The 114057-nt window shown below is 69.0% G+C and carries 104 protein-coding genes, 1 tRNA gene and 7 pseudogenes (2 of these 112 running past the window's edge); 66 read left to right on the forward strand and 46 right to left on the reverse strand.

Translation table 11 applies throughout. From position 1 onward, the window contains the following. The 8 genes and pseudogenes from OG943_RS44600 to OG943_RS44635 form a co-directional block, all read left to right on the forward strand. Positions 1-1345 carry the 3' end of a ThuA domain-containing protein gene (locus OG943_RS44600; protein WP_328612338.1) on the forward strand. Its footprint begins 1751 nt before the window's first position, so 1345 of the gene's 3096 nt are visible here — the last part of the coding sequence; the start codon falls outside the window, past its left edge; its stop codon occupies positions 1343-1345. Beyond that, positions 1342-2346, forward strand: a complete 1005-nt coding sequence (locus OG943_RS44605) for a sugar phosphate isomerase/epimerase family protein (RefSeq protein ID WP_328606899.1) — start codon at positions 1342-1344, stop codon at positions 2344-2346. Before OG943_RS44600 ends, OG943_RS44605 begins: the two co-directional genes overlap by 4 nt. 11 nt (positions 2347-2357) lie before the next feature. Further along, positions 2358-3251: a sugar phosphate isomerase/epimerase family protein gene (locus OG943_RS44610; RefSeq protein ID WP_328606900.1), complete on the forward strand. Its 894-nt coding sequence runs from the start codon at positions 2358-2360 to the stop codon at positions 3249-3251. 14 nt (positions 3252-3265) lie between these two features. Then, positions 3266-4399, forward strand: a complete 1134-nt coding sequence (locus tag OG943_RS44615) for a multicopper oxidase domain-containing protein (protein ID WP_328606901.1) — start codon at positions 3266-3268, stop codon at positions 4397-4399. Between the two features lie 31 nt (positions 4400-4430). Next, on the forward strand, positions 4431-8372 hold the full coding sequence (locus OG943_RS44620) for a ThuA domain-containing protein (RefSeq protein ID WP_328606902.1): 3942 nt from the start codon (positions 4431-4433) through the stop codon (positions 8370-8372). Between the two features lie 91 nt (positions 8373-8463). Next, positions 8464-10368, forward strand: coding sequence for an OmpL47-type beta-barrel domain-containing protein (locus OG943_RS44625; RefSeq protein WP_328606903.1), 1905 nt, complete (start codon positions 8464-8466; stop codon positions 10366-10368). 459 nt (positions 10369-10827) lie between these two features. Beyond that, a pseudogene (locus OG943_RS48575) lies at positions 10828-10917 on the forward strand (hypothetical protein); the annotation flags it as partial. Between the two features lie 79 nt (positions 10918-10996). Then, a complete protein-coding gene (locus tag OG943_RS44635) occupies positions 10997-11263 on the forward strand; it encodes a hypothetical protein (RefSeq protein ID WP_328606905.1) in 267 nt (88 codons plus the stop codon). Here the strand turns inward: OG943_RS44635 and OG943_RS44640 are convergent. The 3 genes from OG943_RS44640 to OG943_RS44650 all read right to left on the reverse strand — a co-directional run bounded on the left by OG943_RS44640 (position 11260) and on the right by OG943_RS44650 (position 15327). Then, positions 11260-12516, reverse strand: coding sequence for an aminotransferase class V-fold PLP-dependent enzyme (locus OG943_RS44640; protein WP_328606906.1), 1257 nt, complete (start codon positions 12514-12516; stop codon positions 11260-11262). The two genes, OG943_RS44635 and OG943_RS44640, sit on opposite strands and share 4 nt — an antisense overlap. Before the next feature lie 206 nt (positions 12517-12722). After that, positions 12723-13442, reverse strand: coding sequence for a GNAT family N-acetyltransferase (locus OG943_RS44645; RefSeq protein ID WP_328606907.1), 720 nt, complete (start codon positions 13440-13442; stop codon positions 12723-12725). A gap of 133 nt (positions 13443-13575) precedes the next feature. Continuing rightward, positions 13576-15327, reverse strand: a complete 1752-nt coding sequence (locus tag OG943_RS44650; RefSeq protein WP_328606908.1) for a glycosyl hydrolase family 18 protein — start codon at positions 15325-15327, stop codon at positions 13576-13578. Positions 15328-15598: 271 nt separating this feature from the next. Between OG943_RS44650 and OG943_RS44655 the strand changes: the two genes are divergently transcribed. Then, a complete protein-coding gene (locus tag OG943_RS44655; protein WP_328606909.1) occupies positions 15599-15784 on the forward strand; it encodes a hypothetical protein in 186 nt (61 codons plus the stop codon). A 507-nt stretch (positions 15785-16291) separates the two neighbouring features. Here the strand turns inward: OG943_RS44655 and OG943_RS44660 are convergent. Together OG943_RS44660 and OG943_RS44665 are read right to left on the reverse strand one after the other, a co-directional pair. After that, a complete protein-coding gene (locus OG943_RS44660) occupies positions 16292-17416 on the reverse strand; it encodes an HNH endonuclease signature motif containing protein (RefSeq protein ID WP_328606910.1) in 1125 nt (374 codons plus the stop codon). A 147-nt stretch (positions 17417-17563) separates the two neighbouring features. After that, a complete protein-coding gene (locus OG943_RS44665; protein WP_328606911.1) occupies positions 17564-18142 on the reverse strand; it encodes a TetR/AcrR family transcriptional regulator in 579 nt (192 codons plus the stop codon). An 89-nt stretch (positions 18143-18231) separates the two neighbouring features. Between OG943_RS44665 and OG943_RS44670 the strand changes: the two genes are divergently transcribed. The 11 genes from OG943_RS44670 (at position 18232) to OG943_RS44720 (ending at position 29578) form a co-directional block, all read left to right on the forward strand. Beyond that, positions 18232-19113: an SDR family oxidoreductase gene (locus OG943_RS44670; RefSeq protein WP_328606912.1), complete on the forward strand. Its 882-nt coding sequence runs from the start codon at positions 18232-18234 to the stop codon at positions 19111-19113. Positions 19114-19210: 97 nt separating this feature from the next. Then, positions 19211-20059: an SDR family oxidoreductase gene (locus tag OG943_RS44675; RefSeq protein ID WP_328606913.1), complete on the forward strand. Its 849-nt coding sequence runs from the start codon at positions 19211-19213 to the stop codon at positions 20057-20059. Positions 20060-20284: 225 nt separating this feature from the next. Continuing rightward, positions 20285-21088 carry an endo alpha-1,4 polygalactosaminidase gene (locus tag OG943_RS44680; RefSeq protein ID WP_328606914.1) on the forward strand — a complete coding sequence of 268 codons (804 nt, stop codon included), beginning with the start codon at positions 20285-20287 and terminating at the stop codon, positions 21086-21088. 45 nt (positions 21089-21133) lie between these two features. Beyond that, the gene (locus OG943_RS44685) at positions 21134-22435 is read left to right on the forward strand and encodes an ABC transporter substrate-binding protein (protein ID WP_328606915.1); all 1302 of its coding nucleotides are present in this window, start codon (positions 21134-21136) and stop codon (positions 22433-22435) included. Between the two features lie 176 nt (positions 22436-22611). After that, complete coding sequence (locus OG943_RS44690) at positions 22612-23424, forward strand: carbohydrate ABC transporter permease (protein WP_328606916.1); 813 nt, start codon at positions 22612-22614, stop codon at positions 23422-23424. Continuing rightward, positions 23421-24299 (forward strand): carbohydrate ABC transporter permease, encoded by an 879-nt coding sequence (locus tag OG943_RS44695; protein ID WP_328606917.1) that lies wholly within the window; start codon positions 23421-23423, stop codon positions 24297-24299. Before OG943_RS44690 ends, OG943_RS44695 begins: the two co-directional genes overlap by 4 nt. 25 nt (positions 24300-24324) lie before the next feature. After that, a complete protein-coding gene (locus OG943_RS44700; protein ID WP_328606918.1) occupies positions 24325-25290 on the forward strand; it encodes a carbohydrate kinase family protein in 966 nt (321 codons plus the stop codon). Further along, positions 25287-26594: an alpha-glucosidase/alpha-galactosidase gene (locus OG943_RS44705; protein ID WP_328606919.1), complete on the forward strand. Its 1308-nt coding sequence runs from the start codon at positions 25287-25289 to the stop codon at positions 26592-26594. Before OG943_RS44700 ends, OG943_RS44705 begins: the two co-directional genes overlap by 4 nt. Before the next feature lie 27 nt (positions 26595-26621). Further along, positions 26622-27506: an SIS domain-containing protein gene (locus tag OG943_RS44710; protein ID WP_328606920.1), complete on the forward strand. Its 885-nt coding sequence runs from the start codon at positions 26622-26624 to the stop codon at positions 27504-27506. A gap of 4 nt (positions 27507-27510) precedes the next feature. Continuing rightward, positions 27511-28701: a Gfo/Idh/MocA family protein gene (locus OG943_RS44715; protein WP_328606921.1), complete on the forward strand. Its 1191-nt coding sequence runs from the start codon at positions 27511-27513 to the stop codon at positions 28699-28701. 106 nt (positions 28702-28807) lie between these two features. Then, the gene (locus OG943_RS44720; protein ID WP_328606922.1) at positions 28808-29578 is read left to right on the forward strand and encodes an SDR family NAD(P)-dependent oxidoreductase; all 771 of its coding nucleotides are present in this window, start codon (positions 28808-28810) and stop codon (positions 29576-29578) included. A 747-nt stretch (positions 29579-30325) separates the two neighbouring features. Here OG943_RS44720 and OG943_RS44725 read toward each other — a convergent pair. Then, complete coding sequence (locus OG943_RS44725) at positions 30326-31132, reverse strand: NYN domain-containing protein (protein WP_328606923.1); 807 nt, start codon at positions 31130-31132, stop codon at positions 30326-30328. Positions 31133-31268: 136 nt separating this feature from the next. Here OG943_RS44725 and OG943_RS44730 point away from each other — a divergent pair, with 136 nt between their 5' ends. Further along, positions 31269-32276: a S66 peptidase family protein gene (locus OG943_RS44730; protein WP_328606924.1), complete on the forward strand. Its 1008-nt coding sequence runs from the start codon at positions 31269-31271 to the stop codon at positions 32274-32276. On the opposite strand, the gene OG943_RS44735 is transcribed toward OG943_RS44730, so the two are convergent. Continuing rightward, a complete protein-coding gene (locus tag OG943_RS44735) occupies positions 32270-33262 on the reverse strand; it encodes a helix-turn-helix transcriptional regulator (RefSeq protein ID WP_328606925.1) in 993 nt (330 codons plus the stop codon). The two genes, OG943_RS44730 and OG943_RS44735, sit on opposite strands and share 7 nt — an antisense overlap. A gap of 62 nt (positions 33263-33324) precedes the next feature. Here OG943_RS44735 and OG943_RS44740 point away from each other — a divergent pair, with 62 nt between their 5' ends. Continuing rightward, entirely contained in the window at positions 33325-34125 is an 801-nt protein-coding gene (locus OG943_RS44740; protein ID WP_328606926.1) for a nuclear transport factor 2 family protein, read from the forward strand. Positions 34126-34604: 479 nt separating this feature from the next. Here OG943_RS44740 and OG943_RS44745 read toward each other — a convergent pair whose 3' ends face one another. Beyond that, the gene (locus OG943_RS44745; RefSeq protein WP_328606927.1) at positions 34605-34808 is read right to left on the reverse strand and encodes a hypothetical protein; all 204 of its coding nucleotides are present in this window, start codon (positions 34806-34808) and stop codon (positions 34605-34607) included. Positions 34809-34976: 168 nt separating this feature from the next. On the opposite strand from OG943_RS44745, the gene OG943_RS44750 reads away from it, so the two are divergent. The 4 genes from OG943_RS44750 (at position 34977) to OG943_RS44765 (ending at position 40229) form a co-directional block, all read left to right on the forward strand. After that, entirely contained in the window at positions 34977-35735 is a 759-nt protein-coding gene (locus OG943_RS44750; RefSeq protein WP_328606928.1) for an amidase, read from the forward strand. A gap of 113 nt (positions 35736-35848) precedes the next feature. Then, positions 35849-36631 carry an alpha/beta hydrolase gene (locus OG943_RS44755; RefSeq protein ID WP_328606929.1) on the forward strand — a complete coding sequence of 261 codons (783 nt, stop codon included), beginning with the start codon at positions 35849-35851 and terminating at the stop codon, positions 36629-36631. A 46-nt stretch (positions 36632-36677) separates the two neighbouring features. Next, positions 36678-37463: a maleylpyruvate isomerase family mycothiol-dependent enzyme gene (locus tag OG943_RS44760; protein WP_328606930.1), complete on the forward strand. Its 786-nt coding sequence runs from the start codon at positions 36678-36680 to the stop codon at positions 37461-37463. Between the two features lie 69 nt (positions 37464-37532). Then, positions 37533-40229, forward strand: a complete 2697-nt coding sequence (locus OG943_RS44765) for an AAA family ATPase (protein WP_328606931.1) — start codon at positions 37533-37535, stop codon at positions 40227-40229. 15 nt (positions 40230-40244) lie between these two features. On the opposite strand, the gene OG943_RS44770 is transcribed toward OG943_RS44765, so the two are convergent. Further along, the gene (locus OG943_RS44770; RefSeq protein ID WP_328606932.1) at positions 40245-42230 is read right to left on the reverse strand and encodes an ATP-binding protein; all 1986 of its coding nucleotides are present in this window, start codon (positions 42228-42230) and stop codon (positions 40245-40247) included. 148 nt (positions 42231-42378) lie between these two features. Between OG943_RS44770 and OG943_RS44775 the strand changes: the two genes are divergently transcribed. Next, positions 42379-42732, forward strand: a complete 354-nt coding sequence (locus OG943_RS44775; protein ID WP_328606933.1) for an AraC family transcriptional regulator — start codon at positions 42379-42381, stop codon at positions 42730-42732. 152 nt (positions 42733-42884) lie between these two features. Beyond that, on the forward strand, positions 42885-44015 hold the full coding sequence (locus OG943_RS44780) for an HNH endonuclease signature motif containing protein (protein ID WP_328606934.1): 1131 nt from the start codon (positions 42885-42887) through the stop codon (positions 44013-44015). A 454-nt stretch (positions 44016-44469) separates the two neighbouring features. Here the strand turns inward: OG943_RS44780 and OG943_RS44785 are convergent, their stop codons facing one another. Further along, complete coding sequence (locus OG943_RS44785; protein ID WP_328606935.1) at positions 44470-45630, reverse strand: epoxide hydrolase family protein; 1161 nt, start codon at positions 45628-45630, stop codon at positions 44470-44472. A 142-nt stretch (positions 45631-45772) separates the two neighbouring features. On the opposite strand from OG943_RS44785, the gene OG943_RS44790 reads away from it, so the two are divergent. Beyond that, on the forward strand, positions 45773-45994 hold the full coding sequence (locus OG943_RS44790) for a Dabb family protein (protein WP_328606936.1): 222 nt from the start codon (positions 45773-45775) through the stop codon (positions 45992-45994). A gap of 158 nt (positions 45995-46152) precedes the next feature. Here OG943_RS44790 and OG943_RS44795 read toward each other — a convergent pair whose 3' ends face one another. Further along, positions 46153-47436: an IS4 family transposase gene (locus tag OG943_RS44795; RefSeq protein ID WP_442874781.1), complete on the reverse strand. Its 1284-nt coding sequence runs from the start codon at positions 47434-47436 to the stop codon at positions 46153-46155. A 145-nt stretch (positions 47437-47581) separates the two neighbouring features. On the opposite strand from OG943_RS44795, the gene OG943_RS44800 reads away from it, so the two are divergent. Continuing rightward, positions 47582-47737: a hypothetical protein gene (locus OG943_RS44800; RefSeq protein ID WP_328606938.1), complete on the forward strand. Its 156-nt coding sequence runs from the start codon at positions 47582-47584 to the stop codon at positions 47735-47737. A 6-nt stretch (positions 47738-47743) separates the two neighbouring features. Here OG943_RS44800 and OG943_RS44805 read toward each other — a convergent pair whose 3' ends face one another. After that, positions 47744-49075, reverse strand: a complete 1332-nt coding sequence (locus tag OG943_RS44805) for an aminotransferase class I/II-fold pyridoxal phosphate-dependent enzyme (protein ID WP_328606939.1) — start codon at positions 49073-49075, stop codon at positions 47744-47746. A gap of 88 nt (positions 49076-49163) precedes the next feature. Between OG943_RS44805 and OG943_RS44810 the strand changes: the two genes are divergently transcribed. The 5 genes from OG943_RS44810 to OG943_RS44830 are packed head-to-tail and all read left to right on the forward strand — an operon-like array spanning position 49164 to position 53077. After that, the gene (locus OG943_RS44810) at positions 49164-49805 is read left to right on the forward strand and encodes an FMN-binding negative transcriptional regulator (protein WP_328606940.1); all 642 of its coding nucleotides are present in this window, start codon (positions 49164-49166) and stop codon (positions 49803-49805) included. Further along, positions 49802-50728 carry a dihydrodipicolinate synthase family protein gene (locus OG943_RS44815; RefSeq protein ID WP_328606941.1) on the forward strand — a complete coding sequence of 309 codons (927 nt, stop codon included), beginning with the start codon at positions 49802-49804 and terminating at the stop codon, positions 50726-50728. The genes OG943_RS44810 and OG943_RS44815 overlap by 4 nt, the downstream gene beginning before the upstream one ends. 53 nt (positions 50729-50781) lie before the next feature. Then, the gene (locus tag OG943_RS44820) at positions 50782-51639 is read left to right on the forward strand and encodes an oxidoreductase (protein WP_328606942.1); all 858 of its coding nucleotides are present in this window, start codon (positions 50782-50784) and stop codon (positions 51637-51639) included. Between the two features lie 2 nt (positions 51640-51641). After that, positions 51642-52418 carry an N-acyl homoserine lactonase family protein gene (locus tag OG943_RS44825; RefSeq protein ID WP_328606943.1) on the forward strand — a complete coding sequence of 259 codons (777 nt, stop codon included), beginning with the start codon at positions 51642-51644 and terminating at the stop codon, positions 52416-52418. A 38-nt stretch (positions 52419-52456) separates the two neighbouring features. Next, the gene (locus tag OG943_RS44830; RefSeq protein WP_328606944.1) at positions 52457-53077 is read left to right on the forward strand and encodes a TetR/AcrR family transcriptional regulator; all 621 of its coding nucleotides are present in this window, start codon (positions 52457-52459) and stop codon (positions 53075-53077) included. Positions 53078-53161: 84 nt separating this feature from the next. Here OG943_RS44830 and OG943_RS44835 read toward each other — a convergent pair whose 3' ends face one another. Further along, complete coding sequence (locus OG943_RS44835) at positions 53162-53752, reverse strand: TetR/AcrR family transcriptional regulator (protein ID WP_328606945.1); 591 nt, start codon at positions 53750-53752, stop codon at positions 53162-53164. A gap of 110 nt (positions 53753-53862) precedes the next feature. Here OG943_RS44835 and OG943_RS44840 point away from each other — a divergent pair, with 110 nt between their 5' ends. The 3 genes from OG943_RS44840 to OG943_RS44850 all read left to right on the forward strand — a co-directional run bounded on the left by OG943_RS44840 (position 53863) and on the right by OG943_RS44850 (position 56790). After that, positions 53863-54849, forward strand: coding sequence for a hypothetical protein (locus OG943_RS44840; protein ID WP_328606946.1), 987 nt, complete (start codon positions 53863-53865; stop codon positions 54847-54849). 99 nt (positions 54850-54948) lie between these two features. Further along, a complete protein-coding gene (locus OG943_RS44845; protein WP_328606947.1) occupies positions 54949-55620 on the forward strand; it encodes an HAD family hydrolase in 672 nt (223 codons plus the stop codon). Positions 55621-55755: 135 nt separating this feature from the next. Continuing rightward, a complete protein-coding gene (locus tag OG943_RS44850) occupies positions 55756-56790 on the forward strand; it encodes a hypothetical protein (protein ID WP_328606948.1) in 1035 nt (344 codons plus the stop codon). 170 nt (positions 56791-56960) lie between these two features. Here the strand turns inward: OG943_RS44850 and OG943_RS44855 are convergent, their stop codons facing one another. After that, positions 56961-58061: a hypothetical protein gene (locus OG943_RS44855; protein ID WP_328606949.1), complete on the reverse strand. Its 1101-nt coding sequence runs from the start codon at positions 58059-58061 to the stop codon at positions 56961-56963. A 275-nt stretch (positions 58062-58336) separates the two neighbouring features. Here OG943_RS44855 and OG943_RS44860 point away from each other — a divergent pair, with 275 nt between their 5' ends. Then, entirely contained in the window at positions 58337-59236 is a 900-nt protein-coding gene (locus OG943_RS44860; RefSeq protein WP_328606950.1) for a hypothetical protein, read from the forward strand. A gap of 24 nt (positions 59237-59260) precedes the next feature. On the opposite strand, the gene OG943_RS44865 is transcribed toward OG943_RS44860, so the two are convergent. Both OG943_RS44865 and OG943_RS44870 read right to left on the reverse strand, forming a co-directional pair. Further along, positions 59261-60109 carry an alpha/beta fold hydrolase gene (locus tag OG943_RS44865; RefSeq protein WP_328606951.1) on the reverse strand — a complete coding sequence of 283 codons (849 nt, stop codon included), beginning with the start codon at positions 60107-60109 and terminating at the stop codon, positions 59261-59263. 30 nt (positions 60110-60139) lie between these two features. Further along, a complete protein-coding gene (locus OG943_RS44870; RefSeq protein WP_328606952.1) occupies positions 60140-60874 on the reverse strand; it encodes an SDR family NAD(P)-dependent oxidoreductase in 735 nt (244 codons plus the stop codon). Between the two features lie 138 nt (positions 60875-61012). On the opposite strand from OG943_RS44870, the gene OG943_RS44875 reads away from it, so the two are divergent. From OG943_RS44875 to OG943_RS44885, 3 genes are all read left to right on the forward strand, one after another. After that, positions 61013-63805, forward strand: coding sequence for an ATP-binding protein (locus OG943_RS44875; RefSeq protein ID WP_328606953.1), 2793 nt, complete (start codon positions 61013-61015; stop codon positions 63803-63805). A gap of 94 nt (positions 63806-63899) precedes the next feature. Continuing rightward, complete coding sequence (locus OG943_RS44880; protein WP_328606954.1) at positions 63900-64649, forward strand: SDR family NAD(P)-dependent oxidoreductase; 750 nt, start codon at positions 63900-63902, stop codon at positions 64647-64649. A gap of 29 nt (positions 64650-64678) precedes the next feature. Beyond that, positions 64679-65032, forward strand: a complete 354-nt coding sequence (locus OG943_RS44885) for a VOC family protein (RefSeq protein ID WP_328606955.1) — start codon at positions 64679-64681, stop codon at positions 65030-65032. Between the two features lie 114 nt (positions 65033-65146). Here OG943_RS44885 and OG943_RS44890 read toward each other — a convergent pair whose 3' ends face one another. Together OG943_RS44890 and OG943_RS44895 are read right to left on the reverse strand one after the other, a co-directional pair. Further along, positions 65147-66211 carry a hypothetical protein gene (locus tag OG943_RS44890; protein ID WP_328606956.1) on the reverse strand — a complete coding sequence of 355 codons (1065 nt, stop codon included), beginning with the start codon at positions 66209-66211 and terminating at the stop codon, positions 65147-65149. A gap of 179 nt (positions 66212-66390) precedes the next feature. After that, positions 66391-67413 carry an NAD(P)/FAD-dependent oxidoreductase gene (locus tag OG943_RS44895; protein WP_328606957.1) on the reverse strand — a complete coding sequence of 341 codons (1023 nt, stop codon included), beginning with the start codon at positions 67411-67413 and terminating at the stop codon, positions 66391-66393. A 250-nt stretch (positions 67414-67663) separates the two neighbouring features. On the opposite strand from OG943_RS44895, the pseudogene OG943_RS44900 reads away from it, so the two are divergent. After that, positions 67664-67792 (forward strand): annotated as a pseudogene (locus tag OG943_RS44900) (FAD-dependent monooxygenase); the annotation flags it as partial. Positions 67793-67891: 99 nt separating this feature from the next. Here the strand turns inward: OG943_RS44900 and OG943_RS44905 are convergent. Together OG943_RS44905 and OG943_RS44910 are read right to left on the reverse strand one after the other, a co-directional pair. Further along, the gene (locus OG943_RS44905; RefSeq protein ID WP_328606958.1) at positions 67892-68713 is read right to left on the reverse strand and encodes an alpha/beta fold hydrolase; all 822 of its coding nucleotides are present in this window, start codon (positions 68711-68713) and stop codon (positions 67892-67894) included. Between the two features lie 68 nt (positions 68714-68781). Then, positions 68782-69345: a CGNR zinc finger domain-containing protein gene (locus tag OG943_RS44910; RefSeq protein WP_328606959.1), complete on the reverse strand. Its 564-nt coding sequence runs from the start codon at positions 69343-69345 to the stop codon at positions 68782-68784. Positions 69346-69517: 172 nt separating this feature from the next. Between OG943_RS44910 and OG943_RS44915 the strand changes: the two genes are divergently transcribed. From OG943_RS44915 to OG943_RS44930, 4 genes are read left to right on the forward strand one after another with little or no spacing between them, the layout of a single operon-like run. Beyond that, positions 69518-70483 carry a zinc-dependent alcohol dehydrogenase family protein gene (locus tag OG943_RS44915; RefSeq protein ID WP_328606960.1) on the forward strand — a complete coding sequence of 322 codons (966 nt, stop codon included), beginning with the start codon at positions 69518-69520 and terminating at the stop codon, positions 70481-70483. Positions 70484-70513: 30 nt separating this feature from the next. Beyond that, positions 70514-71365 (forward strand): MBL fold metallo-hydrolase, encoded by an 852-nt coding sequence (locus OG943_RS44920; protein ID WP_328606961.1) that lies wholly within the window; start codon positions 70514-70516, stop codon positions 71363-71365. A 56-nt stretch (positions 71366-71421) separates the two neighbouring features. Further along, positions 71422-72363: a D-2-hydroxyacid dehydrogenase family protein gene (locus OG943_RS44925; protein ID WP_328606962.1), complete on the forward strand. Its 942-nt coding sequence runs from the start codon at positions 71422-71424 to the stop codon at positions 72361-72363. Between the two features lie 43 nt (positions 72364-72406). Beyond that, positions 72407-73276: an alpha/beta fold hydrolase gene (locus OG943_RS44930; RefSeq protein ID WP_328606963.1), complete on the forward strand. Its 870-nt coding sequence runs from the start codon at positions 72407-72409 to the stop codon at positions 73274-73276. 15 nt (positions 73277-73291) lie between these two features. On the opposite strand, the gene OG943_RS44935 is transcribed toward OG943_RS44930, so the two are convergent. From OG943_RS44935 to OG943_RS48580, 4 genes and pseudogenes are all read right to left on the reverse strand, one after another. Next, positions 73292-73912: a dihydrofolate reductase family protein gene (locus tag OG943_RS44935; RefSeq protein ID WP_328606964.1), complete on the reverse strand. Its 621-nt coding sequence runs from the start codon at positions 73910-73912 to the stop codon at positions 73292-73294. After that, positions 73912-74418, reverse strand: coding sequence for an SRPBCC family protein (locus OG943_RS44940; RefSeq protein WP_328606965.1), 507 nt, complete (start codon positions 74416-74418; stop codon positions 73912-73914). The genes OG943_RS44935 and OG943_RS44940 overlap by 1 nt, the downstream gene beginning before the upstream one ends. Before the next feature lie 3 nt (positions 74419-74421). Continuing rightward, positions 74422-74763, reverse strand: a complete 342-nt coding sequence (locus OG943_RS44945; protein WP_328606966.1) for an ArsR/SmtB family transcription factor — start codon at positions 74761-74763, stop codon at positions 74422-74424. 7 nt (positions 74764-74770) lie between these two features. Further along, a pseudogene (locus tag OG943_RS48580) lies at positions 74771-75942 on the reverse strand (MFS transporter). A 166-nt stretch (positions 75943-76108) separates the two neighbouring features. Here OG943_RS48580 and OG943_RS44960 point away from each other — a divergent pair. Continuing rightward, entirely contained in the window at positions 76109-77032 is a 924-nt protein-coding gene (locus OG943_RS44960; RefSeq protein WP_328606968.1) for a LysR family transcriptional regulator, read from the forward strand. Positions 77033-77064: 32 nt separating this feature from the next. Here the strand turns inward: OG943_RS44960 and OG943_RS44965 are convergent, their stop codons facing one another. From OG943_RS44965 to OG943_RS44975, 3 genes are all read right to left on the reverse strand, one after another. Beyond that, complete coding sequence (locus tag OG943_RS44965) at positions 77065-78450, reverse strand: sensor histidine kinase (protein WP_328606969.1); 1386 nt, start codon at positions 78448-78450, stop codon at positions 77065-77067. After that, positions 78443-79120, reverse strand: a complete 678-nt coding sequence (locus tag OG943_RS44970) for a response regulator transcription factor (RefSeq protein WP_328606970.1) — start codon at positions 79118-79120, stop codon at positions 78443-78445. Before OG943_RS44970 ends, OG943_RS44965 begins: the two co-directional genes overlap by 8 nt. Before the next feature lie 192 nt (positions 79121-79312). After that, the gene (locus OG943_RS44975; RefSeq protein ID WP_328606971.1) at positions 79313-80218 is read right to left on the reverse strand and encodes an alpha/beta hydrolase; all 906 of its coding nucleotides are present in this window, start codon (positions 80216-80218) and stop codon (positions 79313-79315) included. Between the two features lie 213 nt (positions 80219-80431). Between OG943_RS44975 and OG943_RS44980 the strand changes: the two genes are divergently transcribed. After that, positions 80432-81289: an NAD-dependent epimerase/dehydratase family protein gene (locus OG943_RS44980; protein ID WP_328606972.1), complete on the forward strand. Its 858-nt coding sequence runs from the start codon at positions 80432-80434 to the stop codon at positions 81287-81289. A 663-nt stretch (positions 81290-81952) separates the two neighbouring features. Here OG943_RS44980 and OG943_RS44985 read toward each other — a convergent pair. From OG943_RS44985 to OG943_RS45000, 5 genes and pseudogenes are all read right to left on the reverse strand, one after another. Continuing rightward, complete coding sequence (locus OG943_RS44985) at positions 81953-82843, reverse strand: helix-turn-helix transcriptional regulator (protein WP_328612340.1); 891 nt, start codon at positions 82841-82843, stop codon at positions 81953-81955. A gap of 156 nt (positions 82844-82999) precedes the next feature. After that, positions 83000-83146 (reverse strand): annotated as a pseudogene (locus OG943_RS48585) (3-oxoacyl-ACP reductase); the annotation flags it as partial. Positions 83147-83182: 36 nt separating this feature from the next. Then, positions 83183-83398, reverse strand: a pseudogene (locus tag OG943_RS48590) (IS701 family transposase); the annotation flags it as partial. Between the two features lie 11 nt (positions 83399-83409). Then, positions 83410-83592 (reverse strand): annotated as a pseudogene (locus OG943_RS48595) (IS701 family transposase); the annotation flags it as partial. Positions 83593-83610: 18 nt separating this feature from the next. Next, entirely contained in the window at positions 83611-84414 is an 804-nt protein-coding gene (locus tag OG943_RS45000) for an SDR family oxidoreductase (RefSeq protein ID WP_328606973.1), read from the reverse strand. A gap of 385 nt (positions 84415-84799) precedes the next feature. On the opposite strand from OG943_RS45000, the pseudogene OG943_RS45005 reads away from it, so the two are divergent. Then, positions 84800-85786: pseudogene (locus OG943_RS45005) on the forward strand (aldo/keto reductase). Positions 85787-85894: 108 nt separating this feature from the next. Continuing rightward, on the forward strand, positions 85895-86389 hold the full coding sequence (locus OG943_RS45010) for a DUF3558 family protein (protein ID WP_328606974.1): 495 nt from the start codon (positions 85895-85897) through the stop codon (positions 86387-86389). Here the strand turns inward: OG943_RS45010 and OG943_RS45015 are convergent, their stop codons facing one another. Continuing rightward, on the reverse strand, positions 86390-87388 hold the full coding sequence (locus tag OG943_RS45015; RefSeq protein ID WP_328606975.1) for a hypothetical protein: 999 nt from the start codon (positions 87386-87388) through the stop codon (positions 86390-86392). Positions 87389-87639: 251 nt separating this feature from the next. Here OG943_RS45015 and OG943_RS45020 point away from each other — a divergent pair, with 251 nt between their 5' ends. From OG943_RS45020 to OG943_RS45030, 3 genes are read left to right on the forward strand one after another with little or no spacing between them, the layout of a single operon-like run. Beyond that, positions 87640-87858: a hypothetical protein gene (locus OG943_RS45020; protein WP_328606976.1), complete on the forward strand. Its 219-nt coding sequence runs from the start codon at positions 87640-87642 to the stop codon at positions 87856-87858. 37 nt (positions 87859-87895) lie between these two features. After that, positions 87896-88288, forward strand: coding sequence for a hypothetical protein (locus tag OG943_RS45025; protein WP_328606977.1), 393 nt, complete (start codon positions 87896-87898; stop codon positions 88286-88288). A gap of 42 nt (positions 88289-88330) precedes the next feature. Beyond that, positions 88331-88552, forward strand: coding sequence for a hypothetical protein (locus OG943_RS45030; RefSeq protein ID WP_328606978.1), 222 nt, complete (start codon positions 88331-88333; stop codon positions 88550-88552). Between the two features lie 395 nt (positions 88553-88947). On the opposite strand, the gene OG943_RS45035 is transcribed toward OG943_RS45030, so the two are convergent. From OG943_RS45035 to OG943_RS45065, 7 genes are all read right to left on the reverse strand, one after another. After that, the gene (locus OG943_RS45035) at positions 88948-89565 is read right to left on the reverse strand and encodes a carboxymuconolactone decarboxylase family protein (RefSeq protein WP_328606979.1); all 618 of its coding nucleotides are present in this window, start codon (positions 89563-89565) and stop codon (positions 88948-88950) included. Positions 89566-89896: 331 nt separating this feature from the next. Continuing rightward, entirely contained in the window at positions 89897-90619 is a 723-nt protein-coding gene (locus OG943_RS45040) for an alpha/beta fold hydrolase (RefSeq protein WP_328606980.1), read from the reverse strand. 244 nt (positions 90620-90863) lie between these two features. Continuing rightward, complete coding sequence (locus OG943_RS45045) at positions 90864-91787, reverse strand: SDR family NAD(P)-dependent oxidoreductase (RefSeq protein WP_328606981.1); 924 nt, start codon at positions 91785-91787, stop codon at positions 90864-90866. A 399-nt stretch (positions 91788-92186) separates the two neighbouring features. Beyond that, positions 92187-92642, reverse strand: coding sequence for a nitroreductase/quinone reductase family protein (locus tag OG943_RS45050; RefSeq protein WP_328606982.1), 456 nt, complete (start codon positions 92640-92642; stop codon positions 92187-92189). 39 nt (positions 92643-92681) lie between these two features. Then, the gene (locus OG943_RS45055; protein ID WP_328606983.1) at positions 92682-93332 is read right to left on the reverse strand and encodes a hemerythrin domain-containing protein; all 651 of its coding nucleotides are present in this window, start codon (positions 93330-93332) and stop codon (positions 92682-92684) included. After that, positions 93329-94198, reverse strand: a complete 870-nt coding sequence (locus OG943_RS45060) for an NAD(P)H-binding protein (RefSeq protein WP_328606984.1) — start codon at positions 94196-94198, stop codon at positions 93329-93331. Before OG943_RS45060 ends, OG943_RS45055 begins: the two co-directional genes overlap by 4 nt. 269 nt (positions 94199-94467) lie before the next feature. Then, positions 94468-94926: a MarR family winged helix-turn-helix transcriptional regulator gene (locus tag OG943_RS45065; RefSeq protein ID WP_328606985.1), complete on the reverse strand. Its 459-nt coding sequence runs from the start codon at positions 94924-94926 to the stop codon at positions 94468-94470. A 312-nt stretch (positions 94927-95238) separates the two neighbouring features. On the opposite strand from OG943_RS45065, the gene OG943_RS45070 reads away from it, so the two are divergent. Together OG943_RS45070 and OG943_RS45075 are read left to right on the forward strand one after the other, a co-directional pair. Further along, entirely contained in the window at positions 95239-96012 is a 774-nt protein-coding gene (locus tag OG943_RS45070) for an SDR family NAD(P)-dependent oxidoreductase (protein WP_328606986.1), read from the forward strand. Positions 96013-96080: 68 nt separating this feature from the next. Next, positions 96081-96836 carry an SDR family NAD(P)-dependent oxidoreductase gene (locus tag OG943_RS45075; protein WP_328606987.1) on the forward strand — a complete coding sequence of 252 codons (756 nt, stop codon included), beginning with the start codon at positions 96081-96083 and terminating at the stop codon, positions 96834-96836. Positions 96837-97258: 422 nt separating this feature from the next. Here OG943_RS45075 and OG943_RS45080 read toward each other — a convergent pair. Beyond that, positions 97259-97331, reverse strand: a tRNA-Ala gene (locus OG943_RS45080). Positions 97332-97613: 282 nt separating this feature from the next. On the opposite strand from OG943_RS45080, the gene OG943_RS45085 reads away from it, so the two are divergent. From OG943_RS45085 to OG943_RS45115, 7 genes are all read left to right on the forward strand, one after another. Then, positions 97614-99821, forward strand: coding sequence for an RICIN domain-containing protein (locus tag OG943_RS45085; RefSeq protein ID WP_328606988.1), 2208 nt, complete (start codon positions 97614-97616; stop codon positions 99819-99821). Between the two features lie 147 nt (positions 99822-99968). Beyond that, a complete protein-coding gene (locus OG943_RS45090) occupies positions 99969-101621 on the forward strand; it encodes an FAD-dependent oxidoreductase (protein WP_328606989.1) in 1653 nt (550 codons plus the stop codon). Further along, complete coding sequence (locus tag OG943_RS45095) at positions 101618-103045, forward strand: ATP-binding protein (RefSeq protein ID WP_328606990.1); 1428 nt, start codon at positions 101618-101620, stop codon at positions 103043-103045. The genes OG943_RS45090 and OG943_RS45095 overlap by 4 nt, the downstream gene beginning before the upstream one ends. A gap of 123 nt (positions 103046-103168) precedes the next feature. Further along, the gene (locus OG943_RS45100) at positions 103169-104263 is read left to right on the forward strand and encodes a hypothetical protein (protein ID WP_328606991.1); all 1095 of its coding nucleotides are present in this window, start codon (positions 103169-103171) and stop codon (positions 104261-104263) included. Further along, positions 104263-105402, forward strand: a complete 1140-nt coding sequence (locus OG943_RS45105) for a toxic anion resistance protein (protein ID WP_328606992.1) — start codon at positions 104263-104265, stop codon at positions 105400-105402. Before OG943_RS45100 ends, OG943_RS45105 begins: the two co-directional genes overlap by 1 nt. Then, a complete protein-coding gene (locus tag OG943_RS45110; protein ID WP_328606993.1) occupies positions 105399-107018 on the forward strand; it encodes a substrate-binding domain-containing protein in 1620 nt (539 codons plus the stop codon). Before OG943_RS45105 ends, OG943_RS45110 begins: the two co-directional genes overlap by 4 nt. Before the next feature lie 125 nt (positions 107019-107143). Then, complete coding sequence (locus OG943_RS45115; protein ID WP_328606994.1) at positions 107144-107647, forward strand: hypothetical protein; 504 nt, start codon at positions 107144-107146, stop codon at positions 107645-107647. 166 nt (positions 107648-107813) lie between these two features. On the opposite strand, the gene OG943_RS45120 is transcribed toward OG943_RS45115, so the two are convergent. The 3 genes from OG943_RS45120 to OG943_RS45130 all read right to left on the reverse strand — a co-directional run bounded on the left by OG943_RS45120 (position 107814) and on the right by OG943_RS45130 (position 110521). Beyond that, complete coding sequence (locus OG943_RS45120; RefSeq protein ID WP_328606995.1) at positions 107814-109301, reverse strand: hypothetical protein; 1488 nt, start codon at positions 109299-109301, stop codon at positions 107814-107816. A 194-nt stretch (positions 109302-109495) separates the two neighbouring features. Next, positions 109496-109789 carry a hypothetical protein gene (locus OG943_RS45125; RefSeq protein ID WP_328606996.1) on the reverse strand — a complete coding sequence of 98 codons (294 nt, stop codon included), beginning with the start codon at positions 109787-109789 and terminating at the stop codon, positions 109496-109498. 405 nt (positions 109790-110194) lie between these two features. After that, positions 110195-110521, reverse strand: coding sequence for a peptidase inhibitor family I36 protein (locus OG943_RS45130; protein ID WP_328606997.1), 327 nt, complete (start codon positions 110519-110521; stop codon positions 110195-110197). Between the two features lie 519 nt (positions 110522-111040). Here OG943_RS45130 and OG943_RS45135 point away from each other — a divergent pair. The 3 genes from OG943_RS45135 to OG943_RS45145 are packed head-to-tail and all read left to right on the forward strand — an operon-like array spanning position 111041 to position 113047. Continuing rightward, complete coding sequence (locus OG943_RS45135) at positions 111041-111700, forward strand: pentapeptide repeat-containing protein (protein ID WP_328606998.1); 660 nt, start codon at positions 111041-111043, stop codon at positions 111698-111700. A gap of 34 nt (positions 111701-111734) precedes the next feature. Then, positions 111735-112334, forward strand: a complete 600-nt coding sequence (locus OG943_RS45140; RefSeq protein ID WP_328606999.1) for a sulfite oxidase-like oxidoreductase — start codon at positions 111735-111737, stop codon at positions 112332-112334. After that, the gene (locus OG943_RS45145; protein WP_328607000.1) at positions 112304-113047 is read left to right on the forward strand and encodes a ferredoxin reductase; all 744 of its coding nucleotides are present in this window, start codon (positions 112304-112306) and stop codon (positions 113045-113047) included. Before OG943_RS45140 ends, OG943_RS45145 begins: the two co-directional genes overlap by 31 nt. A 62-nt stretch (positions 113048-113109) precedes the next feature. Here the strand turns inward: OG943_RS45145 and OG943_RS45150 are convergent, their stop codons facing one another. Continuing rightward, positions 113110-113955 carry a GNAT family N-acetyltransferase gene (locus OG943_RS45150; protein ID WP_328607001.1) on the reverse strand — a complete coding sequence of 282 codons (846 nt, stop codon included), beginning with the start codon at positions 113953-113955 and terminating at the stop codon, positions 113110-113112. Positions 113956-113983: 28 nt separating this feature from the next. Next, positions 113984-114057, reverse strand: the end of a protein-coding gene (locus tag OG943_RS45155) for a helix-turn-helix transcriptional regulator (protein ID WP_328607002.1). Its footprint extends 2593 nt past the window's final position; the window shows 74 of its 2667 coding nt (coding positions 2594-2667); its start codon lies beyond the right edge, outside the window; the stop codon is at positions 113984-113986.

Genomic DNA, 114057 nt, shown 5'->3' on the forward strand with positions numbered 1-114057 from the left:
GGCCTGGATCCCCTACGACGGCGGCTCGGTACCGGAACTCGGCACCGGCGCCGAATCACCGATGGGCGGCCCGGTCTACCACTACGACGCGGCGAACGCGTCACAGACGAAGTTCCCGGAGTACTTCGACGCCAAGACCTTCGCCTATGAGTGGGAACGCGGCTGGATCAAGGAGATCACCGTTGGTGCTAACGGTGAACGCGGCGCCATCAAGCCGTTCTTCGACTCGATGACACTGACCCGCCCGATGAACATCGAGTTCGGCCCGGACGGCGCGCTTTACGTCCTCGACTACGGCACCGGCTACTTCGGCGGCTCGGCGGAATCCGCGGTCTACCGCATCGACTACACCAAGGGCCGGCGCACGCCGGAGGTCAAGGTGGCCGCGGACCGGACGTCCGGGCAGGGGCCGCTGACCGTGAAGTTCGACCCGGCCGGGACCCACGACCCCGACCAGGACGCCCTCACCTACGCCTGGGACTTCGACGGTGACGGCACGACCGACTCCACCGAGCAGACCCCGGTTTCCCACACCTACACCACAAACGGCCAGTACACGGCGAAGCTTTCGGTCACCGACGCCACCGGGCTGACCGGCGCGGCGAGCGTCGTGGTCACCGTCGGCAACACGGCCCCGGTGGTCACGCTGAAGACTCCGGTCAACGGCAGTGTGTTCAGCTTCGGCGACACGGTGCCGTTCAAGGTCGAGGTGGCCGACGCGGAGGACAACCCGATCGACTGCGCCAAAGTGACGGTCGAGTACATCCTCGGGCACGAGGGCCACGGCCATCCGCTGAGCCGGGCCACCGGCTGCGAGGGCACCATCGCCACCCCGGCCGACGAAGGCCACGGCCTCGACGCCGACGTGTTCGGCGTCATCAACGCGAGCTACACCGACGCGGGTGGCAACGGCGTCCCGGCGCTGTCCGGTGAGGCGGAATCCCTGCTGCAGCCCAAGCTGAAGCAGGCGGAGTTCTACAACGAGTCCAGCGGGATCGAGGTCGTCGGGCACGCGGAGGCCAGCGGTGGCAAGCGCGTCGGCCACATCGAGAACGGCGACTGGATCAAGTTCGACCCGGTGAACCTGGTCGGGGTCAGCGGCATCGGCTACCGGGTCTCCTCCGGCGGAACCGGCGGCACGATCGAGGTCCACTCGGGGGCGCTGGACGGCCCGCTGGTGCAGACCGTCACCGTCGGGAACACCGGCGGCTGGGACACCTACGCCGACCTCGCGCCGGCCGCGATCACCGACCCCGGTGGCACCGCCCCGCTGTTCCTCGTGTTCCGCGGCGGTTCCGGCGGACTGTACGACCTGGATGCGATCACTTTCGAGGAGACCTCATGAGCCGTCCGATCACCCTGTTCACCGGCCAGTGGGCGGACCTGCCGTTCACCGAGGTGTGCAAGCTTGCCGGCGAATGGGGCTACGACGGCCTCGAGATCGCCTGTTCCGGCGACCACTTCGAGGTCGACCGCGCACTGTCCGAAGAGGACTATGTGCCGGGGCGGCTGCGCCTGCTCGCCGAGCACGGCCTCAAGGTGCACGCCATCTCGAATCACCTTGTCGGACAAGCGATCTGCGACGATCCGATCGACGAACGCCACCAGGCCATCATCCCGTCGAGGGTGTGGGGTGACGGTGAGTCTGAGGGCGTTCGCCAGCGGGCGGCGAAGGAGATGGCCGACACCGCCCGCGCGGCGGCGAAGCTCGGCGTGGACACGGTGATCGGCTTCACCGGTTCGAAGACCTGGAAGTACGTCGCGATGTTCCCGCCGGTTTCGCAGGCCGTGATCGACGAGGGCTACCAGGACTTCGCAGACCGGTGGAACCCGATCCTCGACGTCTTCGACGAGGTCGGCGTCCGGTTCGCGCACGAGGTGCACCCGTCGGAGATCGCATACGACTACTGGACCACCAAAAGGGCGCTCGAAGCCGTCGGCAACCGTCCGGCGTTCGGGCTGAACTGGGATCCTTCGCACTTCATCTGGCAGGACCTCGACCCGGTCGGGTTCATCCTCGACTTCGCCGACCGGATCTACCACGTGGACTGCAAGGACACCAGGAAGCGGTTCGACGGCCGTAACGGAAGGCTCGGCTCGCACCTGCCGTGGGGCGATCCCCGCCGGGGCTGGGACTTCGTGTCGACCGGGCACGGCGACGTGCCGTGGGAGGACTGCTTCCGCGCGCTGAACTCCATCGGCTACACCGGCCCGATCTCGGTGGAGTGGGAAGACGCCGGCATGGACCGGCTGCGGGGCGCGGCGGAAGCCGTGACCTACCTGCGGAATCTCTTGTTCGACAAGCCGGCGGCGGCCTTCGACGCGGCTTTCAGCAACCAGAAGTGAGGTCGGTCCCCATGTGCGGTGAAGAAGCCGAAAAGTTCCATTCCCGGCGCTCGATGCTGCGTGGCGCGGCCACGGCGGCGGTCGCGGTCGGCGCCGCGGTCGCGCTGCCGGGTGTCGCGAGCGCCGTGATCGGCCAGAACGCCCCGGAAACCGAAAGCGCGGGCCACGGGCGCGGCCGGATCCCGGTGGACAAGATCAGCATCCAGCTCTACTCCCTGCGCACCGCGCTGGAGGCCGACCTCGGCGGCACGCTGTCCGCGCTGGCGGACATCGGCTACCGGAAGGTCGAGCTGGCCGGGACCTACGGCCGCACGGCCAAGGAGTTCCGCGGCCTGCTCGACAAGAACCACATCCGGGCGTCGTCCACCCACGTCGGCATCGACGGCGACCTCGACCAGACCATCGCGGACGCGAAGGTGCTCGGGAACACCCGGGCCAACGTGCCGTTCGCGGCGTTCGACACCATCGCCGGCTGGAAGGAGTTCGCCGGGCGGATGGACACGGCCGCGCGGGCGTTCCGCAAGGCCGGGATCCCGCTCGGCTACCACAACCACGCGCACGAATTCGCCCCGATCGACGGCGTGCTGCCCTACGACGTGCTGCGGGCGAACACCAGCAAGCGCCTGGTGCACCTCGAGATCGACCTGTTCTGGGCGGTGGACGGCGGGGTGGACCCGATCGACGTGTACCGCAAGAACTTCCCGAGGACCACGCAGTACCACGTGAAGGACCGGACCGCCGACGGCCAGATGGTCGACCCCGGTCAGGGCGTGATCGACTTCCCGCGCATCTTCCGGGCCACCACGCCGAACCTGGCCGAGTACATCGTCGAGCACGACAACCCGACCGATGCGCTGAGCACCGCTCAGAACGGCTTCAGCTATCTCCGTTACCTCCGTTTCTGACTGGGGAATCCACTATGGACAAGATGACCAGGGGCAGACTGTCCCGCAGAACGGTGCTGGCGGGTGCCGCGGCCGGCGTGGTGGCCCCGGTCGCCGTCGCCAGCGCCGCCGGCTCGTCACTGGCCGCCGCGGCCGGGCTGACCAGGCAGGTCACGCTCTACGCCGACTACCTGCCCGGCAGCACCCGCGTCGGGTACGGGCTCGAGCCGGGAAAGCCGACGATTCCCGGGCCGCTGCTGGAAATGTACGAGGGCGACACCTTCGAGATCGAGCTGGTCAACAACACCGACCAGCGGCTGTCCATTCACCCGCACGGCGTCCTCTACGACACCAAGTCGGACGGGTCGCCGTTCAACAACTCCTTCAACAACCCGGGGGAGACCAAGACCTACACCTGGAAGTCCCGCGCCGCGTACCAGGCGGCCAACGGGCTGTGGATGCCCGGCAGCGCGGGCTACTGGCACTACCACGACCACGCGTTCGGCGGCGACCACGGCACCGTCGGCCTGATGAAAGGGCTCTACGGCGGCCTGATCGTGCGCAAGCGCGGCGACCTGCTGCCCGCCAAGACGTTCACCGTGGTGTTCACCGAGATGTGGATCAACCACCAGACCGCCCCGAACACCCCGATCTTCGAGGCGAACCTGGGTCAGCGCGTCGAGTTCATCTGCATCGGGCACGGCAACCTGATGCACACCTTCCACCTGCACGCGCACCGCTGGGCGGACACCCGCACCGGCATGCTCACCAGCGCCACCGACAACGCGCCGGTGATCGACAACAAGACCCTGGACCCGGGTAACTCGTTCGGGTTCCAGGTGATCGCGGGCGACGTCGTCGGCCCGGGCGCGTGGATGTACCACTGCCACGTCCAGCAGCACTCGGACGACGGCATGTCCGGGGTGTTCCTGGTCCGCAACGCCGACGGGGGCATGCCCGCCGGTGCGCAGGACGCGCTCGACCGGTTCAAGGAGCACCACCACGGGACCGCGGCGGCCGAGCCGGCCACCCCCGCGCCGCCCACGGTGGCCACGGACGCGTCGGCCAAGTCCGCCAAGCCGACCATGCCGGGGATGGCCGATATGCCGGGCATGGACATGTCCGGAATGGACATGAGCGGAATGGACATGACCGGGCACCACCACTAGTTCCCCCGACCATCACGAAAGGAGCGAGAGAATGAGACGAAACGTCTCGCAACGCTGGTTCCGCAGACGGCCGTTGGCCGCCTTGGCGGTCGGGGCCGTCGTCGCGGCGGGGCTGCCGCTGACCATCACGCCCGTGGCCCAGGCCGCGACGAACGTCCCGATCGACGTCCTGGTCTTCCACGGCGCGGCCGCGGACCAGAAGGACCCGGTCCTGCGCGCCACCGACGCGATCACCAGCCTGGGGCAGGCGAACGGGATCACCGTCACCGCCTCCGCGGACCCGGCGGTGTTCAGCCCGGCGGGCCTGGCCAAGTACCGCGGGGTCGTTTTCCTGTCCGCCCAAGGGGTCACGCTCGACCGTGACCAGGAAACCGCGCTGCAGAACTATATGAAGGCCGGTGGCGGCTTCCTCGGCCTCTCCGACGCGGCCCGCGCGCAGGACGGTTCGCAGTGGTTCTCCGGGCTGATCGGCGCACGGCCGGTGGGCGCCCGTCCCACCCCGGTGGCGATCACCGCGAGCGCGGAGAACCCGCCGGGCGAGTCCAAGGAGAAGCTGGCCGACAACGACCCCGGCACCAAGTGGCTGGCGTTCGCGAAGACCGGCTGGGTCGCCTACAAACTGGCCGCCCCGACCGCGGTGGCCAGCTACGACCTGGTGTCGGGCAACGACTACGAGGGTCGCGACCCGAAGAACTGGACCCTGCAGGGCTCCACCGACGGGACCACCTGGAAGGACCTGGACACCCGGACGAACGAGACGTTCGCCGACCGGGGCCAGAGCCGCACGTTCACCTTCGCCAACACCACGGCGTACTCGAACTACCGGCTGAACATCACCGCCAACGGTGGTGAGCCGATCATCCAGCTGGCCGACTTCAAGCTGGCCACCGACCCGTCGGCGCCGCCGCCCCCGGAGTCCGCTCCGGCGAAGGCGACCGTCGACGTGCTCGACAAGCTGAACCCGGCGACCGCCGACCTGCCGCAGAAGTGGGAGCGCACCGACCGGTGGCCCAACTGGGAGGTCAACCCGGTGGGCACCGTGCACACGGTCGCGCAGGTCGAGGAGGCCGGCTACACCCCGGCGGCGGGCGCGAACGGCCCGTTCCACCCGATCTCCTGGTGCCGTGACTACGACGGCGGCCGCTCCTTCTACACCGGCATGGGCCGGACCGAGGCGAGTTACGGCGAGGCCGAGTTCCGCAGCCACCTGCTCGGCGCGCTGAAGTGGACCACCGGCATGGTCCGCGGCGACTGCAAGGCGGGCATCGCGGCGAACTACAAGGTCGAACGCCTGACCGCGAAGAACCAGCCCGGCCAGCTGGACCAGATCGGCGAGCCGCACGGGCTCACCATCGCGCCGGACGGCAAGGTCTTCTACATCGGCAAGGCGGCCTGCCCGACCGGTCCGGTGGTCAGCTGGGACGACCCGAACGTCGGCCTCGGCTGCGGCACGATCCACCAGTGGGACCCGGTCACCAAGAAGCCGAAGCTGCTCACCACGCTGGCGGTGATGGGCAACCGCGGCGCCGGTGACGAGCTGGTCAAGAACGAGGAAGGCCTGGTCGGCCTCACACTGGACCCGAAGTTCAGCGAGAACGGCTTCATGTACGCGTACTGGATGCCGCACGACTCGATCGACCGGGTCAAGCAGGTCGGCAAGCGCACGGTCTCCCGGTTCACCTACGACCTGAAGAACCAGACGCTGGACCAGTCCACCCGCAAGGACCTGCTGTCGTGGGAGGTCCAGATCCACAGCTGCTGCCACGCCGGTGGCGGCATGGACTTCGACAAGGACGGCAACCTCTACGTCGGCTCCGGTGACAACAACTCGTCGCAGGGCTCCAACGGCTACTCGGGCAACAACTGGACCGAGGAGTTCCAGGGCCTCTCGTTCCAGGACGCGCGCCGCACCGCGGGCAACACCAACAACCTGGGCGGGAAGATCCTGCGGATTCACCCGGAGGCCGACGGCACGTACACGATCCCGGCGGGCAACCTGTTCCCGGTGGGCCAGTACCCGGCGGACAAGACCCGCCCGGAGATCTACGTGATGGGCGTGCGCAACATCTCCCGGCTGCACATCGACAAGAAGACCAACCAGCTGTACGCGGCGTGGGTCGGGCCGGACGCGTCGTCACCGAGCCCGGAACTCGGCCCGGCCAAGTACGAGACCGCCACGATCATCACCGAGGCGGGCAACCAGGGCTGGCCGTACTGCATGGGCAACAAGCAGCCCTACCGCGACCGCAGCAGCACCAACGCCGCGGAGCTGACCGGCTGGTACGACTGTGACAACCCGGTCAACACCTCGCCGCGCAACACCGGGCTGGTGAACCTGCCGCCGGTGAAGAAGAACATGATCTGGTACTCGCCGGACGGCGGCGGGCCGGTGTTCCCCAACCGGCCGAACAGTGCCATCCCGACGTACAACGCGGCCGAGGCCACCTATACGCAGCCCTACCTCAAGGGCGGCGGCCAGGCGGTCATGGACGGGCCGACCTATCACCGCGACCTGGTCAACACCGCCAGCGGGTCGGCGTGGCCGGCGTACTGGAACGACAAGTGGTTCATCGGCGACGAGAGCAACGGGCAGAACCGGATCGCGGTCACCGTCGACCCGGCCGGGGTCCCGAAGCAGGAGCCGCCGCTGTTCGCCGAGACGCTGCGGCAGATCCTCCCCTCCGGTGGCGGGGACCAGAAGCTGCAGAGCTGGATGGACGCCAAGTTCGGGCCGGACGGCGCGCTGTACCTGCTCGACTACGGCAGCGGCTTCTTCACCCTGGACAGCAACCAGAAGCTGCTGAAGATCAGCTACATCGGCGGCGAGGCGACCCCCGCCGTGACGGCGTCGTCGACCATGGTGCAGAACAAGCCGCTCACGACCGCGTTCACCGGGTCGAAGTCCGGCGGCGTCTCGTACAAGTGGGAGTTCGGCGACGGCGCGGTGTCCACTCAGGCCAACCCGCGGCACACCTACCCGGCGACCGGCCTCTTCACCGCGAAGCTGACCACGACGTACGCGAACGGCGAAACGGCGACCACGAAGACGCCGGTGAACGTCGGGTGTTTCGTGGCCGATCCCAGTCCGACGGTGACCATCGGTGACACGGACACGGCGGTCCCCAACCGCAACGCGGGTGGCGGCTGCACGGCCGACGACCTGATCGACGACGAAAGCACGTGGACCAGCCACGCCGGTTTCGTCAACCACGTCCGGCAAGCCGTCGACGCACTGGCGGACCGGGGAGTGGTGAACGAGGCGGAGGCGGACAAGCTGAACGCCGCGGCCACCGCGTCGCCGATCGGCAACAAGGGCGTCACCGGTTACGACGCGATCTACGACGGGACGGCCGAATCGTTCCGCAACTGGTCGCAGGCGCCTTCGGGCGAGTTCACGATTCAGCCGGACGGGTCACTGAAGCCGTCCGGGGGACTGGGCATGCTGTGGTACTCGGCCCGGCAGTACGGGAACTTCTCGGTGAAACTGCAGTTCAAGGACGTCGCGCCGACCGGCAGCGCGAACAGCGGCGTCTTCGTCCGGTTCCCGGATCCGCGGACGCCACTGGAGCAGCGGCCGCCCGGCAGCTGCGGCACCGTCGGCTCCGCGAGGACCTCGCAGGCCTGGGTCGCGATCTACTGTGGACACGAGGTCCAGCTGTACGACGGGGTCACCGGCGAGCCGCAGAAGACCGGGTCGATCTACAACTTCGACCCGCAGACGATCGACCACGCCGGCGTGACCCCGAAGGGAACCTGGAGCGAGTACGAGGTCAAGGTCGTCGGGCAGCACTACACGATCATCCGCAACGGCGCGGTGATCAACGAGTTCGACAACACCCCCGGCCAGGTCTCGTCCCGGGCGGGTGACCCGTCGACCGATTTCCGGCAGTTCGTCAACGGGTTCATCGGCCTGCAGAACCACAGTGACAACGACCTGATGGAGTTCCGCAACATCCGGGTGCGGCAGCTGTAAACGCTCGTGAGTGTTGCGGACGGTTCTAACCGTCCGCAACACTCACGAGCTTTGACCTTCGCCAACAGGCGGTAAGGAAGGTTCTCCCGTGATGTCCCCAAGAAATCTCGTGGTGACCGTGCTGGTCGCGGCGCTCGCCCTGCTGGGGCTGGCGTGGCCAGGCTCCGCCACGCCCTCCGCGCCCGCCCCGCCCGCGCCGGCCGCCGCGCCGGTCCAGACCCTGACCTGGACGGCGGGCAACAGCACCGACCACTACCTCAGCGCGCCGGCCACCGCTGTGGCCGGGGAAACGCTGGTGCTGTTCAAGAACACCGAAGCGCTCGGCTCGACGATGACGCACACCCTGACGTTCGACACCACGACCCCGGGCTACAACCACGACGTCGACCTGAACATCACCGCCAACCCCTACGACGACCAGAACGGCGAGCACGAGGCGACCATCACGCTCACACCCGGCAAGTACCGGTTCCACTGCGTGGTGCAGGGCCACGAGAAGATGGTCGGCGAGCTGGTCGTCACCGGTGGGCCGCCGGTCGACACCACGCCGCCGACGGTGACCGCGAACGTCACCGGGAACAAGGACACGGCGGGCAACTACGTCGGGTCCGCGACGGTGAACCTGACCGCCACGGACACTCAGTCCGAAGTGGACAAGGTCGAGTACCAGCTCGACGGCGGCGCGTGGACCACGTACACCGCACCCGTGGTGGTCAGCACGGTGGGCTCGCACATGGTCCACTACAAAGCGACTGACAAGGCTGGGAACGTTTCGCCGGAAGCGATGGCGTCGTTCACCGTCGTCGAGCCAAAACCGGGTGACACCACGCCGCCGACGGTGACCGCCGAGGTGACCGGGAACAAGGACACGGCGGGCAACTACCTCGACACCGCCACGGTGAAGCTGACCGCGGCCGACAACGACGGTGGCTCCGGCATCGACAAGGTCGAGTACAAACTCGACGACGGTGCGTGGACCGCTTACGCGGCAACGGTTCCGGTGACGGCGCCGGGAATGCACATGTTCCACTACCGCGCCTCCGACAAGGCGGGCAACCAGTCGACGGAGGGCATGGCGCACTTCACGGTGGTCAGCAGCGACACCACCGCGCCGGCCGTGACCGCGTCCGTCGCGGGCACGAAGGACCCGGACGGTAACTACGTCGGCAAGGTGACCGTGACCCTCGCGGCTACCGACGCCGGCTCCGGCCTCGACAAGGTCGAGTACAAATTGGACGGTGGCGCTTGGCTGGTGTACACCGAACCGCTCGCGTTGACGGCGGCCGGTGCGCACACCGTGACCTACCGGGCGACCGACAAGGCGGGGAACGTCTCGCCTGAGGGCACGTCGGCGTTCACGATCGTCGCGGGCGGCGACACCGTCGCGCCCGCCGCTTCCATTGTGGTCAGCGGCAATCTTGATGCCGACTGGCGTTACATCGAGAACGCGACCGTCACCCTGACCGCGGAGGACAACGCCGGTGGGTCCGGAGTGGACAAGATCGAGTACAAACTCGACGGTGGCGCCTGGACGACCTATGCGGATCCGGTCAAGGTGACCGGAATCGGCGCGCATTCGGTGTGGTACCGGGCATCCGACAAAGCGGGCAACATCTCGGCCGAGAAGGGCGGGGCGTTCACCATCGCCGAGGCACCGCCGGGGCCGGACCTGTGCCCGGATTCGGACGTCCGGGACACCGTGGTGCTCGGGGTGGCCGACAGCCAGGTCGAGAACCGCGACCTCGGCAACGGGTGCACGATCAACGACACGATCGACGACGAGTCGGAGTACGCGTCGAACAGCCAGTTCGTCGCTTATGTCAGTGCGGTGACCCAGGAACTGGTCGACAACGGGGCGCTCTCGGCCCAGGAGCGGAACCAGATCATCACCGCCGCGTACGACTCCGGGATCGGCGGGGCCGCGGAGTTCGTCAAGCCGCAGCCGAAGAACCCCGGCCTGACGAAGCTGGTCAAGAACTCGGCCCGGTACCTCTGACCCGGTACCTCTGACCTGGTACCGCTGACCGGTTCACAGGGGCAAGGAACGGCGTTGTCACGCGCCGTTCCTTGCCTCGTTTTTCTGGCAGACTCGGGGATATGACGACGCCAGCCGTGACGCCGACGTCGTCGCGGCGCTGCGGGACCAGCGGCTCGTCTCCGGCAACCTGCGCAGGGCCTCACCAACGAAGCCGACCACGTCCGGTTCCAGCAGCTGCTGAAGCGGTACTTCACCCCGGCGATGGTGAACGGCCTGCGCCCGCGCGTCCGCGAGTTCACCAACGAGCTGCTCGACGCTGTGGCGGCCGCCGGGAAGATGGACGTGGTCGAAGACCTGGCCTACCCGTTGCCCGCCACCATCATCGCCGAGATGCTCGGCATGCCCATCGCCGACCGTGAGCGGCTGCGGGTGCTGGTGGCCGACCGGCGGCGCGAGCCCCGGGACGACCTGCTGACGATGTTCGTCGAGGCCGAGCGGGACGGCAAGGTCGACGAGGACGAGATCGTCGCGAACTGCCTGCTGCTGCTGTTCGCCGGGCACGAGACCACGGCGAACCTGATCGCCAACGGCCTGGTGCTGCTGTTCGAGAACCCGGATCAGCTGGCTGAAGTCCCGCCCCGAGCTGATGCCGTCGGCCGTCGAGGAGATGATGCGCTGCGACGGCCCGGCCGGCCTGATCTCCCGCGTCAGCGCGGAGCCGGTGGAGGTCGCCGGCCACACCTTCCCGGCCGGCGAGCGCTTCTACCTCGGGTTGAACGCGAGCAACCGCGACCCGTGCCTCCGCGTGGTGCTGGAGCGCTGCCCCGACCTCCGGCCCGGCTACGAGACCCCGGACTGGCGCCCGGTCATGCCGTTGGGCCACCACCTGGACAGCCTGTGGGTGAAGCTCTAAATGACGTTGTGCACCGCTTTGAGCGCGAGGTCGACTTCGTCGAGGGTGTTGTTGATCCCTGCGGCCAGACGCACGGTCTGGTGGTCGTAGGGCGAGGTCGCGGCGACGATGCCCTGAGCGGCAAGGTTGTCCACGACGTGTTTGGGCGTGTGCCGAAGGGGCCGGAAGCAGACGAAGCCGCTGGCCATGCTCTGCTCCCACGGGGTGAGCACCTGGGCGTTCGGGTTCTCGGCCAGCCCGTGCCTGAGCCGGGAGTTCAGCTCGTGGATGCGCGCCGTGATGACGCTTCGCCCCATGCGCTCGTGGAACCGGCAGGCCTCTTCCAGCGCGAAGATGTTGGCGTAGTCGGTAAAACCGCCAGGAGCGACGTAGGAGGCCCGGGTGGACGGCAGTTGCGTGCCTTGCAGCCAGCAGGCGTGCAGCGTCGCGTCGATCTCGAAGGAGGGGACGGTCGGGGCGAGGTGGGACCAGGCGTCGGGACGTCCGTGCAGCACGCCGGTGCCCGGTGGGCCGAGGAACCATTTGTGCGCCCCGGCGATGAAGAAGTCGGCTCCCAGCGTGGCGGCGTCAGTGTTTTCGACGCCGAAGCCGTGCACCCCGTCGACCACCAGGATGAGCCGGTCCCCGAGGTCGCGCGCGCGGTTGACGTCGTCGACGAGCTGAGCGATCTCGCGCACCGGGTATTTGACCCCGGTGCGTGAGCTGACCCAGGTCAGGCCGAGGCACCGGGTCCGCGGGCCGATCGCGTTCCGGACGCGGTGGACGATTTCGTCGGCGCTGGGTTGGACTCCGTCGTCACCCGGGGTGCTGACCCGCACGTTCGCGCCGGCCTTCTCGGCGGCCCGGCGGGCGGATTCGTGGTGGGCGTAGTGGGGATCGCCGACGAGCAGGATCTCCGACCCGGCCGGGAGCGTCAGCCCGTTGTAGACGAGGGCGAGGCCGGTGGTCGTGTTGGGCACGAGCGCGACCTCCTCGACGGGAGCGCCGAGGTAGCCGGCCATGGCCGTTTTGGCCTGCAGGTACGGGCTGTCGGCGGGAATGTCGGCGCCCAGGTCCTGCAGGGTTCCCAGCAGGTAGGACTCGACCAGGTGCGGGTCGCGGTACAACCGGTCGCGCCACAGCTGCGCCGCCGCCCGGACGCTGGCCGGCGGGGAGGCCAGGAAGAAGTTGGCCAGGTGGATCCGCGCCGGGTCGAGGCAGAACTCGCCGCGCACCTGGGACCAGAACAGTTCGGAGAGACGCCCGGCGGGCACGGGCTGTGGTCCCGTTCGCCGGGAACGCAGAGGGATGGGTGACAAGGAGGCCCTCCAGCATCGATCGACCTGACCGGAAGAAGCTGGGTCAGCGTAGATCGTTTTCGTCTGGGAGGGAGGGTCCGCGGAGTGAACCCGTAGTGGATCTTTCGAGATGTTTACCTGGATCCGTTTTCGCTTAACGTCACCACCTCCCGGCGCCGGGTTCAGCCCTCGATCCGGACGCTCAACTGAACACCGAGCCGCCGGAACCCGAGCGCCCACGCCACCCGCCGTGACGCTTCGTGCCCCGCCCGCCATTGCGGCAGCAGCCGGTTGGCCAACCCGTCCGCGGTCGCTGCGCCGGCGACAACGCGCGCCAGCCCGCGGCCCCGCTGGTCCGGCACGGTCAGCACGCACACGTGGGCCGCCTGCCCGGGCCAGTGCTGATAACCGGCCGCCGCCACAACGCGGGTCCCGTTGCGCACCACGAACGCGGGCGAGGTGATCTCGGCCAAGCCGCACTGCTCGGCGTCCCCCGCCGGGACCGACGCGAGGAGGGTGGCGAGATCGCGGTGACCGGGCGGGATCGTCTCGGTGGCGTTCGGCGTGGTGGGCTGGAAGGTTCGCTCATCGCAGTAGTCCAGGGTGCCCGGCCCCAGCACCTCGGCGACCGGCACGGCGCGGCGCAACCGGTCCGGGTCGGTCAGGGCCGCGGCTGGCAGCCCGGCACCGGCCTCGCGCATGACGTCGAGCAAGCCAGGCGCGGGAACGGTGACGATCGCGGCGTCACCCACCGAGACGATGCCGACCCAGCCCGGCGGGCACAGCAACGATCCGGCCGAGACGACCACATGCGCCCCGCCTTCGGCCGGGAAGGCCACCGGGGCGCCGGCCTGCTCAAGCCAGACGCGCCGAGCTCGGGTCAGTAACGGATCACCAGCCATCAACGCATCGTCACAGATGGTGATCCTTGGGGCCAGCGAGTTTGCGGGCGTTGGCGGTACCCCGCAACATGCACAGAACCCGGGCGGCCCACCGGACTTGGTGAGCCGCCCGGGTTCTCCGGATGACGTGCGCTCAGGAGATCGAGAAGTCGTCCGCGTAAACGGTTCCCTGCGCGTACCAGCCGTGCACCGACACGGTCACCGCGCCCGACGAGCCGGTCGTGAACGGCAGCGACTGTTGCGTCCATCCGCTCGACGAAGTCCACGTGGTCGCGCTCGCGCCGCCGCTGACGCCGATGTAGGCGAAGTTGCCCTGCACCCATCCCTTGAGGGTGTACGAGTGGTTCGGCAGAAGCGTCACGGTCTGCGACGCCTGGCCGGTCTGGGAGCTCGTCGCGTTCACCTTCAGTGCGTGCGAACCGCCGTGCGCCGGGCTCGACACCACCGCGTCACCGGAGTCGCCGGTCCACGGGGTGAGCGCGCCTGCCTCGAAGTCGCCGTTGGTGAGGCCCGTGGGCGGCGGCGTCGTGCCGTTGACGGTCACCGTGTACGTCGTGCTGTGGCTGCCCAACGGGCTGGTGCCGGTGACGGTCAGCGGGTAGCTGCCGGAGACCGCGGACGAGGCGGCCGACACGGTGAGCGTCGCGTTGCCGCCCGCAGTGACGGAGGTCGGGCTCACCGACGCGGTCACGCCGGCGGGCGCACCGGTGACAGACAGGCTCACGCTCTGCGCCGAACCGGACGTGACGGCCGTGTGCACGCTGGAAGTGACCGACGCGCCGGCGTTGACCGAGCCGGACGCCGGGCTCAGCGAGACCGAGAAGTCGTTGGCCGGCGGGGTGGTGGTGCCGCTGGTGAACGGCGCGAAGGTGTGGCTGAACTGCCAGGTGCTCTGCGCGATCCCCGAGCAGGTGTCGGACGCGGCGCTGCCGGGGCAGCTGCCGTTGTCGCGCTGCAGGGCCCAGAACGACAGCGTGTTGATGCCCTTCGACACCGCCCAGTTGTAGACGGTCGTGGCGTCCGCGGTGGTGAAGGTCTCCGCGGGGCCGTAGTCGTCGACGCCGACCATCTCGGTGATGCCGACCATCGCCCACAGCTGGGCGTTGGTCTTGCCCGGGTACAGCCCGGCCAGCTCGCTGATCAGGCCGTTCGCCGAGGACTCGGTGTCGTTGGCCATCTCGTGGTTCGCGCCGTCGTAGTAGTCGAAGGTCATCATGTTCACGACGTCGACCCTGGCGCCGTTGCTGACCGCGTTGTTCAGCACCGCCATGCCGTTGTCGGCGAGCCCGCTGGTCGTGGTCGGCAGGGTGTAGGCGAACTGGACGGTCCGGCCGTTCGCCGCGGCCCAGTCCTCGACCTGCTTCATGGCCTTGTTACGGCGGTCGATGCCGGCCGAGTTGGTGAGGGAGTTGTCCTCGATGTCGAAGTCGAGGCGGGTGACGTCGTAGGTGGTGATCACGTTTTCGTAGGCGGCCGCGATCTGGCTGACGTTCGTGCAGCTGTCGGCGATCTCGGTGCCCCCGTTGTCGGCGGCGTACCCGCCGAAGGACGGGATGACGTCGCCGCCGTTGGCCCGGATGGTCGCGAACGAGCTGCCGTAGGTGGACTGCGAGATCGGCGTGCTCGTGTCCCCGTCCCAGTAGACGGTGCACGAGCCCTTCGTGGCGGCCTGGACGAACGCCATGGTCAGGTACTTCGCGCCCGACTGCTGGGCGAGCGTGGCGGGGTCGTCGCCGTTGTAGGCCTCGAAGTACGGGGCGAAGACATGGCTCGGCAACGGCGTCGCCGCCTGAGCGGTGCCGGCGCCGACAACGGCCAGCCCAACGGCCGCGACGGCCGTCGCGGCGAGGGTGAGGGTGGTGACTGCGGGTCTGAGCAGACGCATGATCGCTCCAGCAGCAGTGGTGGGGATCGGTCAGATGCACTCACAATTGGACTAGACCATGGACTTGTCAAGGTGGTGAGCCCGGTTGGTCTAAACCACTAGGGGCATTCGCCGCCGCCCGGAGCGCCTCATTGAGGTTTTCTCAGTGGGGCTGGGTGGGGTGGGTGTTGTCGTGGGGTGAGGCGTGGGGTCGCTGGTAGGACTGGATTTGCGAAGGATCGAATCCTAGGGTCCGGGGCCCCATGTGATTTCCTATGGTGCCACGCTCGGCGTGACACGCGAGCTGGCCCTGTTCGTCGCCGATGTGCTGCGTGCCGAACGCCGCCGCCGGGGCACCCGGCGCGCGTTGACCCCGTTCCGGCAGGCAGTGCTGGTGCTGCGCTGGTTCCGCGACGCCACGCCCCGGACCTGCACCAGGTCCTGCAGCAACGCCGTGCCGCCGGCGACACCCACGTGATCCTCGACGGCACCCTCATCCCCGCTGCCCGGGTCGCGGCCACCACGATCAAAACCAAGGGCAAAACCGCGGCGCTACCGTGCACCTGTGGTACTCCGGCAAGCGCCGCAGCTTCGGCGGGAACATTCAATTCCTGGCCGGCGCCGACGGGTTCCCGCTCTGGGCTTCCCCGGTACTGCCCGTCGCCCGCGACGACCTCTCCGTCGCCCGCGACCTCGGCGTTATCAGCGCCTTGACCGCCGCCGCAACCCAGGGCCTGAAAACCCCTCGCCGACAAGGCCTACCACGCAACCGCCACTCGCGGTCGATCACCAGACGTGCAACCTGCTCCGCACCCCGATGTGTTTGGGGCAGAGGGTGATGCGGTGCAGGGCTTGCCAGCGGGCACCATCGTCCAAGCAGCACTCGTCCTCACCCACCACGAACACCACGGAGGCGGAGCAACCAGGTAAAAGGGCGGTATCACGCGACGCTGGCCCAGTCTGGGGGTGCTCGCTGTGTGCCGGGTCAGGCGGCTGCCTCGCGCCCGGCCCCGCCTGCGGCGTCTCTCGACCGGCTCTCGTGCAGTGGTGGCGGTGTTGTCGCATACACCTGCCCGGTCGGGGTGGTGATCGTGCCTTCACCGCCGGGCGCCGTGGTGCAGGTCCAGTCGGGTTCGTCTTTGAGGCGGTGGTGTCGTCGACAGCGCGGGCCCAGGTTGTCTTCGGCGGTGTGGCCGCCCTTTGCGAAGTCCCGCGTGTGGTCGATGTCGCTGTACTGCGACGGGCGATGACATCCCGGGTGCTGGCATACCCGGTCCCGCACCTGGACGAGGTCTGCGAGGGCGGCTGGTGGCCGGTAGCGGGTGCGGCCGACGCTGAGGACCTGTCCGGTGTCGGGTTCGGTGATGATCCGCCGCCACACTGAGTTCGGGTCTGTGGCGAGTGCCCGCGCCAGCCACGCCGGGACCGTGCCGCAGCCGGAGAGTTCGGCGGGATCCTCGTTCAATCCGGCCAGCGTCAAAAGGTCCACATAGACATAGACAACGGGCTTGATGCCGCTGTCGCCCGATGTCCGGTACAGCAGCCGATCAGCCAGGACATCCGCGCGCAACTGCTCCAACGTCCTGGCCTCGCCTCCGCGACGGAGCTTCCGTGCTTGGTGGTCGAGGGAGGTGTAGATCGCCGACGCTTGTTCCACGGGCAGATCACACAGCAAGGTGGACATCGTCTCGTCCTGGTGAATCAGGCAGACGTTGCGGTCGCGCCGTCGCGCGCGGGATCTTCGCTCATATCCTTCAGCATCCACCTTCTGCACTACCCGATTCACCGCCGCCCGCAACGACGACGGATTCTTCCCCGCCAACCGCGACGCCACAATCGCGTCAACCTGACCGGCCATCTCGTCAGAAAGAGCGATAGTCGGCTCGAAAACCATCCGCGCCTTAAATGCGTCGATCTCCCCACGCCGGAAAGCCGCGAACGTCGCCGGTAGCCGGGTTGTCAGTGCCTGCGCCAACGCGACATCAGCCCCAGCTCGCCGCTCTGTCACCGACAACTCCAACGCCAGCTCAGCCGCCACCGACCGGGCAGACCCACCCGTCGCCGCGAACAACGCGACATCAGCGGCCTGCTCGGCCTCCAGCTGCGCCACCCGGATGGCCCGTTCATGAATCCGAGACAAAACATCGGAAGCGTCATGTAAAGAAGAATCCCCATAACAACTCACCCTTTAATTTTACCGACGCCACCCACCAAAAACGTCACCAAATAGAGTGAACAAAAAACGTCTTCGTGCCGGTCAGCCCAACGACGCGCTCGCCGTCCGCAGCTCGTCCAGAGCGGGAAGGATGAACCCGGCAAGTTCGCCCTCGCCGTCACGGTCGCCCTCGGACCATTCGGCGTACCCACGCTTGAACGCAAGAACGCCCAGTGCGCTAGCGAGAGCCGCGGTCGGTTCGGGCACGCCGCGGGCGACCAGGGCGGTGGTCATGGCGGCGGCGAGGCTGACGTTCTTGAGGGCGTCACGCTCCTGAAGCTCAGTGCTGGCAGCGACAGCCGCCTTCAGGCGAGGGCCGAGTTCGCGGCTCGCGGGGCTCATTGCGGTCGATGCGCGTTCGAGGCCGGCCGCGACCGCCTCGAGTGGGCTGGCGGTGGCGGGTGCCTCGGCGATTCCCTCGGTCAGCAGCCGGCTCAGTGTCTCCTGCCCGGCCACCAGCAGCTCGCGCTTGTCGGGGAAGTGCCGGAAGAAGGTGCTTTTGGTGACGCCGGCGCGCTCGGCGATCTGCGCGACCGTCGTGGCGTCGTAGCCCTGCTCGGTGAACAGGTCGACGGCCGCCACGACGAGGCGTTCCCGCGCTCCTGGTTCCCACCGTCCCATGAATCAACCATACGTGATGAGACCATGGTCCCGTCACTCTGGTAGCGTGTGACGGGACAAGAGTCCCATCGCTTGCGGGGAGAGTTTCCATGCGCGTTTTCGTCACCGGTGGCACCGGTCTGATCGGGTCCACCGTCGTCGCCGAGCTGCTCGGCAACGGCCACACCGTCCTCGCCCTTGTCCGCTCCGACGCGTCGGCGCTGGCGGCCGAGGCGGCCGGCGCCGAGACCCTCCGGGGGACGCTCGCCGACTTGGACGTCCTTCGCGCCGGCGCCGCCCAGGCCGACGGGGTGATCCACCTGGCGTTCGGCAATGACTTCAGCAGCCCCGAGACCCTGGCGAAGGTGGTTGCCGAGGAAAGCGCCGCCATCGCGACCCTCGGTGAGGCACTCGTCGACAGCGGCCGCCCCCTCGTCACGGTCTCGGGCACGCCCCTCGTGCCGGGCCGCGTCTCCACCGAGGCCGACCCGACCTCGACGGACGGGCCGGTCGGCGGTCGTGGCCGCGCGGTCACGGCGGTACTGGGCTTGGCCTCGCGCGGGGTCCGGACCTCGGCCGTGCGCCTGCCGCGCACGGTTCACAACCAGGGCGCGGGCGGGTTCGCCGGTCTGCTGACCAACATCGCCCGCCAGAGCGGAGTTTCCGGCTACCCGGGCGACGGCACGCAGCGCTGGCCGGCCGTGCACGCGCTCGACGCGGCCGTCCTGTTCCGGCTCGCCCTGGAGCGGGCGGAAGCCGGCACCGTCTGGCACGCCGTGAACGACGAGGGCGACAAGGTGCATGACATCGCGACGGTCATCGGCCGGCGGCTGGGCCTGCCGGTCGAGCCCGTGCCGGCGGAGACCTACGCCACTCTCGGCCCGATCTTCTCGGCCGACCAGCCCTCGTCCAGCACTCAGACCCGGGAGGTGCTCGGCTGGGAGCCGAAGCACCCGCGGCTGCTGGACGACCTGGAGAACATCCAGCCCTGACCGAAGGGGCAGTCGCGCTGCCGACGTCCACGCCGGCAGCGCGCCCCGCTCTCGACCGACCGGCAATTCATGCTCACAACCAGCAGGAGATCCCGTCATGGTGGTAGTTGTCTTCGGCGCTCGCGGCAACGTCGGTCGTCATGTGGCCGATGGCCTGCTGGCCGCCGGTGAACAGGTCAGAGCAGTCAGCCGAACCCCGGCCGCGGGTTTGCCGCCCGGGCTGGAAGCCGTCGCCGCCGACCTGGACCGTCCCGAGACGCTGCCCGCGGCGTTCGACGGTGCCGACAAGATGTTCCTCTACGGAATGCTCGACCCCCGGAACCCTTACGACATCGGGAAAGTCGTTGCCGCGGCCGAGGCCGCGGGGATCCGGCAGGTGGCCCTGCTCTCGTCGGTGTCGGTCCTGCACCCCGGCGCCGACCACCTGGTCCCCCGCGTGAACCGCGCGATCGAGCAGGCCATCCAACAGTCCGGTGTGGACTGGACGTTCGTCCGGCCGGGCACGTTCGCCACCAACACCCGCACCTTCTGGGCCGAATCGATCCGCACGGACAACGTCGTCCGCCTGCCCTATCCGCTCGCGCAGTCGGCGCCGATGCACGAGAAGGACATCGCGGCGCTCGCGGTGACCGCCCTGACCGAACCGGGCCACTCGCACCAGGCCTACACCATCTACGGGGCCGAATCCCTGACGCTGCAACGCCAGGTCGAGCACATCGGCGAGGCCCTCGGCCGCCGCGTCCGGATCGAGCAGATCTCCGACGAGCAGGCTCGCGCGGAGGTCGGCAGGACCATGGCCCCGTTCGTGGCCGAGGCGATCGTCGGCCAATGGGCTGCCGCCGACGGCGTCCCGGTCCCGACCTCGGCCATCGTCGAAAAGATCACCGGCGCGCCGGCGCACACGTACGCCCAGTGGGCCGTCGACCACGCTGACGACTTCCGCTGAAGTCCGTCATGCTCGGTCATGCTCTAAATGGCCAGAAATCAAGCAGTATCGAGCACTTGACATGTCCGGATCGGCTGGCTTTACTGTGAGGCACGTCGCAACGAACGCCCGACGTCAGAGGTACGCCCAGCCGGTAAATGGCGGTCGCCATGAGCCCGGACTGAGTCGCCAGGATGCTGGTCATCCGAGGCGGGGTCGTGCCCGCCAGCATTCCGGAGTTCAACGATGCCCTTCACCCGCGTTCAGTTCCTGAGCTGTGCCGCACTGGTCTCGGTTGTCCTCGGTACCTCCCTTTCGTCCGCGGCCGGCGCTTCCGCCGCGCCGGCCGCCACCCCGCCGCCGGTCGGGGCCGGGTTCGATTACCAGATCGGCGGTGCTTACGAGCCCCCGGCCGGCGTCAAGATCGTGAGCCGCGACCACGAGGCCGCTCCCGCTCCCGGGCTCTACAACATCTGCTACGTCAACGCTTTCCAGGCACAGCCCAATGCCGAAGACAGCTGGGGCGACCTGCTGCTGCACGACGCGAACGGCGACGTGGTCTACGACAAGGACTGGGGCGAAGCCCTGCTGGACCTCCGCACCGACGACAAACGCGGACGGGCCGCCGCGAAGGTGAACGCCTGGGTCGACCAGTGCGCGGCCAAGGGATACCAGGCCGTGGAGCCGGACAACTACGACAGCTTCACGCGTTCGCAGGACCTGCTGACCGCGGACGACGCGCAGGCCTACATCCGGCTGCTCTCCTCGCACGCCCACGAAAAGGGCCTCGCGATCGCGCAGAAGAACACCTCGGAGCTTTCCGGCCAGCACGTGCAGAACGGCCTGGACTTCGCGGTCGCCGAAGAATGCGGCGAGCAGAAGAACTGCGGCGAGTTCACCTCGGCGTTCGGCGACCACGTGATCGTGATCGAGTACACCGACGGCGGCCTGGCCACCGCGTGCGACCGCTGGGGAAACCTGAGCATCGTCGAGCGTGACCAGGACGTTTCCCCGAAGGGCAGCGACGGGTACGTCCGCCGGACCTGCTGACCGGTCCGCGCGAATCCCGTCCCTGCCGCACTTTCGGAGGAAACGATGGACGTTCGGGTGCCGTTGTCGCGCCGTGGATTCCTGCGGGGGGCCGGTGCGCTGGCCCTCGGGACGACGATGGCCGGGTGCGCCTCGGCCGCGCGAGCCGGCTCCGGTGGGCCCGTCACGATCGAGCTGTGGCACGGCCAGTCCGACGTCGGCCGCAAGGTCATCGAAGAGCTGGTGGCCGACTTCGAGCGGACCCACCCCGGCATCCGGGTCAACCCGGGCGGCGGCGTGCTGGCCGACGCGATGCTCCAGAAAGTGATGGCGGCGCTGGCGTCCGGGTCCTATCCGGACATCGCGTACGTCTTCGGGGCGGACCTCGCCAGCGTCGCGCGCAGCCCGCAGGTGGTCGACCTGACCGACCTGGTCCATTCCGGACCGGCGCCGTGGGCGGACTACTGGACGCCGGGGCGGGACGCGGTCACGGTCAACGGCCGGGTCCGCGCCGCCCCGGCCATGCTGGACGTACTGGCCGTGGTGTGCAACAAGGCGCTGTTCGCGCAGAAGGGGATCCCGCTTCCGGCGGAGAACTGGACGTGGGCCGAATTCGTGGCCACCGCGCGGAAACTGACCGACGCGCCGTCCGGCACGTTCGGCACGAGCTGGCCGGGCGCGGGTGACGAGGACACCGTGTGGCGGCTGTGGCCGCTGGTGTGGGACCTCGGCGGAGAGGTGATCGGCCCGGACGGCCGCAGCATCGGATTCGCCGACTCCGGCGTGCGCGCACTCGAGGTGCTCCGGGACCTCGCCGCACAGAAGAGCGTTTACATCGACCCCAAGCCGGGCAGCGAGCAGATGTACCAGGCGTTCGCTTCGGGCCGGATCGCCATGGTGGCCACCGGTCCGTGGCAGCTCCAGGACATCACCGACGCGGGGATCGACTACCACGTGGTCCCGCTGCCGACGTTCAGCGGCAGGCCGGTCACCGTTTCCGGGCCGGACACGTGGACGCTGTTCGACAACGGCGAGGAACGCGTGCAGGCCGCGCGCACGTTCGTGAGCTGGCTGATCCAACCGGGCCAGGACGCGCGCTGGGACGTCGGCGCGGGGAGCCTGCCGCTGAGCCGGGGCGCCCAGGCGATGCCCGTGTGGCAGCGGAAAGCCGCGGAAACCGAGGGACTGCCGGTGTTCATCCACGCGCTGGAGAACGCGCGGGTGAAGCCGGTGCACCCCGCCTATCCCCAGGTGTCCCAGGCTGTCGCCACCGCCGTCGTCGCGGTGCTGCTCGGCAAGAGCACCCCGGCCGACGCCATGCGTGCCTGTGCCGACGAAGCCAACGCCGCCTTGATCATTCCGCGCTAGGGAGTTCGCAGATGCCCGGATTGCCGGCCCCGATCACCATATCCCGTCCTGCTGTGTCAACTGAGTCCGTACGGTCCACTGTGGATGCCAAGGGAAACCGCCGTCGGCGCCGACGCGAGGCCGCATCAGCGTGGGCGTACATCTCGCCTTCCGTGCTGATCATCCTCGGCCTCGGTGTGGTGCCGGTCGTCTGGTCGTTTCTGCTGTCCTTCCAGGCCGACGACCTGGTGACCCCGAGCCGGCTGGTGGGCCTGGACAACTACCACGCGCTCGCGCAGGACCCGCATTTCGCGCAGGCCGTCGAAAACACCCTGCTGTACACGGCTTTGTACGTTCCGCTCAGCATCGTGTTCGGACTGCTGCTGGCACTGGTGCTCAACCGGCGCATCAAGTTCGTGGGCCTGTACCGCACCCTGTTCTTCGTGCCGTTTGTCATCTCCGCCACGGCTCAAGGGGTGCTGTTCTCCTTCATCCTCGATCCGCAGTTCGGCGCCGCGAACTCGCTGCTGCACCATCTTGGCCTTTCACCCCAGGGGTTTCTCTCCGACCCGGGACAGGCGCTGATGGTCCTTATCGGCATCACCCTGTGGAGCGGCACGGGGTTCTGCGTCGTGGTGTACCTGGCCGCGCTGCAGGAAGTGCCGTCGTTTCTGGTGGAGGCCGCGAGGCTGGACGGCGCGGGACCCTGGCAGGTGCTGCGGCACGTGACGCTGCCGACCATCATGCCGATGACGGTTTTCCTGCTGATGTGGCAGGTCATCAATTCGCTGCAGGTGTTCGACCTGGTGTACGTGACGACCAAGGGCGGGCCGCTCGGCTCCACCACGGTGATCGTCTACTTCATCTGGCAGCAGGCGTTTCAGAACTTCACGGCCGGCTACGGCGCGGCCGCCGCGTACCTGCTGGCTCTGGTCCTGCTGGTGATCGCTGTGGCCGCGCGGCTGCTGCGAAGGCCGGGAAGCCGTGGCAGCACGGAGGTTCCGCGATGACCGTCAGGGCTCTCCTTCCCACTGTGGACACCTTCACGCCCGGACGTGCCCGGGCTCGCCTGCGGCTCCCGTTCAGCCCGTGGCATCTGCTGCTCGCGCCGTTGGCCCTGCTCTTCGCCGCGCCGCTGATCTGGCTGCTGCTCAGCTCGTTCATGAGCAACACGGAGATCAACCGCTTCCCGCAGGCGCTGTGGCCATCCACAATAGACTTCGGCGGCTACCGCTACGTCCTCGAGAACGCGCTCTTCCTGCGCTGGTTCACGAACTCGCTGATCGTGTCCGCGGTGGCCGTCGCGTCCAACCTGCTGTTCGGCTCACTGGGCGGCTACGCCTTCGCGCGGATGCGGTTCGCCGGGTCCCGGGTCATGCTGGTGCTGATGCTGGCCACGATGGCGGTCCCGTTCCAGCTGACCATGATCCCGACCTTCCTCGTGATGAAGAAGCTGGGGCTGATCGACACCCTCGGCGCGCTGATCGTGCCGTCACTGGTCACCCCGTTCGCGGTGTTCCTGCTGCGGCAGTTCTTCCTTTCCCTGCCGAGGGAACTGGAGGAGGCCGCGTGGATCGACGGCTGCTCGCGGCTGCGGGTGCTCTTCCGCATCGTGCTGCCGCTGTCCCGCCCCGCGCTGAGCACCGTCGCCGTGCTGACCTTCCTGAGCACGTGGAACGACCTCACCTGGCCGTTGATCGCGGTCAACCACGACACGCAGTACACGCTGCAGCTGGGGCTCAGCACGTTCCAGGGGCAGCATCACACCGAATGGGCCGCGGTCATGGCGGGCAACGTCATCACCGTCCTGCCGGTGCTGCTGGCCTTCCTCGCCGCGCAGAAGACGTTCATCCAGTCCATCACCTCCAGCGGGCTCAAAGGCTGACTCCGCCACACCACCGAGGAAGTCCGTGTCACACCACTTTGACCTGCTCGTGATCGGGGACGCCAACCCCGACGTCATTCTCGGTCCACTTCGGACTCCGATCGCCTTCGGCCAGCGGGAACAGCTCGTCGACTCGGGCACCCTGACCCTGGGCGGGTCGGCCGCCATCACCGCGGCGGGCGCTGCTCGCCTCGGGCTCAAGGTCGCCATAGCGGGCCGGGTCGGTGACGACGCCTCCGGGCGGTTCGTCCGCGAAGCACTTGACGAGCGCGGAGTCGACACGAGCGCGCTGGCCGTCGACCCGGACGCGCCGACCCCGCTGACCGTCGTGCTCACCAGGGATGGCGACCGCGCGATCCTCACCGCCGGTGGGGCGCTCGCCGCGACCACTGCCGCCGACGTGCCGGAGCGCCTGCTCGCCGCCAGCCGGCACGTGCACGTCTCGTCCTACTTCCTCCTGCCGAAGCTCGCCCCCGAGCTGCCGCGCCTGTTGCGCCTCGCCCGCTCGCACGGCGCGACGACGTCGGTCGACACCAACGACGACCCGTCCGGAGCCTGGGATCCGGGCGGCATCGCGGCCTTGCTGCCCGAGACCGATTACCTGCTGCCCAACGCCGAGGAGGTCCGGAACCTGGCCGCGACCCCGATGGCCGGTGCCAAGGAGGCGGCCGCGCTGCTGGCCGCGCGGGGACCGGCGGTGGTGGTCAAGGACGGCTCCCGGGGCGCGTTCGCCCGCGTCGACGGCGAAACCTACGTGACCACGGGCATCCCGGGGGACGCTGCGGACACTGTGGACACCGTCGGCGCCGGGGACAGCTTCAACGCGGGCTTCCTCGCCGCGCTGCTCGCGGGCATGTCACCAGGGGAGTCCCTCGAAGCCGGCGCCGTGTGCGGGGGGCTGTCCGTCCGCGCCGCCGGCGGCACCACCGGCCAGCCCACGTGGGACGACCTCCTCGTCCATCTCCTTCGCACCGAAACGGATCCAGCATGAGCACCAAGATCACCTTCGTCGGCGCCGGCAGCGTTGTGTTCACCCAGAGCCTGCTCGCCGACCTGTTCGCCTACCCCGACCTGGGGGAGACGGAGATCGCGCTGCACGACATCGATGCCGAACGGCTGGCGACCGCGCTGGGCGCGGCCCGGTACATCGCGACCGAACGCGGCGTGAAGCCCGCCATCACCGCGTACACGGACCGGCGTGAGGCGCTCGAGGGGGCCGACTTCGTCGTCAACATCGTGCAGATCGGGATGGGGGAGGCCACCCGCACCGACTTCGAGGTCCCGGCGCGCTACGGCCTGCGGCAGACCATCGGGGACACGATCGGGATCGGCGGGATCTTCCGGGCCCTGCGCACGTTCCCGTTCCTCAAGGCCCTCGGCGAGGACATCACCGAGGTCTGCCCGGACGCGTGGCTGCTCAACTACACCAACCCGATGGCGATGAACGTCCAGTACCTCACCGAAGCCACCGGCCTGACCCGCGTGGTCGGCCTGTGCCATTCGGTGTACTGGACGGTGCACGGGCTCGCGGAGCTGCTCGGCGTGCCGTTGTCCGAGGTCGTCTACCGCGCCGCGGGCGTCAACCACCAGGCGTGGCTGCTGCGGCTCGAACACGAGGGCGCCGACCTGTACCCGCGGCTGGCGGCACTGGCCGAAGAGGACGGTGAGCTGCGCCGCCGCGTCCGGTTCGACATGTTCCGGCGGCTGGGCTACTACCCGACGGAGACCAGCGAGCATTCCGCCGAGTACGTGCCCTGGTACCTCCACCACGACAGCGAGGTCGAACGGCTGCGCCTGCCCATCGGCGACTACCTCGGCATCGTCGAGGAGAACGTGGCGACCTACGAGCAGACCCGCCGCGCGCTCGCCGCCGACGCCCCGCTGACCGTCGAGGGCACGAACGAGTACGCGCCGCAGGTCATCCACAGCATCGTCACCGGAACCCCGCGCACGGTGTACGGGAACGTCCCGAACCACGGCCTGATCGACAACCTGCCGGCCCACGGCGTCGTCGAAGTTCCTTGCCTGGTGGACGCTTCCGGGGTGCAGCCGACCCGGATCGGCGCGCTGCCCCCGCAGCTGGCCGCGCTCAACCGCGCCTACCTCAGCATGAACGATCTCGTGGTGCGGGCCGCCGTGGACAACGAGCCGCGCCACATCCGGCACGCCGCGATGGCCGACCCGGCCACTGCGGCGACGCTGCCGGTCGAGCAGATCTGGCAGCTGTGCGACGACCTGGTCCGCGCGCACGCCGACCGGCTGCAACCCGCCCTGCGTGCCATCCTCGGCAGCTGAGCCGCCTCGATCCACCGGGAGAAACCCATGTCGTACACCACCGACGAGATCACCAGCCAGCCGGACTGCTGGGCACGCGTCCTCCGCGAGCTGCCCGAGCACGCCGCCGCCCTGCCGAAACCCGGTGAGCACGTCGCCGTGATCGGCTGCGGGACGTCGTGGTTCATGGCTCAGTCCTATGCGCGGCTGCGGGAAGACGCCGGGCACGGGCTCACCGACGTCTACCCGGCGTCGGAGGCGAGGTTGAACCGCCCGTACGACCGGGTCCTGGCCATGACCCGGTCCGGCACCACCACCGAGGTGCTCACCGCGATCGAGCAGGCCCGGCCGGGCACCCGCGTCACCGCGATCACGGCGGTCGGCGACTCACCGGTCGCGGACCTCGCCGACGACGTGGTCTGCTTGCCCTATGCCGACGAGCGATCCGTGGTGCAGACCCGGTTTCCCACCACCCAGCTGCTGCTCCTGCGAGCCCAGCTGGGGCAGGTCACCGACCGCGTGCTGGACGACGTCGTGACGGCGCTCGAAACCCCGATCGAGGACGAACTGCTTGAGGCCGAGCAGGTTTCGTTCCTCGGCGAGGGCTGGCACATCGGCATCGCCAACGAGGCCGCGCTGAAGGTCCGGGAGGCCGCGGCGTGGTGGACGGAGTCGTACTCCGCCATGGAGTACCGGCACGGCCCGATCGCGGTCGCCGGGCCGGGGCGCGCGGTGTGGAGCATGGCGGGCCTGGCCGAGCCGCTCGTCGAGCAGATCCGGGCCACCGGCGGGCACCTGCGCCAGGCGCGGCTCGACCCGTTGGCCGAACTCGTCGTCGTCCAGCGGCTGGCGGTCCGGCTCGCCGTCGCGGCCGGCCGGGATCCGGACCGGCCGGCGCACCTGACCCGCTCCGTCGTTCTCCAGGCGAGCTGATCCCGTGCCGGAACTGAGGATCGGCGTCGTCGGCGTCGGGCAACGCGCGGGCGTGGCCACTTTGGCGAACCGTCCGGGAACGGCCAGGGTGGTGTCGTGCGCGGACCCGGACCCGCGTGGCCGGGCCGACGCCAGGAACCGCTTCGGCGCCGACGTCGCGATTCACGAGCACTACGAGGCGATGCTCGAAGACTCGCTGGACGCGGTGTTCGTGCTGACTCCCGACCACGTGCACACCCAGCCCGTGCTGGCGTTCCTGGCCGCCGGAGTCGCCGTGTTCGTGGAGAAGCCGCTCGCGATCGAAATCGAGGACTGCGACGCGATACTGGCGGCCGCGGCGAAGACCGGGACGCGGCTGTTCGTCGGCCACAACCTGCGGCATCTGCCGGTGCTGCGCCGGATGCGCGCCCTGATCGAAGAGGGCGTGATCGGTGCGGTCAAGTCCGTGTGGTGCCGGCATTTCGTCGGGCACGGCGGGGACTACTACTTCAAGGACTGGCACGCGGAACGGGCCAGCACCACCGGCCTGCTGCTGCAGAAGGGCGCGCACGACCTCGACGTGATGCATTGGCTGGCCGGCGGTTTCTCCCGCCGCGTCACGGCGATGGGCGGGCTGACGGTGTACGGCTCGAACCCGCGTCGTCCGGTTGCGGGGGACGCTACGGCCGGGCAGCGGATGACGGACTGGTTCGACCCGGGTGTCTGGCCGCCGTCCGCGCTGGGTGGGCTGAATCCCGTGATCGACGTGGAAGACCTCAGCCTGATGCTGTCCGAAATGGACAACGGGGTGTTCGCCAGCTACCAGCAGTGCCACTACACGCCGGACTACTGGCGCAACTACACCGTGATCGGCGACGCGGGCCGGATGGAGAACTTCGGCGACGGAATCTCCGGCGACGACGCGGTGATCAAGGTGTGGAACAGCGGAAGGTCGGGCTACCGGGCTGAAGGCGACTTGACCATCCCGGTCCCGCCCGAGCCGGGCGGCCTCCACGGCGGCGCGGACGCGGCGTTGGTCACGGAGTTCCTGCGGTTCGTCGCCGAGGGCGGCTCGATCGAGACGTCGCCGGTCGCGGCCCGGGAGGCTGTCGCAGCCGGAGTCGCCGCCACGACGTCGCTGCGGTCGGGCGGCAGTGCGGTCGAGGTGCCGCCACCGGATCCGGCGATCGTCCGGTATTTCGGTGGCCACGGCTGATACGAGATCCGTATCCCTCCTTGCGAAACATTCATTGGACGTGAAGTGGTCCGCGGCCGGAAGGTGGAAAGCGCCTGACCCATTCCTGAAGAAAGCGGGGCCGTTGATGGCCGACAGTCCTTTCGCCGGCAAAGTAGTCGTCGTCACCGGCGCCGGGTCCGGTATCGGTGCCGCCACCGCGCACCGATTCGGGCGCGACGGCGCCACCGTGATCGCCGTCGGACGCAACGAAGACAAGCTGCGCAGGACGGTGGCCGAGGCACCCGCCGGTTCGGCGATCGTCGCGCGAGCGGCGGACGTCGCCGACGAGTCGTCGATCACCGCGCTGGTCGAGGAAGTGGCCAGGGAATACGGCCGCCTCGACGTCCTGGTCAACAACGCGGGCATCGCGACGCTCGGCACGGTCGAGAACACCGGCACGGCTGACTGGCGCCAGGTGATGGCCGTTGATGTCGACGGCGTCTTCTTCGCGTCGAAGGCCGCGCTGCCCCGGCTACGCGCCGTCGGCGGCTGCATCGTCAACGTCGGTTCGGTCTCGGGCCTCGGCGGGGACTGGGGTTTGGCCGCCTACAACACGGCCAAGGGAGCGCTGGCCAACCTGACCAATGCCATGGCGCTCGACCACGGCCGTGAGGGGGTGCGTGTCAACGCCGTCCACCCGTGCCTGACCGTGACCGACCTGACGGCGTCATTCCTGGCGGAGCCCGTCCTCGCCGCGTTCCGCGAGCGGAACCCCTTGGGGCGCCCGGCCGAACCCGCCGAGGTCGCCGACGTGATCGCTTTCCTCGCCGGCCACGACGCCCGTTTCGTCAACGGCGTGCACATCCCGGTCGACGGCGGCCTCTCCGCCTCCAACGGCAATCCGCGTTTGTTCTAGTGCCTCATCAAGGAACGTTGACGTTGTAACCGTGTCGCGTGGACATCGTGCCAGGACGTATTCTTTCGCGCAAATTTGGTGGCTGGACGACTGGACATGGTGGCCAAGGGGACTGAATCCACCTGTTTGCGGTATAGGCTCAGGCCTATCGGGCATTCCCCCTTGATCTTGAGGGCAGGCACCTGGCGGCAGGGCAGCCGATCTGGGCATCGTGGTGATGATGCCCAGATCGCCTGGGCAGAAGGATGCGGTGGGATCACCGCGGAAACATCAGGAGAGCCAAGACATGACTTTGATTCGTCGCACCGCCTCCGCGGGTGTGCTCGCCCTGGCGGTGACCAGCGCCGTGCTGTCACTGACCGGCATGGCCAGCGCGGAGACCGCTCGGCCCAACCACGACACAGCTGTGACGAGCAGCGATGGCGACGGCAACTGGGTACCGACCATTGGAAGCCCGGGGGCCCCAGCACCGCTCTGCTGCGCAGGTCTTCCTGGCCACGGTCTGACCTGACCCACCGTACGGACATTGTCTTGTGCTACATGAGGTTCGAACGCGATACGCAGCGCTTAAAGGCGTAGCTGTCTTTTGGTCCGGCGGAATTGCTTGGATCTGCTCACGGGCGGCCGGCCCGAACTGACGAGGCCGGCCGCCGCTCCATTGTGGGGACAACGCCGCAAACCCAGAGTCGTTGAACGATGAGGCTCTAGTTCATCAGCGGCCACAGTTCCCGGTTCCCCCGGAGGTGCTCAATCGCCGTGCGCCGGTTCCGGTGGGCCGGCCTTGGGTTTCTTCTCCGTGCGGTGCCTCTTGTCGAGTGCGTAGATGACGGTGGGTTTGCCGTCTCCGGGACTGCGGCGGTCGAGGTCGAACAGGGTGGTCGCGGTGATGAGGTCGCTGAGTTTGGCGTAGCCGTAGTTGCGGGCGTCGAAGTCGGGGCGTTGTTTGGTGATGATGTGCCCGATGGCGGCGAGGGTGGCCCAGCCGTCGTCGTCGGAGGCGGCTTCGATCGCGTTGCGCAGCTGGTTGATCAGGGCGGCGTCCTGCTTGAGCTGGGTGGCGGTGGCTCGTGGGGGTGGTGCGAGTGTGGTGTCGGCCGGGGCGGTGGGGCTGGTGGTGTAGGTGAGGTTTTCGGTGTAGATGAACTTGTCGCAGGCCACGACGAACGGTTTGGGCGTCTTGCGTTCGCCGAAGCCGTAGACGGTGACGCCGGATTCGCGTAGCCGGGTGGCGAGCCTGGTGAAGTCGCTGTCGCTGGAGACGATGCAGAAGCCGTCGAACCGTTCGGAGTAGAGCAGGTCCATGGCGTCGATGATCATCGCCGCGTCGGTGGCGTTTTTCCCGCTGGTGTAGGCGAACTGCTGGACGGGCTGGATCGACTGCGAGAGCAGCTGGTCCTTCCACCCTCGCAGGCTGGTGCCGGTCCAGTCGCCGTAGGCGCGTTTGACGTAGGCGGTGCCGTACTTGGCGACCTCGGCCAGTAGCCCGTCGGCGATGGCCGGCTGGGCGTTGTCCGCGTCGATCAGCACTGCCAGCTTCGCCAGGTTTTCGCTCATGAAGGTGCACGCTTTCTGGGACTTGTGGTCGAGGTGGCCCGAGCAGGAAGGTACGTCAGGTGGCCGATGCCGGCCAGTGCTCTCGCGGGCGCGCCGGGGTCGGTAAATGCGTTGCGGGCGTCGGGATACTGCGTCGGTGACCCGTGCTCCACTGCCTCAACTGCTCCGGCCTCGTGCTCTGGCACCCGGAGATCTCGTTGTCATCGCGTCGCTGTCCGGGCCGCTCCAACCGGTTTACGAGCCTGACCTGGAGCAGGCGGCAGTCGTGCTCGGGCGGATGGGATTCCGCGTGCGCCGGGCGCCGCTGCTGGAAGCCGGGCGGCACCATTGGTGGAGCGCGGCGCCGCCGGCGGAGATCGCCGAGGAGTTCAACGCGCTTCTGCGTGATCCTGAGGTACGCGCGATCATCGCGCATGACGGCGGCATGACGGTGCTCGGTTACCTCGGCCTGATCGACGTCGAGGCGATCACCGCCGACCCCAAGCCGATCCTCGGCTACAGCGACATCTCGTTGCTGCACCTGGTGCTCTACGCGCGCACGGGCCTGGTCGGGTTCCATGCCGACCTGGCCACGCCCGGGCTCGGCAAGGCGTGGCAGACCGTCACCGCGGCGCGCCGGGAGGAGCTTGAGCAGCTCTACTCGACGCTGCTGACCGGTGCGGAGCCGATCGGTGCGCTGCCGGCCGGCCCGTCGTGGGAGTGCTGGCGGGCCGGCCGGGCCGAAGGCCGGCTGATCGGCGGAGTGCTCAACCGCGTTGTGCTGGCGCAGGCGACGCGTTACGCGCTGCCGCTCGAATGGTTCAACGGCGCGGTGCTGTTCTGGGAGGAGATGGGCGGCCACGCCTCGCACGTGTGGAGCTATCTGCAGGTACTGCGGCACAGCGGCATTCTCGATCGGATCTCCGGCATGGTCGTGGGCGTTCCGCGCGAGATCGGCGGACTCGAAGGCCCCGGCGCGTCCCCGACGCTCCCCGAGCTGGTCCTCGACGTCCTCGGCGACCGTGACATCCCCGTCCTGGGCAACGTCGAGTTCGGGCACGCCGGCCCGAATCTGCCGATGCCGGTCGGCATCCGCGTCGGCCTGGATGCGCAGCAGCGGACGTTGTCGCTGCTCGAACCGGCGGTGAGCGACGCGGATCAGTGAGCGTCGTTCGTGCGTACGCCGTAGATGCCGTTCATCGCTCGCAGGGTCCGGACGATCTCCTCTCGGAGGTCTTCCGGCGCGATAACCTCGGCGTCGGCGCCGAGCTTGAGGAGTTCGGGAACGGCTGCTTCGGCTGACTCGATGGGGATCTCGACTTCGGTCCAGCCGGCCGCGTCCGGTCCGGTCGCCGTCTGCCGGGCCGCGCGGGCCGCGACCGGTTCCAGCAGGTCGGGGAGCCGGTCGAGGCCGTCACGGGAGAGCCGGAGGATCGCGGTGCCCCGGTGGCGGCGCTGGTCGAAGTGGTCGAGGTAGCTGCTCCAGTGACTGGCCAGGTCGAAGCCTTCGACGCGGTCGAACGGCTGGGGGAGAACGTCCGCGTCGCGGATGCGGGAGATCCGGTAGGTGCGGAACTGACCCTGGCCGTGAGCCACGAGGTACCAGTTACCGGCCTTGAGGACCAGGCCGTACGGCTGGACGGTCCGGGTGATCTCGTGGGGTTCCGTCCAGCGCAGGTAGCGGATCCGCACGGCGTGCTGGTTCCAGGTGGCGTCCGCGATCACGGCGAGATGGGGGGTCTGCTCGGCGTCGTGGTACCAGGACGGGGTGTCGAGGTGGAACCGGTCGGCGACGCGGCCGGCGCGGTCGCGAAGCTCGGCGGGCAGCGCGGCCTTGAGTTTGAGCTGTGCGGTGGTCACCGCCGCGGCCAGGCCCAGCTGGGCGGCGGCCGTGGGCAGCCCGGTCAGGAACAGCGACTCGGCTTCGGCCGCGGTGAGGCCGGTGAGCCGGGTCCGGTAGCCGTCGACCAGCCGGTACCCGCCATCGTGGCCGGGCTCTCCGTACACCGGCACGCCCGCGGCGTTGAGCGAGTCGACATCCCGGTAGATCGTCCGGACCGACACCTCCAGTGCCTCCGCCAGCTCCTGGGCGGTCATCCGGTTGCGGGACTGCAGCAGCAAGAGCAGGGACACCAGACGGGTCGCGCGCATGCCCGCAAGTATGCCGTATCCACTGCCAGAAGATGTCAGTGAACTGGCGTTAGCGTTCGGCCATGACCTTCACCGCCGATGTCGATACCTTGACCAGTCGCTACGCAGCAGTGTGGAACGAGCCGGACGATGCGCTGCGGCGCAAGGCAATCGAGGAACTGTGGGCCGAGGATGGCACGGAATTCACCGACACCGACGAGTACCAGGGGCACGACGCCATCCAGGCCCGGGTCACCGGCGCGTACGAGCAGTTCGTCGCAGCGGGCGGGTTCGTCTTCGTCCAGGCGGGGGACGCCGTCGCCCACCACAACGCGGTCACGTTCTCCACCCACATGGTTCCCGCGGCCGGCGGCGTCCCCGTGTGGAGCGGGGTCATGTTCCTCCTGCTCGATCCGGAGGGACGAATCCAGCGCGACTACCAGTTCACCGGGAAGGAAGCGGGCACCCGGGCCGCCGTGGCCGAGTTCCTCAGCCGCTTGGCCGAAAGCGATCCGGACCGGATCGCCGAACTGTTCGCGGACACCGTCGACTGGCAGCTCGACTGGCCCAGCGCGGGGCATCCGGCTGTGCCCTGGATCCGGGAGCGGTCGACTCGCGCCGACGTCGCCGACCACTTCCGTTTGCTGAATGCCTTCCACGTCAACGAGAAGCGGGGCGGGATGGCGCCACGGATCCTGGTCGACGGCCCGGACGCGGTGGTGCTCGGGGACATCCGCCAGACCGTGAAGGCCACTGGCCGGGCGTACAGCGCCCGTTGTGCACTGCACCTCACCGTCGAAGGCGGTGTCATCACCCGTTACCACGTCTACGAGGACAGCCTCACCGTCGCGCAAGCACTCAGCGGCGACGACGCCGCTCACTGAGTGCCGTGAGCTGGCGGCGGTCACGATCGCCTGCGTTCGTCGAGTCGTGCGGACCGCAACGCCGAACGCCTGACTTTTCCGTCATCGCCCCGGAGCGGTTGGGTGGCGCGTTCGAACGTCCGTGGCAGTTTGTCGGAGACCAGATGTTCGCGCAGGTGCGTGAGCAGATCCTCGTCGCGGACGGGGCCATCCAGCTGGACGATGGCGTGGAGCACGTGCCCGAGATCCCCCAGGGGATCCCAGCCCCCGTCTCCCCGGCCGGAAGCTCGGCGCCGCCGGGCCCCAGGATGTGGATCTCGCCCACCGCGATCCGGTCCCGGAGACCCTTGTGCTCCAGCCACTCCTCGCCGGTGATCACGGTGGCGGCTTGGCCTTCGGTGGCCGCATACAACTCCCACAAACCGGGTCATGAGCACTGCTGGTTTCCGGTGAAAAGCCCGAGGACGGCGGTCAGGAAAGGCGCATTGTGATACAGCGGCTCACCAGACAGGGTCGAATCGGACTGGAAGCCTGTCGGCACGGCCGCTCTCACCGGCCTCGAACCCGACCAGCAGGGCGGGATTCGGCAGCTCGATGATCGCGGCGCGTTCGGCCGCCGGAAGGCGCGACGAGATCGGCTGAGGCGTCGCGCCCAGTTTGCAGATTGCCAGTACGGCCTCGAAGAATTCGATGCTGTTCGGCAATCCGATCGTGGCCTCCTGAGACGGAGATGTAGCCGGCCACGCTGCCAGGACCCGGTGTATCCGTACTTCGTGTGGTGCGATGAACCGGAAGGCTCTCGTTCGTTCAACTGGACGAGGCGGCGCGCGTCACGCTGAGGTTGGATATCGGGCAACCAGACCGGAGAACCCATGAGCGTGCTCCACGATCTCAGCGCGACCGAACAAGCGGAGCTGATCAAGGCCAAGGAAATCAGCCCGCTCGAACTCATGCGGCACTACCTGGAGCGGATCGACCGGCACGATCGCCGGCTGGGGGCGTTCATCACGCTCACCCCCGAGGCGGCGCTGGAGGCGGCCGAGCGCGCGACCGCTCAGGTGCGGGAGGCGGCGGACCCCCGGGAACTCCCGCCCTTGTTCGGGGTTCCAACGGCCATCAAGGACCTCTATCCCACGGCGGGCGTCCGCACGACTCTGGGCTCGGCCGCGCTCGGCGACTACGTGCCGGAAGCCGACGGCCATGCGGTCGGGTTGCTCAAGGCCGCCGGGCTGATCTCGGTGGGCAAGACCAACGTGCCCGAGTTCGGCGTTGTCTGTTACACCGCCAACGATCTGGCGCCCGACGCGAGAACGCCGTGGGACGAGACTCGCTCGTCGTCGGGCTCGAGTGGTGGAGCCGCGGCGGCCGTCGCCGCCGGCCTGCTTCCCATCGCCTACGGCAGCGACGGCGCCGGGTCCATCCGGACACCCGCCGCCACGTGCGGTCTCATCGGGCTCAAGTCCAGCCGCGGAGCGGCTCCGCATTGCGAGAACCTCACGGCCAGGCGGCGGTCCCGTTTTCGACGTGATGATCGACAGCCTGTTCGCCCTGTTCGGCGCTTCGGTGAAGGTGAGTACCGAACAGACTACGTCCTGGAAGGACCGTCACCCGCGATCTGGACGGAAGCCTGAGCGGGCCCCGATCGTCTGCCCGAACCGATTCCCGGCATCAGCAGGAGGCAGTTGTGCACCAACCCCGGCACACGTATCAGGTACTGCCCGCCAGGCGGGTACAGGGGACCGACGTGCCCTGGCCGCACGACGTGCACATCGCGCTGCCCCCGTCCTACGGCCAGGGCGACCGCAGCTACCCCGTCCTCTGGGTGACGGACGCTTCCCTCGACTTCTCGCTTGTCGTCGGGCTGATGAACGTGCTCGGAATGGTGCAGGAGATCCCCGAGCTCATCCTGGTCGGAGTCGGCGCGCCCGACGACATCGACCTCGTCGAGTTCAACGAACGTCGAGCGCACGATTTCTACCCGCGGCCGAAATGGGTCAACGCGGGGCCGGGCGGCGCGCAGATGGCGGCCGTCCTGCCCGAGGAGATGGCGAAGGCCGGCGGTGGCGCCGCCGCTCTTCTTTCGTTCCTGGTCGAGGAGTTGCGCCCGCAGCTGGCGGCCGAGTTCCGGTTCGACGACGATCACGGCATCGCCGGATTCTCCGCCGGCGGTCACTTCGTCGGCTACGCCCTGCTCTCCCGCCCGGAGGCGTTCGGCCGTTATCTGGCCGGCAGCCCGGCCCTCAGCGGATGCGAGGACCTGCTGTTCACCCTGGAGGCCGACTACGCCGCGGCCCACGACGACCTGGCGGCAAGGGTGTTCTTCGGCGCGGGCGAGGCGGAGCTCGCCGATCCCTACGTGGCCGCCGCCGACGTCGTCGGGTCGATGACCCGCATGGCGCAGCTGCTGCGGCTGCGCGACTACCCCTCGCTGGAACTCACCACCCGCCTGTACCCGGGACAGACCCACGGGTCGGCGGCGTCGTACGCGTTGAGCGAAGGACTGCGCACGCTGTACCCCGTGAACTGACGAAAATCGCTGTCCGATCGCCGGAGCACAGTGCTAGACATCCGGAGTGGACGAAACTCTGGAGTTCCCCGATCTGCTGCGGCTGATCGACGAACGGTCGGCCGCCTTCCGGGCCGCCGTCGCCGCCGCACCCGACCTCGACCTCCAGGTGCCGACCTGCCCGGAGTGGACGCTGTTCGACCTGGCGCAGCACCTGAGCGACGGACGCCGCGCCTGGGCCGCCACCATCGCCGCCGGGCCCGCCGCCACGGCCAAGGCCGCACTGCAGAACGATCCGGTGCCTCGGGAGCGTGAGGCCCTGTCAGCCAACTTGGCCGCATCGACGCAGCAGCTGCTGGACGCACTGCGGGAAGCCGGCCCGGATCGCGGTTGCTGGACGTGGTGGGGAGCCTCGCAGTCGCCGCCCACCTGCGGGGCCGTCGCCCGGCACCAGCTCCAGCAGATCGCGGTGCACACCTACGACGCCCAGCTCACCGCGGGCGCCCCACGGCCGCTGCCGGACGAGGTGGCGCTCGACGGTCTCGAGGAGTTCCTGTTCACCTGCTGCGCGACGACGAGCGCCTGGCCGCACAAGCCCACCGCGTTCGACTTCCACACCACCGAGGGCCGCTCCTGGCGCTTCACCGTCGACGGCGACGGCGCCCGCTCCACCCGCCTCCCCACGCCCGCCATCGCTGCCGGTGAGGGCCCGGAACCGGCCGGCGTCTCCGTCCACGGCACGGCCAGTGAGCTGGTCCTCTTCATGTACGACCGGATCCCGGCGGACGCCGTGCGGATCGACGGCGACGCGGGCCTGTTCGACCTGCTCCGCGACTGGGAGCCCGAGGAGTAGCCACCCGGCGACCGAAGAACCCGTCACTATGCTGGTGCCCATGATCAGCGACAAAGCATGGTCACCTTGATGCCCGGAGCCGAGCTGCTGGTCGGCCGGCACGGCGAGAAGCGCCGTGTCGACGAGCTGATCGGCGCCGCGCGTGCGGGCCGGGGCGGGGCGCTGGTGCTCGGCGGCGAGGCCGGGATCGGCAAGAGCACGCTGCTGGAGCACGCGGAACAAGCGGCCTCCGGCTTCCGGGTGCTGCGGGCCTCCGGCGCCGAGTTCGAGCAGGAGCTGCCGTACTCCGCCCTGCACCAGCTGTGCGTGCCGGTCCTCGAACACCTCGCCGAGCTGCCGGACCGGCATCGCGACGCGTTGCGGATCGCGTTCGGCCTGGCCGACGGGACACCCCAGCCGTTTCAGGCCGGCCTGGCGATCCTGGAGCTGGTCACGGCGGTGAGCAGTGCCCAGCCGGTGTTGTGCGTGATCGATGACGCCCAGTGGCTGGACGCGGCGTCGTCACAGGCCATGGCCTTCCTCGCCCGCCGCGTCGGGGCGGACCCCGTCGCCATCGTGCTCGCGCTTCGCTCACCGTCCACCGGCACACCGTCCACAGTGGGCGAGCTGACCGCGCTGCCGTGGCTGGCCGTCGACCGGTTGAGCGACCAGGACGCCAAGACCCTCCTCACCGCACGGAACCCGTTCCCGCTCGACGACCGGGTCCGGGACCGGCTCATCGCCGAGGCGGACGGCAATCCGCTCGCCCTGCTCGAACTGCCCCGGGCCGGCGGCTTCATCCCGCCCGCGGCGTCGTCGGTGCCGTCGCGGATCGAGGACGGCTTCCGGGCGCGGCTGGCCGGTCTGAGCGCCGACGCGCGGCTGTTGCTGACCCTCGCCAGCGCGGATCCCACCGGCGATCCCGGTCTGCTGTGGCCGGCCGCCGGCGCCTTGGACATCGACGTGCCGGTCGCCGGCGCGGCCGCGGCCGCCACCGGGCTGGTCGAGTTCGCGGCGCGCATCCGGTTCTGTCATCCGCTGGCGCGCTCGGCGGTCTACCACGCCGCGGAGGACGGTCAGCTCCGTGCGGTTCACGGCGCGCTGGCCGAGGTGACCGACCCGCTCACGGCCCCGGACCGGCGGGCGTGGCACCGCGCGCAAGCGAGCGTCGGCCCGGACGAGGACGTGGCGGCCGACCTGGAGCGCTGTGCGTCGCGGGCTCGGTCGCGCGGGGGCGTCGCGGCGGCGGCCGAGTTCCTCGAACGCTCGGTCGCGCTGTCACTGGACCCTGAACGCCGTGTCGAACGGACGCTGACCGCGGTGCGGACCGGCATCGAGGCCGGCGCCATCGACCGGGCGGCCGGCCTCCTCACCACCATCGAGACCGCCTCGCTGGACGAGTTCCAACGGGCCCAGGTCGACCTGCTGGGAAGCCGGATCGCCTTCACCCGCCCCGGCGACAGCAGCGGCCCGTCGCTGACGGTGAGCGCGGCGCGACGACTGTCCGAACTGGACCCCGACCGAGCACGGGACTGCTTCCTGGACGCCCTCGAGACGAGTCTGGTCGTCGGTCGCGCCGGCGGGGTCGTCAACGAGGTCCTCACCGCGGCACGGGCCGTGGCGCCGGCGCCCAGCTCCCCGGATCTCCTCGAAGCGCTGATCGCCTTTGCCGAGCACGATTACCGCACGTCGATTCCGATTTTTCGCGATGCGCTGCACGCCGAAGGCGGCCACTTGTGGAGCCGACGCCCCGCGCTCGCCTCGATGATCGCCGCCGAGCTTTGGGATACCGACACCCCCACCGCCATCGCCGAATGGCTGGTGAAGCCCGGCCGGGAGTCGGGCTCGCCGTTGCTGCTGAGGCTCGCCTTCGCGCAAGAAGCCCTGCACGCCATCCTCGCCGGCAACCTCGGGCTGGCGCTCGCCGCGTCCGCCGAGGAGGAAGCGATCGCCGACGCGGCCGGCGAGCCCCCGCTGATGTACCACCGGCTGCAGCTGGCCGCCATGAGGGGCCGCCGTGAGGAAGCCATGGGCCTCCTCCGGACGGCCACCACGGCGAAGTCCTCCGGCGGAACGGGCCAGGTGACCAACCTGCACTGGGCCGCTGCCGTGCTGCACAACGGTTTGGCCGATTACCCCGCCGCACTGGCCGCGGCCCGTGAAGCGACGGAGCACGGCGACCTCTTCCTGATCGGAGTGGCCCTGCCCGAGCTCGTCGAAGCCGCCGTCAAATGCCGCGAGCCCGCGGTGGCCGCGCGAGCGCTGGAGTCGTTGACCGAACGCGCGCAAGCGGCGGGGACCACACTCGGCCGAGGAGTCACGGCGTACTCCCGAGGGCTCGTGACGGGAGTCGAGGACGACTACCGGGAAGCCGTCGAGTGTCTCGAGGTCAGTCCCCTCCTGCCCTACCTTGGCCGGGCGCACCTGCTGTACGGGGAGTGGTTGCGGCGCAAGGGCCGCCTGAAGGATTGCCTGCGAGAACTGCGAGCCGCCCACGAGTTGCTCTCGTCCGCCGGGGCCGACGGGTTCGCCCGGCGCGCCGCCGACGAGCTCCGTGCCGCCGGGCAGCGGGTCGAGGGCCGATCCGCGCAAGCCCACGAGAAGCTCACGATGCAGCAGCTGGCGGTCGCCCGGCTGGTGGCCTCGGGCGCCGCCTCGAACGAGGTCGCCACCACGCTGTTCATCAGCAAGCGCACGGTCGACGCGCACCTGCGCATGATCTTCCGCAAACTCGGGGTGACTTCACGAAGGCAGCTCAAGGACCACCCCGACCTGATGGGGCACTGACCTTGGCCGGCGGGGTCACGCGCTGTTCGGCTGCTGTCCGACCTCGCGGGCCCACAGCCACTCGGTGAGGTGGGCGACCGCCCGGTCCCGGTGCCGCCGATAGGTGTTGAAGGACAGGTGCAGCGTCTGGGCGACGCGTTCCTGGGTGGTGGCCGGGTGCAGGAAGGTGCGGTCCACCAGCTCGCTCAGATCGGGCCGCAGCATGCCCGCGCCCGTGGTCAGCAGGTCTTGGAGCGCGGACGGCCCGCCGCTTTGGTGCTGCCGCACCATTCGTGAGCGCAGCAAGGGGTTGTCCCGTAACCGTTCCGGCGTGTGCAGGTCACGCAGGGCATCCCGGACGGCGCTCGCGAACTCGGGCTCGGAGAGGATCGCGTTGCCGGGTTCGGCCGGGGGAGCCGACGCGCCGGCTTGGCGGGCATGGACGAAACGCAGCCACTCCGTGACGTCCGTGCGGCGCCAGTCGTGCGCGAAAACGGGGAACCGCCGGTCGCCGACCGCGTACTCGGCTTCCGGCGCCGGCTGGAAACCGAGGTTCGCCAGGGTGCGGTCCCACCGGGCCGCGTCGGCGTACGCGCCTACCAGCGTCCACGCCGAGTTGTCGCCGCGGATCAGGATGTCGAGGGTTTGGCAGGCCGCGAACAGGGTCACCGACGGCGAGGTGAACTGACCGTGGTCGCGGTCGAGGAAGAACCGCCAGGCCCGAACCCGCTCGCCGGGCCTGGGCGCGCCGTTCTCGTGCGCGTGCCGCCACATGGCGGCGGCCCCCGGGTCCACGTCGAGCTCGGCCTCGGCCTCGGTCAGCTCCAGGCACGCGGCATAGCCCCGAGGTTCGCCCGACAGGGAACGGAAAACCCAGAACGCCGCGGGCTGGCGCGCCAGCCAGTACGCGGCCAGCTCGGCCTGCTTTTCGCCCTGCCAGGCCGAAGTCATCGCGATGATCGGATCCCGGTCCCCGTCCCGCAGCCGGTCGGCGTACGCCTGCATCGTCGGCGGCGGGGTGGTGCACGTTTCGATCTTCGAGCGGGCACCGGACAGGACGATCGTGTCGACGAGCAGCTGGATCTGCTCACGCTCGTCCACCGACGCGCGGATCCGGGCCAGCATCGCGGCCGAGACCCTGGCCTTCAGCTCGGCGTACCGGCCGGGGGCGCGCCAGCGCAGGTCCGCGTCGAGGGCGTCGCGGGCGACGTCGTGCGGATACAACCCGCGCGGCCCCTCATCGACGAACGGCAGCGTGCGCAGCCAGGCGAACAGTTCACCGGCGTCCGCGCCGATCACCTCGTGCAGAAGTTCTTCGGTGGTCACGGCCGCGTGGGCGCAGATCTCCAGCACCGCCCGGTGGCGCGCGCTCGGCGCCGCGTCGATCGCCTGCATCAGCAGCCCGCTCACCACGTCGGGCAGATCGGCGAGCGTGCGCGGCTCCGCGCCCCGGCGTACCGCGTCGACCACCATCGACAGGGTGAGGGGATGGCCGTGGCTGATGGCCAGCAACCGGTCGTGCCACTCGGGTGGGACCTGCTGGGCCGCCAGGTACCGCCGCCCGTCGCCGGGCCGCAGGTTGTCCAGCGCGACCACCCGCATCAGGTCCCGCCAGGCCGGGTCCGCCCGCCACAACGGCCGGGGCGGCTGGCGCCCGGCGATCACCACGAGCACGTCGCCGGGCAGTGACGGCAGGTATTCCTCGCGGACCCAGTCGTCGCTGTCCGCGAGCAGTTCATAGGTGTCGATCAGCAGCACCGGCCGGTCACTGCCGGTCACCGTGGGCATCGTGTCCGGCGCGAGCCGCAGCTGCCGTGCGTCGACCCGGACCACGGAGCGTCCGGCGGTCGCCGCGACGTCCGCGAACACCTCGAGCAGCGCGCTCTTGCCGACACCGCCTGCTCCGTGCACGAAGATCAGGCCCGGTTCGGCCAGCGCGTCCCGGAACAGCGACACCTCACTGTCGCGGCCGACGAACGAACGTCTCCGCAGCTCTTGCAGCCGCTCACCCAGCACCGTCACAGATCAACGGTAACCGACCCGGCGCACTGGTGACCCACGGTAGTTGGGCACCGGATGGGCAGCGACTGGGCAGTGGCTGGGCTGGTGCGGGCCGACTGGCCGATTGATGATCACGACGTCACTGCACGTAACGACGAAGGACACGATCATGCCGCTCGCTGAGCCCGTCCCGCGCGAGGCCGTGCGCCAAGCGGTGGTGTTCATGCGGGACCAGCTGGAGCGGCCGGTGACCGTCGCGGAGCTGGCCGGCGTGGCGGGGTTCAGCCCGTACCACTTCCTGCGGGTGTTCAAGCGGGCCACCGGCCACACGCCGCACCGCTATCTGACCCTGTTGCGCGTCGCTGAGGTTAAACGGCTGCTGGAAGGTGGGGCCACGGTCACGCAAGCGGCGGAGCGGTGCGGGTTTTACAGCACGGCACACCTGTCCGCGGTTTTCCTCCGCGAGACCGGGGTACGGCCGTCACAGTGGTCGCCGCGGACAAGCGATCGCCGGTCGGCCTAGTGATCGCGGGCCTCGCGGGTTGATATGAAGATTTTTTGTTCACTCTATTTGGTGACGTTTTCGATGGGTGGCGTCGGTAAAATTAAAGGGTGAATTGTTCTAGAGATTCTGCCTCCGATGTTTTGTCTCGGATTCATGAACGGGCCATCCGGGTGGCGCAGTTGGAGGCTGAGCAGGCTGCTGATGTCGCGTTGTTCGCGGCGACGGGTGGGTCTGCCCGGTCGGTGGCGGCTGAGTTGGCGTTGGAGTTGTCGGTGACAGAGCGGCGTGCTGGGGCTGATGTCGCGTTGGCGCAGGCACTGACCACCCGGTTACCGGCAACGTTCGCGGCGTTTCGACGTGGGGAAATCGACGCTTTCAAGGCGCGGATGGTATTCGAGCCGACTATCGCTCTGTCTGATGAGATGGCTGGTCAGGTTGACGCGATTGTGGCGACGCGGTTGGTGGGGAAGAATCCGTCGTCGTTACGGGCTGCGGTGAATCGGGTGGTACAGAAGGTGGATGCCGAGGGATACGAGCGAAGATCCCGGGCGCGACGGCGCGACCGTAATGTGTGTTTGATTCATCAGGACGAGACCATGTCCACGTTGCTGTGTGATCTGCCCGTGGAACACGCCTCGGCGATCTACATCTCCCTCGATCAGGAGGCGCGGAGGCTGCGTCGCGGAGGCGAGTCCCGGACGTTGGAGCAGTTGCGTGCGGATGTCCTGGTTGATCGGCTGCTGAACCGGGCGCCGGGTGACAGCGGCGTGAAGCCTGTTGTCTATGTCTATGTGGACCTTTTGACGCTGGCCGGATTGAACGAGGACCCCGCCGAACTATCGGGCTGTGGCACGGTTCCGGCGTGGCTGGCGCGGGCGCTTGCGGCGGACTCGAACTCGGTGTGGCGGCGGATCATCACCGAACCCGACACCGGGCAGGTCCTCAGTGTCGGCCGCACCCGCTACCGACCACCAGCCGCCCTCGCCGACCTGGTGCAGGTACGGGACCGGGTGTGCCAACACCCGGGATGTCATCGCCCGTCACAGTACAGCGACATCGACCACACCCGCGACTTCGCGACAGGTGGCCACACCGCCGAAGACAACCTCGGCCCGCGCTGCCGGCGACACCACCGCCTCAAAGACGAACCAGGCTGGTCCTACACCACAGCGCCCGGCGGTGAAGGCACCATCACCACACCGACAGGGCGGGTATACGCGACAACACCACCACCACTGCACGAAAGCCGGGTCCGAGACGCCGCAGGCGACGCCGAGGCCGGGCGCGAGGAAGCCGCCTGACCCGGCACACAGTGAGGAACCTCCAAAGCTGGGCCAGCGTCGCGTGATTCCGCCCTTTCTACGACGAGGGCTGCTTGGTCGTCCCGGGGAGCCGGGCAGCACCGGGAAGGCCCAGCGCGGGAATCCGTCGGCGCTGGCCACGAACTGGATGTTGCCGCCGAAGGCGCGGTATTGCCCGAGTACCACAGTGCACCCGTGGCGCCCCGGTCGCGGCGAGTGCCCCGATGCCGGCGCTCGACATGGAGCGCACCGGCGACGAACAAGGCCAACTCGCGCACCACATCAAGCGTGACCCCATAGGAAATCACGTGGGGCCTCTGGACTCCAGGACTCGGTCTTCGCGAACTCAGTCCCACCAGCGGCCCACGCCACATCCCACGGCAGCACCCACCGCACCCAGCTCCACTGAGAAAACCTCAATGGAGCGCTTCGGACCAAGCCGGAGCACGCGACACTAGCGATCGCGGGCCTCGCGGAAGGCGTTCCGCAGCTCGCTGACCAACACGGCGGACTTCTCCCAACCCGGGTAGTGCCCGCCGTACTCCATCTCGTTCCAGCTGGTGATGTTGTGGTACCGGTGTTCCGCCCAGCGCCGGGCGACGGGGAACGGTTCGCCCGGGAACAACGTGCAGGCGGTGGGCACGGTGACCGCCCGGGCGTTCTGCGCCTCGGCGTCGCGCGGCGTCCACCGGACCGCCTCCCAGTACCAGCGGGCGGTGGAGGCGCCGGTGCCGGTGAACCAGTACAGGGCGATGTCGTCCACCTGTTGCGCCACGCTGACACCGCCACCGGCCTCGGGCCGCGTGTCCGAAAAGCCGACCAGCGCCTGGCTCAGCCACGCGGCGAGCCCGGCCGGAGAGTCGAGCAGGGAGTAGCCGAGCGTCTGCGGGAGCATGGCCTGGGCGATCACATGGGTGGGGCCGGTACTCATGAACCGGTCACGTTGGGCGATCATGGCCTTCTCGGCGTCGTCGGCCGTCGCCAAGTCCTCGGGCAGGGGCGACGCGACCGGCATGGTCAGATGCAGGGCCGCGACCCGCTCGGGCGCCAGGCAAGCCAGCTCGGTGCTGACGAACGCGCCCCAGTCGCCGCCGTGCGCCCCGAAGCGTTCGTAGCCGAGCCTGGTCATGAGCTCGGCCCAGGCCCGCGCGGTGCGGCCGGGGTTCCAGCCGGGTTCCCGGGGCCGCTCGCTGAACCCGTAACCGGGCAGGGCCGGCACGACCACGTCGAACGCGTCCTCGGCGGAACCGCCGTGCGCGACCGGGTCGGTCAGCGGGCCGATGACGCTCTCGAACTCCAGTACCGAGCCCGGCCAGCCGTGCGTCAGCACCAGCGGAAAGGCGTTGGGCTCGGGCGAGCGCACGTGCCAGAACGCGATGTCGAGGCCGTCCAGCCGGGTGCGGTAGTGCGGGATCGCGTTCCACCGCTTCTCCAGTGACCGCCAGTCGTGCTGCCGCCAGGCGTCCAGCAGGCTCCGGAGGCGCTCCACGCCGATGCCCTGCGTACCGTCCTCGACCGTCTCCGCTTCGGGAAGCCGGACGTGGTCGAGCCGCGCCCGCAGGTCCTCCAGGTCGTGCTCGGGAATGCTCACCGGAAATGGCTCGATCTCAGTCACGACCGCCACGCTAGGCCATCGGCACCGGTTCGTTCCATGCACAAAATTGCGGAGTACACCGTCGAAATAGGCAATTCTTGCCGATGCCGCGAGTCGCCGGGCCGGTTCATAGTCGGCCCAGGACCGCGAGAAGGGGAGCACGATGATCTACCACAGCATCCGGATGAAGGCCAAGGCCGGCGTGACGCAGGAGCAGGCGGCTGAGGCGCTGGAAAGCATGCGTAACCAGGGCCGGGTCATCGACGCGGTGAAGTCGTTTGTCGTCGGCCGCGACTTCGGCGGCGAGTTCGACTGGTCCGGCGTGTTCGTCATCGAGGACCTCGACGGCTACTGGGAATACCTGACGCATCCGCAATACCACTAAGTTAAGCCGCTGGAGGCTGTAGGGTAATGGTCGGCGGGCCGGCGTGTCGGATGCTGTGGTCGGCGGGTTTTTTGACTCTGTAGCGGTTGTATCTGAGTCTCCTGAGGGCGCGTGGGTTTGTTCGGTGTCGCCGCGGCCGGTGGCGACGTTCAAGAATTTCAGTCGTCGTCTCCGCGCGTGCCTTTTTCAGTTTTTGAGGGGGAAAAAGCCGCCTGGCTTGTGACCTGGCGGCGGATGACGCGGAGAGTGCGCATGAACGACAATCGGTCGGGATCGACATCGGCTTCGTCGGCAGCCCGGCACATGAGCGCCCGTATGCTGTAGTGAGTCAGCAGCAACGCCCATATTTCTTGCCTGACCATCTCCGGCGATTGAGACCTCAGCACTCGCCCTGGCCCGCGTTGATGAGTCTTGACCTCATCAAGCAGGCTTTCGTACTCCCAACGCTCACTATAGGCAGTAGCTAACTCGATAGCAGGTATGTCTTCAGGGTCGAGTATTGAGGTGATCAGGCGAATGGTGTCATGTTCCTCGGTTCGCTCACGGTCGGGAATCTCGTATTCGACGACACGCACCACCATGGCCTGAGTCGTGTGCGGCATGGCGCCGTCTCGGATCCGTGTGAGGATTTCCTTCTTGTGGTAGTTGCGTAATTTCGGCGGGAACACGGCCGAGAGGTAGGAACCGTCCGGCAGGACACGCGCGACCGGCAGCAGAAGATTCGACTTCACCCGCCACAGGGCATCGGCGCCGGTCTCGAGCGTCTCCTGCCAGGCAGGGAAGCTGTAGAAGCTGCGGTCGGCGGTGATGAGCATGTCTGCCTCGAATGAGCGGGTCAGCTCCTTGGCCAGGGTAGTCTCTCCGGCAGGCGCACCGCCAAGCGCGGCATCGACGAGGACATGTGAGCCGCATTCGCCAAGCCCGACGACTCGCACGATCGGGTAGGCACTCGCATTCGGACCGTTGTTGGACCGATTAAACTCGGCGACGTTGGCCGCGGTGTCCGGAATATTCAACGTGCACCCGTCAATCGACATCAACCGCCACGATCTCAGCCATGCGCCTTTCGTGCCCGGACCCGCCACCGGAACCGCTATATCCTCGAACAACTCCCGCAACGGCTCGGCGCCCAAACGCCGCCGAGCCTGAGTGATCGCCGAGGTCGAAGGAACATGCCACGAATCCGACCACGATCTCATATCCTTCAAAGATCCCACGAGCTTACGCATCACTTCCTCGTAGTCATCATCGAAGAACAAGCACATCGCCATACAAAAACGAACCATCACATGGGCCGGCAGCAGTCGAGATCGCTGCTCGCGACGCCCAGTTCTATTCAGCACGTCTTCAATGAAATCTCTCGGCACCACATCAGACAAGACCCCCAGTGAAATCCGGTCCGTCAACCGAACGTCCGCTCCACCGTTTCCCAGCAATTTCACATGCCCAGTTCGACTCACCACTCAATACTACTCAATCCCGATACCCAAGGAAAGCAATTGCCAGGCGTGTTGCCCAATCATTTCCACTGCGCAGACACCCTTAACTTAGTGGTATTGGACGCATCCGGCGCACACGCACACCGACGTGATCGGTATGCCCCTGGTCGAGAAGTTCGACTCGTTCGACGTCACCGACGACGAGGACCCGGAGATGGGCGCGAAGCTCGCCGACCTGAACCGGCGACGGTACGAAAACGACCCGGAGCTGGCCGCGCTGGTGAGCAAGCAGCCGCAGGCCTGACCGGGTTCAGCCGGACGTCGAGCGCAGCACCGCGCCCAGCCGTTGAGCGAATTCGCGAGCCTGCGGCTGGGCCAGCCTCGCCGCGGTGATGCGAAACCCCGGTGACGCCGTGCTCGCCGGGGTCAGGAACGGGGCGCCGTCCCGGACCGACCAGCCCGCATCGCGGAGAGCGGCCACCGTCGCGGCCGAACCGTGCGGCGTCGGGACCCAGACGTTGAAACCGTCAGTGGGGAACGGGGTTTCCACACCTTCCGCCGCCAGCTCGGCGCGAAGCGTGTCCACGCGCTCGGCGTAGGCGCGGCGGGCGCGGTCGAACTGCTTGGCCGCTGCGTCCGATTCGAGCAGCTCGACGACGAGCTGTTGCAGCAGCCGGCTCACCCAGGTCGCGCCGGGGCGCAGCCGGGTGCCGAGCCGCTCGCTCGTGTCCGGATCGGACGCCACCACCGCGACGCGCAGGTCCGGGCCGAGGAACTTCGCCACCGACCGCACCAGCGCCCACCGCCCAGCCGTGTCGGGCGTGGCCCGGTGATAGGGGTGACGGGAGATCGCGGAGAAGTGGTCGTCCTCGATCACCAGCACGTGCGGGTAGCGCGCCAGCACCGAACGGATCTCCCGCGCGCGCTCGGCGGTGAGGCTGACGCCGGTGGGGCTGTGCACCCGGGGGGTGATGATCACGGCGCGCGCACCGGCGTCCAATGTGGAGCGCAGGGCCACCGGATCCAGGCCCTCGGCGTCCACCGGAACGGGCGCGGCGCGGAAACCGTTGAGCCGCACGGTGCCCGAGCTGGCGTAGAAACACGGGTCCTCCAGCGCGACGAGGTCGCCCCGGGTCAGGTGCGCGACGAGCAGCCGTTCGACGGCGTCGACCGCGCCATGCGTCACGGACACCTCGAACGGCGCGCCGACCTCCGGCGTGAACGTCGTGCGCGCCCACTGCGCCAAGCGCGGCTCCACAGCCAGGCTCCCGTACATCTGCGGGTGGTAGTCGAGCTTGGCCAACGCGGCGGCGATGTCCGGCAGCAGCGCCGGATCGGGGTTGCCGCTGGAGAGGTCGACCAGCTCGGTGTTCGCGGCCGCCTCCCCGTCCAGCCGGGGGAGTGAGGCGACGACCGTGCCACGGCGGCCCCGGGTTTCGGCCACCCCGGCGGCGACGAGCATGCGGTAGGCCGCGGCCACGGTGTTGCGGTGCACCCCGAGCTCCGTGGCCAGTTCGCGGATCGGCGGGACCAGGTCACCCGGCCGCAGACGACCGGTGCCGACCAGGTTGCGCACGCTCTCGGAGATCTCTCCCGCCGTCGCCCCGCTGATCGGCGCGCGTTCCGCGGCCTGGTTCGTCACCGGCCCAGTATGGCACGTGACAGAACCGTCTTCGGCGCGTACGGTGTTTGTCACGTGACAAACTGCGCCGACCGCGAGGGAGAAGTACATGTACCTGCCCAAGCAGTTCGAGGTGTCCGATGAGGACACCGCGGCCCTGCTGAGCAAGGGCGGATTCGGCCACCTGGTCACCCCCGCCCCGGACGGCTCGCTGGAGGTGACCTCGCTGCCGCTGCTCTACGACGCGGAGAGCCACTCGCTCGTCGGCCACCTGGCGCGGCCGAATCCCCAATGGCGTTACACCGGGCGCGACACCGCCGAGGCCGAGTCGGTGGCGATCATCCCGGGCGTGGACGCGTACGTGACACCGTCCTACTACCCCAGCAAGCAGGAGACCCAGAAGGCCGTCCCGACCTGGAACTACGAAGCCCTCTGCGTCCACGGCCGGCTGCAGGCGCACGACGACCGCGACTGGCTGCGCGAGCACGTCAGCCGGCTGACCGACAACCACGAGAGCGGCCGCTCGGCCCCGTGGCAGGTCTCCGACGCCCCGGAGCGGTTCATCACGTCGCAGCTCAAGGGAATCGTCGGGATCCAGCTGTCGATCACCCGCGTGGTGGCGAAGGCGAAGCTGAACCAGAACCGCACCGCCGCCGACCGCACCGGGGTCGTCCGCGGGCTGGAGCAGGGCACGAGCTCGGAGCAGGAGACCGCGGCCCGTATGGTCGCCATGGGGCTGGACAACGGATGACCGGCCTGTTCACCGGGCTCAGCGCGTTCCCGCTCACGCCGATGACCGAGCAGCGGATCGACGAGGCGGCCTTTACGGGGCTCGTCGCGCGGCTCCATCAGGCCAATGTGGACTCCATCGGCGCACTGGGCTCGACCGGCAGCTACGCCTATCTCACCGCCGCCGAACGCCACCGGGTCGCGGAGCTGGCGGTCCAGGCCGCCGACGGCACCCCGGTGATGATCGGCATCGGCGCGCTGCGCACCGCGGAAGTGCTGCGGCACGCCGAAAACGCCCAGAACGCCGGCGCGAGCGCGGTGCTCCTCCCACCGATGTCGTACCAGCCGCTCACCGACGACGAGGTGTACCAGCTCTACGCCGACGTGACCGCGGAGCTCTCAGTTCCGCTCTGCGTCTACGACTACCCTGGTACCACACACTTTTCGTTCAGCGACGAACTGCACAGCCGCATCGCCGCGCTCCCGAACGTGGCCTCGATCAAGATCCCGCCGACCCTCGCGGACCCGGCTGCGGCGCGCGAGCGCGTGGACCGCCTGCGCCGGGTCATCCCGGACACGGTCGCGATCGGGGTCAGCGGGGACGCCTCCGCCGCCGGCGGGCTGCTCGCCGGCGCCGACCTCTGGTACAGCGTGCTGGGCGGGGTATGGCCTGAACCGTGCCTCGCCCTCACGCGCGCCGCGCAACGGGGACGAAGCGCGGAGGTAGACCCGTCAGCGAATGGCGGAAACGCTATCAATCATGTCGTTTCCGCACCTGATGTGACGGCTGGCCGCCGCCGTAAGTTCGTTGTGCGCCGGGAAACCGGCGGTGCTTACGCGAGGAGTGGTCAGATGAAAGTCGGCCGATCGAGGGGATCATCCACCGGTATCGGTGCGGATCGCGCGATCCGCGGGCACCCGCCCGCCCGTGGGGCAGCCCTGTGATGAATTAGTCGACACTGTGTCGATACTAATGGACACGGTGTAGAGTCGGTGGCATGACAACACGAACCTTCTTGATCACCGGCGCCAGCAGTGGTCTCGGCCGCGCCTTCGCCGAGGGCGCCCTGGAAGCCGGGCACACCGTCGTCGGCACCGTGCGCAGGGCTGAGGACTTGGAAAAGTTCGAGGCGCTCGCTCCCGGACGCGCCCACGCGCGGCAGCTCGACGTGACTGACGACAAGGCGGTTTTCGCCGTCGTGGACGAGGTCGAGAAGAGCGTCGGCCCGATCGACGTCGTGATCGCCAACGCCGGATACGGCCATGAAGGGGTCTTCGAGGAGTCCCCGATGTCCGAGCTGCGCGCGCAGTTCGACACCAACGTGTTCGGTGTGGCGGCGACTGTGCACGCGGTGCTGCCGGGGATGCGGAAGCGACGCTCGGGGCACATTTTCGCGGTCAGCTCGATGGGCGGGTTGATGACGGTTCCGGGGCTGGCGTACTACCACGGCAGCAAGTACGCGGTCGAGGGCATGCTCGAGACCCTGGCCAAAGAGGTTTCCGGCTTCGGCGTGCGCGTGACCATCATCGAGCCAGGCTCGTTCCGCACCGACTGGGCCGGCCGCTCGATGGTCCGCAGCGATCGGTCCATCGAGGACTACGACGAGCTGTTCGAGCCGATCCGCGCCGCCCGGCAGGCGGCCAGCGGCAACCAGCTGGGCAATCCCGCCAAGGCCGCCGAGGCGGTACTGAAGGTGATCGACGCGGAGAAGCCGCCGGTGCACCTGGTGCTCGGCTCCGACGCCTTGCGCCTGGTGGGCAACGGCCGGGCCGCGGTCACCGCGGAGATCGAGGCGTGGGACGAGCTGTCCCGGTCCACCGACTTCGCCGACGGTCACCAGATCGGGTCGAACTGACCGTGGCGGGCACGGCCGGGCGGTTGTGGGCGCTGGCGGGAGCGACCCTGACCATGGCCCGCGGCGACCTGATGACGGGAGGCACCGGGGTCGTCCGGATCCCGGTGCCCACCTTCCTCGTCGAACACGCCGGGGGCCTGGTGCTGCTCGACACCGGGCTGGCACCGGCCGCCGCCGGCGATCCGGCCGGCCACTACCCCGACCTGGGCGAGCTGTTGCTCATCGACTACCCGCCGGAGCGGACGGTCGAAGCGGGCCTGTCGGCACTGGGTTTCCGATGCTCCGACGTCACCCACGTCGTGCTGTCGCACGGTCACTTCGACCACACCGGCGGGCTGGGCCTGTTCGCGCACGCGAGGCTCTACCGCGGAGCCGGTGAGCTCCAGCACGTCCGGGAGCACGCGAACGATCCGGTGCGGGCGTACCGGATCGACGACTTCGCCGGACTGGAGACCGCGGACTGGATCGAGTTCCACGACGACCTCGACGTCTTCGGCGACGGTGCCGTGCGCATCCTGCACGCCCCGGGGCACACCCCCGGTAACGCCGCGCTGCTGGTGAAGCTGCCGACCCGGTCGATCCTGCTCACCGCGGACACCGTCCACTTGCGACAGGCGTGGCACGACGAGGTGGCGATGCCCATGGATCCCGATCACCCCCGCGCGCGGGCGTCCATCCGCCGGCTGAAGGAGATCGCCGCGGCCACGGGCGCCGAGGTGTGGATCCCGCACGACCCGGACGACTGGCGTGGCTTCGGCGCGCCCGGTTGCTATCGCTGACTACTAGTAAGGTTCCCTGGGCCTTGGGAGGTGTGCTGATGCATGAAACGGCGAAGGCGGTTCGCCGGCGGTCCGCGGCGCCGTCGAAGGGAGACTTGCGGGAGCAGCAGATTCTCGAGGTTCTCGCCGGCCTCTTGGCCGACAAGAGCTTCGACGCCCTCACGATCAACGACATCGCCGCCGGCGCGGGGATTTCCCGTGCTTCGACGTACTTCTACTTCGGCTCGAAGCAGGACGCGCTGGTGGCCCTCTTCGCCAACACCGTCGAATCATTGCGGGAGAAGTCCCGCGCGGCGGCGGAAGACTCCGCGGCTCCCCAGGAAACGATCGCGATGGTGATGGCGCGTACCCGCGATCGCTGGCTGGAACACGGTCTGATCATGCGGGTCGCGATCGACCAGTCTTCGGCCATTCCCGAGCTGGACGCCTTGTGGGCGGAGACCGCGGAGATCTTCATCGAGGCGATCGCCGCGATCCTGGTGCGGGCCGGCGTCGAGTCCGGTGACGGTCCGGCCGGCGCCGCGGCCCTGGCGCGCGCGTTGTGCTGGATGGTCGAGCGGTCCTTTTACCACGCGTCGGCCGTATCGCCGGAGAAGCTCCGCGAGGCGTCCGAAACCTGCGTCGAGGTGTGGCTCCGGGTGGCGGGGCTTGACCACTGACGCAGCCGACCCGGATTTCGCCGGTGCCACCGTGTTTACCTGAGGGCGCCGGTCCGAACGCCAGCCTTCGCTTGACCTGCTCGCTCAGCTCGGCCACAACGTCCGCACGGCGTCGGGGAATCCGGCCACCCCGTCCGGGCCGAGCAGGGCCAGGTTGAACAGGAAGCCGGGCAGGATCGACAGGATCACCTGGGCGAGGGCCTCCGCGGACGTCCCGGTCCACGCGCCGGCGCGCTGCCGCTCACGGACAAGCGCGGCCACGTCCTCGCTCATGACGACGGTCGCCGCCTTCAGCCGCTCGGCCAGTGCCGCGTCGCGCAGGGCCTCGGACCAGACCATCAGCGCCATCACGGCCAGCTGCCGGTCTCGGTGCCGTTCGGTCACCGCTTCGATCAGCTCCGCCATCACCTGGCCGGTTCCGCGGCCGTCTTCGCCGCGGGCCAGCGCGGTGTGCAGGACCTCGGCGACGTCGTGGAGGTTCTGGTCGGCGACGCCCACGATCATGTCCTCCTTCTTGGGGAAGTACCGGTAGACGGCGCCCGCGGACTTGCCGGCCTCGGCGAACACGTCCTGCATGGACGTGCGGTGGAAACCGTTGCGGACGAAGCACCGGCGTGCCGCCGCGAGGATCTCCGCACGCTGATCGTCCTTGTACTGCTGGCTCACCCGCGGCATTGGCTGCCCGTCCTCACCTGGTTGACATCCGTTGGGCTCGAGCTTATATTCAAACAAAAGCGGACGTCCGTCCTCTTTTAGCGCCCTACTCGAGGAGACGGAGCCTTGTCATGCCGATGACCCCCGTTCCGGATGTCACCCTGACCCCGGTCGCGTACTTCCCCGAGAAGTACTTCCTGGAGAACCTCGCCGTCCGCGCCGACGGCTCGGTGCTGATCACCGCCGTGCTCCAGAAGGAGCTCTGGATCGTGCCGGGCACCCGCGGATCCGCGGTGGTCAGCCCGGTTCTGGTGCACCGCTTCGACCACATGGTCACCGGGATCGCCGAAGCCGAGCCCGACGTTTTCGTGGTCAGCCTGACCGAGGGCTACACCACCCACGAGTCGCACCTGGTGCGGATCGACCTCAACGGCTGGACGCCCGGTGAGCCGGTGCGCCCGGAGACCGTCTTCACCTTCGACGACCGGGTCCGGGCGCTCAACGGCAGCTGCCTGCTCGGCCCCGGTGTGCTGGCCGTCGCCGACTGTTTCGCCGGCCTGATCTGGCGCGTCGACCTGGGCGACGGTGCGCGGAGCGCGACTGCCCGGGTCTGGCTGGCCCACGACACCATGGCCGACGACCCGGACGGCGAGGTCGCGCCGCCCCCGCAGCCGGGTGTCAACGGCGTCCGCTACAGCCCGCGAACCGGGTACCTCTACTACACGTCCACCGCGCAGAAGGTTTTCATGCGCGTCCCGGTGGACCCGGCCACGCTCGATCCCGCCGGTGGCCCCGAATTCGTCGCGGCGATCGACAACGCCGACGACTTCTGCGTCGACGAGAACGCCGGGTTCGCCTATGTCACCCGGCATCGCGCCAACACACTCGACCGGGTCCCGCTGGCCCCGCGCCATGGCAGCGAAGTCCGCCACCTCGCCGGCGACCCGCTCGACGAGGCCCTGGTCGGGCCCTCCAGCGCCGCCTGGGGCCGTGGTCCCGGCGAGCACGGCCGGGTGGCCTACGTGACCACCGACGGCGGGACCACCGCCCCGCCCGACGGAATCGTGCGAAACGCCATGCTGCTGCGCGTCGAACTGCACCCACGGGCCGAATCGTGAACCGGTTGGGCCGGCGTGGCCGCTGCCCCTGATCACCGATGTCAGACTGGTTGTCCGGTAACCGGATGACGCGATCGGCGCGCTGGAGGGTGAAAGGTGATGTCCGAGGGTCGGCTCTTCGACTGGTTTCCGCAGGCCGTGGTCTTCGACTGCGACGGCCTGCTCATGGATACCGAGCCGTGCTGGACGGTGGCGGAGACGGAGCTCTTCGCCCGGCGTGGCCTTCCGTTCGGGCCGGAGCAGAAGGCACTGGTCATCGGGAAGTCGGTCGAGGCGGCGGCCGGCGCCATGGCCGAGGTGTTCGGGGAACCCGGAACCGGGGCGACGATCGCGGTCGAGCTACTGGGCCTGGTGACCGAGGTCGTGGCAGCCAAGGCCGAAGCGATGCCCGGTGCCCGCGCGCTGGTCGAGCTGGCCGCGGCCGCGGTGCCGATCGCCGTGGCGAGCAATTCGCCTCGTGCGCTGCTCGAGGCCGCGCTGGCGCGGGGCGGTTTGGCGGACGCCTTTCCGGTGAGCGTGGCGGCGGACGAGGTGGAATCACCCAAGCCCGATCCTGAAATGTATCTGACGTCCTGCGCTCGGCTGGGTGTCGCGCCCGCGGACGCGCTCGCGTTCGAGGATTCGATGACCGGCTTGCGGTCCGCCCGCGGGGCGGGCGTGCCGGTGGTCGGAGTCCCGACGCTGTCGCACGCCGACTTCCCGGCCGACGTCGTCGTTCCGTCACTGCGCGATGAGGAACTGCTGTCCTGGGTACGACGATGGCGGCGGTGAACGGGAACCGGATTCATTCGAAGCTCTGCTAGCTTGACTGCTGTTCGCAGACTCCGGGGGCCTTCTGTGTTGTTCCGACGTGGCGTCGTGCCCTCGGCCGGTCGTTTTTTCTTACCATGATCCAGGGGAGATCGAGTGAAAAAGATCCGAAGATTCGCGATGGTCGGCGGCACGATCACGGCGCTGGTCGTGGCCCCGTTCGCCGCCGTACCAGCTTCGGCATCACCACACACGACGATCACCGAGCTGCCCGCCCTGACCAAGGGCACAGTCGGTGAGGCGCGCGCGGTCAACGACGCCGGACAGGCGGCCGGCAAGTCGTTCACACCCGACGGCGCCGCGCACGCGGTGCGCTGGAACGCCGACGGCTCCATAACCGATCTCGGTGCTCCGTTCGGAGTGGACTGGAGCGAGGCCTGGGGGATCAACGGCAGCGGTGTGGTCGTCGGCAGCCACGACGGCGACGGTCACCGCAACCCGACCCGCTGGGCTCCCGACGGCACGGCGAGCACGCTCGGACTGCCGGTCGGCGCGGTGGGCGGCGAAGCGCGAGCGGTCAACGACGCGGGGGTGATCGTCGGCTGGACCCAGGTCGACGGCAAGGACCACGCCGTGCGGTGGGACCCGGACGGCGCGGTCACCGATCTCGGCCCCGGCACCGGCGGGCAGCGCAGTGACGCGTGGGGCATCAACAACGACGGTGTGATCGTGGGCGACGCGGACGGCCCGGGGGTGGCGATCGGCGAGGCCGTGCGCTGGAACACCGACGGCACGGTCACCCGCCTCGGCACCCTGCAGGGCAACGGCCAGGGTTACAGCACCCCCAGCGGCATCAGCAAAAGCGGAACTGTCGTCGGGTATTCCAGCGGCGCCGACGGATACACCCACCCGGTGACCTGGACGGCCGCCGGCACGATCAGGGAACTCCCCGCTTTGCCAGGGGCCGCCAAAGCGGACGGCTACGCCTACGCGATCAACGCCGACGGCACCATCGTCGGAGAAGCCCAGGCCGCCGACTTCTACCGGACCGCGGTGCGGTGGTCCCCCGACGGCAGCGTCACCGACCTGCGCTTCCTGCCCGACCGGGCCGGCGGGCTCGCCCGCGGGATCAACACCGCCGGCGTGATCGTCGGTGACTCCACCGGCATCGCGACGCGGTGGACCGACTGACCACACTCGGAAGTGGTGGGCCGGGGGAACGATTCCTCCGGCCCATTCCGTCGTCGCCATCGGCAGAGCCGTCCCCATCGGCAGAGTCGTGCGCACCGCGCCGAGTGCGGCCGCACGTTCCACACCGCCGCCGTGGTGAGGTGGATCCACCAGCGGATGCCCGGCGCGGCTCACCGGACGCTCCCCGCGACCGCCGGAAAGACTTGGCGGACCTCGGTGAACAACACCCCGTGCCGGCCATAACCGAAGGTGACAGCGGCCGACCAGAGTGCGTCAAAGGCTGCGCGCAGCGGATCCGGTTCACGGGCGGAGAACAGTGCCGGAAACGCCATCGCCTGCTGCAGGCAGTTGTCGTGTCTGCCGTCAGGCGAGGTCGCTGTCGTCCGAGGGACCCGTTCGTCGGTGAGCAGGAGATCCCAGGCCTGCCGGTCGTCGTCGAATAGCGAAGGCAGGGCCTCACCCCGGTCCATCGCGGCCAACGCGGGGGCGATCCACTCGACCTCCGTCAGCTGGGCCTCGACGAAGGCGCGCCTGGTCACCCAGCGGGCGATCGCGCGTTGGGTGACCGGGTCCGTCTCCGCGAGAGCATCGACGAGAGGCCGGTCCAGCCTCGCCACACTCAGTGCGTTGCCCAGCTGCCGCAGCCGTTCGCTGGGCAGGCTCCCGCCCCACTCACGCTCCTCCGCCTTCAGACGTGCCTCCGCGCGCACCCGCTCTCGTTCCTGAAGCGCTTGGCGCTTGGCCGCAGCTTTCTCTTCAGGGGACGGGGGTGGTGGCTGTTCCCTGGCGTTTCGGTGCCAGTAGGCGGCGGTCGCGCTGGTCTGCTTGACCACCCTGTCCGGCTCCGGCGGGCCCGGCCAGAACTGGAGGAGGTAGCGGTCGAGCTCGCGCTCTTCGCCCTCCGGGATGCCCAGGGTGTGCGCCTCGTCCATCCGCGTTCCGCAGTAGCGGACCCGATAGTCGGTCTCCAGCAGGTCGAGCGGCCAGACCCCCGAGCCGCCCCAGCCGACGAGCGAGGCTTCGCCCGCGGGGCGGAACGACACCTCGACTATCTCCTCCCAGGTCTCGTCCAGCGGCGGGGGCTTGTCATGCAGCTCCACGGAAAAGCCGACGTAGCCGGAGTTCAGGCCGGTGACCAGGAACAGGGCGCCCGGTATCGCGCCGCCGCACAGCCCGTTCTGCTGGCCGCCGAAACTGCCGGGCACCTCCGCGAACTCGCGCCCGCTCTGGACGTAGATCTGCCCGTAGTCGACCGGCACGTCGCCGCTCACCAGTGTCCGCATAACCGCTCCTCCTCGATCGGTAGCCGTTGGGGACATCATCGCGCGGGGCACCGACAAAAAATGTCCGTGCCGGCGTGCGTGCCCGGCCCGGCCGCCGGGTGAGAGCCGGGTTGCCGCGCCTCCACCGGGTCTGCCCTCGTGGACGGGGCCGGCCGGTCATCCGGGCAGCCCTCCGGTCCGCCGCCACCCCCGCGCAACGCCGTTGTGGTGCCTCACGTCCCTTGATCAGAGCTGACCAAACTGCCGTAGAAGGGTTGCCGGATATGGGATTCACCGCGATGAAGTCGATGAAGCTGGCCATGGTGGGCGGCGCGCTCGCCGCGACCGCGCTTCTTTCCGCCTGCAGCGGGAACAATGCCGCCGCGAACGGTTCTCCGGTGAAGAACGCTTCGGACGCGTCCGCGGCCCGGGCGGGGCATGGCGCGGCCGGCGGCGGGGGATCGAACAGCGATGGGAAGGGCTCGGACGGCGACGTCAACTGCAGCGCCCAGGGCGGCCAGGTCGGCCCTCCCGGTGGCCCGCGGGTGGACCTGATCGCGGACCAGTCGACCGGGGGCACGATCCCGGGCTGCACCGAGGCGTTCAACGTGATCACCGAGTACTACGCGAAGGCCCCGACCGAAGGTGAGGGCCCGGGCCGCCGGGTGCTGGACATCCAGGGGACCTGGAAGTGCGCCTTGGCGCCGGAGCCGGAGGGCAGCCAGGGCGCCGTGTTCTGCGGGAAGCAGGACGACCCCGACTCCAACATCGAGACCAGGCCGAGTACGACCGCCGGGCAGGCGCCGTCGCAAGAGCCGGCGCGCCGGTTCCCGAACACCACGCAGAACGTGCACTTCACCGGCTACGACACCGCCACGAACATGGCCCGGTTCCAGCTGATCCAGTGGCAGGCGGGCGGCCCCGACAACGGCCACTACGTGGATGTCCCCGGTGACACCAAGACCTACCGGCTGCCGCTGGACGCCCGCGGCGAGGTGTTCAGCGCGGCCAGCCTGTGCCCGGGTGATTCGGTCACTGTGGACAGTCGCAACCGCGGCACCACGCCGTGCACCCCGCGGCAGCTGCAGCAGTCGCTGGCCACCGGCGGCAACATGCCGTTCGCCGAAATCCACGTGGACGGCAACGACCGCATCACCATGGCCAAGGAGATCTACCACCCGTGACCGCCGGGCGGCTGTCCACAAAGGCTACCCGGCGTCGAGGAACAGCTTGGTGTGCTTGACGAACAGCTCGGGGTACTGGAAGTGGGCGCCGTGGTTGGCGTCGGGGTAGAGGATGAGCTGCACGTCGGGGGCGTGCTGCTGGAGCAGGTAGGAGTTGACGGTGGGGATGATGATGTCGTTGTTGCCGTTGACAACCAGGGCCGGCTGGCGCAGCCCCTTCAGGTGCGCGTAGGTCTCGTCCTTGGCCGCGCCGTAGGCGGCGATGGCGGCGGTCTGCGCTTGGATCGTGTCCATCGAGACGCCGGCATCGCGGTCCGTGCGGGCCATGATGCGCGTCAGGAAGGCACGGCCGGCGGCCTGGCTCGTTTCAGAGGGGGAGAACAGGATCGGCAGCCACATCTCCTCCTGGTGCTCGTAGGTCTTGGAAAACAGCGCCCGGGTTTCCGGCGGGGCTTCGCCGATGCCCTCGCCGCCGCGCGGCCCGGTGCCGACCAGGACGAGCCGGCGCGCGAGCTCGGGCCGGTCGAACGCCACCTGCTGGGCGACCAGGCCGCCCATCGAATGGGCCAGCAGGTCGACGGTGCCGAGGCCGAGGGCGTCGATGAACGCCTCGGTGTCGAGAGCGGTCTGCTCGATCGTGTCCGGAGTGGTGCCGGTGGAGGAGGCGACACCGGCGTTGTTGAACAGGATGACCTCGCGCTCAAGAGCGAACGCGTCGGTCAACGCCGGGTCGTGGTCGTCGAGGTTGCCCATGAAGTGCTGGATGAAGACCAGCGGAACACCGCCGGTGGCACCGAATCGGCGATAGGCGAAGCGGATACCGTTCGCCTCGACGAACTCGGTCGGAACGGTGTTGTGCGTGTACGTGGTCATGATTGCCTTTCGGGTGAACAGAAAGCGGGTTCAGATGGCGGTCCGGCCGCCGTCGGCGGCGACCGTGGCGCCGGTGACGTAGGCGGCGGCGGGGGAGGCCAGGAACGTGATCACCTGGGCGATCTCGTCGGCCTGAGCCGCCCGGCCGAGCGGCGTGGTGGCCCCGAGCGCCTCGATGCGTTCCGGATCGGCGGCGGTGAACACCGGGCCGGGAGCGACGGCGTTGACCCGCACGCCGCTGGGGCTGAACTCGGCCGCCCACGCACGGGTCATGGCCGTGAGCGTCGCCTTCGTGCCCCCGTAGGCGGCGCCGCCGGCGAGGCCGACCGTGCCCGCCATGCTGGCGACGTTGACGATGCTGCCGCCGCCGTTCGCCGCCATCCGGGGCGCGAGTGCCGCGACCAGGAAGTACGGCGCCCGCACGTTGGCGTCGAACAGCGCGTCGTAGGTGGCGACGTCCAGGTCGGCGGTGGGGCCGAACCAGGAGAAACCGGCGTTGTTGACGAGCACGCCGACCTCGCCGGCCTCGTCGGCGAGACGGCGGATCTCGGCCGGGTCGGACAGGTCGGCCGCGATGAAACGCGCCTTTCCGCCCGCTCGCGTGATCTCGGCGACGACCTGCTCGCCCCGATCCGCGTCGCGGCCGTGCACGATGACTTCGGCGCCTTCCCGGGCCAGCTGCACGGCGGTGGCCCGCCCGATGCCGGAGGTGCCGCCGGTGACGAGGGCGATCCGGCCGTCCAGGCCGGGCTGAGTGCTGGTCATGGCGTGCTCCCTACCGAGTTCGCTGGCGTTGTCCAGCTGAAGTGAGCGTCCCGCCGCGCCGGCTCCCTGGCACCGCATGAACGTGTGATCCCTCGGCCGGGAGGGTCGGGCGAGCCGGAACGTGCCAGGCTCTCGGGTATGGCAGGGACCACGACCACGGTGCTGCACGGCCGCGAGCCGGAGCTGACCGTCTTGCGCGAGGCGCTGGGTTCGCTGCGCTCGGGGGCGGGTGTGGTCGTCGTGATCGAGGGCAGCCCGGGGATCGGGAAGAGCCGTCTGCTCGCCGAGGCGATGCGGCTGGCGGGTGGCCTGCCGGCCCGGGTGGGCCTGGGCGAGGCCGACCCGTCCGAGGCTGTCGTCGAGCTGGCGCCGCTGCTGCGGGCGCTGTTCGACGGGACGGCGCCGTTGCTTGGCCGTTCCGCGCTGCCGGGCGCACGCGGCGGTCCTGAGCAGCGCTACTGGCTGCTGCAGGACCTGGAATCGTTGTTGGAGGGCGCGGCGGCGGTAATGCCGCTGGTGGTCTGCCTCGACGATCTCCAATGGGCGGACAGCGGCACTTTGGCCGCGCTGCGCGCACTCCCGGCCCGGCTCGAATCGGTCCCGATCGCGTGGATCCTGGCGGCTCGGCCTGTTCAGCCTGGCAGCGGACTGGACGACGTCGTCGACCAGCTCGTGTCGCAGGGGGCGCGGCGGATCACCCTCGAACCGCTCGCCCCGGCCGCGGTCGCCGGGCTCGCGTCGGACGTCATGCGGGCGAACCCCGATCAGGGCCTGCTCGACCTGGCGGCGGAGGCGGCGGGCAATCCGTTTTTCCTCGTAGAGCTGCTGCGCGGATTGCGTGAGGAGCGGCTTGTCCGGATCGAGGACGGTGTCGCGAGGCTGCTGGAAGCGCGGTTGCCGAAGCGTGTTGCCATCGGCATGCGCCACCGGCTCGCGCGCCTCTCGGAGTCGGCCCGCCAGCTCGCGGTCGCGGCGGCCTCGCTCGGCCGCAGCTTCACCGTCGGGGAGCTCGCGTCGATGCTGGGGGCTCCGGCGGCGTCTCTGCTCACCCCGCTCGAGCAGCTGCTCGAAGCCGGCGTGTTCGCCGAGCGCGCCGACCGGCTCGGCTTTCGCCACGACATCATCCGGGAGGCCCTCCGGGACAGCACAACGGTGTCCGCGCGCCGGGCCCTCGATCGCCAGGCCGTCGACGTCCTGCTCGCGGCCGGGGCGATCCCGGTCGAGGTGGCCACGCAGCTGGCCACCAGCGCGGAGCCGGGTGACGAGGTGGCGGCCGGCCTGCTCAAGGACGCCGCCGACGCGATCGGCTCGCGCGACCCCGCGGCGGCCGCCGAACTGAGCTGCCACGCCCTGGACCTGATTCCGGCCGGGCATCCCGCCGCCGGTCCGCTGGTCGCGACCACCACGGTCCTGCTCCACGCCGCGGGCAAGGCCGGCGATGCCCAGGCGTTCGCGCGCAAGCGTTTGCGCGATGTCGTGCCGGCGGCCGAGGAAGCGGCGGTGTTCCTCAGCCTGGCCAGCATGTTCGCCCTGTCAGCCGACGTGCGCGCGGAGGCGGGACAGCAGGCACTCGCGCTGCGGGACCTGTCCGGCGAAGACCGCGCCAAGCACCAGGCGCGCCTGGCCTACAACCTGGTCCAGGCCGGGCGGCCGGTGGCGGCGGCCGAGCAGCTCCAGCGCGCTCGGGAGACGGTCGAACGCGCGGGAGACCTGGCGGCGCGCTCGATCCTGCGGCTCGCCGAGGGGGCGCTGCGGTACGTCGAGGGCCACTTCGAGGACGCGCTCGCGACGCATGAGCAGGCGATGCGTGAGGGATTCGGCCCCGGTGAGGAAACCCGTGAATGGGTGGCGCGGCAGTGGCGCAGCGAGCTGCTCGGTGTGCTCGACCGTTTCGACGAGTCGACCGAGCTGATCTCGATGGGTATCGCCGCCGCGAACCGGGAGCGGCAGGCGTTCGCGCTCGACTTCTTCGAGACCTGGCGCGGGCGGCAGCTCTTCCAGCTGGGTTGCCTCGCCGACGCGGCGGCCGTGCTGGAGGGCCGCTTCGACGCGACCGGAGACGTGCCCGTCGTCGGCGCGCTGTACGCGGCAGGCGTTGTCGCACTCGGGCGGGTCGCGATCCACACCGCCGACCAGCGGCAGCGGCGCGAGACGACCGCGCTGGCACGGCGGATGCTGGCGGACGGCACGCCCGCCAACCGTGCTCACGGCGGCTGGCTGCTCGCGCTCGGAGCGATGGCGGACGGCAAACCGGAGGACGCCCGCGCGGCGCTCGACGCCGTGTCCGGGCGCATCGTCCCGCTCTACCCGATGGACGTCACCGACGACCCGCAGCTCGTCCGGATCGCGCTCGCCGCCGGGGATTCGCGACTCGCCGCCGACACGGTCGCCGCCGCCGAAGAGCGGGCGCGGCGCAATCCGGGGATCGGCTCGGTGCGCGCGGCGGCCGCTCAGTCCCGTGGTCTGCTCGACGCCGACGTCGCGCTGCTCGCCGAAGCCTGCGTGCTCTTCGAGGCAAGCCCGCGGCCCATGGCGTTCGCCTCGGCGCTCGAAGACCTGGGGGCCGCGCAGCTGCGCACCGGCGCTCTGCCGGAGGGTGTGGACACGCTCGGCCGCGCACTCGTCCAGTACTCCGAGGCGGGCGCGACCTGGGACGCGGGACGGGTGCGCGGGCGGCTGCGGGCCAACGGCGTCCGCCGCCGGCTGGTGACCAGCACGCGCCCGGACGCCGGGTGGGCCGCGCTCACCGCGTCCGAGCTGGCCGTGGTCCGGCTCATCGCCCAGGGGCTCACCAACCGGGAGACGGCCGAGCGGCTGTTCGTCTCGCCCCACACGGTCAACAGCCACCTGCGCCACGCGTTCACCAAGCTGGGCGTCAACTCCCGCCTCGAGCTCGCCCGCGTGGTCGCCGCGCACACCGTCGGCGATTAGGGATCGCACGGCCGTGCGATGTCGCACCGCCGGCGCGGGAGCAATGTCGTGGTCAGGTCATCCGACCGAAGCAGCGACGAAGAAGGTCTGAAACATGTCTGGACTGAACGGAAAAGTCGCCGTCGTCACGGGCGGGACGAGCGGGATCGGCCTGGCCATCGCGCAGCGGTTCGCGAAGGAGGGCGCGCACGTCTTCGTGACCGGCCGGCGGCAGTCCGAATTGGACAAAACCAGGGCACTGATCGGCGACGGCGTGACCGTCGTGCGCGGCGACGCGACCAGGACCGCCGACCTCGACCACCTCTTCCGGACGGTCAAGGCGGACGAGGGCGCGCTGGACATCCTGGTCGCCAACTCCGGGCGCGTCGAGCCGGAGGAGTTCGGGAAGGTCACCGAGGACAACTTCGACAAGACCTTCGACCTCAACGCCCGGGCGGCGCTGTTCACCGCGCAGAAGGCGCTGCCGCTGATGCGCGACGGCGGGTCGATCATCCTGGTCGGGTCCATCGCCGGGCACAAGGGCATCAACGGCTACACCACTTACAGCGCCACCAAAGCGGCGGTGCGCTCCTATGCCCGCACCTGGACCCACGAGTTCAAGGACCGCGGCATCCGGATCAACACCCTGAGCCCCGGGCCGATCGACACCCCGATCATGGACGGCCAGGCCGACACCAAGGAAGGCGCCGACGCCATCCGGGCCGCGTTCGCCTCGGTCATCCCGCTCGGGCGGATGGGCCGGCCCGAGGAAGTGGCTGCCGCCGCCTATTTCCTGGCCTCCGACGAGAGCAGCTTCGTGGCCGGCATCGACCTGTCCGTCGACGGCGGCATGGCCCAGGTCTAGCTCCGCACCCATCCCCAGAAGGACTCATCATGAGCAACTCCGTGCTCGGCTTGAGCATCGACTGCGCCGACGCCGCCGGACTGGCCCGGTTCTGGGCCGACGTCCTCGGCCGGCCGGTCAGCCCCCAGCCCACCGCCGAGTTCGCCGCGATCGCCGCGAGCGAGCCGAAACCGGGTCCCCCCTTGGCGTTCCACCAAGTCCCCGAAGCCAAGACGGTCAAGAACCGGCTGCACCTGGACCTGATCAGCGACGATTTCGCCGCGGAGTCCGACCGGCTGCTGTCCCTCGGCGCCACCCGGGTGACCGACGTCGAGACCGGCGGCGCCCGCTGGACCACCTTCCGCGACCCCGAGGGCAACGAGTTCGATCTGGTCGCCGGATGAACCCCAGTGCCTCTGTGGCCGGCTGATGCGGAACACGTCGACCGCCCCCGGATTCCCCGGAGGCGGTCGATGCGTTCGGCCTGATCCACACGTTTTACGGGTGGTTGCAGAGCCTCAGTGCTTGTCCGCGGCGTCAGCGGTGAAGATGTCGGTTTCCAGGAAGGTCCGCCACTGGGCGGGGGATTCGCTCTGCATGGCGCGATAGGCGGCGGCCTGGACCTGAGTGCCGGCCTTCGCCCTGGTCCAGATCTCGCGGACCAGGGGGCCTTCCTGGAGGTGCCGGGCGTACCCGGCGTCGATGCCGACGACAGCGGCGGCGCGGATCTTGATGGTGTCGACCTTGTCCTTGGCCGCGGCGTCGAAGATGCCGGTGTCGATGAACGCCCGCCGCTGCTCCGGCGTCCGGCTGGTGTAAGCCTGGTACCACACCTCGGAATCCTGAGGCGCCAGGCCACGGGACCAGATGGCGTCCACGAAGTCCTGGTCCGTCAGCTGCGCGGCCAGCGCCGGATCCATGCCGACGACGGCGCCCGCCTTCACCCGCGCGTCACGAAGCTTCTTCTCCGCGGCTTCCTTCTCGGCCGCTTCCTTCGCCGCGTCCACGTCACGCTGGTACTCGACGAAGATGCCGCGAACGATGAAATCCTTCTGCTCCGCCGGAGTTCCGCTGTAAACGGTGCCCGCGGTGGCCTTCACGAACGAACCCTTGGCGGCCCGTTCCCACAACGAGAAGACGAAGTCCTTGTCCTCCTGGGCCACCAGGACCGTGGTCAGCTCGAAACCGAGCAGCGTGGCGGCGGGCTGCCGCTCCGCCAGCCGGGCCTGGTACAACGCCGCACGGTCCAGGTCCCGCTGATGGGCCTCGTAGATCCCGGTCGTGAGGAAATACGACGTCCTGTCGTTGAGATAGGCGTCACTCGCCTCGTACTGAACCTCCCGCGCGACGTCGCCCTGCTGTGCCGCGGCCTTGTAGATCTCGTAGACGAAGGCCTTTTCGCTCATCCGCAGCAGTTCCGGAGTGACCGTGAGCCCGACGACGGCGGCGGCGTTGGTGCGTAACTCGTCCGGCGTCTGTGCCACGGCTGCCGGGGTCTCGGCCGAAGCGGCACTCGCCACTGCCGGGGCGACGACCCCGGTGAGCACGGTCACTGCGGTGAGAACGGCGGCGGAAGAGGCCATCAGGCCGCGAATCTTGGACTTACCCATAGTTGTCATATGTTCGGTTGTCAGTTTCGTTCTGCTCGCCGACGTGGTCGAGCACGAGGAACCCCACCCAGAGCGACAACCCGGTGATCCCCAGCCATACGGGATATATCCCCCTGATCGGCGAACGTTACCGATCGGCCGGTACCTCCGGGCTAACTGCGGGACCGCTGGAAACGATCGAGGCGGCAACCCGCCAGCGCCGGCTCGCCGGTGCCGTCGACCAGTTCCCTCGCGATCAGCCGGCCCACGGCCGGGGCGAGCGTGACTGCCGCGTGCATCACCGCCAGGTACAGGCCGGGAACCCCGGTGACCGGCCCGACGATGGGCTCGCCGTCGGCCGGCATGGGGCGGGCGCCGACCCGGGCGCTGAGCAGCTCGACGCTCGCGGTGCCGCGGAAGGTGGACCGGACGGCGGCCAGAGTCTGTTCCGGCGAATCCGCGGCGGCGATCACCCGGTCCTTGGCGACCTGCCGAAGATCGAAGTCCTGGGTGTTGACCACCGTGCGGACCAGACCGGCCGGGGCGCGGAACCGGAAGAGCGTCGCCGGCGACGGGTCGACCGGGACGCGGATGCCCAGCGGCGCGGCCAGCGTGGCCGTGGCCACTCCGGCCGCGAGCACCACAGTCGCGGCAGAGAGGGGCCCCGCGACGGTCTCGACCCCGGCGACCCGTCCCGCGGCGTCTCGGCGGACGGCGGTGACCGGGACGCCGGGATGTACTTGTGCGCCGTGGTCACGGGCGCCCGCGAGCATTCGCTCGGTCACGCCCACCGGGTCGACGGCGGCGTCGCCGGATGCCCAGACGGCCCAGTCCGGGGGCTGGCGCAGGTGGGGCTCGAGCGCCGCCACGGCGGCCGCGTCGATGATCTCCTGCCCCGGCCCGGCCTCCGGCGCGCTGCCCGCCGCGCGCCACGACAGTGAGCCGGACCACGTCACGGGAAGGCCCGGCAGCTCGGCCTCGAGCCGTCGGTACTCGTCGATCGCCGCCACCCGCAGCCCGGTGGCGGGACCGGTGCGTGCCCCGGACGATCCGATCCAGGCGAAGGAATCCACCGTCACCCCGGCACCCGGCCGCCCGGCGTCGACAACGGTCACCCCAGCGCCCGCCCGGGCGGCGTGATAGGCCACCGAAGCACCGACAACGCCGGCGCCGACGACTACGAGGTCCCTGTTCATTGGCGTGCTCGACACGTCTGGCGACGTTAACCTGCGGCCGGAGCCCTGTCGATGAGGACCGCGGGCCATCATGGCGAACGCCTTCCAGCGCGCCGGATACGGCAACTTCGAACGCACGATCACCATGACCTGGCGCGCGGCCCGCTCGCGGACTGGGTCGCTTCGCTCGGGTCACTGTGAGGGCCGGCAGCGAAGTCGTCGACGACCGACGCGACCATGACCGGCCGGGTGGCCGCTGTCTCCGTCGCGGATCCGTCCGTCCTGCGGTCGAGCGCGCGCAGTCCCGTGGGTTGCTGGACCTGTCGATGCTGGGCAGGGCCTCAACCTCGGCCTGCAGGAAGCGGCGAACCTGGGCTGGAAGCTCGGTCTCGCGGCTCGTGGGCTCGCCGCCACAACCGGCGACATAGGCACCTTCTGTGCCAAGGAGTCTTGCCGTAACAAGCCCAATCCCGACCGTACCTCCGCTACTTTCCCCTGCTTACCGGCCATGCCTCGCGTCCGCGCCGACGGCCACGACGTGACCGACCACGAAACGACTGATCCGAGCGGCCACGACGGAGGGCTGCTCGATGTGCGGCCAGTGGCTGGACTTCTCGATCTCGGTTGTTGTCATCGTGGCCGAGCCGAAGCGTGGCACGACCGCGGAGGCGACGACCGCCGAGGTGACGATCGGGTCGTCGCTTCCGGTCAGGATCAGTACCGGCTTGGAAAAACCGCTGGCTGACTCGGCGGGGTGGCCGTTGTTCCACAGGTCCGCCGTGGCCCGTACTACCTCGGGGCGGGCGTTCGCGGCCACCGTGGCGATTCGCGCCAACTCGGCTTCGGGAGCCGACGGCCCCGCTTGCTGACGCATGGCCTGAATGGCCGGCGCCTCGGCTCCGGCCAACGATCGGAAGCTCTCGATGGCCTCGTCGGGCATCCGGGTTCCGGCCATCGGGATGGGGGCCAGCAGCACCAGGCCCAACGCGCGCTCGGGGCGCGCCGCGGCGACCAGTTCGACGATGGGCGCCGCCATGCTGTGGCCGACGAGGACAAACGGCTTGTCCACCGCGTCGACGACGGCCAGCAGGTCGGCAGCGAACCGGTCGAACGTGAACGGCCCGTTGGCCCGAGTGCGGTCTCCGAAGCCGGCGAGGTCCACCTGCACGGTCTCGAACCCGGGCACCGACAGTTCCGCGATGACCGGGTCCCAGACGTGCAGGTCGTCGATCCAGCCGTGCAAGAACACAACGGCGCGGTCGCCGGCACCGGTGCGATGGAAGGCGATGTCGCTGTTCGGGATGATTGCCGAGCTCGTCACAAAGGGCTCCTTGCCTGAGAAACGGATGCTGATCCGGACGAGGTGCCGACGGGCCGGAATCCGCCGTCTTACGCCTGTTCGCGTTGGCGGGCCCGGGAAGCACGAAGGTTGATGAGGTTGCCGCAGACCGAGGTGTTGTGCCAGACCCGGGACCGGTTCTTCGAGCTGTCGTAGAAAACCACCGCGCAGGGAGGATTCCGGCAGGCTTTCAGGCGAGGCCACAGGTCGTGCTGCTGGGCGAGCAGGACGTCGCTCAGCACGGTTCCGCCGACCTGGCGCCAGCCCTCGCCTTCGGCTGAGAGGGCGAGCTGTCCGTCCTCGGCGAGAGTCACTTTCCAGCGGAGCTTTTCGAGGTGGTGCGCCAAGTCCGGCCGAGATCCTGATTGGCCGGCTTCGAGCCGGGCTTGGAGCGCTTCGCGCAGCTCGTACAGGGGCTGCAGGTCGTCCGTGGTCAAACGGGGGACAGCGGGCCACTCGAGTGTGCGCAGCCAACCGTTCGCCGAGGCGGTGTCGGCCAAGAGGTCGACCTCGGGCGGGCGGCCTGCGGAGCGGGTGTTCAGGAACGACTGCACACGCCGCAACGACACGGGCGCGGGGGCTGCTGCGTAGCGCTCGGTGGCTGGGTCGGACATGAGGCGAGGTTACGTGATCAGGCGATGGCGACGCAAGTGTAATCCGTATGCTTACGTGCTCAATGTGGCACTTTCATGGCAACCGGCCAGTGAACCTCTGCCACAGCCAGAGATGCAGACATGGTCAAACTGTGATTGACTATGTCAAAGTCGTCTCTCGCCGGGAGTCCATGTGCGTGCCATCCAGATCACCGAGTTCGGAGCGCCCGAGGACGTCGTGCGTGTCGTCGATCTCCCGGAGCCGCCCGCTCCCGGTGCCGGCGAGGTCAAGGTCGGTGTCGAGTTCTCGCCGCTGAACAAGCACGACCTCCTGGTTGTCGGCGGCGCGCTCGGGCAGCCGCCGCTCCCGCTGGTCCTGGGCAACGAGGGCGTCGGCCGGATCATCGAGCTGGGCCCGGACGTCGACACGGTCGAGGTGGGCGACCTGGTGGTCCTGCCGCTGTTCGCCGGGGCCTGGCGCGAGCGGCTGGTGCTGCCGGCCGAGGGGCTGTTCCGGCTGCCGGAGGGGAGTGTTGAGCAGTTCTCGATGCTGGGCAGCAATCCGCCCACGGCCGGCCTGATCCTCAGCGAGTACACCGACCTGCGGCCGGGCGACTGGATCGTGCAGAACGCCGCGAACTCCGGCGTCGGCCGTTCCCTGATCGCTCTGGCGAAGGCACGCGGATTCCGGACGATCAACCTCGCCCGCGACGAGTCCGCGTTCGCCGGCCTGACCGCGTCCGGCGCCGACATCGTCCATCTCGACGACGCGACAGCGGCCGAAGACGTCCGCAAGACGATCGGCGACGAACGGGTCGCGCTCGCCGTCGACTCGGTGGGCGGCGACGCCCCCGGCCGCCTGCTCGACCTGCTGTCCGACGGTGGCTCGCTCGTCACCTACGCCGCGGCGACCGGGCAGCCGATGGCGGTCGACGCGTTGACGCTGATCGGCAAGCGCGTGACGGTCCGCGGATTTTTCGCCGGCCAGTTCGACTACGCGACGAAGGTGCTGCCCGTCATCCGGGAGGCGGCGCCCCTGGTCGCCGGCGGGGCCCTGTTCGTCCCGCCTGCCGCCGTGTTCGACCTCGACGACATCAACACGGCCATTGAGCGGCTCGGGCGCGGCGGGAAGATCCTGCTCGCCGTGGGCCGGTCCTGACCACGCCCAGGTTATGAGAGAAGGAGCGAGATGCCTGAAACCGTTGCCCTGTCCTACGAAGTCCTCGTCTCGGATGGCGTTGCCCGGACGATCGACCTGCGGCTGCCGAACGGCGACGCGATCGTCTCCTCGCCGATCTCCACAACCCTGATCTACGGGGAACGGGACGCGGTCCTGGTGGACCCGCCACTGACCCGCGTCCAGATCGCGCAGGTCGCCGAAGGCGTGGCGCGCTCCGGCAAGCGCCTCGCGTTCGTGTACATCACCCACGGCCACCCCGACCACTGGTTCGGAACCGCGGCGCTGCTGGAACAGTTCGGCGACGCCGGCACCGTCGTCTACGCCACCGAGGGCACCATCCGGCAGATGCGCGAACAGTTACGGGACAAGGACAACGGGTTCGCGAACTCCTTCCCCGAGGTCCCGGAGCACACCCCGGTCCTCGCCGTCCCCGTGCTGGCCGACGGGTTCCGGTTGGAGGGCCGGCTCCTGCGCGCGGTGGAGACCGGCCACACCGACACCGACGACAGTTCCGTGCTCCACGTGCCCTCGATCGGCCTCGTCGTCGCCGGTGACGTCGTTTACAACGGCGTGCACCAGATGATGCTCGAAGGCGGCGATGGCGGGCTCCAGGCGTGGATCGACGGAATCGACCGGATCGCCGAACTCGACCCGCGACATCTGGTCGCCGGCCACAAGAACAAGGACCGGCCCGACGACCCGAAAATCCTCGACGAGACCCGCCAGTATCTGCGCGACGCGATCCGGCTGCTGGCCGGAAAGCCGACCCCGCTCGAATTCTTCGACGAAATGATGAAGCTCCACAGTGACCGGCTCAACCCGGGACCGCTGTGGTACAGCGGCCTGGGCTTGCTGGCCTAACCACCTCTGCCGTCACGGCGGCAGTTCGGCCACTCGGAAAACGGAGGTCGCCACAAATGAAGATCGCGATTCTCGACGACTACCAGAACGTTGCCACAAGCCTGGCGGACTGGGGCTCGCTCGCCGCCGAAGTAGTCGTCTTCACCAAGCCGTTCGCCGATGCCGACGAGGCGGTCCGCAGCCTCGCCGGGTTCGACGTGCTCGTGGCCATGCGGGAACGGACGCGATTCCCCGCCGAGGTCCTGGAGCGGCTGACCGACCTCCGGCTCCTGGTGAGTACCGGCCCGGTCAACGCCGCCATCGACGTCGCGGCCGCGAGCAGGCTCGGCATCACGGTGTGCGGGACGGGTTATGAATCGCACGCCACGGTCGAACACACCTGGGCGCTGATCCTCGGCGCCGCGAGAAACCTGGTCGCCGAGGCGGAGTCGATGCGCGCCGGCGGCTGGCAGCTCACGGTCGGCGAAGGGCTGCACGGCCGGACTCTCGGCATTCTGGGTCTGGGCCGAGTCGGGTCTGCGGTGGCACGGGTCGGACAGGCGTTCGGAATGAACACCATCGCCTGGAGCCGGAACCTGACTCCCGAGACCGCGGCCGAGCACGGGGTGCGAGCGGTGACGAAGGAGCAGCTGTTCACCGAGAGCGATGTGGTCTCGGTCCACGTGGTGCTGAGCGCGCGCACGCGCGGTCTGGTCGGCGCGGCGGAACTGGGGTTGATGAAGCCTTCGGCCCTCCTGGTCAACACCTCGCGCGGACCGGTGGTCGACGAAGCCGCCTTGGTCGACGCCTTGCGCGAGGGCCGGATCAGCGGGGCCGCGATCGACGTCTTCGACACCGAGCCGCTGCCTGCGGACCATCAGTTGCGGTCGCTGCCCAATGCACTGCTCACCGGGCACGTCGGATATGTGAACCGCGACTTGTACAAGATCTTCTATCAGGACGCTGTCGAGGACATCGCCGCATTCCGAGCCGGCGCACCCCTTCGACTGATGAAGTAGACCACCTCAATCGAACCAGAAATCACCGACGATGGAGTTGAAGATGACCACCGAGCCCCGGCATTCCCATGTGACGGCTCCGACGCAATTCGTTACGGCGAACGGGATTCGCTATGCCTATCGGCACTTCGGCGCCGAGACCGGCACGCCACTGGTGTTCCTGCAGCATTTCCGCGGCGGCCTGGACCACTGGGATCCGGCCGTCGCCGACGGGCTGGCCGCGCACCGTCCGGTCGTCCTGTTCAACAACACCGGGGTGGCGAGCACCAGCGGCCAGACCCCGGACACGGTGGAGGAACAGGCTGAGGACGCGGCCGCGTTCATCCACGCGCTGGGCCTGACGCGCGTCGACCTCCTCGGCTTCTCCATCGGCGGCTACATCGCGCAGGCCCTCACGCTTCGCCACCCCGAGTTGGTGCGCAGGCTCGTTCTGGCCGGCACCAAGCCCCGCGCCGGCGACGACACCGAACGCCACCCCGACGTGAACACCGTGGGCACCAGGCATGACGTGCCGACTCTCGAAGACTTCCGGTTCCTGTTCTTCGCGCCTTCGCCGACCAGCCAAGCCGCCGGGGAACGGTTCTGGGAGCGTCGCCACCAGCGCACCGTCGACGTGGACCCGCCGACAACCAAGCAGACCATGCTCGCCCAGACCGCCGCGATCGTCGACTGGAAGCTTCCGCACGGCGAGCCCTTCGCGGAGCTGAAGACGATCACTCAGCCGACCCTGGTGATCAACGGCCGGCGCGACGTCATGGTCCCCACCATCAACTCCTACCATCTGGCCCAGAACATCCCCGGCGCCCAGCTCGTCATCTACCCGGACTCCGGGCACGGCTCGTTGTTCCAATACCCGGAGCTGTTCGTCGCCGATGTAGAACGCTTCCTGGACCGGGCGGTCGCCTTCGCCTGAGCGCCGAAAGCAGAGTCACCGCTCCCGGATCGCGTAGGTCAGGTGGGTCGCCCGCGGCGTCGGCTCCGCGCGGACCGGCTCCAAGGCCACGCGGCCGGCGTCCACGCCCTCGAACAGGCGGATTCCGGCGCCGAACAGCACGGGCGACAGCGCGATCGAGAACTCGTCGACCAGGCCGGCGTTCACGTACTCCAGGATCGTCGCGCCGCCGCCCGCGATGCGGACGTCGCGATCGCCGGCGGCCGCGCGGGCCTGGTCGAGCGCGGGCTCGATGCCGTCGTTGACGAAGTGGAAGGTGGTCCCGCCCGGCCGTTCCCAGGGGTCACGCTTCTCGTGCGTCACAACGAAGACCGGCGTGTGGAACGGCGCCTCCTCCGGCCACGCGTGCTCGCCGGCGTCGAACATGCGCTTGCCCATCACGCTCGCGCCGGTGCGCAGATGCGTCTCCCGCGCGATGTCGTTGTCGCGCCCCTCCTCGCCGCCCTCGCCGAGCTTCAGGTTCTCCCGGAAGAACCGCTGCGGGAAGATCCACTGCTGCAGCTCCATCCACTGCTGCCCCATCAAGTCCTCAGAGGACTCGGGCGCGATGAACCCGTCCAGCGACATCGACACGCTGAAGAACACTTTCCCGGCCATCAGCCCTCCGCTCTCTTCCGGACGATCTCGGTGACGTAGACGGCCAGGTTGCCCAGGGTCTGCTCGCCGCCCTCGACCGCGTGGTACTTCTCGGCCGCCTCGTCGCGCAGTTCCTTGGTGGGGAACACCGTGCGCATCTCGATCCGGGTCGCCGCACCGTCGGGCGCGAACGTCAGGACCGACTCGAAGGCGTTCGGGTCGTCGCGGGATTCACCGTGCCGCAGCGCGATCCGCTCCGGCGGGGCGATCTCGGTCCAGGAGATCCACTCGGAGTAGTCCGTCCCGTCCGGTCCGTGCATCACGAAGTCCCACTCCCCGCCGACGCGGAACTCGAACGACCGCGTGGTGGTGCTGAACCCGTCCGGCCCCCACCACCGCGACAGGTGCCGCACCTCGGTGAACGCCTCGAACACCAGCTCTCGTGGGGCGTTGATGACCCGGGAGATGACGATCTCGCGGTCGGCCGTCGCGGACCGCGCCGGCGCTGCTCGTCCCGTCGTGCTCATCAGCTACTCCTCCTGCCTTGCCTGCTTGAGGTCCTGCACGTACTCGTCCAGCCGGCCGAAGCTCTCGTTCCAGAACCGCTCGAACCCGCCGGTCCATTCGTGGATCGGCCGCAGCCCGCGGGCGTCGAGGCCGTACAGGCGTTGCTTGCCTGCCCTGCGGTCCCGCACCAGCCCGACCTCCCGGAGCACCCGCAAGTGTTTGGACGCCCCCGGCTGAGTCATCCCCAGCTCCCGGGCCAGCTCGGTCACCGGCCGCTCACCCGCCCGCAGCAACACCAGGATCTCCCGGCGCTGCGGCTCGGCGATCGCGTTGAAGACGTCCGACGTCGTCGTCGCTCGTGCCATGACGCCATCATATTCCCATATCGGTATGCGTCAAGCCGTGGGCGGCCGCGCGGTCCCGGGCCCAGGCGACACCGCTCAGCGCGATGCCCGCGACGGTCACGGCCGCCGCGACCAGGTAGACGGGCTTCAGCCCCGGCCCGCCGATGACCTGGCCGCCGAGCCAGCCCGCGAACGCCGCGGCGAGCTGGTACGCCGAGGCGTTGACGGCGATGGCGAGGGTCGGCGCGGCGATCGCGGTGCTGAGCACCCGGGTCTGCATACCGGGGATCACCGAGAACCCGAACGCGCCGACCACGAACACCATGACGCCGGTGACCACGATGCTGCCGCTGCCCGCCCACATCACCACCAGCGCCGCCGCGAGCAGGGTGAGCAACCCGAGCTGCGACGGCATCAGCGCGCGGTCGGACAGCCAGCCGCCGGCGAAGTTGCCGACCGCGGCGCCTGCGCCGTAGACCAGCAGCATGATCGCGACGGTGCCCGCCGCGAAGCCGGTGACCTGGGTGAGCAGCGGCGAGAAGTAGGTGAACACCATCAGCAGCCCGATGTTCGCGATCGCGGTCACGCCGATGGCGAGCCGCACGTCACGGTTGCGGAACACCTTCAGCTCGGCGACCGCCGACGTGCCCGCGCCCGCCACCGCCGGCACCAGCTTCAGCGTCATCAGCAGCCCGAGCGCGCACACCACGGCGATCGCGACGAACGTGGCGCGCCAGCCGTACGCACTGCCGATGAGCGTGCCGATCGGCGCGCCAGCACCATCGCCAGGTTCATGCCGAACACCAGCCGCGAGACGGTGGACGCCTGCTTGCCCGGCGCCGCGGTGGACGCCGCGGTGACGATGGCGTTCGCGAAGAACGTCGACGTCACCAGCGCGGTGATGATCCGGGCGGCGAACAGCACCGGGTACGCCGGCGCGACCGCCGACGCGAGGTTGCCCGCCACCGTGATCACGAGCAGGGTGATCATGAGCGGCTTGCGCGCGTAGCGTGAGGTCAGCGCGGTGAGCACCGGCCCGCCGACGATCATGCCGATGGCGTACGCCGTCACCAGCAGCCCGGCGGCCGGGATCGACACGCCGAGGTCCGTCGAGATGCCGGGCAGGATGCCGGCGATGACGAACTCGCCGGTGGTGATGCCGAAAACGCACAGCATCAGGGAAATCAGGCTCAAAGGCATGATGGTTTTCTTCGCTGTCCTTCGACTTTACTGAACAAATGCCCGTCGGAACAAATCGAGATTCGCTGCTCCAGATTGTCAGAGGCCGAGCCGAAACGGCAATGGAGAATCGATCAGCATCCGGAGTACGCTGATAATGTGCGAATTATGGATCGATTGCGGGTTCATGATCAGCGGTGAAGACCCCACCGCCCACCAGCTGAGGCTGCTGCTGACGCTCGCCGAGGAGCTGCACTTCGGCCGCGCCGCGAGCAGGCTCTACCTGACGCAGCCCGCGCTCAGCCAGCAGATACGGTCGCTGGAGCAGCGTCTGGGCGTGCAGCTGTTCGCCAGGACCAGCCGGCGGGTCGAGCTCACCCAGGCGGGCCAGGAGCTGCTCCCGCTGGTGAAGAACGTCGTCGACGCCGCCGACGAGCTGCGCGCGGCCGCGGTCCGCTCGGCCACCGGCACCGGCAGGCTCCGGCTGGGCGTGTGCGAGAGCTTCGGCTCGCTGGCGGCCACGCGTGCCGTGATCGCCGAGGTGGCGGCGGCGCGTCCGGACCTGGGTCCCGACGTGCTGGTCGCGGACTCGTTCCTGGAGCAGCTCGCGATGCTCAAGGAGGGCGCGATCGACGCGGCCTTCGTGTACCTCCCGGTGCCGGAGGGCCTGCACTCCCAGCCGCTCACCGTCGAGCCCCGCCTGGTGTGCGTGTCCGCCGGCGACCCACTCGCCCGCCGCTCGTCGGTGCGGCTGGCCGACCTCGCCGGCCATCCGGTCGTCGGGCTGGCGCCGGAAACGTTCCCCGCCGGCCGTGGCTTCTGGGCGGCGGATCCCCGGCCGGACGGTTCCGCCGTCCGGTACACGAGCCACCAGGTCGCCCGGCTGGAGTCCTTGCTGTCCACGGTGGCGCTGGGCGGGCCGATCGCGTTCGTCCCGTCCACCGCGGCCGGGCTGTACCCCCGCCAGGACCTGCGCTACCTGCCGGTGGACGACCTGCCCGGCTGCGAGTTCGGCGTGGTCTGGCCCGCGACTGACCGAGACCAGCCCCACCTGTCGGCGCTGCACGAGGTGACGCGCCGGTTCTGGGCCGGGTCGCCGGCCACCGGCTGACCGGGCGCCGCTCACCACAAAGGACGGTGTCTTCAGCTTTCCGCGCGCGGAAGCCGGACGACGAAACGGGCGCCGTCGCCGACGGTCACGCTGCCACCGTGGGCGCGGGCGATCTCGGCCACGATGGCGAGGCCGAGCCCGGAGCCACCGTCGTCACGGTCACGGCCGTCGTCCAGCCGCACGAAGCGGTCGAAGACGAGCTGCCGGTCCTCCGCCGGAATACCCGGGCCGTCGTCCGCCACGGTCACCACGCATTCGGTGTCTGTTGTAGACACTGCTATGTGGACATATCCGCCGGCGTGGCGTTCGGCGTTGTCGACGAGATTGCGGACCATCCGGGTGAGCCTGGCGCGGTTCCCCCGCACCACCGGATCCCCGGCGATGTCGGAGGTGATCACCACCCCGTCGCGAGGCTCCCGCCCGGCGAGACAGGCGTTGACGACGCCGGCCAGTGGCACCGGGACGAACTCCCCGGACGCGGCCTTCTCGAGCTTGCTGAGCAGCAACAGGTCGGCGACCAGGTCCTGCATGCGCGTGACGTCGAGGACCGCGTTTTCGCACGCCGGCCGCCACTCGATGTGGTCCGGGTGGGTCAGCAGCACCTCCAGCTGGGTCCGGATCGAGGTGAGCGGGGTGCGCAGCTCGTGGGAGGCGTCCGCGGTGAACTGGCTCTGCCGGGTCACCGCGGTGTCCAGCCTGGTCAGCATCGTGTTCATGGTCTCGGCGAGCCTGCCGATCTCGTCTTCGCCCGCGGGGACCGGCACCCGGCGGCCGAGTTCGTGGGCGCTGATCTCGGCGACCTCCGACCGGATCGCCTCGACCGGCCGAAGCGAGCGGCGCACGGCCAGCCAGGCGATCGCCCCGATCAGCAGCGATACGAGCGGCACGACGGCCAGTAGCACCGTCCGCACCGAGGTGACCGCTCCCGCTCCGGCGGGGTCGACTGCCGCGGCACCGCGCACGAGGTAGCGGTTGTCGTCGCTGGCCTGCGTCTCGACGTACAGGGTGAGGGTTCCGTCGTCCGCGACCGAGCGCCCGAACATGTCGGCGCAATGGACGGTGTTCTCCGCCTGCATTTCGATTTCGTACGGCTGCACCGTGACCACGTCGACCTGGCCCGGCGGCTTCAGCGAGGCGTCCCGCAGCACCGGGCAGCTCGCCAGGACGCGTCCCTGCCGGTCGGTGACCTCGTACAGCAGGCCGGCCGTCAGCCGGTCGAGGTCGGTGGCCGAGGTGCCGTTGCGCAGCATCTGGACGATCGTCCTGGTCCGTTCCCCGGCGACCTCCTGCGCGGCTTGTTCGAGCCGCCCCTGGAGCTGCACCACGAACCACACGGAGAGCGTGCCGAGCGCGACCGCGGAGGTCAGCGACGCCACCAGCGCGACCCGGAACCGGGTCGAATGCCAGATCCTACGCACCGGGAGCCACCACGAGGTAGCCGGCGCCGCGGACGGTTCTGATCGTCTCGGTGCCGAACGGCGTGTCGATCTTCCGGCGCAGCGCGCTGATGTGGACCTCGACGACGTTCACCGTGGCCGTGGTGGCGAAGTCCCACAGGTTCCGCAGCAGCTCGTCCTTGCCGACGAGCTGGCCCGGCCGTTGCATCAGGAAGGCCAGCAGGGCGAACTCCTTGCCGGTCAAGGAGATCTCGGCTTCACCGCGGCGGCATCGGTGGCTCGTCTGGTCGAGCTCGAGGTCGCCGAGCCGGAGCGGGCCGCCATGCGCCGCGCCGCCGCGCCGGATCAACGCACGCAGCCGGGACAGCAATACCTGGTAGGAGAAGGGTTTGGCCAGGAAGTCGTCGGCACCGGTGTCGAGGGCCTCGATCTCGTCGTCCTCGCCGTCCTTGGCGGTGAGCATCAGGATCGGGGTGGCGTTGCCACTCGCGCGAAGCCGCCGGCAGACGCGGTAGCCGTTGAGGCCGGGCAGCATGATGTCGAGGATCATGGCCGCGTAGGGATGCTCGCCGGCGAGCCAGAGCGCGTCCCGCCCGTCGTGGGCGACGTCCACGGCATACCCCTCGGCCGTGAGCCCGGCTCGCAAGGACTCGGCCAGCCGCCGTTCGTCTTCGACCACAAGTACCCGCACCCGGCAACGATCTCACACCATCCCGGCGCATTCACCCAACCCGCGATCACACGTCGGACCTGCCCGGATAGGCAGCGTCAGCAGTGGCCAGCGTCCGGCCGCGGGGACAACCGCCTCCCTGGGAAATCCACAGAGGAATGCGAGTGCCCGCCAGCGTCGGGCTCTGTCGCCGAGTCTGATGCCGGGCCCGAGTCAGCCCAGATGCTGGAGGAACCAGTCACGGGCGGCAGCCGAAGCGATGTCGAATCCGGGGCCCGTGTAAGCGGCGAAGTGGCCTCCCGGTATGAACACGATCTTCTTCGGCTCCGCGGCAGTCCCGTATGCCGCGGCGGCCAGGTTGCCGCCGGTCAGGCCGTCGTGGCTGCCGACCACCATGAGCATCGGGGTCGGGGTGATCAACGGCAGGTAGAGCGCGGGCTCGTAGCCGCGCAGCAGCTCCAGGCTCCGCAGTGTCACCTCGTTGTGCCACTCCGGTGCCAGTTCTTTGTGGGCCTGGCTGAACCAGTCGTGGGCGTCCGGGGTCGGGATCCCGGTGACCTGTCCGGGGTCGGTGCCGATCACGGGGATCATCGCCGCCGGCTGGCCGGCCGCGCGGGCTCGGCGGTCGTCGGCGAAGCGCTGCGGGTCGATCACCTGGTTGTCCTCCCGCGCGACATTGGCGTAGGTCGCCCGGCCGCTGATGAACGGCGCCTGGGCGGCCACGACCTTGACCCGCTGGTCGATCGCGGCGACGACAAACGCGTGCCCGGCGGAGAAGCTGCTGCCCCACACCGCGATCCGGTCGGGGTCGACCTCGGGCCGGTTCTGCGCATAGGAGATCCCGTGCTGGTAGTCGCGGATCTGCTCCCACGGGTCGATTTCGTAGCGGGGCTTGCCCGGCGCGGTGTCCGAGTCGCCGAACCCGCGGTTGTCCCACAGCAGCACGCAGAACCCCGCCGCGGCGAACACCTCGGCGAACCGGTCGAGGTAGAGCCGGCGCGTGGCCGACCAGCCGTGCGCCAGCACCACGCACGGCGCGGGACCGGCGGCTCGCGCGGCTTCGTAGAACCAGCCCCGCAGCGTGACACCCTCGGCATCGAACTCGACATCGTGACGCATGAGACGTTCCCTTCCGGCAGTGCGATGTGGACGGTCCCAGCGTGATCCCGCCGGGGGAGCACCGTCCAATACCTCGTCCGTCGCCTGTGATACCCACGCGTGCGACACGACGTCTGATGCCCTCGGGGTATCACAGGGCGCGAAACAGGTCTTGGACCGACCGGCCGCCGTCGCCGCATCCTGGAAGAGCGCCAGACGAACGAAGGAGTAACGATGAAGGTCTTCCTGACCGGCGGCTCCGGCTATATCGGCCGGGCCACGATCGCGGAACTGCTCCGGCAGGGCCACACGGTGGAGGCGCTGGCCCGCAGCGAGCGGGCCGGTGAAGCCGTCGTGGCGGCGGGCGCCACGGCAGTCCGCGGCGACCTGCGGGACCTGGGCGTCCTCAAGCACGCCGCCGCGCGGGCCGAGGCCGTGATCCACCTCGCGCAGGCGAGCACGGCGGAGGAGGACCTCGCCGCGGCCACCGCGATGCAGGACGGCGTCGGCGCCGGCACCTACGTGCACACTGGCGGCTCCTGGGTCTACGGCGACACTGACGGCGTCCAGGACGAGACCGCGGCCTGGAACCCGCCGGGCCTGGTGGCGTGGCGTAAGTCCGTCGAGGACGCGGTGCTCGCGCGGGCGGGGGAGGGCGGCCGTCCGGTCATCGTGCAGCCGGGGCTGCTTTACGGTGGCGACAACCGCTTGATCGACAACTTCTTCATCCAGCCGGGCGTGCGGCACGGTGCCATTTCCTACCTCGGTGACGGCGGCGCCCACTGGGCGCTGGTGCACATCGACGACCTCGCCCCGCTCTACGTCGCCGCGCTGACCGCCGAGGCCGGGTCCGTCTACCTGGGTGTGGGCGGAGTGAATCCGACGGCGAAGGAGGTCGCCGAAGCTTTGGCGCGCGGCGCCGGGCTTGAGGGCAAGACCACCTCGATCACACTGGAGCAGGCCCAGACCGAGATGGGCCCGATCGCGGACGCGTTCGCCCTCGACCAGCAGTTCACCCCGGCCAAGGCCCAGCGTGAGCTGGGCTGGGAACCACGCCACACCGACCCGCTTGCCGTCTTCGCCCGGAACTGAGCAGCGCGACGGGTACTCGCGGGAGGAGGCCGGCGCGGCAGGCCGGACGGGGACTTCAGTGCCCGCTGGTTGTGCTGCGACACCTCGCCGCCTCCGCTGAGCACCGCTGCGCGAGCAGCCGCCTCGGCCGCTGGAGCACACCGATGCGGCTATGCCCAGTCGATCAGGATGCGTCGAGCACAGCGATGCTGTCAGCCAGGGCTATTCCGGGCGGTGGCACCGAATTCGGCGTCGAGCCCGAGCCAGCGGTCCAGCCCCACGGATGTGTCGTCACCGGTCTCGACGACGGCTGCCCGGCGTACAGGCTCGCCGTCGAAGAAGAAGGGATGTCCGGGAGCTCCGCGGCACGACCGCCGAGCCAGTTCGTGCCCACAGCACGGACCCACATCGTCGGGCCGCCACGCCGTTGATGCCGACGTACGCCGGTATCATCATCGCGAACGCGGAGGTCCCGCGCCAGCCGGCGTTGATTTGAGGGACGCCGACACAGTCAGTGACGAACCGCGTGTGATGCTCGGGAGCATGGCTGACCCGTACTCGCGGTTCGAGATCGGCTGCCCGGACTATCTCGGTGACGACCACTGGGCCTGCGTCGAGCGCGAAGCAAACCGGCTATGGCGGTCGCTGGCGCGCTGACTCAGACGGACTGAAAAGGTTGGAATATCAGCTGAGTGCTTGAATCTCGGTCGCTAGCTTCTCCTGGCTAGCCGCCCACGACGCCAATAGGGCCAGACCGTCCGCGGTCGCCGTGTCAGCGGGCGCGGTGTAGACGTTCAGGAGCAGTCCGGGGTCGGCAGGCAGATCCATCGACTCGACATCCAGGTCGAGCTGGCCCACTACCGGATGGTGCACACGCTTGCGTCCGGACCGGTGGAGCCGAACGTCCTGAGATGCCCACCGCTGCCGGAATAGCTCACTGCGTGTTGATAATTCACCGACTAGCGCGATCAGCTCCTCGTCGTGCGGATTGCGGCCGGCTTCCATGCGTAGCTTCGCGGCCACATCGCAGGCGATTCGGTCATAGTCGACGAAGAACGTTTTTGCCGATTCGGGTTCCAGATACACGAACCGCGCGGTATTCGCCGGCCGCCGCGTGTCGGCCAGCACCGGTGAATACAGCGCGCGGGCAAGGTGATTCATGGCCAGCACGTCATAACGGCCGTTGCAAATCCAAGCCGGCGCATCGGTAATGGCGTCGAGCACCTGCTGAAGCGCCGGACGCACCGTCGCGGCGGGTCGCCGGCGGCGTGGACCGCCGGGCGTCCTGGACTGCCGCGCAAGGTGGAAGAGGTGATCGCGCTCGGCCTCGTCAAGTTGCAAGGCAGAGGCCAGCGCGTCGAGCACCCCGTCGGAGGCGCCGGCGAGGCTGCCGCGCTCCATACGCACGTAGTAGTCGACCGATACCCCTGCCAGCAGAGCTACCTCTTCGCGACGCAGACCTTTGACCCGGCGGTTGCCGCCGTAGGCGGGCAGTCCGGCCCGCTCGGGCGCGATCCGCGCGCGACGCGAGCTCAGGAACTCCTTGATCTCAGTGCGCAGATCGATCTTGACCACCTCTTCACCATAGGCCCTGTCCGCAGACGAAGGGAGGTTCTGCTGGTACCCCGACGGCTGCGCACCCCTCACACGCGGCATGCGCCCAGCGTCGTAGCAGGAAAAGGCCCGCGTCGACACCTGGATACCCGAAGCAGTCGTGGCAATGCCGCCGTCGACCGGGATAATGGCGCCCGCCAGGTAGGACCCAGCCCGACTGGCGAGGAACACGGCGATGCCCGCCATGCCGTCGTCGCGGCCAAGCCGGCGTAGAGGGGCCGACCCCGCGATCGCGTAGTTGATCATGCCTTTCGAGCTGGGCGTGGTGTTTGCCGAGGCCGTCTGCGGGGCGACCGCGGCGCGGGTGCCGGCCGGCCATGCGGCGGCCGGCCTGGACAGGGCGGTGTGAGTGAACCAGGCCCGGTAGTCGCGGACCTGGTACTTGTCCAGCCCGGCCTCGCCTTTGGCCTGCTGAAAACACTCCTCGATGGCCCAGCGTGATCCGGCGATCCAGGCCAGGTTCGACAAGGTGGCTCGTCGGGGCCCGAAGCAGATGTAGTAGGCGATCTCGCCGCTCGAGGTGGACCGTCGTCGCGGACACCGGCGATGTCCCAGTCCGCGCGACGCAGCAGCCGCTGCATCCCGTCCGGGGAGACCTCCCCGGCCTGCTCAGCCAGGGTCTATCCGTTCGACCGCGGCAACCCCGCCACCAGCCCGGAGACGTACTCCCGCACCCGGCGCCGCGGCTCAGCCCGCCCAAACCGGAACAACGTCCCCGGACATCACACCTAGGTGCCTGATGCGGTCGTGGCGATGCCGCCGTCTACCGGGATGACGGTGCCCGTGAGGTAGGACCCAGCCCGGCTAGCGAGGAATACGGCGATACCTGCCATGTCGTCGTCGCGGCCAAGCCGGCGCAGAGGGGCCTTCGCCGCGATCGCGTCGCCGATGGCATCGAGCGTGGACGCCATCATCTGCGACGGGAACGGTCCCGGTGCTACCGCGTTCACCGTGACGTGCTGTGGGCCCAGTTCTCTGGCAAGCACTCTGGTGAGTTGATGGAGTCCCGCTTTGCTGCTGGCGTACGAGTAGTTGGGCGACGCGGCGACGTGGATGGCGGCGATACTGCCGATGTTGATGATCCGCGCGGGATCATCGGCGGTGCCCGCCCTGCGAAGTGCGGGGAGCAGCGCCTGCACCAGCCAGAACGGCGACTTGAGGTTGAGATCGATCACTGAGTCCCAGGCCTCGTCCGGGAACGTCTCCAGCGGCTCGCGCCACATCGCTCCCGCGTTGTTGACGAGGATGTCCAGGCGTTCCGAGCCGGCATTGACAAGATCAGCGAGGCGCTGACACTCGTCGTGCCTGGACAGGTCGGCGGGAATTGCTTGAACGTCGCCGAATTCGGACAGTAGACGCTGTGCCTCCGCGCACGTGTCCGCCTTGCGTGAGCTGATAACGACGCGGGCGCCCGCCTGGAGAAGGCCGCGCGCTAGCATCATCCCAATGCCTCTGGTGCCGCCAGTGACAAGGGCGCGCTTCCCACTCAGATCGAAAAGTTCTGTGTGAGTGGTGAATTGGCTGTCCGCCATTGGTCTCTGTCCCTTCTGTCGTGGAAGAATGCGCCGATACGGTCGCGCGGCGGCCGCGGCGCGCCTCCCGTGGATCTGCGGGCGTGCAAAACCAGGTTGACAGGCGTCCTGGACGTCTGGGAGACCCTGGTGATACAGGTACTGTCAGAGCCACCCTTGCCTTACGGATTGACGCGCGCTGCCGCAGTTTCGTCTGCCGCACCAGCGTTTCCGCGGTGACCTTCGTCGGCGCTGCACGTAGCTGACGGTCAAGGGGGCATCGACAGTACCTGTACCAGGAGGACCTTCCCGCCGCCCGCAAGGCGGGCCTAACCTGCGGTGACCGGCTCCGGCTGAACAGCGGGAACAATGGGCCAGATGACCTGTATCGAAGGAGCATTCTCCACTGCAGAAACGCAAACTTGGACAGCACCTCGAAGTTTCAGCCCTGGGACTCGGTTGCATGGGCATGAGCTTCTTCTACGGTTCGCCCCCGGACCCAGCCGAGATGACGAGGCTGCTGCGGGCCGCGGTTGACCGCGGCGTGACTTTCTTCGACACCGCCGAAGTCTATGGCCCTTTTACCAATGAAGAGCTGGTCGGTCAGGCGCTGGCGCCGGTCCGCGACCAGGTGGTGATCGCCACCAAGTTCGGTCTCAAGCACGGAGAGCACGGGCCGACCCCGGCGTCGGGGCTCGATAGCCGGCCCGAGCAGATCCGTCGAGTGACTGAGGCCTCGCTCCGGCGTCTGCAAACGGATTGCATTGACCTTCTTTACCAACACCGCGTCGATCCCGACGTGCCCATCGAAGAAGTAGCAGGCACGGTCAAGGAGCTGATCACCGAAGGTAAGGTCAAGCACTTCGGCTTATCGGAGGCCGGTGCGACGACGATCGGCCGCGCCCACCGCGTGCAGCCTGTGACGGCGCTGCAAAGCGAATACTCGCTCTGGACGCGAGACCACGAAGCCGAGATCATTCCGACCTTGGAGAAGCTGGGCATCGGTCTGGTGCCATACAGCCCGCTGGGCAAGGGCTATCTGACCGGCACAATCGACTCCCGTACATAGCTGGCCGAGAACGACCTCCGCCGCATGCTGCCCCGCTTCACTCCTGAAGCACGGCAGGCCAATCAAACACTGGTCGACTTGCTGCGACAGATTGCCGACGACAAGGGAGCCACGCCAGCCCAGATCGCTCTCGCCTGGGTGCTGGCGCAGAAGCCGTGGTTCGTGCCGATCCCCGGCACAACCAAACTACATCGCTTGGAAGAGAACCTGGGAGCGCTCGATGTCGAATTGACGTCCGGCGACCTGCAACGCATCGAGGCGGCCGCGGCCCAAATCCAGGGTGAGCGCGTCCCCGAGCAGTTGAAGTCTCTGTTCGGCCGCTAAGCCCCGGCTCATGGAGGAACAGCAGGCCGAGCAGTCCGGGCCGCGTCCGCAACCGTCCGATGTGGACGAATACTACAGTGGCCGGACCACCTTCCGGGAGGATTCCTGGTGAGCTGGCGAACGATCTGCGCGTTCGCGGCCGGCGCGCTGCTGCTCGCCGGCCGCGGCGGCGACAACAAGCCGAGTACCGCGCCCCCGTCGAACGACTGGCAGAAGGCGGATCCGTGCGCACTGCTCACCGACGCGGAGGCGGCGACGCTGCTGGGCGTCGCGCAGGTGACGCATGCGCGGGAAGACCTGGCCGGCATCGGCCCCGGCTGCACGTGGAAGGCGACCGGGGCCGACGCGAGCGTCGGTGTGCTGCTGAACCAGCCGGCCAACCAGGACCGGGATGTGCAGCACGCCAAGCGGCGGGTGGATGTCGCGGGCAAGCCCGGCTATGTCCAGGCGGACGACGGGAACTACCGCCTGATCTACGTCGACGGAGGGCCGGCGTGGATCCAGTTCAGTGGCCGGTCGGCGAAGAAGGACGTGCCGAAGACCTACGAGTGCGACCGGTCCGTCCCGCTGCCGGCGAAGATGGTCAGGACGCTCGGCTGGTGATCAGGAACAGCGCCAGGCGTACGGGTGGTAGGTCCGGTCGGCGTCCATGCGCGCCCCGGCCACCGTGCCGTCGTCGCCGATCCGGGACGGGATGTCGAGCGTGATGTCGCCGAAGTTCGACACCCATGCGCCCTGCCGCCACACACCGTAGCCGGTGCCGTTGAGGTCGTTGCCGCCGTGTGCCTCGTCGATCCGGCCGGTGATCAGGCCGTCCCGATTGATGTCGAACTGCGGGTTGCCGTTGGACAGGTTGTAGCTCGAGTTGGGCAGCACGTGCGCGGCGCCCTGCTGGTCCCAGTAGACGCCGGCCTTCTTGTCGTCGTACGTGGCGTAGCCGACCACGCGCCCGTTGGAGAACGCCGTGCCGCCGGGAAAGCGCAGGCCCGGCAGCGTGCCGAGCCGGGTGATCGTGCCGGCCCGCCAGACCGCGAGACCGGAGTCGCGCAGCAGCAGCACCGAGCCGTCCTCGTCGACCGCCTGGGGCGAGGTGGGGTCCGGAGCCAGACCGGGGAGTGTGGTGACGGTGCCCGGTTGTGCGGCAGGCCAGCGCACCACCGTGGTCAGGCCGCTGCTGTCGCCCCAGACGTAGCCGGTGATGTCGCCCGCGTCGTTGATGCCGAGCGCGGCGGCCTTGGTGTTGTTCCCCAGCTTCGGCAGCTCCTCCAGCACGCCGCCCCGAGAGCGGAACGCCGTGCTCACGGAGACTCCCGAGACGCTGACCCGTGCGGTGCCGACGATCGTGCCCGCGCGGTTCTCGTCGGCCACCTCGTAGCCGGGCAGGTTGCCGATCCCGGGGAGGACGGAGTACGCGCCGTTCTTCCAAACGATCGGCCGCAGGCCGTCGGCGGTGCTGGCGACGCCGGCGAAGCCGCTCTGGTGGTCGGTCGCGGTCGGCAGCCCGCTCTGGCCCGGCACGGGAAGTGCCGTCGGACGCCAGGTGCAGGCCGCCGCGGCGGACGCGGTCGAGGTCGGGACGAGCAAGGCCGCCGCGAGCAGCAATGCGCCACCTAGTAACCGGTATCTGTGCACGTTTCCCTCCAATGGTGGTGAACGCGACCAAGGATCGCGTTCACCGCCATTGGAGGGGGCGATGATAGGGGTGCTTTCGCATGATCAGGGGGTTACCGCCCGCATGCGAACGAAGAATGGAAGGGAGAGTCCCTGTACGTGCCGAGAAATGCATCTGTGCGGGTCAAGAGCCGTCGGCGGGTGACCGCTTGCGGCTCGGCGCTGTGTTGCAGCTACTGTCGATGACCGACCGCGAGAGGGACGTCGAGATCCTCGCCCTGCGCCATCAACTGACCATCTTGCAGCGACAGCTCGGTGGCCAGTGCCCGCGACTTCGGCCCGAGGACAGGATGTTCCTCTCGATGTTGCTGGTGCCGCTGTCGCGCGCGGTGTTGCGTCGGCTCCGGCTTGTGGTCAGCCCGGACACGGTGCTGCCGGTGGCATCGCGACCTGCGGCCTAGAACCCCGCCTGGGGCTGCCGGCGCATCCACGGCGAACTTGCCCTGCTCGGTATCAAGGTCGCTCCCTCGACCGTGTGGGAGATCCGTCGCCGCCGCCGCGACCGCGGTCGCCACCGCGCCGGACGCGCACGCGGGCCACACCTACTGGCTGACCGGACCCGACCTGATCACCTACACCGACATCGCGAAACAACTGTCCGCCGCGCTGGGCCACGAGATCGAGCACCGCCGGATTCTCCCTGACGAGCATCGGGTCGCGATGGTCCGGGCCGGTGTGCCCGAGGCGGTGGCGACCTCGAACGCCCAGGCGTTCGGGCTGATCGCCGAGGGCGACGCGGCCTGGCTGACCGGCGACGTGGCGACCCTCACCGGCACCGCGCCGCGTAGTCTGCATACCTTCGTCACCCAGCACGCCGCGGCCTTCGCCTGAACCGCGGCAGCGGCAGTGAGATCCACCAATCCTGGGAGTGACATGACATCCGGGTTTCTCACCGGCCCGTCGCAGGCGTTCGGGCCGGAGCTGATCAGGCAACTGCTCGCCCGTGGTGACCGAGTCGCGTCCATTACCGATCAACCCGAAGACGTGGATGGCTGCGGCGAATCCAGTTGGCGGGGCACGTATCGTCTCGACGCCACGACGCTTCTCACCGATGAGCAAGGCCAGGCGATCTACAGCGCAAGCGCGGATCATTGAACGACTCGATCACCTCGGTAGGCGCCCACGGATAGTCACTGCCGAACAGAATGTGCCCAGGGGCAGCGAACGCCAGTAGGCTCGGCAACGCGTAGGGGCCACCCTGGATGTCCACACAAGACAAGCTCGGCGTCCGGCACATCCGGCCGGCAAACCGCGCCGACCGGTGCGGCACGGCGTCGCACGACCACGCCTCAGGCCACAGAGCCAACCAGTCTTTCGTCGGCACGGTGCCGCCGCCGGCGAAACCCAACCACAGGAGATTCATTGGCATCCCCAGTGCCGACCAAACACATGGCGAGCCGCGGCCCCGTATTCCCGCGACCGGTCGGACTCCCGCCGGCTGATCCTTTCGGCCACTGGTGACCGTGCTGCCGGCTGGTAGTCAAGATCATCTACAGGCAGCCGGCGTCGGGCGTCGGGATCTCGAACGCATTGAGGAGCGCGGACGTCGCCAGGTAAATCCCGATGAGGTGCACCATGTCGATGACGCCCCGCTGTCCGAACACCTCCAGCGTCCGCCCGTATGTTTCGTCGGTGACCGTGCGCGCACGCACCAGTTCGTCGGTGAAGCGATGCGCTGCGAGTTCGGCCACCGAGAAGTCGTCGTTCGGCGCATGGTTGAGCACACCGTCGATCACCGGCCCGGCCGTGCCGACATGCCGAGCGACTGCCGTGTGGGCGTAGAGTTCGTAGCCTGCCTGCCAGGCCACTCCGACCGTCAGGATCACGACCTCGCGCACGGTGGCCGGCAGCGATGATCCGACTTGGTCGGCCTTGACCCACTCGTTGAAACCCCTGGCTGGTTGCGGCCGGTGGACCAAGACGTTCCACGGCCCGATCAAATACCCGTCATCGGTGGTCGGCGTGAAACCCGCCTGCTGTGCCCATGGCACCGCGAACAGGTGCAACTGCTCGGCAACCGCTCGCTGCTCCTGGTCCAGCGTGCCCGCTTCCGCGAGCGGTAACCGCCCGCCCCAGCGCCGGTCGTCGGTCGGTGGATGCACTGTCATTGGTGTCTCCCTAACATGCACGATCGTTTCACCGCTGATGATGGCGGCCAGTATTTTCCAACGTGAGCCGCTAACTCGATCACGGTGGCGTCGGCGGTGCCGAACGCGATTCTGTCTTGCCTGGCTTGATGTCGAGATTGCTCAACGCCTGGTGGTATTCCGTACTCGCGGCGGAAGGCGGCGTCTAACGCGAATGCTGTCGAGTCGCCGACCTGACCGGCGATCATCGCCACTCGTGCGTTGGTTCCGCAGCAGGCGACCGGGCCTGAGCTTTCAGTCCGTAGTTCGACCTACTACACCTCGTCACCTGGACGTCGGCATACGCACGGCTTCAGAGCACGGAGATCAGCGCGTCGGCCACGATCTCTGGCCGGGTCAGCAGTGTCATGTGATTGCCCGGCACGACCACCGGATCGACGCCGAGCCGTGCCGCGAACTCGGCTCCGGGCCGGGCCAGGGCGAAGTCGTCAGCGCACAGCACATACGCTGCGTCGAGCCCTATCTTCGTGACCGGGGGAAGATCCAGGCTGTCGAGCATGTATCCGCCTGGCTGCGGCACCAGCATCCGGCTGACGAGTTCCTGGAGTGGAGCGGAGTCTCCTGCCATCAGGCCGCCCTGGACGGCGTCGAGACCGATCGAGATGGTCGAATCGGGGCTGGCCGCGACGGCCTGCCGGATGATCTCGCCGTACTGCCCGTTCTCGTCAGCCATCGACTTGTCCTGCTCGGGGACCACCGCACTGTGGTAGATCACCTTCGTTACGCGGCTGGCCAGGCGGTGGGCAGCGGCGGTGGCGGGGTAGCCTCCCCAGCTATGGCATGCGAGGACGACATCGGTGAGATCGCGCCGCTCGACTTCGCTGACTAGGTAGTCGATGGCGTCAGCAAGCCTGAGCCCGGCGGGAGACCCGTCATAAGACAGCCCGGGGAGAGTAGGCGTGATGACCTGGTAGCCGCGGTCGGCGAGCAACCGGGCTACCGGCTGCCAACTCCAGCCTCCTAGCCATGCTCCGGGAACCAGAACGAATGTTTGTGCAGGCTTGTCGTCCGTCACGTTAGCTCTCATTTCTCCCGATGGGATCCTCGGGAAGTCGCGCCTGAGTCCATCACCCAAATTATCCAGATGGCATCTTGTGTCCACAACGGACACCAATGTGACTACATACTCCGGCGGACGACGGACCTCGAAGGCGCCGACACCGGACCTCGCGTGAGAACCCGCGGTGCGCCTGACCAGTAGTAACGATCTGCATTGCGTCTGGGCACAGCTTCGGGAGTTCTGGAACTGGTCGGGTCGATCAGTCTGGTGCTGTGATCCATTTGAGGCTGAGTTGCCAAGCTGTGGCGCGGGTGGCGGGGTCGTAGGAGATGCTGGGGGTACGCGTTTCCTGGTCACGCACGTAGTAGCGGCCGGACGCGGTGGCGAGGCCCGGGTCGGTGGCCAGGCGCAGCGCTGCCGAGGCGCCCTGCTCGGGGGTCAGCAGCCGTCGGTGGATCAGCGAGCGGAACGGTGCGAGCCCGGTGGGCAGGATGTCGTCGACGATGCTGGTGCTCACGATTCCCGGGTGCACGGCGTTCACGGTCACGCCTTCGTCTCGCCACCGGTCGGCGAATTCGTAGCCGCAGATGGTGGTCAGCAGTTTGGCTCTGGCGTAGGCGGCGAACGGGGCAAACCCTGTGGCCGGATTGAGTTCGCGCACGTCGGCGACGCCGCTGAGGTCGAGCGGAACCGGACGCGGGCGGCCGAACAGCGGCGGGCGGATGTTGGACATCGCCGCCGAGACGATGTTGACCACACGGGCCGGAGGGTCTGCGCGGATGCGGTCACGCAGGAGGTAGGTAAGGCTGAACCCGGCGAGGTGGTTGACCGCCAGATGCGCTTCGACGCCGTCGACGGTCAGCCATCGGTGCCGGTAATGCGCACCGGCATTGTTGATGAGTATGTGCAGGGCATCGTGTCGCGCCGCGAACTCGGCGGCGAGCCGGCGCAGGTCGGTGCGGGACGCGAGATCTCCGGTCTGCACCTCTACCCGGTCTGCACCCACATCGGTCGCGATTCGGCGGCGCAGCGCTTCTCCTCGCTCGTAGTCCCTGCTGGTGGTAACGACGTGAGCGCCGGCCCGGGCCAATTCGGTCGTGATGACCCGGCCCATCCCTCCGGTACCTCCGGTGACCAGCGCGATACGGCCACGCAGGTCGATGGGGACGTCGGCGGCGCTCATGCGGCGATTCGCAGGGCTTGGTGGCAACGCACACTGCGCTCCTCGACGGCCTTGACCGTCGCGTCCAGCATCTCGGCTGGGGGGAGCGCGTGGACGCCCTCCACGACAACGTTCTTTCCTGCAGGACCCCGCGGTTCGGCCATGGTGAACCTCCCTGTTCTTCCTTGTTTTTCGCGGCGTGTTTCAGGTGACGTCGTGGCTCAGCCCTGGATCTGCGGCGACGAGACGCCGCTGGTCACCGGTGCCGTGCTGCATGTGGACGGCGGCTCCTGGCGGCGTGATTGCCGGGCGCGGGAGTGCGGCCCGCGGCGGCAGGGAGCGCGGGACGGACGCGGTCGGCGCCGAGGAGCTTGACGGATTTGGCACCGACCGCACGGGAACAGATCGCGAGCGAGGTCACTACCGCGGCGTCAGGCGAATGACCGGCAGTTCGCGATCCGTTTTCTCCTGGTACTGGGCGAACCGGGGTGCTGCCGCGGTGATCCGCTTCCACGCCGCCTCGCGCTCCGGCCCGCGCAATTGCTGGGGCGCGACGGCGACCGTGCGGCCATCGACCTGCGCCCGGACCTTGTCCGGGTGCGCGCCGATGTTGTAATACCAGCCGGGATTGCCCGCCGCGCCATTCGCGGAGGCCACGATCAGCCAGCCTCCATCCCCGTCGGGGAAGTAGCCGACCGGCGTTGTGCGCTCGGTACCGGTCTTGGCGCCGGTGGTCGTCAGCACCAGCGCTCTGAAGCCCATGAAACTGCCGCCCTTACGGCGTAGCCGTCGCTCGGCCAGTTTGTTGAACGCGCGGACGAACCGTCCCGCGGGAACCTTGCCGCCGCGCGTGCCCGCGCGTGTGTCGAAGCTCATCAGGACTCCTCAAAGCCATGGGCCGGGTCGCTGGGTGGGTCAGCCGCGGATCGCGGTGGCTTCGCGGGTGAACTGGCGGTGGCCGATCAGTTTGTAGGCCAACCGGGCCGGTGCCGGTATGACCTGGAGGAACCGCTGGCGTTCCGCGTCATCGGTTTCCTCGGTGATGTGGCCGAGAATGACCAGCCGCCGCGTGAGGGGAATCGCGCTCATGCCGTGCTTGCCGAGCGCGTCCCATTCCTTCTGGGTCAGCGTGACCGAGACGATCGGGAGCAGTTTCTGCTCCTCCTCAGCCAAATGATCGATCAGTGTCGGCATCGTGGCGTCGATCAGGGCGGCCATTCGCTCGCCGGTCGCGGCGTCCGCGGTGGCTGTCCAGGCCGGCAGTTCCTTGCCGAGGGCCGCGACGGCGTGGTCGACCTGGGCGTGCTGCGCGTCCATCCGGTCCATCAGCTCCGGGTCGAGCGTGGCTCGCTCGCGCAGCAGGGGAAAGAGCAGCTCGTCCTCGCCGGTGTGGTGTGTGTGGAGGAAGTCCAGCATCTCCCGGGCATGCGCGCCGATGACCTTGGATCGCGTCCGGTCACCGGCCGCGGCGCGGAACAGTCGGGGGAGCTGACCGAACTCGCGCCGCAGGACGCGGTGCATCAGCACCATCTCGTGGGTATCGACGCCGGGTCCGGAGGTGCTCACCGCGACTCCCCGGCGGCAACGGCGTTCCGGACGGCTTCGTGTGCGGTGGTCGCCGGCCGGCCGATGAGCTTCACCAGGTCTTCACTGGCGGTGAACAGTTCTCCGCGAGCCAGACCGGCATCGGCATCGGCGACGGCGGCGGCCATCTCCGGAGGTAGCCCGGCGCCCGTCAAGGTCGCGGTGTAGTCGGCGACCGGCATGTCCTGGTAGGCGATGGGGGTGCCCAGGACGTCGCTGATCGTGGCGGCGAGTTCGGTCAGGGTGAACGGTGTTCCGCCCAGCTCGTAGGTCGCTCCGAGGTGCCCGTCCTGCGTCAGCACCGCGACTGCGGCCGCGGCCAGGTCAGCCCGGCTGACCGCGCTGACCCGTCCGTCGTGCGCGCTGCCCAGCAGCGCGTGGTACTGAGTGATCATCGGGAGCTGGTCGGTGTAGTTCTCCAGATACCAGCCGTTGCGCAGGATGACGAACGCGGTGCCGCTGGCGCGCAGGTAGTCCTCGGTGCGGCGGTGTTCGGCGGCGAGGGTCATCTGCGCGGTCGAGGCGTTGACGATGCTGGTGTACACGATTCGGGAGACACTCGCCCGGGCCGCCGCGTCGATGGCGTTGCGCGCGTTGTCGAACCGCTCCCCGACCGTCGTCGTCGAGACCAGCACCATGGCTTCGGCGCCCGCGAATGCCTCGTCGAGAGTGGCTGGGTCGGCGAAGTCCGCGCGCCGCACCACGACCCCGCTCTGCGCGAGGCCGGCGAGTTTGCCGACGTCCCGGCCGGTGGCCACGATCTGCGCGGGCGGTGTTCCGGTGGCGAGGAGCTGGTCGACGACGAGCCGGCCGAGGTGGCCTGATGCTCCGGTGATGACAGTGAACATGGTGTTTCCCTTCGGTAGGGGATGCGGCTCTGATGCGGTGGCAGCGCGGGTCCGCGGGCGGTGCGGTGGCGGGTCCAACTCGTCTGGACACCGTGGCTACCACTCAGCCATTGCCTGACGTTCGTCAGGATCATTGATGAATGTAGTCAATGATACTGACGATGTCAAGACGGAGTCGAAGCCTGCCGGCGCCCCGCTGGCCCAGCGGCCCGGGATGGGCGGGGACCGGGAGCGACTGGGAGTCGGGAGAGGACGGCTGGGGCCGGGTTTTAGCGCGCGTAGGGGTCGGTGATCTCGCGGAGCTGCTCCAGGATCTGGTGCAACAACGCGAAGTTGCGGGTGCCCAGGTAGGCCTGCCACTCCGCGAGGATCTCGTCCCGCGTCGCCATGGCCACCTCGACCGCCCGCCGGCCACGTTGCTCGATCACGATCAACCGGGCGCGGCCGTCCGTGGGGTCGGGGACCCGGTGGACATAGCCAAGGCGCTCCAGTTGGTCAACCAGCACGCCGGCGCTCTGCTTGCTCATTTGTGCCTGGTCAGCGAGGTCCGTGAGGCGCGAACCGTCCGGATTGACGCGTTGAAACACTCGGCACTGGGCGAGGGTCCAGTCGTCGAACCCGGCATCCTGGAGGGTCCGGAAAATCCGGTCCTCCATGTACCGGTACGGGATGAACAACGCCACCCCTAGATCAACCCGCTGCTCGTCATCCACGCCGCCCAGTTCCATCCGGTTCCATCGCCCCCTGATCCCGCGAGGTCCACACCCTATGTCAACGCCGCCGGGCCGGATCGCTGCGGACCAGGTCTTGACGGCGCGTGCATGGCGGCGCTCGCTGTGTCCCGCGCGCTGCCTGTCCCTCGGCGAGGTTGCAACAGTCGCTGTTGTCATTGGTGCCAATGTACGACTACTGTAGTAAACATACCTGACTAGATTGTGTAGTGGCTCCGGTGGGGAACGGGTGGCCAGGGACTGTGCGCATCCAGCGTCACATCCAGAGTCATATCCAGCGAAAGACAGAGAGAGAACGTGGGTAGCGCGATGACATCGACATCAAGCCTGGCGGGCAAGCGGGCCCTGGTCACCGGAGGCACCAGCGGAATCGGCGCCGCGATCGTGCGACGGCTCGCCTCCCAGGGAGCCACCGTCGCGGTCAACTATCGATCCGATCGGGCCGCCGCTGACGCACTCGTCGGCGAACTGTGCGACAACGGGTGTGCCGCATCGGCTTTCTCGGCCGACGTCAGTGACGCGGCGCAGGCCCACGAGCTGGTCGGCGCGGTGGTAGCCGAGTTCGGCGGCCTGGACCTGCTGGTCAGCAACGCCGGGGTCGAGCACTTCGGAGCACTGGAAACCATCACCCAGGCCGACTTCGATCACCTCTTCCGGACCAATGTGGCCGGACAACTGTTCGTCACCCAGGCTGCGGTCGCCGCGATGGCCGACGGCGGCCGGATCGTGCTCAGCTCCTCAGTCAGCACACGCCTGGCCGTGCACCACCACGCCCTCTACGCGGCGAGCAAAGCCGCCATCCCGGCCATGGTGCGCAATCTGGCTCCCGAACTGGCCGAGCGGAACATCGCCATCAACGCGATCGCCCCCGGCGCCACCGCCACCCGCATGGCCAGCTACGCCCCCCACTACGTCCACCCTGCGCTCACCGACGTCCCGTTCCCCGCCCTCCTCCGCTCGATGAGCGCACTCGGCCGGCTCGGCCAACCTGAGGAAATCGCCGCCACGGTCGCGTTTCTGCTCTCCGCGGACGCGTCCTACATCACCGGCACCACCATCGAAGCCGACGGCGGCTGGAACTGACACTCCGGCGCATCGAACTTGGTCATCACCAGCACACCCACCGCCACCAGCATCAACAAGGAGAAGCAATGGCAGAACAGGACCTCGCGGGGCGCACCGCACTCGTGACCGGTTCGACCAGCGGGATCGGCGAGGCTACGGCGAAGCAACTCGCTGAGCACGGGGCGCACGTGATCGTGGTCGGCCGTCGCCGGGATCTCGGAGACGGTGTCGTCGCCGCGATCCGCGCGGCCGGCGGCAAGGCCGATTACGTGCGCGCCGAACTCGGCGACGCGGCGTCGGCACGCGAGTTAGCCCAACGAGCACTGGAGATTTCCGGAGGCCAGGTGGACATCCTGGTCAACAATGCGGGGACGGCGGTGTTCGGCCCGACGGCGGAGACGCTGGAGGAGAACTGGGACACGACGTTCAACACGAACCTCAAGGGTCACTTCTTCCTCGTCGGGGAGCTCGCGCCGAAGATGGCCGCGCGCGGCAAGGGCGTGATAGTCAACACCTCGACCATGGTTGGCCAGTTCGCCGCCCCGGGCATGGCGGTCTACGGCGCGACCAAGGCCGGACTGAACCTGCTCACCAAATCCTGGGCTGCGGAGTTCGGCCCGGCCGGGGTCCGAGTCAACGCGGTTAGCCCGGGAACTACCCGCACCCAGAAGGTCGTCGGCGTCATGGGCGACGGGCTCGACGAGCTCGGAAAGCAGGCACCGCTGGGCTATGTGGCTGACGCCGACGAGATCGCCAACGCCATCGTGTTCCTGACCACGGACAAGGCCAGCTACATCACGGGCGCGATCCTCAACGTCGACGGCGGCCGCACCGCAATCTGACCGCAGCCGGCCTCCGGACGGAGGGTGCACCACCCTGGAGGCTGGCCGAGTCTCGCGAACCCTCCCGGAGTGGGTGGCGGATAACGCTTCCGCTGCGCTGAGTGCAGGGGAAGCGTTATCCGCCACACCGAGCCAGCCCGCCGATCTCACCAAGGCTGGCCGACGTGGGAACCTGGCAAGAGGGGCCGGGTGTTCACCGGGTCGCGCAGTGCCTGTCACAGCTGTGTTGCCGTGCGGATCAGCCCGGCGAGAGCGAGGGAGCGGCTGTGCGCGGGCCAGGCGATGTGAGTGACGACCGCAGGTGCGTCGGTCACGGGGACTGCAGCACGTCCTGTGCAACAGGATCCCTGCTCCGGCACGGTCGAGCCGTTCTATATAACGAAACCGACTCAATCCGGCGTCGCGTGTCCAAAATACGTCGGTGGAGCTAAGGGGACTCGAACCCCTGACCCCCTCACTGCCAGTGAGGTGCGCTACCAGCTGCGCCATAGCCCCGAGGCGAAGGTGAACTCCGTATCTCGTGTGGCCATACGTTACACCCCGTCCCCGCCCTCGCCTCAGGGGGGTGGTGATCAGTGACCGCTGGACCGTTCGGGCAGGTCACCTGCACGTTCATGACTTATTTTAATACCTGTATTGATTCTCCGTGTGGTCTCGGTTACATTTTCCACGGTTGTGACGCCGAGGTCCCCGCCCGCTACGCCGCGTCTCCATTTCTGGGTACAGCCTTGCCGTTTCCTGCTCGCTGAACGCCGCGGTGCGGCGGAGGAGGTTCCGATGAGCCGACGGTCACGGAGAGTGGCTACGTTGCTGCTGTCCGCCTTCACCCTGGTGGTGGGGTATCTGACAGTGGTGGCGGCGCCAGCGGCGCAGGCCGCGATCGAGCCGGGGCAGTGGTACACCGTCAGCTCCGTGAACAGCGGGAAGTGCGTTGACGCGCGGGCCGCGGCCAGTGTGAACGCCACCGCGGTCCAGCAGTACTCGTGCAATCAGGCGGCGTCGCAGCAGTGGCAGCTCCAGGCCACCAGTGACGGGTACTACCGCGTGAACACCCGGAACAACGCCGCGCAGGCCTGGGACGTCACGAACGTCTCGAAGGCCGACGGCGGGCTGGTGCAGCTCTGGTCCTACTCCAACGGGGCGAACCAGCAGTGGCTGCCCGCCCAGGAGGCCTCCGGCGCCTACCACTTCGTGAACCGCAACAGCGGCAAGTGCCTTGACGTGCCGAGTGCCTCGATGGCGGACAGCGTGCAGCTTCAGCAGTACGCCTGTAACGGCACCAATGCCCAATCGTTCACAATTACCCCCGTGGGTGGCACTACTCCTCCGAGCTCGGGGCAGCCGGACCTCGGGCCGAACGTCGTCGTCTTCGACCCTTCGATGGACAGCGCGACGATCCAGAGCAAGCTGAACAGCATCTTCAGCCAGCAGGAGAAAAACCAGTTCGGCAGTCAGCGGTACGCGGTGATGTTCAAGCCGGGTACCTACTCCAACGACGTCAACGTCGGCTTCTACACGCAGGTGCTGGGCCTCGGCCTGTCGCCGGACGCGGTGACGATCAACGGCGCCGTGCACGTCGAGGCCGACTGGTTCCCGCCGCAGAACGCGACGCAGAACTTCTGGCGCGGCGCCGAGAACCTGTCGGTGAACCCGACCGGCGGCGCCGACCGCTGGGCCGTGTCGCAGGCGGCGCCGTACCGCCGCATGCACCTGCGCGGCGACCTGCAGCTCGACGACGGCGGCTGGGCCAGCGGCGGCTGGATCTCCGACTCGAAGATCGACGGCCAGGTCCGCTCCGGCTCGCAGCAGCAGTGGATCTCGCGTGACTCGCAGTTCGGCAGCTGGAACGGCTCGAACTGGAACATGGTGTTCGTCGGTGTCGACGGCGCCCCCGCCAACACCTTCCCGTCCCCGCCGTACACCACGGTCGGGCAGGCGCCGGTGGTCCGCGAGAAGCCGTTCCTCTACATCGACGACGCCGGCAACTACCAGGTGTTCGTCCCGTCGGTGCGCACCAACACCTCGGGCACCAGCTGGGCGAACGGCGCCGCGCCGGGCAGTTCCCTGCCGATCGACCAGTTCTACATCGCGAAGCCGGGCGCGACCGCGGCCGACCTGAACGCGGCGCTGGCGGCGGGCAAGAACCTGCTGATCACGCCCGGTGTCTACCACCTGAACCAGACCCTGCACGTGACCCGGCCGGACACCGTGGTGCTCGGCCTCGGCATCGCCACCCTGGTGCCGGACAACGGCATCACCGCGATGAACGTCGACGACGTCAACGGCGCCAAGATCGCCGGCCTGCTGATCGACGCGGGCACGACGAACTCGAACACGCTGATGCAGGTCGGCGCCGCCGGCTCGAACGCCGACCACTCGGCCGACCCGACCTCGCTGCACGACGTGTTCTTCCGCATCGGCGGCCCCGCCGTCGGCAAGGCGACCACCAGCCTGGTGGTGAACAGCAACAACGTGATCGGCGACCACATGTGGATCTGGCGCGCCGACCACGCGGCGGACAACAGCTACGTCGGCTGGAACACCAACACGGCTGACAACGGGCTGACGGTCAACGGCAACAACGTCACCATGTACGGCCTGTTCGTCGAGCACTACCAGAAGACCCAGGTCGTCTGGAACGGCAACGGCGGGCGGACGTACTTCTTCCAGAACGAGATGCCCTACGACGTGCCGGACCAGGCCGGCTGGATGAACGGGTCCACGCAGGGCTACTCCGCGTACCAGGTGGGCCCGAACGTGACCAGTCACGAGGCGTGGGGGCTGGGCAGCTACTGCTTCTTCAACACCAACCCCTCGGTCGCCAGCGCGCACGCGTTCGAGGCGCCGAACACCCCGGGCGTGCGGTTCCACGACATGGTGACGGTCTCCCTGAACCACCAGGGCACCATCACGCACGTGATCAACTCCTCGGGCGCGACCACGCCCGACGGCACGAAGCCGGTCAACCTGGTGAGCTACCCGTAGCCACCTCCCCGGACAACCGGTGCACGCCGTGGTGGCGGCCGCGGCGTGCACCGGTCCCCACCCCGTCGCGGGCCGGAACCGGTCCGTCGAGGTCAACGGCGCCCTCTTCGGACTCACCGCCGGACCACACGCCGTAGGCTGGGTGCCGTGAGCCAGCCGATCCTGATGACCGTCGACGACGACCCCGCTGTGTCGCGGTCGGTCGCCCGTGACCTGCGTCGCCGCTACGGCAAGGACTACCGCGTCATCCGCGCCGATTCGGGGGCCGACGCCCTCGACGCGCTGCGTGAGATCAAGCTACGCGGCGACGCCGTCGCGGCCATCCTCGCCGACTACCGCATGCCCCACATGGACGGCATCGTCTTCCTCGAGAAGGCGATGGACCTGTTCCCCAACGCCCGCCGCGCCCTGCTGACGGCCTACGCCGACACCGACGCGGCCATCCAGGCCATCAATGTGGTCGACGTCGACCACTACCTGCTCAAGCCGTGGGATCCCCCGGAGGAGAAGCTCTACCCGGTCATCGACTCCCTGGTGGAGACGTGGCTCGCGGTCGGCGACCGGCCCGTCGAGGAGACGAAGCTGATCGGCCACCGCTACTCGGCGCCGTCGTTCAAGGTGCGCGACTTCCTCGCCCGCAACGCCGTGCCGTACCGCTGGTACTCGGTGGACGACGACGAGGGCGGCCGGATCCTGAAGGCCGCCGAGGCGTGCGAGACGGACATCCCGGTGGTCGTCACCCCGGACGGCACCGTGCTCAAGCAGCCCACCGGCGGGGAGATCGCCGACGCGGTCGGTTTGTCGACCCGGCCCGCGCAGGAGTTCTACGACCTGGTCGTGGTCGGCGGCGGCCCGGCCGGGCTCGGCGCCGCCGTGTACGGCGCGTCGGAAGGCCTGCGCACCGTGCTGGTGGAGAAGAAGGCCACCGGCGGACAGGCCGGCACCAGCTCCCGCATCGAGAACTACCTCGGCTTCCCCGACGGCGTCTCCGGCGCCCAGCTGACCGACCGCGCGCGGCGGCAGGCCCAGAAGTTCGGCGCCGAGGTGCTCACCGCCCGCGACGTCGTGGGCCTGGAGGCCCGTGGCTCGAGCCGCGTGGTGACCTTCGGCGACGGTTCGGAGATCGCCGCGCACTCGGTGATCCTCGCCAGCGGCGTCACCTACCGGGCGCTGGAGGCCGAGGGCATCGAGGAGCTCACCGGCCGCGGCGTCTACTACGGCTCGGCCGCCACGGAGGCGCCCGAGTGCAAGGGCGAGCACATCTACATCGTCGGCGGCGCGAACTCCGCCGGCCAGGCCGCCGTGTTCTTCTCGCGCCACGCCGCGGACGTGACGATCCTGGTGCGCGGCGCCTCGCTGGAGGCGTCGATGTCGCACTACCTCATCGAGCAGCTCGCGGCCATCGAGAACGTCCACGTCCGCACGCACACCACCGTCGTCAAGGCACAAGGCTCGGAGCACCTCGAGTCGTTGACGCTATGCGAGAACGGCGTGACCGAGACGGTCGAGACCGGTCACCTGTTCGTCTTCATCGGCGCCGCGCCGCGCACCGAATGGCTCGGCGACACGATCCAGCGCGACGGGCACGGCTTCGTCCGCACGGGCCCGGACCTGGTCGCCGAAGGGCGCTACCCGGCCGGCTGGTCGCTCGACCGCGACCCGCACTACCTGGAGTCGTCCGTGCCCGGCGTGTTCGTGGCCGGCGACGTCCGTTCGCAGTCGGTGAAACGCGTGGCCTCCGCCGTCGGCGAGGGCGCCATGGCGGTCACCCTGGTCCACCGTTACCTGGAGGAGCAGTGAGTACTCCGGCACTGCCGCGTGAGGAATTGCGCAGCCTGTTCCTGTTCGAGCACCTGTCCGACGAGCAGCTCGACTGGATCGACGACCACGCCAAGGTCGAGCGCCACGAGAGCGGCGACGTGGTGATCCGCGAGGGCGACCCCGCCACGTGCTTCTACGTCCTGCTCGGCGGCGCGGTGCGGATGACGCGCCTGGTCAGCGGCGTCGAGGTCGAGATGAAGCGTTCCGACCAGCGCGGTTCCTATTGCGGCGCAACACAGTTCTTCGTGCACCAGGAGACCGAGCACTCCTACGGCGCCTCGGTGCACGCGGTCAGCGACGTCGCGTTCCTGACGCTGCCCGCGGCCGAGTTCGCGGTCCAGTTCCGCGGCTGGTTCCCGATGGCCGCGCACCTGCTGGAGGGCATGTACGTCGGCTGGCGCAACACCGACACGGTGATCTCGTCGCGACGGCGGCTGCTGGCGCTCGGCGAGCTGTCAGCGGGGCTGACCCACGAGCTGAACAACCCGGCCGCGGCCGCCGTGCGCGCCACCGCGTCGCTGCGCGAGCGGGTCGCCGGGATGCGCCACAAGCTGGCGCTGCTGGCGAAGAAGGACATCGACCCGGAGCTGCTGGAGCTGCTGCTCGACGTCCAGGAACGGCTGGTCAAGCAGGTCTCCGACGCGCCGAAGCTCACCGCGATGCAGCAGTCCGACCTCGAGGACGAGATCGGCGACTGGTTCGACGAGCACGACATCGACCAGGGCTGGGACCTCGCCAGCATCTTCGTCAGCGCGGGCCTGACCGCCGGCAGCCTGGACGGCGTCCTGGAGTCCGTCGGCGAGGGCCTGCTCGACGGCGCGGTGCGGTGGCTGGCGTACGCGCTGGAGACCGAGATGCTGATGGGTGAGATCGAGGACTCGACCACGCGTATCTCGGCGCTCGTCGGCGCGGCGAAGCAGTACTCGCAGATGGACCGCGCGCCGCACCAGTGGGTCGACGTCCACGAAGGACTCGACTCCACGCTGGTGATGATGTCCGGCAAGATCGGCCAGGGAATCCGTGTGGTCAAGGAGTACGACCACAGCATCGCCAGGGTGCCGGCGTACGCGGCCGAGCTGAACCAGGTGTGGACCAACATCATCGACAACGCGCTGGGCGCCATGGCGGGCGAGGGCACCCTGACCCTGCGCACGTGGCAGGTCGACAAGCAGGTGCGCGTCGAGATCGGCGACACCGGCCCTGGCATCTCCGAAGACATCCGGCAGCGGATCTTCGAGCCGTTCTTCACGACCAAGGGCGTGGGCGAGGGCACCGGCCTCGGGCTCGACATCTCGTGGCGCATCGTCGTCGAGCGGCATTCCGGCGACATCAAGGTGGAATCCGCCCCCGGCGACACGCGGTTCGAGATTTGCCTTCCGGTGGAAGAACAAGCCTCACTCTGACCGGCCCTTCCCGTTCACCGACCGTTCATCACGAAATCCTCTTGCCGCGCGTCAAAAGAGTCGCGGGGGCTGAAGGATTCGTGGTGTTCGATCGGGGGATCTGGGGAAGGTGGCACGTTTACTGTGCTGGTCGAGACAAAGCGCCGGTTGTCCATCGGACTGGCCGTGGTGCTGGTGCTGGGGGTCGTGGCCGCGATCGTCTGGGGGCGCTCGGACAGCTCGTCCGGCGGTGACCTGACCGTCGTGCGCGGGGTGATCGGGTCGGAGAAGCAGGCCTTCTTCACCGACGCGCGCGTGGTGGACGCATTCGCCAAGCACGGGCTGAAAGTCGAGGTCGACACCGCGGGCTCGCGCCAGATCGCGACCACCGTGGACCTCTCGAAGTACGGGTTCGCCTTCCCGTCGTCGTCACCAGCCGCGCAGAAGATCCAGCGCGACCGCAAGGTGACCACGGTGTACACGCCGTTCCAGTCGCCGATGGCGATCGCGACGTTCGAGCCGATCGTGGCGCTGCTGAGCGCGAACGGCGTGGTGCACAAGGGCGCCGGCGACTACCAGGTGCTCGACGTGGCGAAGTACCTCCAGCTCACGCAGGCGGGCACGCGCTGGGACCAGCTGCCGGGCAACACGGCGTACCCGGTGCGCAAGAACGTGCTCGTCACCACCACCGACCCGCGTGAGTCCAACTCCGCGGCGATGTACCTGTCGATCGTGTCGTTCGTGGCCAACGGAAACACCGTGGTCAGCAGCCCCGATCAGGAGGCGAAGGTGCTGCCGCAGGTCGCGAAGCTGTTCCTGGACCAGGGGTACACGCAGAACAGCACCGACGGCCCGTTCGAGGACTACCTGTCCGCGGGCATGGGCAAGACGCCGCTGGCGCTGATCTACGAGTCGCAGTACGTCGACCGGCTGGTGCGCGCCGACGGGTCCATCCGGCCGGACATGCGGATGCTCTACACGGCGCCGACCGTGTACTCGAAGCACACGCTGGTTCCGTTGTCCCCCAGCGGAGACCAGGTCGGCCAGCTGCTCTCGACCGATCCCGAGCTCGGCGGGCTCGCGGCGACGTTCGGCTTCCGCACCACGAACCCGAAGCTGTTCACCGACGTCGTCGCGAAGGCGAAGGCACCCGTGCCGGCGGACCTCGTCGACAGCGTCGAGCCGCCGTCGTTCGAGACGCTGGAACGGATGCTCGACGCGATCCAGAACCAGTACTGATGGAGGATTTCACCCTGACCGCGCCTGAAGCGGTCGAAGCCGTGCCCGTCGAACGCGCCGCCGGCCTGATCGCCCTCGGTGACGACCGGCGGGCCGAAATCTCCGCTCGCGCCGCCGGGTTCGCGACCCGGCTGGAGGCGCTGGACGTCCACTCGCCGGAGTTCACCACGCTGCTCGACGAGCTGCTCGCCGTCGGGGAGGCGGACATGCGGGCGGCGGCCGCGGTCGCCGGGACGATGCTGGACCGCTCGGCCCGGACGTTGGAGACGGCTGCCTCACCCCAGGAACAGGTGACGACCAGCCTCGCGGACCTGCGCCGCACGGTGGCCGAGCTGGATCCGGCGAAGCTGCCGCTGACCGGGCGCAAGCTGCTCGGCCTGTTCCCCGCCGCGGCCGGCGCCAAGCGCGCGCTCGACCGTTACCGCGCGGCCAACGAGCCGGTGAACGCGCTGGTCGGGGACCTGCGCACCCGCCAGGACGGGCTGCGCCGGGACAACGCCGTGCTCAAGGGCGAGCGGGAGCGCTTGTGGGCCGCGCTCGGCAAGCTGGCGGAGGCAGCCGCGTTCGCGGAGGCCGTCGACACCGCGGTCGAACGGCAGGCGGGGGTGTTCGACCTGACGGATCCCCTGCGCGCCAACGCTTTGCGCGCCGACGTCCTGTACCCGATCCGGCAGCGGCACCAGGACGTCCTCACACAGCTCGCGGTGAGTGCGCAGGGCTATCTCGCGCTGGACCTGGTGCGGCGCACCAACGACGAGCTGATCCGCGGCGTCGAGCGGGCCGTGTCCACGACGGTTTCGGCACTGCGTGTCGCGTTGCTGGTGAGCTCCGCGCTGGCCGGGCAACGAGACGTGCTCGACGAGGTCGCCGCGCTGCAGTCCACCACCGAGGGACTGCTGCGCGGGAACGCCATGCTGCTGGAGTCACAGAGCGCGGAGATCCGCCGGGCGGCGAGCTCACCCGCCGTCGCGGTCGACACGCTGCGTGACTCATTCGACCGGATCTACGCCGCCATGGACGCGATCGACGGCTTCAAGGCCGAGGCGGTGCGGACCATGGCGTCCACTGTGGAGTCTCTGACGGGGGAGCTGCACCGGGCGGAAGACCGGCTGCGCCGCAGCCACGAGGGGGAGCTGTGAAGAAACTGGTCGTGCTGGTACTCGTGGCGCTGCTGGCGCTGGCCGGGTGCTCGTCGACGGCGGATCCGTCGGAGCCCGCGGGCCCGCCCGAGCCGGGCACGCTGCGGGTGCTCGCGGGCAGTGAGCTGGCGGACCTGCAGCCGGTGCTCGACGAGGCGGCGAAGGCGACCGGCGTCAAGGTCAAGCTCACTTTCACCGGCACGCTCGAGGGCACCCAGTCACTGGCGAACGGCAGCCTGGACGGCCGCTACGACGCCGTGTGGTTCTCCTCGAACCGTTACCCCGCAGGCATTCCCGAGGCGGCGAAACGGCTCGGGAACCAGGTCAAGATCATGAGCTCGCCCGTGGTGCTGGGGCTGGCCCGCTCGGCCGCGCAACGGCTGGGCTGGGACTCGCGGCCGGTCAGCTGGGGCGAGATCGCCGCGGCGGCGGGCCGGAAGGCGTTCAGCTACGGCATGACGGACCCCTCGGCGTCCAACTCGGGCTTCTCCGCGCTGGTCGGCGTCGCGTCCGCGCTGGCGGGTTCCGGCACGGCCGTCGACGCGCAGCAGATCACCGCGGTGACGCCGCAGCTCACGCAGTTCTTCAGCGCGCAAGCGATGTCCGCCGGCTCGTCGGGCTGGCTGTCGGACGCCTACCAGCGGCGCGCGACCGGGCAGGACCCCGGGCAGAAGGTGGACGGGCTGATCAACTACGAGTCGGTGCTGCTGTCGATGAACGCCGCGGGCAAGCTCCCCGAGCCGATGAAGCTGATCTACCCCAGCGACGGCGTTGTCACCGCCGACTACCCGCTCACGCTGCTGACCAGCGCCGGCGACGACGCGCACGGGGCGCACCAGCGGCTCACCGACTACCTGCGCACGCCGGACGCCCAGCGCCGCATCATGGACACCACCCAGCGGCGGCCCGTGGTGCCGGGCGTCGCGCTCGGGCCGCAGTTCGTGCCCCGGGACCTGGTGGAGCTGCCGTTCCCGGCCACGCAGCCTGCCGTCGACGCGCTGCTTTCGGCCTACTTCAACAAGATCCGCCGCCCGTCGCGCACGTTGTACCTGCTCGACACGTCGGGCTCGATGGAGGGCGACCGGATCGAAGCGCTGCGCTCGGCGCTGGTCGGCTTGACCGGCGCGGACCGCTCGCTCGTGGGCCGGTACCGGCAGTTCCGCAGCCGGGAGGAGGTGACGATGCTGCCGTTCAACACCGGGCCGGAGCCGCCGCGGACGTTCACCGTGCCGGAGCAGGCGCCGGAGGCGGAGCTGGCGAGGATCAAGGCGTTCGCCGAAGGACTGCAGGCCCGCGGGGGCACGGCGATCTACGACAGCCTCGAACGCGCGTACCAGGTGATGGAACCGTTGGCGGCCAAGGATCCGGACCGGTTCACGTCGATCGTGCTGATGACCGACGGCGAGAACGAGAACGGGGGCGACCTCGCGTCGTTCCGGTCCGCGTTCGGCTCGCTGCCCGCCGCGATGCGCCAGGTGCCGGTGTTCACGGTGCTGTTCGGGGAGGGCAGCGGCGACGAGCTCACGCAGGTCGCGACCATGACCGGGGGCAAGGTTTTTGATGCCAGGAACACGCAGTTGTCCAGTGTGTTCCAGGAGATTCGCGGTTATCAGTGAGTCGGTCGCGGCGGGCTGGTTCTCGGTCTGGTTCTGGGTCTGGTTCTGGGGCTGGGGCTCGGTTTTGGCGTTGGCTCGGGTCGGCGAAGAATCTGGCCGGCTGCGTTGGTGGCCTGGTCGGGCTCGTGTTGTACCTGACGGGGATTGCCGGGGCGATCTGGCCGCTGGTGGTGGTCGTGCTGTACGCGGCGGGCGCGTTGCTCGCGCCGCCGGAGCGGGTGCGGCTGGTCGCCGACCCGGCGGCGGAGGCGGCCGAGCTGCGGACGTCGCTGAACGCGCTGGTGCAGACGGTTTCGGTGCACGCCAACCGGATGCCGGAGTCCGCAGTGGACAGTGTCCGGCACGTCGCGGAGGTGCTCACTGACCTGCTCGGCCACGCCATTGTGGACACCGGGCTCCGGCATCGGGTGCTGCTGCTGGCGCGGACGGACCTGCCGCTGTCCGTGGAGGGTTACCTGAACCTGCCGCGCTGGTTCGCCGCGCGACGTCCGGCCGCGGCGGCGGAGTTGCTTGCCCAGCTCGACTTGCTGACCGGGCAGGCGGACCGGCTGGCGGAGCAGGTCTACGCCACGGAGGTCAACCGGCAGGCGGACCACACCCGGTACCTGCGGGATCGGGACCAGGACTGAGGTTTCGGTCCCTTCTCGGCTTTCTTCCGGCTGGCTCGGGTCTTTCTGAGCTGATCCTTTGTGGGCCGGCCCGGCCCGGCCCGCTCCGCCCGATCGTGTGACTGACGTTCGAACCTTTGTTCGAGTATCGTCGGTCTGGTGGAAGAGCTCCACGGCCAGGGGAGGGTCAGGAACGTGTACCGAGTCGAGGCAGGGTCAAGGTCAGTGCCGCTGTGGTCAGCCAGCTCAGCAGATCGCCGAGCGGGATACGGGCGAGCCGCTCGGGCCACTCGTCCGCGACGGTGTGCAGCACCAGTTCACCCTCCTCGGCGCGGACCCCGGTCAGCCGCAGCCCTTTCGGCAGCTCCGGCAGTGGCAGCACGATCGGCCGGATCCGTTTCGGCGCGCGGAACTTCCGCTGTCCGATGTGGAGTGTGGTCGGCGTCAGCACCACGGCGTCCGGCTTCACCGTGGGCTCCAGGGTCAGGTGTCCCCACCCGGGGTGCTTGGCCCACCGCAACTGCAGCCCGTCGTGATGCGGCGTGGCGACGATCCCGGGACGCAGGGCCGCCACCCGTTCCCGGACCACGTCTCCATCGACGAAGATCTCCAGCCCCACCTCGGCCGGGATCACCGACGGTGTGGGCAGGCTGCGCACGCGCACGTCCTTCGCCAGCACGACCACCCGGCGCAGCGGAACCCGGGCTGCTGGGGTGGAGTGTTGCGGCGGGTGCTTTCGGGAGTGTGCGCGGGGATTCGACGGCTCGGTTGCGCCCGGATGCTCCGGCGCCTGCTGCTTCTGCTGCGCCCGCTGGTTCTTTGGCGCCCGCTGGTTCCGTGGCGTCTGCTGCTCCTTTGGCTCCTGCCGATGCTCGGGTGTCTGCTGATCCTGCAGCGCCCGCTGGTTCTTTGGTGCCTTCTGGTTCCGTGGCGTCTGCTGATCTTCCGGCGCCTGCTGGTTCTTTGACGCTTGCTGATGTTCCGGAGCCTGCTGGTTCTGCGGTGGCTGCCGGTTCTCCGGTGTCCGCTGATGCTCTGGTGTTTGCTGGTTCTGTGGTGGCTGCGGATGCTTCGGTGTCCGCTGGTTCTGCGGTGTCTGCTGGTGCTCGGGTGTCTGCGGGTTCTGCGGTGTTTGGTGGTGCTCGGGTGTCTGCTGCGCCCACTGGTTCTTTGGCGGAGCCCCGGGGTTTCGCCGCTCTTCGGAGCGGTCCGAGCCTCGCTTGCGGGATCGGCTGTCGGCGCCGTTGTTTCGCTTGCCGGGTCGGCCGTCGGGGTCGTTGGCCTCGCGTTGGGTATCGCCGCCATCGGCGTCCGGGCCGTCGGGCGTCCTGGGCGCGTCGGAGGGTAACGGGTCGCGTTCGGGCCAGTCCACGTCCTCGGCCACGATGCGGACGTCGCCGATGCGGCCGGTCGCCAGTCGCAGGGAGTCCGCGGGGTAGTCGAGTTCGGTGAGGGTGAGGCCGATCTCGGCGCCGTCCACCTTGGCGGTCAGGCGCCGGCCGATGAGCTGCTCGGTGACCGTGCGCGCGAGCGCGGCGGGCACGTCCGGCACCAGGGAGCGCCCGGCGGCGGCGAGGCCCGCCAGCTCAGTCCACGGCACCAGGCTTTCGAACGGCAGGTTTCCGAACGGCAAGCCCTCGAACGGCAAGCCGCCGAACCTTCGGCCTTCGGTCATCCGGCCATCGTATGGCGGACAGCGGCTGTTCGCCGTCGGCTGTGTTCTTCGCCGCGTCGGGTTTACCGCGCGGTTTCGCGCACGACGAGAGAAAGAGGGAGCGGTTTCCCGCTTCTACCGGTGACGAAATGTGTCTCCCCGGCCGGGTGAGCCCACGGTGTGAGCCCACGGCCAGGGAGACGTCGAGACCGCCGTCACCGGCCCACGAGGCGGGCGATGAGGCCGGCGACCACCAGCCAGAACACCGCGGCCAGACCGTAGTTGAGGATCACGGCCAAGTCGGCGTTGCCCACCGGGAACAGGCCTGGCCAGAACAACGCGAGAGGATCTGCCAATGATCGGATGAAGACGAAGAAGCCGTTCGCCGCGTTGGCGCCGGCGAGCAGCATCACCATGTAGAGCACCTCGATGAACGCGAAGAGCGCGCCGATTCCGGTGATCACTCGAGCAGCGGTATGGGTTCTGGTGGAGCCTCGCCATCTGGACATGCCGCTGGATTCCACCTCTGGGTGACGCTGAAACGCGCCACCCGGCAAATTGCGCCGATTGGCGGGTGTCCTTGCTCCGCGTCACCCGCGATGTCGCTCTGAGCGACACCGCCGCACCGCCGCACCGCCGCACCGCCGCGCTGGCACGAGCCATGCCGGGAATCTGTGGCTGGCCGGGGGTACCTCTCCGTGCCCGGCGGATGCTGGCCGAGACGCGGATCTGGCCCCGTTCGTCGCCACGGCTGCCGAGCGTGGTCCCGAAGCGACTGCGTCGGCCTGCTGCGCGGCCCGTCACGGCTGCCGCCGAGAAAGGCTTGATCCCATCGCCGCTCGATGGGATCAAGCGGGTGGGATCAAGCGGTGGGATCAAGCACCGTCACGCCTGCTGAGCGTGGGCTCGGGACTTCAGCAGGGCTTGATGTCGAGGACGGGCGTCCAGTTGTAGCTGGGGGAGGACGCCGGCGCAGGGTTCGTGATGTACTTCGACCCGTCGGAATTGCTGAATACTGCCTGGGTTCCGCTGGTCTGGTTGTTGCGCCACGATCCGATACCGCTGAACCCCACCGGGTAATCGTGGCAGTCGCGCAGGTTGTACTGCTGGCCGGTGTAGTTCGGCTGGCTGTAGATGCAGAAGTCTTCGTAGGGACAAGCGGCCGCGGTGGTCGAGGTCCCCTGGGGCGCCGCGGCGGCGGGGCCGGCGAGCGAGAGCAGCGCGATACCGGCAGCGGCCACCGCGGCGAAGATTCGCCGGAGCCGGGTGGCACCGGAGCTCCGGGACGGATTTGCCGTCGCCGTGTCACCTCGTGATGTCATAACGGACCCTCGATTCCAGACCATTGACTTTCGGATTCCCCCGGCCGGTCGAGGCGATCACCCGACCGGCGCGCACCTGACCGCTCTTTCCTCGCGGCGTGGGCGGGCGACTACCCACTCGTCACGCTGAGTGGCGTCACCAGGAGTCATGTCTAGCAGGACGAGTTTGTTCTGTATCGGTCCCTGGACTCCGAACATCATCGCCCGAACAACGGGCAGCGACGCGTTGTCGCAGCAACCGGGTGGGAGCTGAGCGCTGCCCTATCCTGGAGACTCCGGGGAGAGCGGGAAGCAGCGCGGCGCCCCAGAACTGATCAGCAGCCAGCGGGTAAAGCTTCGTAAGCGAGGCACCGGCCCGAATCTGGTGGACAAGACCGCACACGGATGGAAAGGGGGACGGGGAAGCAGGCCCTTCGGGTACCGCGTCCCTGACTGCCCATGCCCAAGACCACCCAGGAACCAGCCCCGTCCGCGGACGAGCCGGGCGGAGTCACGGCCCCCGAAACGGCCCCCGAGGAGGACCGGACCTTCCGGCGCGAGGACTGGTACGGCGAAGAGCTCGCCGGCCGGCGGTTCGTGCGGTGCGAGTTCCACGAGGTCGACCTCACGGAGTCCGTCACGCGGGGTGCGACGTTCACCGACTGCGTGTTCGGCAACGTGCGGTTCAACGCCTCCCAGCACTTCCACTCGGCGTTCACCGGGTGCAGTTTCAAGCGCTGCAACCTGTTCGACGCCGAGTTCACCGGCTGCAAGCTGGTCGGCAGCCGCTTCGAGGAGTGTTCGATGCGGCCGTTGCGGGTGCACGGGGGCGACTGGTCGTTCGTCGGGCTGGTGCGGGCCGACCTGCGTGGGGTGACGTTCGAGCGCGTGCGCATGCGTGAGGCCGACCTCACCTGGGCGAACGCCACCGACGCCGTCTTCTCTGACGTCGACCTGTCGGGCGCGGACCTCGAGAACGTCAAGTTCGCCCGCGCCGAGCTGCGCGGCAGTGACCTCTCGTCGCTCGATCCGACGCAGGCGGGGCTGGCCGAGGCGATCGTCTCACCGGAACAGGCGACGGTGCTCGTGACTTCGCTCGGTCTGCACGTGCGCGGGTAGGCTTTCCGGCGAGGACAACGGGAAGGAGCGCCGGATGGGCGTCGTCACGCCGGGGTTCACCGGCCGCGCGCGCAGCGGTGACCCGCGGCTGCCGCCTGGGCAGTACCTCGCCGAAGACTTCCCCGTGCTGTCCACCGGTCCGACCCCGCGGGTCCGCACGGACAACTGGGAGTTCACCGTTGTCACCGAACGCGGCGAGAAACGCGCGTGGTCCTGGCGGGAGCTGTTCGCCCTGCCGAGCGAAAAGTTCACTGTGGACATCCACTGTGTCACGCAGTGGTCCAAACTCGACACCCGCTGGCGCGGTGTCCCGGTGGAGACCCTCATCGGCGACCTCGACACCTCCGCCGACTACGTCATGGCCCGCTCCTACGGCGGCTACACCACCAACCTGCCGCTGGCCGACCTGCTCGACGGCCAGGCCTGGGTGGCCTACGAGTACAACGGCAAGCCGTTGACGCCCGAGCACGGTGGGCCCGCCCGGCTCCTGGTACCGCACCTGTACCTCTGGAAGTCGGCGAAGTGGGTGCGCGGCCTGCAGCTCACCACCAAGGACGACCCGGGATTCTGGGAGACCGCGGGCTACCACGACTACGGAGACCCATGGCGGGAACAGCGGTATCAGGGCGACTAGCGTGGCGCGTCGCCCGCCTCGCCGAGGCCCGGCAGGAGACGCCGTCGGCGCGCACGCTCGTCTTCGACATCCCCGGCTGGCCGGGCCACCTCGCGGGCCAGCACGTGGACGTCCGGCTCACCGCCGCCGACGGCTACACCGCGCAGCGCAGCTACTCGCTCGCCGCGCCCGCCGACGGCGACCGGGTGGAGCTGACAGTCCAGCGAGTGCCCGACGGTGAGGTGTCCGAACACCTCACCGGCCGGTACGCGGCCGGTGACCCGGTGGAGATCCGCGGCCCGGTCGGCGGCTGGTTCGTGTGGCGCCCCGCCGATCCGGCGCCCGTCCTGCTGGTCGCGGGCGGCTCCGGCATCGTCCCGCTGATGGCGATGATCCGCGCCCGCCGCGCGGCGGGCAGCAAGGCACTGTTCCGGCTCGTTTACTCCCTGCGCACACCGGCCGAGCGGTACTACGCCGAAGAACTCCTCCGCCCGGTCGCGGGGCTGGACGTCACGTACGTCTACACACGCGAGCTGCCCGAGGGACAACCCGGCATCCCGCGCCGGATCAGCGTCACCACGCTCAACACCGCGGGCTGGCCGGCGGACTTCGGGGCGACGAGCTACGTCTGCGGCCCGACCGGCTTCGTCGAAACCGTGGCCGACATCCTGCTCGCACTGGGCCACGACCCGCACACCATCCGCACCGAACGCTTCGGCCCCAGCCGCGACTGACGCTCCGGCGCACCAGGATCCAGCTTCCCGGCGGCGAGCGCGTGTTCTCAACCGAGTCTGTCCTAGGAGAACTCGTACATGGCGAAGTCGGTGACCGGGACGTACCCGATTCGCTGGTAGAGGGCGTTGCTGGTGGGGTTGGCCGGGTCCGTGTACAGGACGACGTCCGTCGCGCCCGCGGCCAGCGCGGCCCTGCTCACCTCGACAGTCACGGCGCCCGCGTAGCCGTGGCCCCGGAGGTGGGCCGGGGTGTAGACCGGGTCCACCCGGACCATGCCGGCGACCATCGAGGTCATGGCCGCCATGGAGACCGGGGTTCCGTCCGGGGCCTCCCAGAACGTGAAGTGCCGGTCGGCGAAGCGCGAGCTGTCCCAGGAATCGGCGTCCACGGCGGGGACTTCCCCTACAGCGGCAACGAACTCACTGCACAAACGGATGAGCTGCTCGCGGTCCGGCTCGCCCACAACGCGACCCCGGCCCTCTGGGCGCGGCTCGGGTGGGGTGAGCGTGCCGAGACGGTACAGATGCAACCCCTGACGGAACGTCGGCGCTGCGTTGGTGCGCCGTTGCCATGCCTCGGCGAACGCAGTGGCGGTGTCGTGCTCCGCGGTGACGCCGGCGAGGGCGTGGCCGAGCCCGGACAGGTGGGTGGCGAGGAGGTCGGCCTGTTCGGAGGAGACGGGGGTGAGGTGCAGCCGGAGAGACGGGCGTCGGTAAAAGATGGCGCTGACCTCGCCCTCTCGCTCCAGCCGGCCGAATGCGGTGCCATCGGCGTCGCCGGCCGTTCGCAGCTTCTCGATCACGGTCAGCGGCGTGTTGTGCAGGGCGGGGCGCGAGTGCAGGAAGTCCCGGGCTCGCGCGTGGAAGTCTTCGACGTCTTCGGTGAGGTGCCAGGCATCCGTGGGCATGCTGCATGGTCCCCGATCCGCGGGCCGCTCAGGAAGGGTCGGGTTTGGTGAGCAGTTCCCGGAGGGTGGCCAGCAGCTCACGCCGGTCGGTGGCGCCCAGCT

The sequence above is a fragment of the Amycolatopsis sp. NBC_00345 genome, from assembly GCF_036116635.1.
Lineage (GTDB): Bacteria > Actinomycetota > Actinomycetes > Mycobacteriales > Pseudonocardiaceae > Amycolatopsis.

Coding starts and splice junctions, on each gene's coding strand:
- OG943_RS44605 (WP_328606899.1), top strand. CDS start 1,342: ATGAGCCGTCCGATCACCCTGTTCACCGGCCAGTGGGCGGACCTGCCG.
- OG943_RS44610 (WP_328606900.1), top strand. CDS start 2,358: ATGTGCGGTGAAGAAGCCGAAAAGTTCCATTCCCGGCGCTCGATGCTG.
- OG943_RS44615 (WP_328606901.1), top strand. CDS start 3,266: ATGGACAAGATGACCAGGGGCAGACTGTCCCGCAGAACGGTGCTGGCG.
- OG943_RS44620 (WP_328606902.1), top strand. CDS start 4,431: ATGAGACGAAACGTCTCGCAACGCTGGTTCCGCAGACGGCCGTTGGCC.
- OG943_RS44625 (WP_328606903.1), top strand. CDS start 8,464: ATGTCCCCAAGAAATCTCGTGGTGACCGTGCTGGTCGCGGCGCTCGCC.
- OG943_RS44635 (WP_328606905.1), top strand. CDS start 10,997: ATGCCGTCGGCCGTCGAGGAGATGATGCGCTGCGACGGCCCGGCCGGC.
- OG943_RS44645 (WP_328606907.1), bottom strand. CDS start 13,442: ATGGCTGGTGATCCGTTACTGACCCGAGCTCGGCGCGTCTGGCTTGAG.
- OG943_RS44650 (WP_328606908.1), bottom strand. CDS start 15,327: ATGCGTCTGCTCAGACCCGCAGTCACCACCCTCACCCTCGCCGCGACG.
- OG943_RS44665 (WP_328606911.1), bottom strand. CDS start 18,142: ATGGGACGGTGGGAACCAGGAGCGCGGGAACGCCTCGTCGTGGCGGCC.
- OG943_RS44670 (WP_328606912.1), top strand. CDS start 18,232: ATGCGCGTTTTCGTCACCGGTGGCACCGGTCTGATCGGGTCCACCGTC.
- OG943_RS44675 (WP_328606913.1), top strand. CDS start 19,211: ATGGTGGTAGTTGTCTTCGGCGCTCGCGGCAACGTCGGTCGTCATGTG.
- OG943_RS44680 (WP_328606914.1), top strand. CDS start 20,285: ATGCCCTTCACCCGCGTTCAGTTCCTGAGCTGTGCCGCACTGGTCTCG.
- OG943_RS44685 (WP_328606915.1), top strand. CDS start 21,134: ATGGACGTTCGGGTGCCGTTGTCGCGCCGTGGATTCCTGCGGGGGGCC.
- OG943_RS44695 (WP_328606917.1), top strand. CDS start 23,421: ATGACCGTCAGGGCTCTCCTTCCCACTGTGGACACCTTCACGCCCGGA.
- OG943_RS44705 (WP_328606919.1), top strand. CDS start 25,287: ATGAGCACCAAGATCACCTTCGTCGGCGCCGGCAGCGTTGTGTTCACC.
- OG943_RS44710 (WP_328606920.1), top strand. CDS start 26,622: ATGTCGTACACCACCGACGAGATCACCAGCCAGCCGGACTGCTGGGCA.
- OG943_RS44720 (WP_328606922.1), top strand. CDS start 28,808: ATGGCCGACAGTCCTTTCGCCGGCAAAGTAGTCGTCGTCACCGGCGCC.
- OG943_RS44725 (WP_328606923.1), bottom strand. CDS start 31,132: ATGAGCGAAAACCTGGCGAAGCTGGCAGTGCTGATCGACGCGGACAAC.
- OG943_RS44735 (WP_328606925.1), bottom strand. CDS start 33,262: ATGCGCGCGACCCGTCTGGTGTCCCTGCTCTTGCTGCTGCAGTCCCGC.
- OG943_RS44740 (WP_328606926.1), top strand. CDS start 33,325: ATGACCTTCACCGCCGATGTCGATACCTTGACCAGTCGCTACGCAGCA.
- OG943_RS44750 (WP_328606928.1), top strand. CDS start 34,977: ATGAGCGTGCTCCACGATCTCAGCGCGACCGAACAAGCGGAGCTGATC.
- OG943_RS44765 (WP_328606931.1), top strand. CDS start 37,533: ATGCCCGGAGCCGAGCTGCTGGTCGGCCGGCACGGCGAGAAGCGCCGT.
- OG943_RS44775 (WP_328606933.1), top strand. CDS start 42,379: ATGCCGCTCGCTGAGCCCGTCCCGCGCGAGGCCGTGCGCCAAGCGGTG.
- OG943_RS44790 (WP_328606936.1), top strand. CDS start 45,773: ATGATCTACCACAGCATCCGGATGAAGGCCAAGGCCGGCGTGACGCAG.
- OG943_RS44810 (WP_328606940.1), top strand. CDS start 49,164: ATGTACCTGCCCAAGCAGTTCGAGGTGTCCGATGAGGACACCGCGGCC.
- OG943_RS44815 (WP_328606941.1), top strand. CDS start 49,802: ATGACCGGCCTGTTCACCGGGCTCAGCGCGTTCCCGCTCACGCCGATG.
- OG943_RS44820 (WP_328606942.1), top strand. CDS start 50,782: ATGACAACACGAACCTTCTTGATCACCGGCGCCAGCAGTGGTCTCGGC.
- OG943_RS44830 (WP_328606944.1), top strand. CDS start 52,457: ATGCATGAAACGGCGAAGGCGGTTCGCCGGCGGTCCGCGGCGCCGTCG.
- OG943_RS44835 (WP_328606945.1), bottom strand. CDS start 53,752: ATGCCGCGGGTGAGCCAGCAGTACAAGGACGATCAGCGTGCGGAGATC.
- OG943_RS44840 (WP_328606946.1), top strand. CDS start 53,863: ATGCCGATGACCCCCGTTCCGGATGTCACCCTGACCCCGGTCGCGTAC.
- OG943_RS44845 (WP_328606947.1), top strand. CDS start 54,949: ATGTCCGAGGGTCGGCTCTTCGACTGGTTTCCGCAGGCCGTGGTCTTC.
- OG943_RS44860 (WP_328606950.1), top strand. CDS start 58,337: ATGGGATTCACCGCGATGAAGTCGATGAAGCTGGCCATGGTGGGCGGC.
- OG943_RS44865 (WP_328606951.1), bottom strand. CDS start 60,109: ATGACCACGTACACGCACAACACCGTTCCGACCGAGTTCGTCGAGGCG.
- OG943_RS44870 (WP_328606952.1), bottom strand. CDS start 60,874: ATGACCAGCACTCAGCCCGGCCTGGACGGCCGGATCGCCCTCGTCACC.
- OG943_RS44875 (WP_328606953.1), top strand. CDS start 61,013: ATGGCAGGGACCACGACCACGGTGCTGCACGGCCGCGAGCCGGAGCTG.
- OG943_RS44880 (WP_328606954.1), top strand. CDS start 63,900: ATGTCTGGACTGAACGGAAAAGTCGCCGTCGTCACGGGCGGGACGAGC.
- OG943_RS44885 (WP_328606955.1), top strand. CDS start 64,679: ATGAGCAACTCCGTGCTCGGCTTGAGCATCGACTGCGCCGACGCCGCC.
- OG943_RS44890 (WP_328606956.1), bottom strand. CDS start 66,211: ATGGCCTCTTCCGCCGCCGTTCTCACCGCAGTGACCGTGCTCACCGGG.
- OG943_RS44895 (WP_328606957.1), bottom strand. CDS start 67,413: ATGAACAGGGACCTCGTAGTCGTCGGCGCCGGCGTTGTCGGTGCTTCG.
- OG943_RS44910 (WP_328606959.1), bottom strand. CDS start 69,345: ATGTCCGACCCAGCCACCGAGCGCTACGCAGCAGCCCCCGCGCCCGTG.
- OG943_RS44920 (WP_328606961.1), top strand. CDS start 70,514: ATGCCTGAAACCGTTGCCCTGTCCTACGAAGTCCTCGTCTCGGATGGC.
- OG943_RS44925 (WP_328606962.1), top strand. CDS start 71,422: ATGAAGATCGCGATTCTCGACGACTACCAGAACGTTGCCACAAGCCTG.
- OG943_RS44930 (WP_328606963.1), top strand. CDS start 72,407: ATGACCACCGAGCCCCGGCATTCCCATGTGACGGCTCCGACGCAATTC.
- OG943_RS44935 (WP_328606964.1), bottom strand. CDS start 73,912: ATGGCCGGGAAAGTGTTCTTCAGCGTGTCGATGTCGCTGGACGGGTTC.
- OG943_RS44940 (WP_328606965.1), bottom strand. CDS start 74,418: ATGAGCACGACGGGACGAGCAGCGCCGGCGCGGTCCGCGACGGCCGAC.
- OG943_RS44945 (WP_328606966.1), bottom strand. CDS start 74,763: ATGGCACGAGCGACGACGACGTCGGACGTCTTCAACGCGATCGCCGAG.
- OG943_RS44960 (WP_328606968.1), top strand. CDS start 76,109: ATGATCAGCGGTGAAGACCCCACCGCCCACCAGCTGAGGCTGCTGCTG.
- OG943_RS44975 (WP_328606971.1), bottom strand. CDS start 80,218: ATGCGTCACGATGTCGAGTTCGATGCCGAGGGTGTCACGCTGCGGGGC.
- OG943_RS44980 (WP_328606972.1), top strand. CDS start 80,432: ATGAAGGTCTTCCTGACCGGCGGCTCCGGCTATATCGGCCGGGCCACG.
- OG943_RS45000 (WP_328606973.1), bottom strand. CDS start 84,414: ATGGCGGACAGCCAATTCACCACTCACACAGAACTTTTCGATCTGAGT.
- OG943_RS45020 (WP_328606976.1), top strand. CDS start 87,640: ATGACCGACCGCGAGAGGGACGTCGAGATCCTCGCCCTGCGCCATCAA.
- OG943_RS45030 (WP_328606978.1), top strand. CDS start 88,331: ATGACATCCGGGTTTCTCACCGGCCCGTCGCAGGCGTTCGGGCCGGAG.
- OG943_RS45035 (WP_328606979.1), bottom strand. CDS start 89,565: ATGACAGTGCATCCACCGACCGACGACCGGCGCTGGGGCGGGCGGTTA.
- OG943_RS45045 (WP_328606981.1), bottom strand. CDS start 91,787: ATGAGCGCCGCCGACGTCCCCATCGACCTGCGTGGCCGTATCGCGCTG.
- OG943_RS45050 (WP_328606982.1), bottom strand. CDS start 92,642: ATGAGCTTCGACACACGCGCGGGCACGCGCGGCGGCAAGGTTCCCGCG.
- OG943_RS45060 (WP_328606984.1), bottom strand. CDS start 94,198: ATGTTCACTGTCATCACCGGAGCATCAGGCCACCTCGGCCGGCTCGTC.
- OG943_RS45065 (WP_328606985.1), bottom strand. CDS start 94,926: ATGGAACTGGGCGGCGTGGATGACGAGCAGCGGGTTGATCTAGGGGTG.
- OG943_RS45070 (WP_328606986.1), top strand. CDS start 95,239: ATGACATCGACATCAAGCCTGGCGGGCAAGCGGGCCCTGGTCACCGGA.
- OG943_RS45075 (WP_328606987.1), top strand. CDS start 96,081: ATGGCAGAACAGGACCTCGCGGGGCGCACCGCACTCGTGACCGGTTCG.
- OG943_RS45085 (WP_328606988.1), top strand. CDS start 97,614: ATGAGCCGACGGTCACGGAGAGTGGCTACGTTGCTGCTGTCCGCCTTC.
- OG943_RS45105 (WP_328606992.1), top strand. CDS start 104,263: ATGGAGGATTTCACCCTGACCGCGCCTGAAGCGGTCGAAGCCGTGCCC.
- OG943_RS45120 (WP_328606995.1), bottom strand. CDS start 109,301: ATGACCGAAGGCCGAAGGTTCGGCGGCTTGCCGTTCGAGGGCTTGCCG.
- OG943_RS45125 (WP_328606996.1), bottom strand. CDS start 109,789: ATGTCCAGATGGCGAGGCTCCACCAGAACCCATACCGCTGCTCGAGTG.
- OG943_RS45135 (WP_328606998.1), top strand. CDS start 111,041: ATGCCCAAGACCACCCAGGAACCAGCCCCGTCCGCGGACGAGCCGGGC.
- OG943_RS45140 (WP_328606999.1), top strand. CDS start 111,735: ATGGGCGTCGTCACGCCGGGGTTCACCGGCCGCGCGCGCAGCGGTGAC.
- OG943_RS45145 (WP_328607000.1), top strand. CDS start 112,304: ATGGCGGGAACAGCGGTATCAGGGCGACTAGCGTGGCGCGTCGCCCGC.
- OG943_RS45150 (WP_328607001.1), bottom strand. CDS start 113,955: ATGCCCACGGATGCCTGGCACCTCACCGAAGACGTCGAAGACTTCCAC.